Consider the following 115,343-nt stretch of genomic DNA (forward strand, 5'->3'; position numbering starts at 1 on the left):
GGAGGGCCGCACCGACCTCACCTGATCCCGGGGTGACCGGCGCCGGCTCGCGCTGACCCGGGCGGATCGGCGCTGGTCGGCGCCGAGGGCGAGGTCGGGAGCGTCCGGACCGGAGGCCGAGACGGCACCGTTCGCGGCCCGAGATCCTCGGAGGACCTAGGTCCTCGCGAGGCTTTCGCCCCCCATGAGGGCATGGCGCGCGACTACCCTGGTGGCCATGGGTGAATCCACGGCACGTACTGAGTCCGACCTGGAGATGCGATCGGTCTACTCGGCCGCCGACCTGAGCGGTTTCGACGCCCAGGCCCGGCTGGGGGAGCCCGGCTCCTATCCCTTCACGCGCGGCGTCTATCCCACGATGTACACCGGACGTCCGTGGACGATGCGGCAGTACGCTGGGTTCGGCACCGCCAAGGAGTCCAACGAGCGGTACAAGCAGCTCGTCGCCGCGGGCACCGGCGGTCTGTCCGTCGCGTTCGACCTGCCGACGCAGATGGGCTACGACTCCGACGCCCCGCTGGCCGCCGGCGAGGTCGGCAAGGTGGGTGTGGCGGTCGACTCGATCGACGACATGCGGGTCCTGTTCGACGGTCTGCCGCTCGGTGAGATCTCGACGTCGATGACGATCAACGCCCCCGCCTCCACGCTGCTGCTCATGTACCAGCTCGTCGCGGCCGAGCAGGGCGTCGACTCCACCAAGCTCGCGGGCACCATCCAGAACGACGTGCTCAAGGAGTACATCGCCCGCGGCACCTACATCTACCCGCCCAAGGAGTCCCTGCGGCTCATCAGCGACATCTTCGGCTACTGCAGCAAGGAGATGCCGCGCTGGAACACCATCTCGATCTCCGGCTACCACATGGCCGAGGCGGGGGCGACGCCTGCGCAGGAGGTCGCGTTCACGCTGGCCAACGCCAAGGAGTACGTCAAGGCCGCGCAGGCCGCGGGTCTCGACGTCGACACCTTCGCGCCGCGGCTCTCGTTCTTCTTCGTGGCCCGCACGACCCTGCTCGAGGAGGTCGCGAAGTTCCGTGCGGCCCGTCGCATCTGGGCGCGCATCATGAAGGAGGAGTTCGGGGCGACGAACCCGAAGTCGCAGATGCTGCGCTTCCACACCCAGACCGCGGGCGTGCAGCTCACGGCGCAGCAGCCCGAGGTCAACCTCATCCGCGTCTCCCTGCAGGGTCTGGCCGCGGTGCTCGGTGGCACGCAGTCGCTGCACACCAACTCCTTCGACGAGGCCATCGCCCTGCCCACGCAGAAGGCGGCCCGGCTGGCGCTGCGTACCCAGCAGGTCATCGCGTACGAGACCGACGTCTGCAAGACCGTCGACCCGTTCGCGGGCAGCTACGTCGTCGAGTCGCTGACCAACGACCTCGAGGAGGAGATCCTCCAGCTCATCCAGGCGGTCGACGACAAGGGCGGCGCGGCCTCGGCCATCGAGCAGGGTTTCCAGAAGCAGGAGATCGAGCGCTCGGCCTACGAGCAGCAGCTCAAGATCGACTCCGGTGAGCGCATCGTCGTCGGCCTGAACAAGTACCAGATCGACGAGGAGGAGAAGTACGAGCCGCTGCGCGTCGACCCGGCCATCGAGGCCGACCAGCACGAGAGCCTCGACAAGCTGCGGGCCGGTCGGGACCAGGGCAAGGTCGACCAGGCGCTCGGCGAGCTCAAGCGGGCCGCCGAGGGCAGCGACAACCTCCTCTACCCGATGAAGGACGCGCTGGCGGCCCACGCCACCGGCGGCGAGGTCAGCAACGCGCTGCGTGACGTCTGGGGCCAGTACGTCCCGGTCGACGCGTTCTGATCCGACCGAAAGCCTCGCGACGGCGGTGCTCTCCTGCGGGAGAGCACCGCCGTTCGCCTGTCCGTGACAAGTCTGTGTCGCCCTTCTGACACGTCGACCCTCGGACGGTCCCGCAGGTCGGCGCCGCGATGCGTAAACTCGGGCAATTGTGAACCTCGATGCGGTGACGAGCGGTCTGGCCCGGACGATTCAGGGGCTCGAACCCGAGCTCGTGTCGATCCGGCGCGACATCCACGAGAGCCCCGAGTTGTCCTGGCAGGAGGTCCGGACCACCCGGGTCGTGCTCGATCGGCTCGAGCGTGCGGAGGTCGAGGCCACGCGGCTCGACAAGACGGGGCTGGTCGTCGAGCTCGGCTCCGAGGACCCCGTGGTGCGGGTGGGACTGCGCGCCGATCTGGACGCCCTGCCGCTCCTGGAGCGCACCGGTCTGCCCTTCGAGTCACGACGTCGTGGCGTGGCGCACGCCTGCGGGCACGACGTCCACACCACGGCCCTGCTCGGCGCCGCGTTGGCCCTGGCCTCCCACGAGGAGGCCCTCGTCCACCATCAGATCGCGGTCAGGCTCTTGTTCCAGCCGGCCGAGGAGTCGATGCCCGGCGGCGCGCGGCTCATCGTCGAGCGGGGGCTCGTGGACGACCTCGACATCGTGTTCGCCCTGCACTGCGACCCCCGCCGCGACGTCGGTGAGGTCGGTCTGCGCGTCGGGCCGATCACCGCGGCCGGCGACCAGGTGACCGTCCGTCTCACCGGTCACGGCGGCCACACCTCCCGCCCGTTCCTCACCGAGGACCTCACGTTCGCCCTCGGCAAGGTCATCACCGACCTGCCCGGAGCCCTGTCGCGTCGACTGGACCCGCGTGCGGGTGCCCTGCTCGTGTGGGGCGGCGTGCACGCGGGTGGGGTGCCCAACGTCATCCCCGACTCGGGTGAGGTGACGGGGACGCTGCGCATGCTCGACGCCGACGCCTGGCAGGGGATCGGTCCATTGCTCACCGAACTCGTCGACGCGGTCGTCGCCCCTTACGGCGTCGAGGCCGAGTTGCGGCACGTCCCGGGGGTCCCGCCGGTGGTCAACACCGAGTGGGGGATCGACGCGCTGCGGGCCGCGACGGTGGCCGTCCTGGGCCCCGAGGGCGCGGGGGAGACGGATCAGTCCCTCGGCGGTGAGGACTTCGCGTGGCTGGTCCGGGGCCGTCAGGGGGCGCTCGGGCGGCTCGGCACGCGGACTCCCGGGGGGACCACCTACGACCTGCACCGTGGCGACATCGTCGTCGACGAGCGGGCCGTGAGCATCGGCGCCCGGGTCTACGCCTGTCTGCCGTTCGCGACCCGGCGATCCCGGCGCGAGGCGTTCACGGGCTGACCTGCGCGGTGGGCCGATCGGTGCCGGCGACACCGCCGAAGAGCCGGCGGCGTCGGGTCTGCTGACCCTCGAGGCGGTCCGTCTCACGCCGGCGTCGCTCGGCCATCACGGCCTGCAGGAAGGCCCGCGCCGTCGTGCCGCGGGGAGGATCCGGCGAGACGTGTTCGGCGACCCGGGAGGCGAGCATCTGCTCGATCCGCTCACCGGAGGCGCCGGTGAAGTCGGCCTGCTGCGCCATCGTCGTCCGCACGAGGATGGCGAGCTCGTCGGGGATGCGTCCGAGGTCGGCGATCCGCGCCCAGGCCTGCAAGGGCGCGGGCATCTCCGGCGGCGGAGGCAACTCCAGACGCACGCGGTCGCGCGCGACGTAGGTGCCGGCGGCGATGTCGCCGAGGCGGCGGGTGGGCTCGGTGAGCAGCCCCGTGATGAGTGCCGGAACGCCGCCGGTGAGCCAGATCTCGACGACGCCGATGAGGTGGCGGGTGACGATGCGCCGCGGGTCGGCCGGGCCGCCGTCGTTGCGGACGGTGCGCAGGCCGGTGAGCTTCTTGCCCACGGTCCGGCCGGTGAGCGATTCGCAGATCACGGGAAAGCCGACGAGGCAGAACACGGTGATGAGCAACGAGAACGACGTGACCAGCGCGTCGTCCAGACCGCCTGCCACACGGACGAAGCCGAAGGTGAGCCCCACGGTGAGCAGGAGGTGCACGAACATGTCGACGGCACCGGACAGCGCGCGGATCGCCAGGCCGGCGAAGGGGAGGGCGACGACGACCGCCTCACCGGTGACGAGGTCGTCCTTGGGCAGCCCTGAGCGCATGCCACCAGGGTAGGGGGCGCCGCTCTCGGCGCGTGCACGCCGGCTCACCCGCGCCCGTACAGTGAAGGCGTGGACGTCGACGCCTTCACCGCAGTGCACGGTCCGTCGTGGTCACGGCTGGAGGCGCTCTGCAAGCGCTCGCGGCTGACCACGGCCGAGGCCGACGAACTCCTCGACCTCTACCAGCGCACCACGACCCACCTGTCCCTCGTGCGCTCGGCCACCCCCGATCCCTACCTCGTGCCGTACCTGTCGTGGCTGGTCACCCGCGCCCGCACGAAGGCGTACGCCGTCGAGGTGCGTCGAGGGACCCTCGGGGGGATCGTCACGTTCTTCACGACCACCTTTCCCGCGGCGTTGTACCGCAGCAGCCGGTGGTGGGTGGCCACGCTCGTCCTCAGCGTGCTGTACGCGGTGGTCGTGGGCTGGTGGTTCCTCGCGAACCCCGACTTCACCAGCGCCATGGTCGACGACGAGAGCGTGCGCCGGCTGGTGGAGCACGACTTCGAGAACTACTACAGCGAGTACGCGGCCTCGAGTTTCGCGTTCCAGGTCTTCACCAACAACGCGTGGGTGGGGGCGCAGGCCATCGCGTTCGGCATCTTCGGTGCGCCGGTGGTGTGGGTGCTCCACCAGAACATGCTCAACCTGGCCCTGTCCGGGGCGCTGATGATCCAGCACGGCCGGGGCGCACTGTTCTTCGGCCTCATCACCCCGCACGGCCTGCTGGAGCTGACCGCCGTGTTCGTCGCGGCCGGCGTCGGCCTGCGGCTGTTCTGGTCGTGGGTCGATCCCGGCCCCCGCAGCCGGTTCTCCTCCCTCGGCGCGGAGGCGCGCACGTCGGTGGGGATCGCACTCGGGTTGGTCGTCGTGTTCGCGATCTCGGGCGTCATCGAGGGGTTCGTCACCCCGTCGGGACTGTCGACGGCGGCGCGGATCGGGATCGGCGTGGCCGCCGAGATCGGTTTCCTCGTCTACGTCTTCGTGCTCGGACGCCGCGCGGCGGCACGGGGCGCGACCGGCGACGTCACCGGTGCGGCGGTCGTCGCGGAGGCACCCTCGCGCGCCTGAGCGTCTCGGCCGGCGCGACGCCGGGCGTGGGCCGTGCGCCGAGGAGTTCCGATCAGAGCAGGCCGCGCGCCTTGAGGTCGAGGTAGGTGTCGCAGAGGTCGCGCGGGAGCTTGTCGGGTGGGCTGTCGAGCACGATGACCCCGAGTCCGGAGAGCACCTCGGCGGTGCGGCGGCGCCGGGCGAGGGCGTATTCGGCCGCGGCGACCTCGTAGGCGTCGACCGGGCGATCGTCCCCACCGACGCCGCCGGGGGCCGAACCCGCCGGCCCGGTCCGGTCGCCGTGCGGCGTGTCGCCGGTCGTGCGGTCGAGGGCGGGGTCCTGGACCGAGGCGAGGAGCACACGGTGCTTGGCGCCGAGGGCCGTCAACGCGGGCAGCAGGGTCTCCTCGACGACGACGGGCTCGAGGGGGTGAGCAGCACCACGAGCGCGCGGCCGTGGCTGACGTCGAGGGCCTGGGCGGCCAGTCGACTCCAATCCGCTTCGAGCAGTGAGGGTTCCAGCGGGGCCATCGCCTCGATGATCTGGTGCAACCGGTCCTCGCGCCGACCGCCGCCGCGTCCGCCACCGGAGATCCGGCGGACGATCCGATCTCCGGCCACGAGGTCGACCCGGTCGCCCGCGCGCGTGACGAGGGCGGCGAGCAGGAGCGCGGCGTCCATGGCCGCGTCCAGGCGCGGGACGTCGTCGACGCGGCCCGCGGAGGTGCGTGAGGTGTCGAGCAGCAGGATGATCTGCCGGTCGCGTTCGGGGCGCCAGGTGCGCACGACGACGTTGGTCCGTCGCGCCGTCGCCCGCCAGTCGATGCTGCGCACGTCGTCGCCGGGCACGTAGTCCCGCAGCGAGTCGAACTCGGTGCCCTGCCCGCGGGTGCGCACGGCGGAGCGTCCGTCGAGGACCCGCAGCTCGGCCAGGAGCCCCGGCAGGTGTTTGCGCGAGGGGAAGGCGGGCAGGACGCGCAGGACGCCCGGCACCTCGACGCCACCCTGACGTCCGGCCAGGCCGAGGGGCCCGAGGGTGCGCACGGTGACGCGGTCGGTGACGAGGTCGCCGCGGCGCACCGGGCGCACCGTCGTCGTCAGCTCGACGGTGTCCGCCGGCCGCAACCGCAACCGATGCCGCTCGCCGCTCGTGCCCACCGACGGCTGCCACGCGTCGCGCAGCAGCCCCCGGACCGTGCGGCGACCCGTGTGGTGCACCCGGAGCGTCGTCGAGCCCGTCTCCTCCAGGCGCAGCGGCTCGAGCGCGTCACGGGTGATGGTCAGGACGGATCGCCGGGGCGCGAGGATCACGTCCAGCGCGATCGCCACGACGACGAGCAGCACCCAGGCGAGCACGGTGGACCCGGCCGGTCGCAGGACGACGGGCAGGAGACCGAGCGCCATGAACGCGACGGCGCGACCGGTGATGGCCATGCTCAGCGGGGGACGGCGACGGAGCCGATCGCGCCGGTGAGCGCGGCGGAGGCCGTGACCCCGTCGAGTTCGGCCTCCGTCCGCAGCAGCAGGCGGTGGGCCAGGGTGGCCGGCGCGAGGGCCTTGACGTCGTCGGGGGTGACGAACCCGCGGCCGTTGAGCCAGGCCCAGGCGCGGGAGGTCGCCAGCAGGGCCGTCGCACCACGGGGGCTGACGCCGAGCGCCACCGACGGCAGGGCCCTGCTCGCCCGGGCGATGTCGATGATGTAGGCGGCGACCTCGGTGGAGACGGTCACCTCTCGCACGGCGGCGGCCGCCGCGAGCACGTCGTCGGGGCCGGCCACGGGGAGACGCCCGCGGCGGCCAGGTTGCGGGGATCGAACCCGTCCGCGTGGCGGCGCAGCACCTCGATCTCGTCGTCCCGGTCGGGCAGCTCCAGGTGCAGCTTGAGCAGGAACCGGTCGAGCTGGGCCTCGGGCAGCGGGTAGGTGCCCTCGTACTCGACGGGGTTCTGGGTGGCGGCCACGAGGAAGGGCGTGGGCAGGCGGCGCGGGGAGCCGTCGACGGTGACCTGACGTTCCTCCATGGCCTCCAGCAGTGCGGCCTGGGTCTTGGGCGGGGTCCGGTTGATCTCGTCGGCGAGCAGGAGGTTGGTGAACACCGGGCCCTCGCGGAACGTGAAGTCGCCCCGGTGCTGGTCGTAGATCAGCGAGCCCGTGATGTCGCCGGGCATGAGGTCGGGCGTGAACTGCACGCGGCGGGTCTCGATCGACAGCGCCGCGGCCAACGACCGGACGAGCAGCGTCTTGGCGACGCCGGGCACGCCCTCGAGCAGGACGTGCCCGCCGGCGATGAGACCGATGAGGAGCCCGGAGACCGCGGCGTCCTGACCGACGACGGCCTTGCCCACCTCGGTCCGGACGCGGCGGAGGGCCTCGAGTGCAGCACCCGCGGCGGCGGGAGGTCCCGAGGTCGTCCCGGTGGAGGGCTCGGTGGCGATGGTCGCCTCGCCGGAGGTCGCCTCGCCGGAGGTCGCGCCGGCGGAGGTCGCGCCGGCGGAGGTCGCGCCGGCGGAGGTCGCGCCGCCGGCGCCCTCGACGTCCGGCGTCCGGCCGGTGTCGTCGGTGGGAGGAGTGGGTGCGTCGGTCATGACGTGCGGACCTTCCTGCGTAGGCGGCGAAGACGCCGGGCGTGGGCGTCGAGGCTGTCGGGGACGGTGGTGGACAACAGGGCGGAGACCTCGCTCCGGTCCTCGCCGGTGGCGCGGTGGACGGCCTCGGCGATCCGGGCGACATCGGCATCGGCGGGCAGCCGCAGGCGTCGGCGGATCTCCTCGGTCGCGGCGTCGGTGAGGATGCGGGCGACGGCCTGCTCGTCGCCGGCGCGGCGGTACAGGCGGGCGCGGGCGCTGGTCGTCTCACCGGCGGGGACGACGACCGGGAGCGGCTCGACGGTGATCGGGCCGAGCCTCCGTCCGCGCCACAGGCACAGCAGCAGCACCGTCAGCGCGGTGATGATCAGGGCGGGGAGGATCCACTCCGGCGCCGTCGGCCGGTCGCCCTCGACGGCGGGGTCGTCCTCGTCGGGGCTCGGGACGTACCAGAGCACCCGCGTGGTCTCGGTGCCGAGCAGCCGCAGGGCGATCGCCGCGTGCGACTCCCGCGTGATGTGGGCGTTGCTGAATGCCTGGTCCTGGCCGAAGACCACGGTGTCGGGGTGGGAGCCGGTGGCGCCGAACTCCAGGTAGGCGGCCGGGGCCACGTCGTCCGGCCGGTCCTCGTCGATCGCCGCGAAGCACGTGGTGACCCCCGACGTGGTCGGGCGGTACACGAGCGATCCGGCGCTGAGGGTGTCCGTGGGCTGCACGGCGCCGACCTCGCAGGCGGCCTCGAGACGGCCCTGGCGGCCCACCGGCGTGGCCGGGAGGTTCAACCCGTCGAGGATCGGGGCCGAGGGGGTCACGAGGACGAGCCGATGCACGTCCCGGCGTTCGCGGAGCAGAGCCACCGCTCGCTCGGGTACGTCCGGTCCGGTGACCAGCACCGTCGTGCCCGAGTCGGTGCGCGCGGCCCTCAACTCCTCGACCGACCTGACGACGTCGGTCTGCACGCCGCGGCGTTCGAGCACCTGACTCAGGGCCCGCGCGCCGGTGGGGCCGGCCGACGCCGGGTCGAGAGGGCGGAATCCGTCGCCGCGGGGGACGAGGATCGCGACGAGGGCGAGCAGGACGACGAGCCCGGCTCCGATGAGCACGCCTCTGGTGGGCCGGAATCGGGATCGGCGGGCCGGTCCCCCGGACGCCGGGCTCGCCGCCGGGTTCGCCGCGGAGGTCGACGTCGACGCTGCCGAGGTCGTCGGCGTGGCTGTCATCGCGGGACCGCCGGGAGGGCGTCGCGACGGCCACCGGTGACGGGACTGGCCTCGAGCAGGGCGGCGTCGAGGTCGGCGAGGGCACGGACGTCGTCGGCGTCGGCGTGTCCGCCGCCGTAGCGGACGAGGTCGAAGAGCACCCCGGCGCGCCACGCCCGGTCGGCGTGGTCGGGATAGGAGCGGGCGAGGGCGGCGCCCACCTCGTGGGCGGTGAGGTCGGGGGAGTCGGTGACCAGCCGCGCCTCGATCGCGTCGGCGCCGATGGCGCGGTAGCGGTCCAGTGCGGCCGCGTCGAACCTGCCGGCGACAGCGTGGGCCTCCGCGCGCTCGCGGTATTCGCGTGCGGTGAGCGCGTGTTCGCCCTCGAACACGGCGTCACCGGTCTCGGCCGCAGCTCGCTGACGCGCCCGACGCCGCATCGCCACGACCACGCCGATCCCCACGGCCAGGGTCGCGAGCGCGGCGAGGACGAGGAACACCGTCGACAGGTCGACGTCCCCGGTCTCGATGAGGAGCTGGTCGGCGAGCCACCCCTTGAAGCGTTCCCACCAGCTACCGGCGTAGACGGGATTCCACAGCTCGTCCGACAGTTCGCGGCGGGCGTCGTCGGTGTCGATGGCGAGCATCGACCTCAGCGCGTGGCGAAGAAGCACGTCAGAGCGGGTTGGTGCGCTCGGCCTCGGCGAGGAGGTCGACGGCCAGCGCCTCGGTGCGGAATCGGCGGTCGAGGTAGATGAGCGCGTTCACCGCGGAGCTCAGCGGCTGCACGATCGTGCTCACCAGCGCCGTCATCACGGAGGTCACGGCGATGTAGGCGAAGGCCGCCGCGGGGTTGCCCTCACCGGCGAAGAGCAGGAGGGCGACCGCGATCATCACACCGCCCATGAGCATGCCGGCGATGATGCTCGTGATGAGCGTGACGACGACGAGGAGCCCGAAGGTGCGCCAGAACGCACCCCGGATGAGGCGGAAGGACCGCTTGATCGCCGTGATGGGCCCGACCTGTTCGAGCACGATCGCCGCCGGCGCGAGGCAGAGGCTGACGGTGATCCACGCGTAGAGGGCCAGGAGCGCGATGAGCACGCCGATCACGGTGAACGCGATCGTGACACCGCTCTCCGACAACACCGCCGCGACGATGGCCGCCACGGCGGGGACGACGAGCGCCACGAGGATGAGGGCCGAGATGAGCAGGTAGCCGAGCAGGGGCAGCAGGCGCCCCTTGATGCGTCGCCAGCTCTCACCGGCCGTCAATCTCCGGCCGAGAGCGGCCTCGGCGATGGGCACGATGAGGATGCCGCTGAGGAAGAACGTGACGAACGACAGCAGCATGCTGTTGAGCTGCAGCCCGAGTTCGCCGGGGACGCCTCCCGTGGGGGAGGTGGTCAGCAGGTCCTGGCCGTCCAGCAACACCGAGGACAGCCCGAAGACGAGGGCCAGACCGACCACCGTCGTCACGGCCAGCACGACGAACGACAGGCCGAAGATCGTGCGCGGGTTGAACCTCAGCACGCGGAAGGCGGACTCGAGGACTTCCCCGAAACTCAGGGGGCGCAGCGGGATCGGGCCGGGCCACAGCTCGGGCACCCCGCCGGGGCCGACGCGGACGAAGGCGCCGCTCGGGCGACCTCCCGCGGGGGCGACGGCGTCGCCCGAGGGCTGCCGCCAGTCCGAGGGCCCACCGGCGTGTCCACCGGGCTGCTCACCGGGACGTTCACCCGGACGAGTGGTCCCCGGGTCGTGCTCGTGCGCGCCGTCGGCCGGTCGGCCACCGGGCGCGGCCCACCCCTCGCGCCGATCGTCGTATCCCCGTGTGGGGTCGTCCCACTGGCTCATGACCAACTCCCCTGATGTGTTGCCGACCCGCCCATCATGGCTCACCGGTTGCCACTTCGCCGGTACACCCCCTGATGAGAGGATGTGCGCGTGATGGAACGAGAGACGTCCGTGGTGGTGCTGGGTGGCGGTCCCGGTGGGTACGAGGCGGCGTTGGTGGCCGCGGCGATCGGGGGCAAGGTCACGGTCGTCGACCGTGACGGGCTGGGCGGGGCGGCGGTCCTCACCGACTGCGTGCCGAGCAAGGCCCTCATCTCGACGGCCGCCTACGTGGGTCAGGTCGTGGAGGCCGGCAAGCGTGGCGTCCACCTCGCGGGCAAGGACGCCGACGACTCGGGGGAGCCCTCGAGGCCGATCTGACCGAGGTCAACCAGCGCATCCTCGCCCTCGCCGGGGCGCAGAGCCACGACATCGGCGCCCGGCTGGCCCAGGTCGGTGTCACCGTCGTGGCGGGCACGGGCCGGCTGCTCGACTCCTCGACAGTGGAGGTCACGACGACTTCCGGCGAGACGTCCACCCTGACGGCCGAGATGATCCTCATCGCCACCGGGGCCACGCCGCGGGTCATGGAGACGATGCAGCCCGACGGCGAACGCATCCTCACCTGGAAGGACATCTGGAACCTGCGGGAGGTGCCGCAGCGGCTGGTCGTCGTCGGATCCGGTGTCACCGGAGCCGAACTCGCGCAGGCCTACCTCGGTCTCGGCAGCGAGGTCGTGCTCGTCTCCTCCCGCGACCGCGTGCTGCCGGGAGAGGACCCCGACGCGGCCGAGCTGATCGAGCGCGTCTTCCGCGCCCAGGGCATGGAGGTCCTCAACCGCTCGCGCGCGGCGAGCGTGGAGCGCACCGACGACGGTGTCGTCGTCACGCTGGTCGACGGCCGTCAGGTCACCGGATCGCACGCGCTCATCGCGGTCGGTTCGGTGCCGCAGACCGAGGGGCTGGGCCTCGCCGAGGCGGGCGTCGAGACCACCGAGAGCGGTCACATCGTCGTCGACCGCGTGTCGCGGACGACGGCTCGCGGTGTCTACGCCGCGGGCGACTGCACGGGAGTCCTTCCGCTGGCGTCGGTCGCGGCCATGCAGGGACGCATCGCGGTGGCCCATTCCCTCGGCGACGCGGTCACCCCGCTGCAGGTCCGCGGCATCAGCGCCAACATCTTCACCGAGCCCGAGATCGCCACGGTCGGAACCGGACTCGCGTCTCCGTCGGCCAAGGATCAGGGTTCGCCGGTGCAGGCGGAGGAAGGCATCCGGCAGATCATGATGCCGCTGTCGACCAACCCGCGCGCCAAGATGGACAACCTCGAGGAGGGGTTCGTCAAGCTCTTCGCGCGCGAGGGCAGCAACACCCTCCTCGGTGGCGTGGTCGTCGCGCCGCGGGCCTCCGAGTTGATCTTCCCCATCGCGCTCGCGGTCCACGAGCGGCTCACCGTCGACCAGGTGGCGTCCACGGTCACCGTCTACCCGTCGCTGTCGGGCTCGATCGCCGAGGCGGCACGCCGGCTCCACGTCACTCCGGAGGACTGAGATGGTCGACGTCAGAGGGTTGTTCAGGCGGGCCCGCGACAAGGGCCGCGATCTGGCCGAGGACGCGCCGGACCAGGCGCGTCGCACGGCCAAGGAGGCCCGCCGGACCGCGGAGGCCGTGGGTGAGGTGCTCGACGAACGCACCGACGGCCGGTTCGGTGAGGCGGTCGCCAAGGGCGGTGAGATGGTCGGCCGGGTGAAGGACACCACGGGTCAGGCCAAGGAGGCGTTCCGGGAGGAGTCCCGGGCCGACGGCTACCGCCCGGACACCTACCGCCCCGACCCGGTCGAGGCCCCGGAACCGATCGACCGCCCGGAACCGATCTGAGCCCGCGCGCAACCCCTTCGATCGCCGAAACCGCCGGTTATAGGCGGCGGTTTGGGCGTAACCCCTTCGATCGCCGAAACCGCCGGTTATAGGCGGCGGTTTGGGCGTCTTCTTCCTCGGCGGTGGTCGGTGACAGCGACGCCGCCCCCTCCGGATTCGACAGGGGCGGCGTGGCTGTTCCAGCGAGCTGCGACTCCTACTCCGCGTCCTTGATCTCCGCGAGGACCGAACCGCTGGTGACGGTCTCGCCGACGGTCGCGGACAGGCCCGTGATGACGCCGGACTTGTGGGCGTTGATGGGCTGTTCCATCTTCATCGCCTCGATGACGATGATGAGGTCGCCCTCGGCCACTGTCGCGCCCTCCTCGACGGCGATCTTGACGATCGTGCCCTGCATGGGCGCGGTGAGGGAGTCGCCGGAGGCCTTGGCTCCGCCGCGTCCGCCGCTGCCCGAGCGCCGCGGGGCCTTGCGCTTGGCGGATGCGCCGCCGCTGCCGCCTCCGCCGATGGCGAGGTCGCCGGGGAGGCTGATCTCGAGTCGCTTGCCGCCGACCTCGACGACGACCTTCTGCCGCTCGCTCTCCTCGCTCGCTGCGTCGGAGGTGGGGCCGGAGTACGGCTCGATGGTGTTGTCGAACTCGGTCTCGATCCAGCGGGTGTGCACCGAGAACGGCTCGTCGCCCTCGGGCGCGAACGCCGGGTCGTCGACGACGGCGCGGTGGAACGTCAGGGCCGTCGGCATGCCCTCGACCTCGAACTCCGCGAGGGCCCGGCGGGATCGGGCCAGGGCCTCCTCTCGGGTGCGGCCGGTGACGATGAGCTTGGCCAGCATGGAGTCGAACTGGCCGGAGATGATGTCGTTCTGCTCGATGCCGGAGTCCAGACGCACGCCGGGGCCGCTCGGGGGAGCGAAGCGCATCACCGTGCCGGGGGCGGGCAGGAAGCCGCGGCCGGGGTCCTCGCCGTTGATGCGGAACTCGAAGGAGTGCCGGTCGGGCTTGGTGGGCAGGTCGTCCTGGGTGTAGCCCAGCACCTCGCCGTTCGCGATGCGGAACTGCTCGCGCACGAGGTCGATGCCGGTGACCTCCTCGGTGACCGGGTGCTCGACCTGCAGGCGCGTGTTGACCTCGAGGAAGCTGATGGTGCCGTCGATGGCCACGAGGTACTCGCAGGTGCCGGCGCCCTGGTAACCGGCCTCCTTGAGGATGGCCACGGACGCCCGGATGAGTTCGGCGTTCTGTTCGTCGGTGAGGAACGGCGCGGGCGCCTCCTCGACGAGCTTCTGGTGGCGACGCTGCAGGGAGCAGTCGCGGGTGGAGACGACGACCGCGTTGCCGTGGGAGTCGGCGAGGCACTGGGTCTCGACGTGCCGCGGCTTGTCGAGGTAACGCTCGACGAAGCACTCGCCGCGGCCGAAGGCGCCCACGGCCTCACGGACGGCGGAGTCGAACAGTTCGGGGATCTCTTCGATGGTGCGGGCGACCTTGAGGCCGCGGCCGCCGCCACCGTAGGCGGCCTTGATCGCCACCGGCAGGCCGTGCTCCTCGGCGAACGCGACGATCTCGTCGGCGTCGGCCACGGGGTCCTTGGTGCCGGGGACCAGCGGCGCGTTCGCGCGGGTGGCGATGTGGCGGGCCTTGACCTTGTCACCGAGGCTGTCGATGGCCTCGGGCCCGGGCCCGATCCAGGTGAGCCCGGCGTCGATGACGGCCTGCGCGAACGAGGCGTTCTCGGCGAGGAAGCCGTAGCCGGGGTGGACCGCGTCGGCGCCGGACTGCTTGGCGACGTCGAGGAGCTTCTCCTGCACGAGGTAGCTGTCGCCGGGCGTGGATCCGCCCAGGGCGTACGCCTCGTCGGCGACCTTGACGTGGAGGGCGTCGCGGTCGGGGTCGGCGTACACGGCCACCGAGCCGATTCCGCTGTCCTTGCACGCACGTGCGATACGGACCGCGATCTCGCCGCGGTTTGCGATCAGTACCTTGCTGATGGGCGCCATGGACCGGACTCTAGCGCGCCGTCAGTACCGGAGGCGGGGTTGCCTGGCGACTGTTCGGGGTGAGCGGAGACACACCGCACGTGGGCGGGGGTGCTCTCAGCGCTTGCCGCGTTTGGCGCCGACGAGGACGACGAGCAGCAGGACGAGGATGAGCCCCGCCGCGCCGCGGTTGCTGAGACCCGAGGGGTCCTCGGGATTGCGTTGGGTGGCCTCGACCCGGGCGTCGGTGCCGCCGTCGGTGGAGGGGCCTTCGCGGCCGGCCAGACGGTCGAGGAAGGTGCCGGTGGGTTCGCGGCGATCCCGATCGGCCGTGGCGGGCTCCTCACGGCCCGCGAGCCGGTCGAGGAAGGAGCTGTCGGAGTCGTCGGGGTTCTCGGTGGCGCGCTCGCGCGGCCGCTCGGTGTTGCCGCCGGTGGTGCCTGAGGGCCGGTCGGTGCCGCCGGCCTCGCGCGGCGCGGTGGCCGGTGGGCGGGTCTCGGTCCTGCTCGCCGTGGCCGAGGCCTGCGACAACCCGAACAGCCCGACCCACGCGATCCCGAGGAGCACCAGGAGCGCGATGATCGGCGCGAGTCCGGTGTTCTTCATCGGCTCCTCCTTCCGGGCGTCGTCACGACCTCATCGATTCTCCGCCATGTCTAGGTGTTTCGTGGCTCCGACACAAGCAGACACGGGAGATCGAGGCGTTCACCCTCCGTCGATCGTGCCCGCGTCCGCCCGGTCGGGGACGGCCCGCAGCCGGTCCGGGGCCGGTCAGTGCCCGGTGCCCGGCTCCCAGCCCACGTCCTCCCAGTCGGTGGTCAGCGAGGCGAAGGCGGCGGGGCCGAGGCCCGAGAGGCCGGTGCGGATCGCGTAGACGTCGGGCCCGTGCCACAGCGGCAGCTGCCCGTACTGGCCGAGCCACTCCTTCTCGATGGCGTTGATCTCGGCGGCGCGGGCGTCGTCGTCCGCCTGGGCGCCCAGACGGGCGATCCGCTCGTCGAGTTCGGGTGTTCCGGCTCCGGAGGCGTTGCCGGGGGAGGTGGAGCACATCGTCTGGCACATCGCCGAGGTGGGGTCCGGGCTGTCCGAGCCGCCGCCGGCGAGGAGGACGTCGAAGTCCCGGGACGACATGGTCTGTCCGAAGGCCGACTGCGGTCGTGCGTCGATCTGCGCCTCGACACCGATCTTCGTGAGCTGGTTCTGGACGGTCTGGGCCAGGGCCGTGGACATCGGGTCGTCGCCGTGGATGGTGAATCGGATGCTCAGGGGTTTCCCGTCCTTGGCCCGGGTTCCGTTCTCGTCGGTGTAGCCGGCGCCCTCGAGGGTCTGTGCGGCGGCGGCCGCGTCGAAGCGGACCGGCATGTTGTCCTGATACTCGGGCTGGAACGGGTGATACAGCGCCGATCCGGGTGGGGTCTCGACGTGGTCGAGGCCGTTGAACCGCACCGTCGCGAGCTGGGCCCGGTCGATGCCCTGCCACAGCGCCTTGCGGACGGCGACGTCGCTGAGGGCGGGGGACGTCGCGTTGAAGACGAGGACGCTGGTCGAAAGGCGCGGCCCGGTGCGCACGTCGAGGCCTGGAGCTCCTCGACCTGGCTGCGGAGGGCGACGTTGCCGACGTCGGCGAGGTCCACATCGCCGCCTCGGGCGGCGGGGACGGCGGTCGAGGGTTCGATCTGCTGGAACACGACCCGGTCGAGCAGCGGCTTGTCGCCCCACCACTTCTGGTTCGGCTCGAGGACGATCGTGCGGGTCTGGCGGTCGACGTCCGACACGGTGAACGGGCCCGATCGCAGTTCGGCGTGGACGTCGTCCTTCATGAGGGTGTTGAACGCGTCCTTGTCGCCGAGCTTCGGGTGCAGCAGGTGGGAGAACACGCCCGTGACGGGGTGGTGGGGTTCGCGCAGCGTGACGACGACCTGGTGGGCGGTCGCGCCCTTCTCGACCGAGGCGATCCGCGCGTAGGCGGGGTCGGGGACGCTGTTGAAACCGCCTTGGTCGATGGGTGCTCGTCGCGCCTTCCAGGTGGCCTCGAACGCCGTCCAGTCGATCGGGGTGCCGTCGTTCCACACCGCCTCGGGATTGAGGTCGTAGGTGATGACCTGGGTCCCGTTCGTGTCCTCGACCTGCGGCATCGCGCTCAGGTACTCGGTCCGGGGCGTGACCTCGCCTTCGGGGGAGTAACGGTAGAGGCCGGGGTCGGTGGCCGCGGTGACGTCGCGCCAGGCGGCGAGGGTGCCCTCGACGTGGAACCGGTTGAAGTTCGTCGGGAACGCCGCCATCGGCAGCGTGACCGTGCCGCCCTGGGCCAGGTCCGCACGGGGATGGGGGTTGGTCGCGGCGAGTGAACTCTCGGACGAGGCGCCCTGCGTGGGCGGGGCGGTGCCCGAGCCGGCCCGGGAGTCGGTGCCGTCGGTGCCCGAGGCGCACGAGGTCAGCACGAGCGCGAGGCTCAGCGCCGCCGCGGTCAGGTGTGTCCGATGAATTCGCAAACCGATGTCCCCCTGTCCCTCCCGAACGGCCGGGCGCCGACGGGCGTCACACGCGCCCGTCTGGCGGAGCTGCGAGACGAATCATGCACGTGGACAGCGCTATTCAAGGACCAATTTCCGCGCGGCACAAACCGAGGGCCGGCACCCCGAGCAGTCTGCGGAGTGCCGGCCCTCGTATCGATCGGGTCGGTGGTGGGCCGGTGACCGATCGTCACCGGCTCATGCCGGGATCAGTTGTGGGTGCTGCCCTGCACCCAGCCCACGTCCTCCCACTTGGGGGTGATGGACGCGAAGGCGGCGGGGCCGTAGTTCGCCAGGCCGGCGCGGTAGGCCGAGATGACCGGGCCGTTCCACATCGGCATCTGGCCGTACTGCTGCATCCACTCCTTCTCGATCGCGTTGATCTCCTTGTTCTGCTGCTGGGTGTCCTCGATCTCGCCGATCTTCTTGATGCGCGCGTCGAGTTCGGTCGAGCCGACCGCGGCGTAGTTGCTCGAGGAGTCCGAGCAGTAGAACTGGCAGACGCCGGTGACCGGGCTGGGGCTGGTCATGCTCCAGGACATGGCGAGGAAGTCGAAGTTCTTCTTCTCCATCGTCTCGCCGAAGGCGGCGCTGGGTCGGATGTCGAGCTGGAGGTCGACACCGATGGCCTTGAGCTGGTTCTGGGTCGTCTGGGCCAGGGCCGTGGTCATCGGGTCGTCACCGAAGGTCGTGTACTTGACGGTGAGCTTCTCCCCGCCCTTGGCGTAGATGCCGTCGGCGCCCTTGGCGTACCCGGCGTCCTGCAGCGTCTTCTCTGCTGCGGCCTTGTCGAACTGGACGGGCATGTTGTCCTCGGCGTCCGGCTGGAACGCGAAGAACAGGGCGGAGCCGACGGGGTTCTCGGTGTAGTCGAGGCCGTTGAAGCGGACCTGCTTGAGCTCCTCGCGGTTGAGGCCCTGCCAGAGGGCCTTGCGCACGTTGACGTCCGCCAGGCTGGGCGCCTTGGAGTTGAACTGGTACACGGTCGTGTTGAGACGCTGGCTGCGACGGATCTCCATGTTCGGCGCGCCCTGGATCTGCTCGAAGCGGGCCTTGTTGGCGACGCCGGTCGCGTCGATCTCCCCGTTCTTGAACGCGGGGATGGTGGCCGAGTCCTCCATCTGGCGGAAGATGACCTGGTTGAGCAGCGGCTTGTTGCCCCACCACTTGTCGTTCGGCTTGAGGATGATCGTCTGGGCCTGCTTGTCGATCTTGTCGACCGTGAAGGGGCCGGAGCGCAGCTCGGCGTGCACGTCGTCCTTCATCAAGGTGTTGAAGGCGTCCTTCTCCCCGAGCTTGGGGTGCACGAGTCCGCCGAAGAGCTCGGTGACGGGGAAGAAGGGCTTCTTCATCGTGACGACGACCTCGTCGGCGCTCGCACCCTGCGCGACCTTCTCGATGTCCTCGTACCCGGCGGTGATGATGTTGTTGAAGCCGCCCTTGTCGACGGGCTGGGCGTTGACCTTCCAAGTGGTCTCGAAGGACTTCCAGTCGATCTTCGTGCCGTCGTTCCACACGGCCTTGGGGTTGAGCTTGTAGGTGATGGTCTCCTTGCCGTCCTTCTGCTCGACCTTCGGCATCTCCTGGATGAACTCGGGACGCGGCGAGATCTCGCCCTCCGGTGAGTAGAGGTACAGGCCGGGGTCGGTCGCCCGGGTGACCTCGCTCCAGTCGGCGAGGTTTCCGTCGATGTGCCACCCGTTGTAGTTGGTGGGGAAGGACGCGAGCGGAAGGGTCAACGTGCCGCCCTGCTCGAGGGAGTTGCGGTCCTGGGGGTTGTTCTGGGCGATGCCCGACTGCTCACCCGTGCCCTGGGTTCCCCCACCGCCGGGGTTGTCTCCCCCGTTTCCTCCGCCACCTCCCGCGCAGGCGGAGAGCGCCAAGGCGCTGCTCATGGTGACCGCGAGGGCCAACTGGATCCGGCGACTCTTCATCGAGTGTTCCTTTCCTGGTTCGTCCGCGTCGGTGAGTGCGCGTCCGTCGTGCTGTGTGTCGATACCTGGGCGGTGACGAGTTTCTCCTCGGGGAAGAAGCACGCCTGCTGGTGGTCGTCGGCCCCGGTCGGGACCAGTGGGGGTTCTTCTGTGCGGCAGCGGTTCCGACGTTCCTCGTCGAGACCGTTGAAGATCGGGCAGCGTGAGGCGAAGTCGCAGCCCTCGGGCCGCTCGAGCGGGCTCGGCAGGTCCCCGGAGAGCAGGATGCGCTGACGGCGCCGCTCCTTGGCGGGGTCCGGTACCGGGATCGCCGACAACAGCGCCCGCGTGTAGGGGTGGGTCGGGTGGTCGAACACCTCGTCGACGTCACCGATCTCGACGAACTTGCCGAGGTACATGACGCCCACCCGGTCGGAGATGTGGCGCACGACAGCGAGGTCGTGGGCCACGAAGAGGTAGCTGAGGCCGATCTCGGCCCGGAGTTGGTCGAGCAGGTTGATGACGCCGGCCTGGATCGACACGTCGAGGGCGGAGACCGGCTCGTCGAGGATGATGACCTTGGGGTTGAGTGCGAGCGCGCGGGCGATCCCGATGCGTTGACGCTGACCACCGGAGAACTGCGTCGGAAAGCGGTTGAGGTGGTCCGGCATGAGGCCGACGGTCTTCATCAGCTCACGCACACGCTTCTCGCATTCCTCCTTCTTCATCCCGTAGGTCTGCAGCGGTTCGGCGATGATCTCGAACACCGTGAAGCGCGGGTCGAGGGCACCCATCGGGTCCTGGAAGACGAGCTGGACGTTGCGGCGCAGCTTGGTGATCTCGGACTTCTTGCGCAGCTCCTTGACCGAGGTGCCGAGCACGACGACGTTGCCGCTCATCTTCGGCGACATCTCCATGATCTCGAGCAGCGTCGTGGTCTTGCCGCAACCCGACTCGCCGACGATGGCGAGGCACTCGCCCTCGCGGATGTCGAAGGTCAGGCCGTCCACGGCCTTGACGTCGCCGACCTGGCGCTTGAACAGCGTCCCCTTCATGAGGGGGAAGTGCCGGTGGAGGTTCTCCACCGAGAGGGCCACCTCGCGTTGCTCGCGCGGCAGCTGCGCCAGTCGGCCGACCGCCACGGGTGGGACGGGAAAGATGTCCTCCGCACCGTCGATCCTGCGCAGCTCCGCGCTGCGGATGCAGGCGGCGGCGTGGCCGGGCGCGACGATCTGCAGCGGTGGCTCGGCCTCCAGACAGGCGTCGGTGACGACCGGGCACCGGGGTGCGAAGGGGCAACCCTCGGGCTCGTGGAGCAGGTTGGGCGGGGTGCCCTCGATGGGGACGAGGCTGCGCTTCTCGCCGCTGTCGATCCGGGGGATCGAGCCCAACAGGCCGATGGTGTAGGGCATGAGCGGCCGCGTGTAGAGGTCGTCGACCCCGCCCTTCTCCACCGGACGACCCGCGTACATGACCATGACCTCGTCGGCGATCCCGGCGACGACGCCGAGGTCGTGCGTGATCATGATGACCGCAGCGCCGGTCTCCTTCTGCGCGATCTTCAGCACGTCGAGGATCTGCGCCTGGATCGTCACGTCGAGGGCCGTGGTCGGCTCGTCGGCGATGATGACGCGCGGGTTGTTGGCGATGGCGGTGGCGATGACGACGCGCTGCCGCATGCCGCCGGAGAACTCGTGCGGGTAGGAGTCCACGCGGGTCGACGCGCTGGGGATGCCGACGATCTCGAGCAGTTCGATGGCCCGCTTGCGGGCGGCTGCCGAGCCGATGGAGCCGTGTGAGCGCAACGCCTCGATGATCTGATCGCCCACGGTGTGGACGGGCGTCAACGAGCTGAGCGGGTCCTGGAAGACCATGGCGATGTCGGTGCCACGGTGACGGCTCATCTGCCGGTCCGACAGCCCCAGCAGTTCCTGGCCGTTGTAGGTGATCGAGCCGGTGATCTTCGCGTTGTCGGCGAGCAGGCCCATGATGGCCAGCGACGTCACCGACTTTCCGGAGCCGGATTCGCCGACGATCCCGAGGACCTGACCCGGGTGGAGGTCGAAGTCGACGCCGCGGACGGCGTGGACCGATCCGGCCTCGGTGCCGAACCGCACGTGGAGGTCGCGGACCGAGAGGACGGGTCCGCCCACTCGGAGGTCCTCGCGTGTGGCGGATGCGGTGTCGGTCATGCTCGGCCTCCTGACCTGCTGTTGGGGTCGAGGGCGTCGCGCAGTCCGTCACCGATGAGGGCGAGGGAGAACGTGAGCGCCACGAGGCAGAGCGCCGGGCCCCAGAACATCCACGGGTAGGCGTGGAGCTGACTCGCGGCCTGCCCGATGAGCGAGCCGAGCGACACGTCCGGCGGGCGGACGCCGACGCCGAGGAAGGACAGCGCGGTCTCGGCGATGATCGCGCCGTACGTGCTGGTGATGATGTTGATGATGAGCAACGACCCGATGTTCGGGATGATGTGCCGCCGGATGATGTTCCAGTCCGAGACACCCATGTACCCGGCGGCCTTGACGAACTCCCGCTCCCGCAGGGAGGCCGTGGTGGCGCGGATGACACGGGCCAGGCCCATCCATCCGAAGACCGTGAGCAGCAGGGCGAGGTGGAGCGCGCTACCGCCGGTCGACCCCATGAACACGGCCACGAGCAGGAAGTAGGGCATGAGGATCCACATGTCGAGGATCCACATGCCGACCTTCTCCCGTGTGCCGCCCCAGAACGCGATCGCGGTGCCGTAGACGGCGGCGATCAGCGGGGCACCGAGGCCGACGAAGAACGCGATGAGCAGCGACTTGCCGGTGCCGTGTACGAGCATGGCCCAGAGGTCGATGCCGCCGGCGTTGGTGCCGAGGCGGTGGCCGTCGGTGCCAGGGGGCGAGCCGAGGTTGAGCAGATCCTGGTCGAAGTGCGAGTAGGGGTTGCCGACGTTGCCCACGAGTGCGAAGGCCGTCAGCAGACCGAGCATCACCAGGCCGAGGACGGCTCCCTTGTTGCGCAGGAGCCGCCGGATGATGAGCAGCGCCTTGTTCGAGATCTTGATCTCGTCCTCGGGGACCTCCGAGGTCGAGAGCAATGCCGAGGCCTCGACCTCGGTCCGGATGACCGTGGACGTCGGCATCGAGCCACTGCCGACACGACTCGCGGAGTTCGCGGTGTCGGCGATGGGGGTCTCCGGGAGGAACCCGGGGAGTCCTGGGCGTGCCGCTGCCGGTCGATCTCCTCGCGCGAGGTGTTCGCGAGGGGGTCGGCGTGCGTGTTGTTCGCGCCGGTCGGGGCGGCGGTCACGCCGTCGAGACCCTGGTCGCCGGCGGTGTGAGGGGCGCGGGACGGGCGGTCGGTCATGTCAGCTCACCCGTGCTCTCGGGTCGACGATGGCGACGGACAGGTCGGCCATGATGGCGCCGATGGCGAACATGAGTCCGCCGAACGCGACGCCGGCGACGGCGATGTTGACGCTCTGGCTCATCGTGATGGCGTCGAGGGTCCATCGGCCGAGGCCCTGCCATGCGAAGACCGTCTCGATGATGAAGGTGCCGACGAAGATGCCCGGGAGTTGGAAGGCGATGCTCTGTGCGACGGGGATGAACGATGTGCGCAGCGCGTGCCTGCGGATCGCGGTCATGCGCGTCAGCCCCTTGGCCCGCGCCGTGCGCACATAGTCGGCATTGACGTTGTCCAGCAGCAACGACCGCTGGAGCAGGGTGTAGCTGGCGTAGGCGACGATCGTCAGCGCGACGGTCGGCAGGATGAGGTGCTGCATCTCGTCGACGAATTTGGGCCACGCCTCCTCGGGGGTGCGTGGTGAGCGCATCCCGGTGACGAAGAACAGTCGGCTGCCGGCGGATTCGTTGAGCTTGATACCGCCCATCTGCACGAGCAGGTAGATGACCGGCGCGGGGATCACCGAGATGAAGAACGTGCCGTAGGTGATGAGCCGGTCGCTCAGCTTGTACTGGCGGGCGGCGGCGATGACACCGAGCGCGACGCCGATGATGATGGACAGCAGCGTGGCCAGCAGCACGAGGCGTGCCGAGATGATCGCCCGCGAGAGGAACTCGTCGTTCACGGCGGCGCCGGTGGGGGCCATTCCCCAGTTCCAGTGCAGGACGATGTTGGTCAGCCACTGCCAGTAGCGCTCGAAGGCGTTCATGTGCGGGTCGAGTTCGAGCAGACGCAGTTGCGTGTCGACCTGCTCGGGGGTCGGCCGCGGGGTGCGCTGCAACAACCTCGTCTGGGGCCTCATGAACGTGACGGCCGCGAAGTACGCCAGCGAGGTCGCCACGAAGATCATCACGGCGTAGTTGGCCATGCGCCGCGCGATGTAGACGATCAGGTCCACGACGGCCCACTTCGTCGTGAAGACATGCGCAGTGGCGGTGTTCCTGGGGCCATCTCGTGTTCCTCCCCTGGGCGGCCGCGTGGCCGGGTACGAGTGATCGGTCGAGTCCGCGGATGCGAGGACTCCCCGACGCACCGGCGCGTTGGCGTGAAGCTAACACCAGGTGGCAGTGGCCCGAGGGCGGATTCCGATGATTCATCCCGTATCGATATCCGGGCGTACACCGGATCCGGCGGTCTTCTCGGTCGACGACGAACGGGCCGGGAGGCGAACCCGACCCGTCTGTGAGCGTCTCGCGTCAGGGGAGGCGGCGCAGGTCCTCGCGGCAGCGGTTCTCCAGCGTCTGGAGTTCGGCGAGGGCGATCTCGAGGTCGGCGCGTCGCTGTTCGAGGTCGGCCCGCCGGGCGTCGATCTGGGCGAGGAGGTATTCGAGCTGACCCCGCTCACCGGGGTGGTCGTCGTACATGTCGACGATGCGACGGATCTCCTCGAGCGGGAAGCCGAGACGTCGCCCGCGCAGCACGAGGTCGAGCCGGGTGCGGTCGCGGCGGTGGAAGAGCCGTTGGGTGCCTCGCCGCTCGGGGGAGAGCAGGCCGAGGGACTCGTAGTGCCGGATCGCCCGATGGGTGACGTCGAACTCCTCCGCAACCTGCGCGATGGTGCGAGGCTCGTCGTCGACGGGTGGTGTCGGACGGGTTGTCATACCCGTGACGATGCTTTACGTTAACGTAAACGTCAAGCACGTACGTGTATGAGTCACGCGCCCAGGCCACGAAGGGACGACGATGTTCGAACTCTCCGCAGATCACGAGGACTTCCGCCGCACGGTCCGCGACTTCGCCGAGTCGCAGATCGCCCCCCACGTGCCGGAGTGGGACCGCGACCATCACTTCCCTGCCGACCTCATCCCGCAGATGGGCGAGCTCGGCCTGTTCGGCCTGGTCGTCCCCGAGGAGTACGGCGGTCACGCCGGCGAGGGAGGCGAATTCACCTACCTCTGCCTCGCGATCGAGGAGCTCGGCCGCGTCGACCAGTCGATGGGCATCACGCTGCAGGCCGGCGTCGGCCTGGGGATCAACCCGATCCTCACCTACGGCACCGAGGAGCAGAAGTCCCGCTGGCTGCCCGACCTCGCCGCCGGGCGCACGATGGCGGGCTTCGGCCTGACCGAGCCCGACGCCGGGTCCGATGCGGGCGCCACCAAGACCAAGGCGCGCCTGGAGAACGGTGAGTGGGTGATCAACGGCGCCAAGGCCTTCATCACCAACTCCGGCACCCCGATCACCTCGGTCGTCACGGTCACCGCCCGCACGGGTGAGACCGAGGACGGCAAGGCGGAGATCAGCGCGGTCATGGTGCCCAACGGGACTCCCGGATTCACGGTCGAGCCCGCCTATCACAAGCTCGGCTGGAACATCTCCGACACCCACGGCCTCACGTTCGAGGACGCGCGGGTGCCCGAGGAGAACCTGCTGGGCCGGCGCGGTCACGGTTTCAAGCAGTTCCTCGCCACCCTCGACGACGGACGCATCGCGATCTCCGCCCTGTCCACCGGCTGCATCCAGCGCATGCTCGAGGAGGCCTCCGCCTACGCCAAGAGCCGGATCGCGTTCGGCAAGCCCATCGGCGCCAACCAGGGCGTGAGCTTCAAGGTCGCCGACCTCGCCGTCATGGCCGAGACGGCGCGCCTGCTCACCTACAAGGCCGCGTGGCTCAAGGACGAGATGCACGCCGGTCGCCGCACGCACACCGAGGTCAAGAAGGCCGCCTCGATCGCCAAGGTCTACAGCTCCGAGGCGGCCGTCTCCGCCACCCGCATCGCGACGCAGATCTTCGGCGGCAACGGCTTCATGGAGGAGTACCCCGTCGCCCGGTTCTACCGCGACAGCAAGATCCTGGAGATCGGTGAGGGCACCTCCGAGGTGCAGCGGATGCTCATCGCCCGATCCTTCGGTCTGTAGCGCCCGCAGGCACCTCCGCCGGAGGCTAGATTGCCCGTGACGCCCCCGCTCGGCCGTGCCGATGGTGCACGTGCGCCTCGTGTGGCCTGAACAGGAAGGTCTCGATGACCGACCCGATGAGTCAGATCAGTGACGCCCCGTTCGCCGACCCGACGCCCGGACCCGGCGGGGACGCCCGTGTGGCGGACCTGCGCAAGCGGCTGAACCGCGCCCACGCGGCGTCGGCCACGTTGTCCGAGCGCGCCCGGGCCAAGCTGGACTCCCAGGGCAAGCTGTTCGTCCGCGACCGCATCGACCTGCTGTTCGACGAGGGCAGCTTCGTCGAGGACGGGCGGTACGCGAACTCGCGGGCCACGGGCCTGCCGGCAGACGGGGTGGTCACCGGTCGCGGCACCGTCGAGGGCCGGCCGGCGATCGTCATCGCCAACGACCCGTCGGTCAAGGCGGGGTCGTGGGGCGCCCGCACGGTGGAGAAGATCATCCGCGCCACCGAGATGGCGCTGCGCGAAGAGCTCCCCGTGTTCTGGTTCGTCGACTCCGCCGGCGCCCGCATCACCGATCAGGTGGAGATGTTCCCGGGGCGCCGCGGCGCGGGGCGCATCTTCCACAACCAGGTGGCGCTGTCGGGGCGGGTGCCACAGGTGTGCTGCCTGTTCGGGCCGAGCGCGGCCGGCGGCGCGTACATCCCGAGCTTCACCGACGTGATCATCATGGTCGAGGGCAACGCCTCCATGTACCTGGGCAGCCCGCGGATGGCCGAGATGGTCGTCGGTGAGCGGGTGTCGCTGGAGGAGATGGGCGGTGCGCGGATGCACTGCACGGTCTCCGGCGTGGGCGATCTGCTGGCCGAGGACGACGCCGACGCCATCGAGCTCGCGCGTCTCTACTTCTCCTATCTGCCCAGCACGTGGCGGGAGGACCCGCCGGTGTACGAGGCGGAGGCCCCGGTCGAGCCGCTCACCCGCGAGAGCGTGCCCGAGGTCGAGAGCGTGCCGTTCGACATGCACGAGGTCATCGACGGCCTGGTCGACGAGGAGTCCTTCTTCGAGATCAAGACCCTGTTCGCCCAGGAGCTCGTCATCGGGTTCGCCCGGATGGACGGGCGGACGGTCGGGATCGTCGCGAACAACTCCGCGGTCAAGGGCGGGGTGCTGTTCACCGACTCCGCCGACAAGGCGGCACGGTTCATCTGGCAGTGCGACGCCTACGGCATCCCGCTCATCTATCTCGCCGACGTACCCGGCTTCATGATCGGGTCGGACGTCGAGCGCGGCGGGATCATCCGGCACGGGGCCAAGATGGTCAGCGCCGTATCGGAGGCGACGGTGCCGCAGTTCTGCGTCGTGGTGCGCAAGGCCTACGGCGCCGGGCTGTACGCGATGGGGGGACCGGGCTTCGGGCCCGACGCCACCATCGCCCTGCCGACCGCGCGGATCGCCGTCATGGGACCTGAGGCCGCGGTCAACGCCGTCTATGCGGGAAAGATCGCCGAGATCGAGGACGAGACCGAACGCTCGGAGTTCGTCGCCGCCAAGCGCACGGAGTACGAGGCCGACGTCGACCTCGAGCGCCTGGCCGCCGATCTGGTCATCGACGCCGTGGTGGAGGCCGACGCTCTTCGCGCGGATCTCCTGCGCCGGCTGGAGTACGCGCGGCACCGCGATCGTCGCTTCTCCGACCGTCGTCACGGGGTCCCGCCGGTCTGATCCGGGCGGTCCCCGAGCCGCGTCGAGACAGCTCGGCGGGCTCAACGGGACCGGGGCGCGGGCCTGACCAGACCCGTCGGCGGCGCGATTTGCATCCGTCGAGCGCCGCATCGTATGGTCTCCAGGTTGCCCAAACGGGGTTCACACGGTGAACTCCGGTCGACACCGGCCGATTTGACCGGCGGAGGCGGGCGGCGTAGGTTTCAACAGCACCTGAACAGCCGGTGAAGAGCAAGGCAAGTCCGAACGAAAGTTCGGAAGCCGAGATTGACACCGAGAGGCCGAACAGGTAAGGTTGAAGAGTTGCCCCGGAGGCAAAATCCGCAAAGCGGCCAGCGTTTCCGAGTGCATCCGATGCTTGAGAACTCAACAGCGTGCCAAAAATCGATGCCAATTGTTTGTTGGTTGATCGTCAATGTTTTGTTGATTGATTGGCCAGGATTTTTGAATGATTCTTTTATGGAGAGTTTGATCCTGGCTCAGGACGAACGCTGGCGGCGTGCTTAACACATGCAAGTCGAACGATGAAGCCCAGCTTGCTGGGTGGATTAGTGGCGAACGGGTGAGTAACACGTGAGTAACCTGCCCTTCACTCTGGGATAAGCCTGGGAAACTGGGTCTAATACTGGATATTCTTATCATCTCGCATGGGGTGGTGTGGAAAGTTTTTCGGTGAAGGATGGACTCGCGGCCTATCAGCTTGTTGGTGAGGTAGTGGCTCACCAAGGCGACGACGGGTAGCCGGCCTGAGAGGGTGATCGGCCACACTGGGACTGAGACACGGCCCAGACTCCTACGGGAGGCAGCAGTGGGGAATATTGCACAATGGGCGAAAGCCTGATGCAGCGACGCCGCGTGAGGGATGAAGGCCTTCGGGTTGTAAACCTCTTTCGCCAGGGAAGAAGCGCAAGTGACGGTACCTGGAGAAGAAGCACCGGCTAACTACGTGCCAGCAGCCGCGGTAATACGTAGGGTGCGAGCGTTGTCCGGAATTATTGGGCGTAAAGAGCTTGTAGGCGGTTTGTCGCGTCTGCCGTGAAAATTCAGCGCTTAACGCTGGACGTGCGGTGGGTACGGGCAGGCTAGAGTGTGGTAGGGGAGACTGGAATTCCTGGTGTAGCGGTGAAATGCGCAGATATCAGGAGGAACACCGATGGCGAAGGCAGGTCTCTGGGCCATAACTGACGCTGAGAAGCGAAAGCATGGGGAGCGAACAGGATTAGATACCCTGGTAGTCCATGCCGTAAACGTTGGGCGCTAGGTGTGGGGCTCATTCCACGAGTTCCGTGCCGCAGCTAACGCATTAAGCGCCCCGCCTGGGGAGTACGGCCGCAAGGCTAAAACTCAAAGGAATTGACGGGGGCCCGCACAAGCGGCGGAGCATGCGGATTAATTCGATGCAACGCGAAGAACCTTACCAAGGCTTGACATACACCGGAAAAGTGCAGAGATGTGCTCCCCGCAAGGTCGGTGTACAGGTGGTGCATGGTTGTCGTCAGCTCGTGTCGTGAGATGTTGGGTTAAGTCCCGCAACGAGCGCAACCCTCGTTCCATGTTGCCAGCACGTAATGGTGGGGACTCATGGGAGACTGCCGGGGTCAACTCGGAGGAAGGTGGGGATGACGTCAAATCATCATGCCCCTTATGTCTTGGGCTTCACGCATGCTACAATGGCCGGTACAGAGTGCTGCGATGTCGTAAGGCGGAGCGAATCACTAAAAGCCGGTCTCAGTTCGGATTGGGGTCTGCAACTCGACCCCATGAAGTCGGAGTCGCTAGTAATCGCAGATCAGCAACGCTGCGGTGAATACGTTCCCGGGCCTTGTACACACCGCCCGTCAAGTCACGAAAGTCGGTAACACCCGAAGCCGGTGGCCTAACCCTTGTGGGGGAGCCGTCGAAGGTGGGACTGGCGATTGGGACTAAGTCGTAACAAGGTAGCCGTACCGGAAGGTGCGGCTGGATCACCTCCTTTCTAAGGAGCCCTCTTTTAGAGGCACTCTTGATGTCCTCCGAGTGTGGGGACTGGGGTGTTGCTCATGGGTGGATCATCGATTAGTTGGCTGCTGGTTTTCTGCCGGCTCGAGTACGGCCCCTGTTGGGGTGGGGAAAGGGTTGGTGGGGGTTTGGTGGCTTGGCGCGTTGTTGGGTCCTGAGGGATCGGCTGCACGTGTGTGTGGTTGGTTTTTCTGGTGGTTGGACTCCCTTTTTCTACTTGCGTGGTGGTTGCCGCGTGGTGGTTGGGGTGGGTTGGTGTTTTGAGAACTGTACAGTGGACGCGAGCATCTTTGTTGTGGTCAAGTTTTTAAGGGCACACGGTGGATGCCTTGGCATCAGGAACCGATGAAGGACGTAGGAATCTGCGATAAGCCTCGGGTAGTCGATAACCAGACTGTGATCCGAGGATTTCCGAATGGGGAAACCCGGCTGGAGTTATGTCCAGTCACCCGCATCTGAATATATAGGGTGTGTGGAGGGAACGTGGGGAAGTGAAACATCTCAGTACCCACAGGAAGAGAAAACAACAGTGATTCCGTGAGTAGTGGCGAGCGAAAGCGGATGAGGCTAAACCGTGCACATGTTCAAGCCGGTAGGCGTTGTGTGTGCGGGGTTGTGGGAGCATGATTGATCGTTCTACCGGGCGGTCGGAGAGTAAGAAATTCGTGGCATAGCCGAAGGATCTGGAATGGTCCGGCGTAGAGGGTGTTACCCCCGTAGGCGAAATGTTGCGGACTCTCTTTTGTGTTTCCCAAGTAGCACGGGGCCCGAGAAATCCTGTGTGAATCTGGCGGGACCACCCGCTAAGCCTAAATATTCCCTGATGACCGATAGCGGACAAGTACCGTGAGGGAAAGGTGAAAAGTACCCCGGGAGGGGAGTGAAATAGAACCTGAAACCGTGTGCTTACAATCCGTCGGAGCCTCTTTGTGGGGTGACGGCGTGCCTTTTGAAGAATGAGCCTGCGAGTTAGTGCTTCGTGGCGAGGTTAACCCGTGTGGGGTAGCCGTAGCGAAAGCGAGTCTGAATAGGGCGTTTTAGTCGCGGGGTCTAGACCCGAAGCGGAGTGATCTACCCATGGCCAGGTTGAAGCGACGGTAAGACGTCGTGGAGGACCGAACCCACTTAGGTTGAAAACTGAGGGGATGAGCTGTGGGTAGGGGTGAAAGGCCAATCAAACTCCGTGATAGCTGGTTCTCCCCGAAATGCATTTAGGTGCAGCGTTGCGTGTTTCTTGCCGGAGGTAGAGCTACTGGATGGCTGATGGGCCCCACCGGGTTACTGACGTCAGCCAAACTCCGAATGCCGGTAAGTGAGAGCGTGGCAGTGAGACTGCGGGGGATAAGCTCCGTAGTCGAGAGGGAAACAGCCCAGATCATCAGCTAAGGTCCCTAAGCGTGTGCTAAGTGGAAAAGGATGTGGAGTTGCGATGACAACCAGGAGGTTGGCTTAGAAGCAGCCACCCTTGAAAGAGTGCGTAATAGCTCACTGGTCAAGTGATTCCGCGCCGACAATGTAGCGGGGCTCAAGCACATCACCGAAGCTGTGGCAATCACATTTTTCCCTAGATTCGTCTCAGGGGTGTGGTTGGGTAGGGGAGCGTCGTGTGGGGAGTGAAGCGGCCGAGTGATCGAGTCGTGGACGCCACACGAGTGAGAATGCAGGCATGAGTAGCGAAAGACGGGTGCGAAACCCGTCCGCCGAATGACCAAGGGTTCCAGGGTCAAGCTAATCTTCCCTGGGTAAGTCGGGACCTAAGGCGAGGCCGACAGGCGTAGTCGATGGACAACGGGTTGATATTCCCGTACCGGCGTATGTCCGCCAATATCGAGGCAGGGGATGCTAAGCACCCGAAGCCGCCTTTACTCACCCTTCGGGGTGGGAGGGGATGGTGGAGCGTGCGGCCCGATCTTGTAGTAGGTAAGCGATGGAGTGACGCAGGAAGGTAGCCTCCGCGTGGCGATGGTTGTCCACGTCCAAGCATGTAGGGTGTCAGCTAGGTAAATCCGGCTGGCGTGAAGCCTGAGATGTGATGGTGACCTCTTTTGAGGGAAGTAGGGTGATCCTATGCTGCCGAGAAAAACTTCTAGTGAGGACATGAGCCGCCCGTACCCTAAACCGACTCAGGTGGTCAGGTAGAGAATACTAAGGCGATCGAGTGAATCGTGGTTAAGGAATTCGGCAAAATGCCCCCGTAACTTCGGGAGAAGGGGGCCCGAGCCTTGAAACCCTTGCGGGTTAGGGGTGAGGGTCGCAGAGACCAGGGAGAAGCGACTGTTTACTAAAAACACAGGTCCGTGCGAAGAAGTAATTCGATGTATACGGACTGACGCCTGCCCGGTGCTGGAACGTTAAGGGGACCGGTTAGTCACTTGTGGCGAAGCTGAGAACTTAAGCGCCAGTAAACGGCGGTGGTAACTATAACCATCCTAAGGTAGCGAAATTCCTTGTCGGGTAAGTTCCGACCTGCACGAATGGCGTAACGACTTCTCCACTGTCTCGACCACGAACTCGGCGAAATTGCATTACGAGTAAAGATGCTCGTTACGCGCAGAAGGACGGAAAGACCCCGGGACCTTTACTATAGCTTGGTATTGGTGTTCGGTACGGCTTGTGTAGGATAGGTGGGAGACTGTGAAGCTCGTGCGCCAGCATGGGTGGAGTCAACGTTGAAATACCACTCTGGTCGTTCTGGATGTCTAACTTCGATCCGTGATCCGGATCAGGGACAGTGCCTGGTGGGTAGTTTAACTGGGGCGGTTGCCTCCTAAAAGGTAACGGAGGCGCCCAAAGGTTCCCTCAGCCTGGTTGGCAATCAGGTTTTGAGTGTAAGTGCACAAGGGAGCTTGACTGTGAGACAGACATGTCGAGCAGGGACGAAAGTCGGGACTAGTGATCCGGCCATGGCTTGTGGAAGCGTGGTCGCTCAACGGATAAAAGGTACCCCGGGGATAACAGGCTGATCTTGCCCAAGAGTCCATATCGACGGCATGGTTTGGCACCTCGATGTCGGCTCGTCGCATCCTGGGGCTGGAGTTGGTCCCAAGGGTTGGGCTGTTCGCCCATTAAAGCGGTACGCGAGCTGGGTTTAGAACGTCGTGAGACAGTTCGGTCCCTATCCTCTGCGCGCGCAGGAAACTTGAGAAGGCCTGTCCCTAGTACGAGAGGACCGGGATGGACGAACCTCTGGTGTGTCAGTTGTTCTGCCAAGGGCACCGCTGATTAGCTACGTTCGGGAGTGATAACCGCTGAAAGCATCTAAGCGGGAAGCACGCTTCAAGATGAGGTTTCCATGCCCCTTGTGGGTGAGAGGCTCCCAGCTAGACTACTGGGTTGATAGGCCAGATGTGGAAGCGCAGTAATGCGTGAAGCTGACTGGTACTAATAAGCCGATAGCTTGACTACAACGATGATGTTCTGCGTCCACTGTATGGTTCTCGATACATCAGCCCCCCACGCCTTGTGTGGGTGTGGGTTGATAAGTCGATAGTGTTACGGCGGTCATAGCGAGAGGGAAACGCCCGGTCCCATTCCGAACCCGGAAGCTAAGCCTTTCAGCGCCGATGGTACTGCACTGGGGACGGTGTGGGAGAGTAGGACGCCGCCGGACTAATTGTGTGAGTGAAGGGGTTCCCGTTTATCGGGAACCCCTTCCTTGCGTTGTGCCGCTAGTGTGGGTTCGGCAGATGCCACCCCACGAAAGGCCAGGCCCGTGACGGACCACGAACCCCTCGCGCTCTCCACCGGTGATGTTCTCTCCACGCTCGACCGGGGAGTACTCACCGTGACGCTGAACCGCCCCGATACCCTCAACGCCGTCTCCGCAGCCATGCTCGAGACGCTCGAGGCCGTCGTGCGCGCCGGATCCGCGTCACCCGAGGTGCGGGTCGTGGTGCTCCGCGGCGCCGGCAAGGGATTCTGCTCAGGAGCCGACCTCGACCCCGACGGGCCCCCTCAGCAGCGACGCTCGACGCCGGCAGCGCCTTCGTGTCCGCGATCCGCAACTGCCCGCGTCCCGTCGTCAGCGTCGTTCAGGGCCCGTGCGCCGGCATCGGTGTGTCGATGGCCCTCGCTGCCGACCTCGTGGTGGCCTCCGACAAGGCGTTCTTCCTCCTCGCCTTCGCGAACATCGGCCTCATGCCCGACGGCGGCGCCACAGCACTCGTGGCAGCGTCGATCGGCCGCGCCCGCGCCATGCGCATGGCGCTGCTGGCCGAGCGCGTGCCGGCCTCCGACGCCTTCGACTGGGGGCTGGTGTCCCACCTCGCGTCCGCCGGCGAACTCGACTCCGAGGTCGAGGCGCTCGTCACCAAGCTCGCGACCGGGCCCTCGCTCGCCTACGGCAGCACGAAGACGGCGGTCAACGACGCGACCCTGGGGGAGCTCAACGAGGCCTTCCAGCGGGAGCGCTACGGACAGACGAGCCTGATGTGGACCGACGACTTCGCCGAGGGCGTCGCCTCGTTCCGCGAACGCCGCACGCCGGACTTCACCGGCTCCTGACCCTGCGAGGGCTGCTCAGGTACGCGGGCGTGCCTCAGGTGCGCAGGGTGTGCCAGGGGACGTCGATCTCGGCGAGCAGCTCGCGCAGCAGCGGCAGGCTCACCCCGACGACGTTGTGGTGGTCGCCCTCGAGGCCGGTGACGTACGGGCCGCCCAGCCCGTCGATGGTGAAGGCTCCGGCCACACGCAACGGCTCACCTGTCCCCACGTAGGCGTCGATCTCCTCATCGGTCAGGCGCGCGAAGTGGACGGTCGTCGACGCGACCGCACCGAGCGTCGCCGCCGTTCCGTCCTCCCGGGTGTCGATGATCCAGTGCCCCGAGTGGAGGACTCCGCTGCGGCCGGACATCGCGCGCCACCGGCGACGAGCCTCCTCGGCGTCCGCAGGCTTGCCGTGCGTCTCCCCGTCCAGGTCGAGCACGGAGTCGCACCCGAGGACGATGCCGTCCCATTCCTCCTCGTCGAGGACGGCGGCGACGTCCTCACACTTGGCCCGGGCGAGGAGCAGCGCGACGTCCTCGGCGGCCAGCTCTCCGTGGCGTTCTGCCGCAGCGGCCTCGGCCGCCGCCTCGTCGACGGAGGACACCCGCACGAGCGGATCCACACCCGCCCCCGCAACGTGCGCAGGCGGGCAGGGGAGGCGGAGGCGAGGCACAAGGAGATCGACACGAGCGCAACCCTACCGAGCGTCGAGGGCTCGCCTCAGGGTGTCCAGGCCCACCGAACCCAGGTCGAGGGCCCGGCGGTGGAAGTCGCGGAGCGAGAACGCGTCTCCCTGCGCGCGAGCGACGTCGTCGCGCAGCTGCAGCCACAGCCGCTCGCCGATCTTGTACGACGGCGCCTGACCCGGCCAGCCCAGGTAGCGGTCGAGCTCGAAGCGCAGGGTGTTCTCCTTGATGCTGACGTTCGAGCGCAGGAACGCCCACGCCTTGTCGTAGTCCCAGGTGCCGCCGCCGACCTCGGCCGGCGCCTCCAGACCGCAGTGCACCCCGAGGTCGACGACCACCCGGGCCGCGCGCAACGCCTGACCGTCGAGCATGCCGAGGCGGTCCGCGTCGTCGTCGAGGTAGCCGACCTCGGCCATGAGGCGCTCGGCATAGAGCGCCCATCCCTCCCCGTGTCCGGAGACCCAGCACAGGTGACGCCGCCAGCGGTTGAGCAGGTCGGCGCGAGCCGCGGTCTGCCCGATCTGGAGGTGATGCCCGGGCACGCCCTCGTGGTAGACGGTGGTGAGTTCGCGCCACGTCCCGAAGCGCGTCACACCCTTGGGCACCGACCACCACATGCGTCCCGGTCGGGTGAAGTCCGCGCTGGGACCGGTGTAGTAGATCCCGCCCGTCGTCGACGGCGCGATGCGACATTCGATGCGGCGCACCGGCTCCGGGATGTCGAAGTGCGATCCGGCGAGCTCGGCGATGGCGGCGTCGGCCTTGCCCTGCATCCACTCGCGCAACGCGTCGGTGCCCTCGATGAGGTACCGCGGGTCGGCGTCGAGGTGCTCGAACACCTGCTGTATCGAGGCACCCGGGCGGATGCGCCCGGCGACCTCGCGCATCTCTGCCAGGATCCGCGCGAGTTCGTCCTGACCCCAGGCGTATGTCTCGTCGATGTCGATGTCGGTGCCGAGGAAGTTGCGTGACCAGATGGGGTACAGGTCGCGCCCGCAGCCGTCGACCTCAGCCGCCAGCGGGAGGAGTTCGGTGATGAGGCGCTGCTTGGTCTCCTGGTAGCCCTCCGTGGCGGCCGCGGCGCCTCCCGAGACCAGTTCCGCCGCCGGTCCGTCGACCCGGGTGGCACCCACGACGGACATCCGGGCGAAGGTGCCGTCGGGGCCGGTGAGGTCGTCGATCTGGCGCAGACACCCCTCGATCTGGCGGCGCGTGGTGACCATCCCCGTCGCGGCCGCCGACATCAGCGAGGCGTGCCACTCTCTGAGCGCCTGGGGGATCGCCGCGAAGTAGCGGCCGATCGCGACCCAGTCCTCCTCGGTCTCGGTCGGCATGAGGTCGACGGTGTCGCGCAACTCCTGCAGCGGGGACTCGATCACGTCCAGGCTCATCGCCTGCAGACCGGACTCGTACATCGCCTCCTCGACGCCGAGCCGCTCCCGCATCGCGTCGACGGTCACCTCGTCCACCGCGTCGACCGGCGTCATCGACCCCAGGGCGACCAGCGTCGATCGACGCAGCGCCGACCGTTCGGCCAGACCGTCGGGGGAGAGGTCGTCGATGGGCCGCTCGTCCACGGTCATGCCCAGGTTGATGGCCGTCAGCGGGCTCAGGGCGAGGAGGTCGTCGGTGTACGCCTCGGCGAGTCGGTCGATGTCGGTGAAGTCACGGGTCACGCTTCGACGGTACGTGTGCGCAGGTCCTGCCCGTCTGCTATTTGCGCAAAGTCCGCTGCATCGGGACGGGCGTCCGCGGCGACACACGGGCCCCGGACCAGAAACGCCGAGACCGCCGGCTATAGCCGGCGGTCTCGGCGGGTGGTGGGGTCAGCGACGACCCCAGCCCAAGGCGGGGGAGACGCCGCCGCCGAAGCGTCGGGAGGGTCGGGCCCACCCGCGTCGCAGGTTGGGCTCGGCCGATCCCGAGTCGCTGCCGAGCGCCGCCAGCAGCACCGTGACGGCCGCGACCTCCTCGACCGTCGGGTTGCCGCCGGTGATCGCGACGACCGGCTCGGGGGCGGCGTCGGTGTCTCCACCGGTGTCTCCACCCGTGTCGTCGGCGGAGTCGGCCCCCTCGCGCCCCGACGTCTCTGCGGCCTCGGCGGCCTCTGCGGGCTCGGTGCCGTCTGCCGGGTCGACCTCGGGACCGGTGTCGGTGCTGTCGTTCGTCATCGCGTCTCCTCGAGGCTCACAGCGGGATGTTGCCGTGCTTCTTCTCGGGCAGCTTGGCGTGTTTGGTGCGCAGGGCACGCAGGGCCCGGATGACCTGCAGGCGGGTCTCCGACGGCGGGATCACGGCGTCGATGTAGCCGCGCTCGGCCGCGATGTAGGGGTTGGCGAGCGTGGTCTCGTACTCCTCGACGAACTGGGCGCGCGCCTCGTCGACGTCGCCACCGGCGTCGATGACCTTCTGGATCTGCTTGCGGTAGAGGATGTTCACCGCACCCTGGGCGCCCATCACGGCGATCTGCGCCGTGGGCCACGCCAGGTTGATGTCGGCGCCGAGGTGCTTGGACCCCATGACGTCGTACGCGCCGCCGTAGGCCTTGCGCGTGATGACGGTGACCAGCGGGACCGTCGCCTCGGCGTAGGCGTAGATGAGCTTGGCGCCGCGGCGGATGATGCCGTTCCACTCCTGGTCGGTGCCCGGCAGGAAGCCCGGGACGTCGACGAACGTCAGCACCGGGATGTGGAAGGCGTCGCAGGTGCGCACGAAGCGGGCGGCCTTCTCGGACGCGTCGATGTCGAGGGTGCCGGCGAACTGCATCGGCTGGTTGGCGACGATGCCGACGCTGCGGCCCTCGACCCGGCCGAACCCGCAGACGATGTTGGGCGCGAACAGGGAGTGCACCTCGGTGAACGCGCCGTCGTCGACGATGGTCTCGATGACCTGGATCATGTCGTAGGGCATGTTCGGGCTGTCCGGGATGAACGTGTCGAGGGCCTCGTCCTCGGGCGTCATCTCGGGCAGCTCGTCGAACTCGAAGACCGCCGCCTCCTCGAGGTTGTTCTGCGGCAGGAACGACAGCAGTTCGCGCACGTACTCGATGGCGTCGTCCTCGGTCTCGCCCATGTAGTGCGCCACGCCCGACTTGGTGTTGTGCGATCGGGCGCCGCCGAGGTCCTCGAACGCGACGTCCTCACCGGTGACGGTCTTGATGACGTCGGGACCGGTGATGAACATGTGGGAGGTCTGGTCGACCATGACGATGAAGTCGGTGATGGCCGGGGAGTACACGGCGCCGCCGGCGCACGGGCCCATGATCAGCGAGATCTGCGGGATGACACCGGAGGCCATGACGTTGCGCTTGAAGATCTCGCCGTAGAGGCCGAGGGAGGCCACGCCCTCCTGGATGCGGGCGCCGCCGGAGTCGTTGATGCCGACCACGGGGCAGCCGATCTTCATGGCCAGGTCCATGACCTTGATGATCTTCTCGCCGAAGACCTCACCGAGCGACCCGCCGAACACGGTGAAGTCCTGCGCGAATACGCACACGGGGCGGTTCTCGACGGTGCCGTACCCGGTGACGACGCCGTCGCCGTAGGGGCGGTTCTTGTCCTGGCCGAAGTTGGTGGAGCGGTGCCGGGCCAGGCCGTCGAGCTCGACGAAGCTGCCCTCGTCCAGCAGCTGCTCGATGCGCTCGCGGGCGGTCTTCTTGCCCTTGGCGTGCTGCTTCTCCACGGCGCGTGCCGACCCGGCGTGGACCGCCTCGTCGTTGCGGCGGCGGAAGTCCGCCAGACGGCCGGCGGTGGTGTGCATGTCTTCGGTGGAGGCGTCGGTGCCCCCGGGATTCACGGCATCGCTCATGGGCGCAGCCTAGCCTTGTGGCCATGTCGGAGACTCTTCACGCCTCTGTGCTCGTCGACACGCTGGCGGTGCCCTCGGGTGCCTGGTCGCGCGTGGACGTCTGCGGTGTCGTCGGATCGACGAACGCGGTGTCCCTCGCCGAGCCGGTGCCGTGGCGGGTCGTCGTGGCCGAGCAGCAGGACGCGGGGCGGGGCCGGCACTCGCGGGCGTGGGTGTCGCCGGCCGGGACGTCGGTGGCGATGTCGATGACGGTGCCGCTGCCGCCGAGGCCGGAGGAGTGGGGGTGGATCCCGCTGGTCACGGGGCTGGCGGTGCGTGACGCGCTGGCCCGGGTGGGTGGCGACGCCCTCGACGTCGCGCTCAAGTGGCCCAACGACGTGCTCATCCGTGCCTCCGACGGCAGCGGCGAGCTGCTCAAGGTGTGCGGGATCCTCTGCGAGAGCGCCGGCGACGTCGTCGTGGTCGGGGTGGGCGTCAACGTGTCGGTCGCCCGGGAGGATCTGCCCGTTCCGACCGCGACCTCCCTTGCTCTCGAAGGGTTCTCGGGACAGGCGGCGCGTGAACAGGTCGTCATCGCGGTCGCGGAGGCCTTCGCCACGCGGTTCGCGACCCTGAGCAACGGCGGCCCGTTCGTCCGGGGCCTGCGGGCGGACTACCGGCAGCGGTGCTCGACGATCGGTCTCGACGTGCGGATCCACGTGCCGGGCGACCAGATCGTGAGCGGTCGGGCCGTGGATGTCGACGACGAAGGGCGGCTGGTCGTCGAGTCCGATGCGGGCCGTAAGGCATTCGCGGCAGGTGACGTAGTTCACGTCCGCCGGTCCGACCAGGCATGATCGACGGCATGACCCCCGAGCCCGAAGACCCCGTGCGCGGCCCCCAGGTGGGTGACGCCACGGAGCAGGTGCTGGGGCGCCCCCGCACCCTGCGACGACGCGAGGTCAGCGCCGCGGCCGGTGTGCCGCTGCTCGAGGCCCGCCGGTTCTGGCACGCCCTCGGGTTTCCGGGGGTGGGCGACGAGGAGACGTCGTTCACCGATGCCGACATCGAGGCCCTCAGTCACGTGGTGGGTCTCATCCGCGCGGGGCAGATGGACGAGACGCTCGCGCTGTCGATGACCCGCGCCATCGCCCGCACCGCCGACCGGCTCGCGGCCTGGCAGTCCAGCCTCCTGCTCGACGCGGTCCTCAACGACCAGGGCGCGCCCGACGTGCCGGTGCACGACATCGACGCGGTGCTGGACACCGCCGGCGGCTCCGGTCTCGGTGGCCGCAGCGCCGACGACACGCAGGCCTCGCACATCGCCGGCGAGCGACTGCTCGGGCTCGTCGACCAACTCGAACCGCTCGTCGTCTACGCCTGGCGTCGGCACCTGTCGGCCGCCTTGACCCGGCTCTTCTCCGAGGGGCACAGCGAGGCCGGCGGCAAGCAACGCACCGTCGGGTTCGCCGACATGGTGGGGTTCACGACGCTGGTCACGCGGCTGTCCGACCAACAACTCGGCCGGCTCGTCGCCCGGTTCGAGGCGCTGGCGGCCGACTGCGTCACCGCGCACGGCGGCCGGGTCGTCAAGACCATCGGGGACGAGGTGTTCTACACGGTCGAGAACATCGACTCCGGCGTCGACATCGCCATCGACCTGCTCGAATCCATGCACGAGGACCCCGCGATGCCGCGGATGCGCGTGGGCCTGGCCTCCGGTGAGGTGCTCGCCCACCTCGGTGACGTGTTCGGGACGACGGTCAACCGCGCGAGCCGCATCGCCGAGGTCGCCCGCCCCGAGACGATCGTCGTCGACGACGTGACCGCCGCCGCGCTCGCCTCCCGCCCCGAGTACCGCATCGAGCGGCTCGAACCGCGTCCGCTGCGCGGGCTGGGGGTGACGGGCATGTGGACCGTGTCACGCGCGGGGGATCCGCGACCGCGTCGCGACGGACGCGCACCGTCATCCGGTCACCCTGGACGCAGACCCACACGGACATGACGCTGGACTGTCCGCACACCCCTCCCGTCAGCGAACCCCCGAAGGAGAACGACCGATGAGCGAGCAACTGGTGAGGATCGACCGGCACGGCGAGGACGGCGCGGTGGCCGAGCTCGTGCTCGACCGGCCCGGCGCGATGAACGCGATCTCGACCGAGATGGCCAGGGCGCTCGCGGCGGCCTGCGCCGAACTCGCCTCCGACTCCGGTGTGCAGGCGGTCGTCCTGTCCAGTAAGCACGAGAAGGCGTTCTGCGTGGGCGCCGATCTCAAGGAACGCAATTCCCTGTCCGACGCCGACCTCGTGGCGCAGCGGCCCGTGGCGCGGGCGGCCTACACCGGGGTGCTCGACCTGCCGATGCCGACCATCGCCGCCGTCGACGGGTTCGCCCTCGGCGGAGGCTGTGAGATCGCGCTGTCGTGCGACATCATCGTCGCCGGCGAGAAGGCCACGCTCGGGCTCCCGGAGGTCTCGGTCGGCGTCATCCCCGGTGGGGGTGGCACCCAGCTCGTGACCCGGCGGCTGGGGTGGTCCAAGGCTGCACGGATGGTGTTCACCTGCCGCCGGTTCAGCGGCGTCGAGGCGGGGGAGTACGGGCTCGTGGACGAGGTCGTCGCGCCCGGGACGGCGCGGGAGGCCGCGCTGGAGATGGCCGGCGTCATCGCCAAGCACTCGCCCGTGGGTCTGCGCAACGCCAAGAAGGCCATGCGCCTCGGCTTCGACGTCGACCTGCGCACCGGCCTGGAGGTGGAGGACGCGTGCTGGCGAGCGACGGCGTTCTCGGGCGACCGCGCCGAAGGTGTGGCGGCGTTCAACGAGAAGCGGGCGCCCCGCTGGCCCGGAGTCTGAGTGCCCGTTGTCGTCCCAGTTGCCCGAAATAGACCGCGACCAGGACGCTCGCGATTGCCCGCCGGGAACAAAGACACGCCCGAATTCCGTTCTCCCCGAGCGCCTGTCGGTCGTCTGACCGATAGCATGCGCAACATGGTGCGTGTACTGCTGGCGGAGGACGACAGCGCGATCAGCGACCCCTTGGCACGGGCCCTGCGTCGCGAGGGTTACGACGTCACCGTGTGCGACGACGGTCTGACAGCGCTCGAAGAGGCCAAGAGCACACCCGATCTGGTCGTGCTCGACATCGGCCTGCCGGGCCTCGACGGGCTGGAGGTGTGCCGGCGGCTTCGAGCCGACGGCCGCACCGCTCCCGTGCTCATGCTGACGGCGCGCGCCGACGAGGTCGACACGGTCGTCGGACTCGACGCGGGCGCCGACGACTACGTGACCAAACCGTTCCGGCTCGCCGAGCTGCTGGCGCGCGTGCGGGCCCTGCTGCGGCGCAGCGCCCCGGCCGCCGGGCCCACCGACAACGGTGGCCTGCGCATCGACACCGGCGCGCGTCGGGTGTTCGTCGACGGCACCGAACTGCAGCTCACCGCAAAGGAATTCGACCTGCTCCGGGTGCTGGTGCGCGAACAGGGCAAGGTCGTCGGCCGCGAGCAACTCATGCGCGAGGTGTGGGAGACGCAGTGGTTCGGCTCGACCAAGACCCTCGACATGCACGTGTCGGTGTTGCGTCGCAAGCTCGGTGACGACGCGTCACGACCGCGGTTCATCACCACGGTGCGGGGCGTGGGCTTCCGCTTCGAGCGTCCTGGCGACGCGGCCTAGGTTTTCGGGCCGTGGAGGGTGCACTCCTGCGATCGACGCTGGTGACGGTGGCTTTCGCCGTCGCGATGCTCGGCATCCCGATGCTCGTCATGGGGTTCATGTACATCGACGTGTATCAGCAGGTGACCTCGGGGCAGCTGCGGTACGACCCTGACCGCCTCGAGACGGTCATGCAGGGACAGCTCGTCGTCGCGTACGTGACCTTCTTCGCTCTGCTGGCCGTCGTCGGTGCCGTGACGCTGGCCCGTCAGCAGGCCCGCCGGTTCAGCGAGCCGCTCGCCGCCCTGGCCGACCAGGCCGAACGTCTGGGCGCCGGAGCCGCGGCGCGGGTCGAGCCGGTGGCCTCCGGGCTGCCCGAGATCGACCGGGTCTCGGCGGCGCTCGCGGGGACGGCGACGCAATGGCAGCGCACGCTGTCGACCGAACGCGACTTCGCCTCCGACGCCAGCCACCAGCTCCGCACGCCCCTGACTGCCGTGCTCATGCGACTGGAGGAGATCGCCGTCACCGACGACCTCGACGTCGCCCACGAGGAGGCCAACGCGGCGATCGAGCAGGTCGAACGGCTCAACGTGACCGTCGACGAACTCCTCGCCCGCGCCCGGCAGGGGTCGACCGGCGCGCCCCGGCCGACGTCGGTCGACGCCGTGCTCGCGGCGCTGCAGCGGGAGTGGGCGGCGCAGTTCGAACGCCGTCACCGCAGCGTCCTCGTGCAGGGCGACCGCGGGCTGGCCGTCGTCGCCACCCCGATCGCGTTGTCGCAGGTGCTCGCGACCCTCATGGAGAACGCGCTCGCCCACGGGTCGGGTGTCGTCGAGGTCGACGTGCGCCAGGCCGGGCCGTCGGTCGTCATGGAGGTCCGCAACGCCGGGTCGGTGCCGCGGGAGATCGCCGGGCGGGTCTTCGAACGGTCGGTGAGCACGTCGAGCACGGGCCTCGGGCTGGGGCTCGCGCGCGACCTGGCCGAGAAGTACGGCGGCCGGCTGGACCTCGTGCGTGCCTCGGACCCGGTCGTGTTCGCGCTGTTCATGTCGGCGGCGACCACGCCCACCGAGGAGCACGCGCTGCGGGTGGATCTGACCCGCTGACGGGCTATCGTTCACCTGCCCGGCCCCGGGCGGAGGAAGGATCAGACGTGGAGCAGCAGGTCGTTCGGCACCCAGGCGGATTCCCGGTCGTCGGGATCATCGGCGGAGGCCAACTCGCGCGGATGTGTCAACCGCCGGCCGTCGGGTTGTCGTTGACGCTGGCGGTGCTGGCCGAGGCGCCTGATGCGTCGGCGGCGTTGGTCGTGCCGGCCTCGCCCGTGGGTGCCCACGACGACCTCGAGACGGTGCGCGAGTTCGCCCGCGCGTGTGACGTCGTCACGTTCGATCACGAGCACGTCCCCGCCGAGGTGCTCGCCGCGCTGGAGGCCGACGGCGTGGAGCTGCACCCGCGGCCCTCCGCGCTGCTGTACGCGCAGGACAAGCTGGCCATGCGTGAGCGGCTGACGGGGATCGGCGTGCGGTGTCCGAGGTGGGCGCGGGTCGACTCCGTGGCCGACCTGGGGGAGTTCGGCGCCGACGTCGGATTTCCGCTGGTGCTCAAGACTCCTCGCGGCGGGTACGACGGCAAGGGCGTGCGGGTCGTCGCCGACGCCGCCGAGGCCGCGGACTGGTTCGAGCGCGCCGCCGACGAGGGACTGCTCGCCGAGGAGCAGGTCGCGTTCACCCGTGAGCTCGCGGTGCTCGTGGCGCGCAGCCCGTCGGGGCAGGCGGCCGCGTGGCCGGTCGTGGAGACCGTGCAGACCGGCGGCATCTGCACCGAGGTGATCGCCCCGGCCCCGGATCTCGACGCGGCCCTGGCGGCGACGGTCACGGCGGCGGCGCTGCAGGTCGCCGGCGAGCTGGACGTCACCGGAGTCATGGCCGTCGAACTCTTCGAGGTGGCAGGCGCCTCCGGCCCCGACTACGTCGTGAACGAGCTGGCCATGCGCCCGCACAACAGCGGTCACTGGACCATCGACGGCGCCGTGACCAGCCAGTTCGAGCAGCACCTGCGGGCCGTCCTCGACCTGCCGCTGGGCGATCCGCACTCGCGGGCGCCGTGGACCGTCATGGGCAACGTGCTCGGCGGCGACGCGCCCGAGCACGCCGAGCTGTACTCCACCTACCGGCACCTGCTGGCGCGCGACCCCGGCCTCAAGATGCACCTGTACGGCAAGCAGGTGCGTCCGGGACGCAAGATCGGCCACGTCACGGTGTTCGGCGACGACCTCGCCGACCTGCGCGAACGCGCCGACCACGCCACCGGCTACCTGCGCGGCACCATCACCGAGTGATCCGAGCCGAGCTCCGGCCGACCTGCCCCTGGCACCTGACGCCGTCGATCGGGAGAGGATGAGGGCATGAGCACGCACACAGCGCCGGTCGTCGGCATCGTCATGGGCAGCGACAGTGATTGGCCGGTCATGGAGCAGGCCGCGCTCGCGCTCGAAGAGCTCGGCATCGCGTACGAGGCCGACGTCGTCTCGGCGCACCGGATGCCGACCGAGATGATCGCCTACGGGCAGCAGGCCGCCGAGCGGGGCGTGCGGGTGATCATCGCCGGCGCGGGTGGCGCGGCGCACCTGCCGGGGATGCTCGCCTCGGTGACACCGCTGCCGGTCATCGGGGTGCCGGTGCCGCTGAATTACCTCAACGGGATGGACTCGCTCCTGTCGATCGTGCAGATGCCGGCCGGGGTGCCGGTGGCCACCGTCTCGATCGGAAATGCCCGCAACGCGGGGCTGCTCGCGGCCCGGATCATCGCCGCCGGAACGAGCGCTGAGGACCTCGCCGTGCGCGACCGGATGGTCGCGTTCCAGGAGTCGCTGGCCGAGGCTGCCAGATCCAAGGGGGAAGCGCTCCGAAACCGGCGTTCTTGACGAACTGTTTACCCAAAGGTGGGCCAGGACACGTTAATCCGCGCACAAGTGAACCGATGAGATAGGTGCAGGGCCACCGGAACGACCTTCTCGAAGGACGTGAGGTGGGGCCCGGCGATGTACCGCACGATCGTTTCTGTGGCAGGGGCCGATCGGCGACCGGAGTCGATGTCCTTTGGGGGGACGTCCACCTTGGCAGGGGTGTTGTGTACTCCGAGCGCATCGCCGGGCTTTCCTGCGCCCAGAGCTCGCCGCGCCCGGCCGGGGAGGCCCGCGCGGCTCTCGAGGCGGGACACCGAAGGGGGTGGACCGCCTGGCGCGGCGCACCCGCATCGAGGGCGGGTGCGCCGCGCTGCTACCGGTTGCGAGCCACGATCGCGGTCCGGTGCAACCGTGGCGGTGTCTCACGTCGCCACGGCGATTGCTCGCCGCGAACGTGAGATCGACGTCGGATCATCCATGATCGACTCGTGTCGGGGCGGAGTCTGGTTGCGTCCTTGCAGTTCAGGGCGCCCGTCGGGCGCCGAGTGACTCGCCCTCCCCATCGTCGCGCCCGTGGCATGGACAAGTGTCCGCGAATCACGCTTCGGTAACGACGCCGATCCGGCGGGTGGTCGGGGCCTGACCGGCAGGCCGGGGCGTCACCAGCGCGGGAGGCCGCGCACGTTCCACCCGGCTCCGGCCCACATGGCGTCGGTCTCGGGGACGGTGACCGTGCGGATCGTGATGGGCGTCCAGCGGCCGTGCTTCCACTGCGCCGTGGTGCGGACGCCGGAGAACGTGGCCGGGGCCTCCCAGGAGTCGCGGCTCAGGGAGATGCGCGTGAGCTGCTTGGTGCCCTTGACCGTGCGCAGCGAGTAGCCGGCGGAGAAGCTCAGGGCGCCGTCGGTGACCCACTCGATGGAGCCCGCGGGGTCCTTCTGCGCCACGAGCTTGCCGCCGCGCCAGGAGTAGACGCCGAAGAACTGGGTGTGGGCGCCGCTGCCGGTGCGCAGGACGATCTCGGAGCCGCGCACACCGTCCATGGCCGCCGCGCCGTAGAAGGGGGCGTTGCCGAACAGCCACGGCGTGGCGACCTTGGTCGAGGCCGTGCGGCCCGTCGCGGTGACGGTGCGCAGCAGGTGCGCCTTGCCCTTCTGCAGACGGGTGAGGCTCGTGGTGTCGGCCCGGCCGTCGCCGTCGATGTCGGCGCGGGAGACGACGGTGCATCCGGCTCCGCAGGTCGAGCGGGACGCCGGGGCGGCCGTCGAGGCTGCCGCGGGCAGGACGAGTGCGGCGGTGACGAGTCCGACGGCGGCCACGCGAACGCTGGTGCCGGCAGTGGCGGCGCGGGCGGTGATGGCGCGGGCGGTGGCAGTGCGGGTGGAAGACATGACGGCCCCTGTGGTGAGTGTCCCCGAAGCGCCCCCGGACCCGGACGACGCATGTCGATGCTGTCACCGAATTCCGGCTCTGACCAGGAGGATTGCGAACTCGTCACACGACTGTGAGCGCATCGCGAGCCGTTCGTGACCTTCGGCGGAATCACCGGTCTCCACGCGCGGATTCGAGGGCGCTCCGCGGGTGCTCCGCCGGGTGCTCAGCGAGTGGTTCTCGGGCGCTGCGGTGGGTGCGGCGGGCCGGACACGTATGAGGGCGGCGGCCGGACCTCGTGGGTCCGGGCCGCCGCCCTGAGGTGACCATCCCCCGACGGTCACCGGCGAGAAGGTCCCCTAATTCCTTCTCGCGATCGAGCCCCCGCAGCGCGGCGGGTCGAACTCCCCTGGCCCGCCGTGCTGCTCTGATCTACACATCGCCGGCTGCACGGGGATCGTTACGTCTGACTTGGACGAGTGTTGTGGACGGTTCAATCGGTTTTCGAATTCCCTGGTCAGAGCGTTACGGAGCATTCCCGATGTGACCCAGGTCACATCATTGCTGCCACGTGAAGCCCGTCCACCCCGCGAGATCGCGCGCGCGATCCTCGCTCAGGGTGCGGGTCTTGGTGGTGCGCACGGGCTTCCACGTGCCACCGGCCCAGCGGTAGGTCGTGCGGGTGCCGCTGTAGACCAGCCGCTCGGAGTTCACGAACCGCCCCTTGAGTTCGGTGGCGACGACCTGGCGCGCGCCGCGCACGGTCGAGAAGTCGTAGCCGGCGACGAGGGTGAAGTGATCGGCGACGGTCCACGCCGGGTCTCCGACGGTGGCGCGGGGTGCGACGGCCGGGACGATGCGGTTGTTGCGCCAGGTGTACACGTGCGGCCACGGGAAGTCGCCGACGTTGCCGCCGCGGTCGACCATGATCTCCGCGCCCCGGACTCCGTCGAGGTGCGCGGTCCCACCCCAGATGTCGGAGGGCGTGAGGGTGCCGTCGACGTAGTCGGCCACGTGGACGTCGCGGATGGCGCGCTTGCCCTTGGCCGTGGTGACGGTGATGCGGAACGTGTACCGGTCCTGCGAGACCTTGGTACGGGTCAGGCGGACCGTGTCGCGCTTGAGGTCGCCGTCGACGTCGACCCGCGTGACGACGGGTGTCGTGTCGACGGAACCGGTCGGGACCCCGGAGCCGGCGTGGCCGATGCGGTGTGCGCGGATCCTGCGATGACGGCTGCGGCGATGGCGCCGGCGACGATCTTCATGATGAAACCCCCAGTCGTGCAACGAAATCCCCCGAAAGAGGCGCGATCCGCCTCGTCTCGAGACTAGGGGTGCGGATGGCCCACTTCGGCTCGTGGCGCGGCGCGAGTTCCGAACTGTGTTCGGAGCGTTGGCATTCCGTGATGTTTCCGGCGCACCGCGTGCTCGTGTACTGCGCTGACGGGGTGTGGGGAGCGGCGTCCGAACTCAGTCGGAGCCGAACAGGTCGCGCGTGTAGACCTTGTCGGCGACGTCGTCGAGGTCCTCGCTGCGGCGGTTGGCGAGGATGACGTCGCTGCGGCGCTTGAACTCCTCGAGGTCGTGCACCACCTCGGAGCGGTAGAACTCGTCGGCCTCGAGAGTGGGCTCGTAGACGATGACGGGGATGCCCTTGGCCTTGATGCGCTTCATGATCCCCTGGATGGAGGAGGACCTGAAGTTGTCGGAGCCGGTCTTCATCGTCAGGCGGTAGATGCCGACCACCGCGGGGTCGCGGTCGATGATGTCGAACGCGATGAAGTCCTTGCGGGTGGCGTTGGAGTCGACGATGGCCTTGATGAGGGTCTGCGGCACCTGGTCGTAGTTGGCGAGGAGCTGCTTGGTGTCCTTGGGCAGGCAGTAGCCGCCGTAGCCGAAGCTCGGGTTGTTGTAGTGGCTGCCGATGCGCGGGTCGAGGCCGACGCCGTCGATGATCTGGCGGGTGTCGAGGCCGTGCCGCGAGGCGTAGGTGTCGAGCTCGTTGAAGTACGCGACCCGCATCGCGAGGTAGGTGTTGGCGAACAACTTGATGGCCTCGGCCTCGGTGGTGCCGGTGATGAGGACGGGGGTGTCCTCGTCCAGGCTGCCGGCGGCGAGCAGGTCGGCGAAGCGGCGGGCTTGCGGCTCGGCGTCCGCGTCGGTGCCGACGACGATGCGCGAGGGGTGCAGGTTGTCGTGCAACGCCCGGCCCTCGCGCAGGAACTCGGGGGAGAAGAGGATCGTCAGGCCGGGGTGGCGCTCGCGGGCGCTCGCCGTGAAGCCCACGGGGATCGTCGACTTGATGACCACCGTCGTCTGCGGCGCGACCTCGGCGACCAGGTCGAGCACGGAGTCGACGCTGCTCGTGTCGAAGAAGTTGAGGTCGGGGTCGTAGTTGGTCGGTGTCGCGACGACGAGGTAGTCGGCGCCCGCGTACGCGCTGCGGGCGTCGGTGGTGGCGGTGAGTCGCAGCTCGCGGTGGGCGAGGTAGTCCTCCAGGTCGGGATCGACGATGGGGGAGCGCCGGTCGGTGATGAGGTCGACCTTGCGTTCGTCGAGGTCGACGGCCACGACGTCGTGCTCCTGCGCGAGGATGACGGCGTTGGCGAGCCCCACATAACCGAGTCCGGCGACGGCGATCTTCATGGGGGACAGGGTAGTCGGCGCAGTGCCACAGTCCGTGGCGCCACGGCATCGAGCGGGTGTCGGCGGCGGCCGGTGTCGTGTGGGGCCGGTGCCGGTGCCGGTGCCGGTGCGGTCTGGGTCGGTGGTGTCGGGGTCGGTGGTGTGTGGGTCGGTTCGAGACTGCGGTCGTGCTCCCCCGATCGGAGGAGCACGGACGGAGTTCGGTGCCAAGGTGGTCCGATCTCGGGAGCACGGGGGCGGTATCGCGAGCACGGGCCTTCGAGGTGGCCCTCGGCGGGCGCAGCCGGGGGCGACGGACTCTGCACCCTCGCGCCTGACGCTCCGATCCGTGCGGGCGGCTACCCGGCGGCGCCGGTGGTCAGCATGACCGTGACGAGACGGTCGATGTTGTCGTAGCGGATGTCGCCGCGGGGGTGACGATCTCGCTCCAGGTCATCCGGAGCACGGGATGCCCGGCACGGACGATCGCGGCCTCCCTGGCCCTCTCGGCGCGGATGATCTCCTCGACGGTTCGCGAGTCGTCCTTGTCTCGGGCGGCGGGAAGGTACTTCATCATCCCGTCGATCTCGAGGACGAGTCGACCGAGGGCGAAATCGACGCGGTAGGAGTTCCCCTCGGCGACGATCGGCAGTTGCGGAGTCACGTCGTGGCCCAGTCGCGTGAGGGCGTGGCGGGCGAGGGTCTCCGCGGGGGACTCCGACGAGGGATCCACGTGATCGAGCATCGCGACCATGAGGGAGCGACCCGGGTGGCCGGCGAACGACGTGGCGCGGCTTCGGAGGTCGGTGAGAGTCACCTTGTCGGTGCGGACGGCCTGGTCGGCGGCGACGAGGGTGGCGAGTGGATTGCCGAGGCCCACCTGGAGCACGGCGTCGGCACAACCGACCGTGGCGCTTCCGGGCTCGAGGTGGGCGACGGTGTGATCGGCGCGGTGGATCAGGCACCCTGCCCGACGGCGGTTGCTGGGTGAGGTGCGGTGGGTGAGGTGCGCGGTCTCGAGGTCCGCGGCGAACGCCGGCAGCTCCATCTCGAGCAGGGCCGAGTGATGGCTGGACACCGTCTGCGGGTTGCGCCGACGCGCCGCGGAGGTCTGACGCCGGTGCCGATCCTTGCGGTGGAGGGAGGTGTCTCGCGGGGCGTAGTAGCCGTGTGTGACGCGCACGAGGACACCTGCTCTGGTCACGGCACGGAGCGTCTCGTGGTTCACGCCGTCGGCGAGCGCCTCGGCGGTCGAGAACAGCCCGAACTCGCCGGCGGTGAGAGCAGCCAACGAGGTCCGCAGGCCGGGAGGGAGGTCGTCAAGTGTGGGCACGTCACCAGCGTCGTCCGTGGTCGATGACGTGACGGAACGCCGCTTCACGTTGGGGACGGACTCGTGGCGGATTACGCCCTGTGGAACGTGGGCGCGGGCTTGATGCGTGCCGCGGTGGATCGAAACTGCGTCCGTGCTCCCCCGATCGGAGGAGCACTGGTGGTGTTTCGTGTCCTCCAGCTCGATATCGGGAGCAGCGGAGGAGTTCGGCGCGCGCCGTCGGCGTTGGTGTGGGCGCTGTCGTGATGTGTGCCGGGGCGGATCGAAACTGCGTCCGTGCTCCCCCGATCGGAGGAGCACGGACGCAGTTCGGTGCCAGGGTGCTCCGATATCGGGAGCACGGAGGGAGGGTCGTCGCACCGCGAGCAGCCGAAGACATCGAGGCGTCCCGCCGGCGACCCGCGTCCGAACCGCCCCGTGGGCCGGAGGTCAGTAGCGGGCGGCGCCGAGGATGCCGCTGTACTTGAGTTGCGCCACTCGTTCGGTGACCAGGCCGGAGCGCGTGCTCGAGACTCGCACCCAGGTCTTGGTGGCCGGAGCCCAGCGGTAGGTGGTGTGGGTGCCGCTGAGCTTGCCGGTCTTGCGGTAGGGACGCAGGTCGTGCCGGACGACGTAGCGCACGCCGCGTTTGGTGGAGAAGGTGTAGCCGGCGTGGTGGCGCGGCGTGTTCGCGGCCACCCACGTGTTGCGGGCGTCGCGCGAGCCGCGTGCGCCCGGTGCGGCCTGGAGCACGAGCGCCCCACGCTGCCAGCGGTAGACGCGCAGGGCGAAGTCGGCCGACTCCGGCGTGAGGTTGACGACGATCTCCGCGCCGGGAGTCCCGTCCATGGCGATCGGCCCCCACCACGACATCAGCGGGTCGCAGGTGCCGCGGGCGGTGACGGGCGTGCTGACCACGGCTCCGCGCGCGGTCTTGACGGTGAGCGTGTAGTGGCAGCCGCGTCGGTCCTCGCGCTTCTGGGCGAAGGTGACGCGGTCGCGGCGACCGTCGCCGTCGATGTCGGCCGAGGAGGTCTTGACGGTGTCCGTCGCCGCGCTCGTGGGAGCGGCGGTGACGGCCTCGGCGGACGTGGCGGTGGTGGCCAGGCTGCCCGCGAGGGCGGCGGTCGTGAGAACGGCGACGGCGAGCGTCGATGGCATGGTGATCCCCTTCACTCATGGATTGATCCGCCTGTCCCCCGGCGGACATCGCCCATCCTGTTCCCTTCGGCGCGTGGAAGGAATGGATGCGACGAGCTTGTGGTGTGACGGTGGCCGATCCGTGACCTCGTGTTCGTCCTGCGGTCGGCTGGGGCCGTCGGGCGTCGGAGTCTGCGGAGGTGAACGTCGCGCAGCCGGTGCGGGGTGTCAGGGCGTGGGGTCGTCGTGGAGGCGGACGCTGGAGAGTTCGACGACCCCGTCGGTGCGTTGCCAGTAGTGCAGGCGGCGGGCGGAGGCGGTCTTGTGCTGGAGGTAGACGCGCCAGCAGGTGGCGCCGTCGGGGCGGGTCACGGGTGGGTCGTCGCCGCCGAGACCACTGCGGAGCTGGTGGAGGTGGCGGGCGGGGATGTCCTTCACGCGGCCGGTGACGACGTCGACGATGACGTCGACGACCTTCTGCCGGTCGATGCCTTCGACGGCGGCCCAGGTGGTGAAGAAGTCGGGGCCGATGGTCCAGTCGCGGATCGGGAGGGCCGCCTTCTCCCCGGGGGTCGTGCGGCGGGCCCAGGAGAGGTGCACCTCGTAGCGGAGTTGGTCGCCGGGATCACCGAAGAGGTCGTGGTCGAGGTCGGCATCGGTGTGGGCGTGGCGCAGGGCGATCTTCGCCTCCCGGACCTGGGTGCGCAGGCGCTTGGTCTCGTCCTTGAGCGAGGCGCGTTCGTTCTCGGCGGCGCGCAGCTCGCGCAGGAGTCGGTCGCGTTCGAGGCGCATCGCGGCGAGTTCGGGCGATTCGCCGGAGTCCTCCGCGCGGGTGGGGGTGGCGTCGTCGGCGTGGGTGACGAGGTCGGCGGCGGCGTTGTGGGCGTCGATGGCACGGGCGACCATGGCGGCGATGTCGATGTCGAGGTCGGTGGACTCGGCGGGAGGGACCTCGTCGGTGGCGAGTTCGGGGGCGGTGGTGTCCTCGGCCTGCGGCGGCTCGAGCCAGGGTGGTCCGCCGCGCAGGATCGGCGGCGCGGTCAGCACGGCGTCGGCGGGGTTGCGGGCGAGGCTGATGCGCCAGTGAGGGCCGGTGGCGAGGACGAGCGCGGTGAGGGTCTCTCCGGGGGTGAGGACGGTGCGCAGGTCGAGGTCGGTGTCGTCGAAGGCCTGGGCAGGGGTGAGGTCGACCTCGACGTCGGGGAACAGCCGGGCGATGCAGAGCTCGCGCTCGACGTGCACGAGGAGTACGGGGACAACGGCGCCCACGTGGTAGTCGGCGAGGGCGTCGGTGGGGGACAGGCGCATGGGGGTGACGTCGAGGCGGCCCTGGCGGACGTCGAGGAGTCCGTCGACCGACATGCCGCCGGTGAGCAGACGTTCGGCGGGGACGTCGGGGGCGATGAGCTCGGGGAGATCGTGGCCTTGGCCAGGGGGCCGTCGGTGAGGGTGACGAGGGCGCGGCCGCCGACGATGCCGTCCACGGTGCCGGAGGTGGCGACGGGTCGGGGGCCGGGGCGTGGGGCACCAGGCGCACCGGGGCGGGCGCCCGGCACGGGGGTGAGGGCCGCCGGCGTGACGGTGGCTGCCGCGCTCATGCGGAGGGCATCGGAGACGAGTTGCGAACCCACGCGGGCGCCGTCCTCGGCGGTGTAGACGAACCGCAGAGGGGAGAGGAAGACGTCGTCGACCCATGCCAGGCCGGGAGGGTAGACCCGGCACGCGCCACCGTAGGCCTCGGTGCGGGGCGGCAGGATGCGGGAGAACTCCCAGCTCAACCGGCCGGTGGGGACCACGTAGACCGAAGCGTGGCCCGCGACCTGGTGGGCGACGTCGTCGACGTCGACGTGGGAGGCGCTCGCTCCGGCGGGGATGCTCACGATGACGACGGGGTCGGTGCGCGTCGCGTCGAGCAGGTGCTCGGCCAGGGCCTGGACCTGCGCCTCACTGGTGAGCCGTATCGCCGCGCTCATGCGTCACCTCCGGTTCATCCGCGGGCGCCAGGGGCGTCCCTCGGTACGTTTCGAGGCTACGACGTGCGGTGGGTGGAGGGGACGTCCCCGGCTGGGATCGGGCCGGCACGGGAACTCCTGCGTCGAGGCGGTCTGCGGGCTGTCCGCTGCGATGGCACTGTCGGCGCTCCGTTCCAGGGTCGCATGGCGGCGTTGTCGTGCACGCGCCGGAGAGGGGCCGCGGCTTTCGGGGGCCGCTCGGTGGTCCGAGAATGCGGCTGTGCTCCTGCGATCGGGGGAGCACAGACGGAGTCTCGTGTGCAGAAGCCCGGTGTCGCGTGCAGGGGAGGAAGATCGGCGCGCAGTGTCGGCGAGGGTGTGTCACCGCAGCGGGGGCAGGGTGAGGCCCTTGGCGCGGAGTCCGCGGATGATCCCGGGGAGGGCCTCGGGGGTGTGGCGGCCGGTCATGTGCATGAGGACGACGCCGCCGGGGCGCGCAGGCGGCGTGAATCCGTCGCCGTGGAGGACGCGGGCGATCAAGGCGTCCGCGCTGGCGCCGGAGTAGTCGCGGGTGTCGGTGGTCCAGTAGCAGAGCTCCTGGCCGTGGCGTTTCGCCGCCTGCACGACGCGGGTGGTGAAGGTTCCCGCGCCGAAGCCTGGGCGGAGCAGCGTGGCTCGGGTGGCGGGCCCGCGCGCGGCCTGGCCTTCGAGTGCGTCGTCGTCGATCGCGTTGAGGGATTCGTGGGTGTCGGTGTGGTTCTCGACGAGATGCCCCGCGCGCTGCAGGGCTCGCACCATGCCCGGATTCGACCGCGCCCACGTGCCGGTGGCGAAGAACCGGGCGCGCACGTTCTCGGCCGTCAAGGTGGCCAGCACGCGGTTCATGGTGCGGGTGGACAGGAAGCCGTCGTCGAAGGTCAGCCAGACGTCCGTGCCGGTGTTGCCGCAGGTGAGGATGCGATCGCGGGTGGCGCGATCGACGGTGCTCGTGCGCGGCCCGCTCGCGGTGATGCTCGAGGTGGCACCGGCCCGGGAGTCGTCGGACAGGGTGGCGTGTGCGGTGAGCGTGTGGCGACCGGCGGTGCGCGGCAACGTGATCCAGCACTGCTGCGACACCCCGCCGGCGTGGCTCCACGTGTCTCCGGCGCAGTCGCCCCTGACGTCGTCGACCGTGACTTCGAACGATCGCGCCCCCGGTGCCGTGACGACGATGGGCACCGAGCCTCCGGGTGAGTCGTACTTGGGAGAGCGGATGGTGACCGTCGTCGAGGAGTCGTGTCGTGGAGGTGCTGGTGGGTGAGGGAGGCGGGGAGGTGGTGGTGCTCGAGGCCGCTGTCGTGGGAGGGGTGTTCGCGGTCGTCGGGGGTGAGGTGGTCGTGCTCGGGGGCGCTGCGGTGGGTGCGGGGTCGCCGGTCTGCGGGGGTGCGCTGCAGCCGGTCGCGAGGAGAAGCAGGCCCGCGGCGGCGAGCACTCTTGGTCTCGCGTGGATCGACATGTGATTCCCCCGGAGAAACGTCGGCGTGTCTTCAGTGTGCATGTCTGGATGGGAGTTCACGGTGAGGACAGTGGGATTCGCGGGTGTCGGCCTACGGTGGCATTCGGCCGAGAGGTCCACTCAGAATCCGCCGTGGCGGCCGACTGGCAGATGAGCATCCATGAAGGGGAGGCCACCGTGATTCGTCGGCCGATGGCCTACGCGTTGATCGCCGGGATCTCCGCCGTCCTGCCGGGGTGCGGCGCCGCGACGACGCCGGCCGGGGGAGCGACGTCGCCTGTGGCGCAGGCTCCCTCGCCGTCGGAGACCGTCGCGCCGACGACCACGCCCGAGCCGGTGACGACCACCACGACGCCGCCCGCTCCGAGCACCGCGCCGCCGACGACGGCGCCCGCGGTCCGGCCGACGACTCCGGCCGTGGGGACGACCGTCGCACGGCCGGCCGCGCCGTCGGCGTCGCCTGCTGCGGTGCGTGTGGCGCCGGCGGCGAAGGAGCGTCCGAGTCGTGGCGGTGTCGAGATGCCGGCCACCGGGCGGGGTGCGTTGTCGGGGCGGGTGGTCGTGGTCGATCCGGGGCACAACGGGGTGACGGTCGCGCGCATCAACAATCGGCAGGTCGACGCGGGAGGCGGTCGGCGCAAGGCGTGCAACACCTCGGGCACGGCCAACTCCCGCATGAGTGAGCACGAATTGAACTGGAAGGTCGCCTCGCTCGTCGTCGAGCAGTTGCGCTCCCGCGGCGCGACGGTGTGGCTGACGCGACCCGACGACAAGGGAGTCGGCCCGTGCGTCGACGAGCGCGCCGGCATCGGCAACCGCGTGGGCGCCGACCTGGTGCTGTCGATCCACGCCGACGGCAACACCTCCGCCTCGGCGCGGGGGTTCCACGTGATCGTCGCGCAGTCGATGAAGGGCGGCCCCGAGGCGCAGGCCCAGTCGCAGAACGTCGCCGGGCTCGTGCGCGAGCAGATGAAGACCACGGGCATGCCGGTGTCGACCTATCTGGGACGCAAGGGAATCCACATCCGCAGCGACATCGCCGGAGTCAACCTCTCCGAACCCCCGGCGGTGATGCTCGAGATGGGCAACATGCGCCACCCGAAAGACGCGGCCCTGTTCGCACAGGCGGGCTTCCGGCAGCGAGTGGCGACTGGCCTGACGAACGCGGTGCAGAACGCGCTGCGGTGATCGGGGCGGCGTCCTGACTGTGGACCAGCGCGCTCACGACCGATCGCACCGGCCCCTCAGCGCCAGAGCACGATCTCCACGGCGTTGCCTGCCGTAGCAGTAGAGATCGCCGGTCTCCCGATGCGGTGATGCGTCGAGTTATCATCGCGGCATGGCAGACCTCGAGAGCGGAGCCCGGATCGCGATGGCCAGGCGTGCGGCCGGCTTGACGCAGAGGGCGCTGGCGGCCAGGTCGGGCGTCGCTCAACCACACATCGCGAGGATCGAGTCGGGCCGTGTCGTTCCGACGGCGCAGACTCTCGAGCGGTTGCTTCAGGCGGCTCGCCCGGATGGCCGCACGGTGCTGTCTGCGCATCGCGACGAGATCGTGGCCGCGGCTCGGGCTCGGGGCGGCACGGGTGACGTGCGGGTGTTCGGGTCGGTGGCGCGTGGTGAGGACGGGCCGGATTCGGACGTCGACCTGCTGGTCGAGTTCGCGCCGGGGGTCGATCTCTTCGACGTCGTCGATCTGGAGATCGAGCTCGGCGAGCTGCTGGGGAGGTCCGTCGACGTCATGCCGTCGGACTCGCGGGGACGAGCCGCCGACCACGCCCGACGGGACTCGGTGCCCCTGTGACACGAGACGGCTCGAGCGTCGAGGAGGTCGCGCTCGCACTACGCCAGATGTTGGCTCAGTGCGAGCACATCACCGCCGGGGGACGGGCCAGGTTTCTGGCGGACGACCTCGACGCGCAGATTCTGCGTCTGGCTGCCGAGAGGCTCGTCATCACGCTGCAGGCCGCGGTGGAGGATCTGCCGCCCGGCTTCGTCGAGACCCACGCGGATCTCCCGTTCGCCACGGTGCGTGGGATGCGCAATCGACTCGCCCACGGATATGTCGACGTCAATCCCGCGATCGTCTGGGAAACGCTGAGCGGGCGACTCCCCGAGTTCGTGCGGGACGTCCTGCAGCGCCTGTAGCGGCGCCCGGCGCGGTGATGCGAGTTCTGGTGGAGTTCGATGTCCTTCACCGGCGAATCCTGCCCACGCGCCAAGCGGTGACGAGCGCGCCGATGAGGGCGATGAGTGCGAGCGCACCGATGTCGGCGGTCCAGACGCCGGCTTCGTGACGCCAGAGGTCGTCGTGGTCGACCCCAGGGTGTCCGAGGAGGTCGACAGTCGCTGCGCCGGCGGCGTAGCCCCACCTGCTGGGCGCAACCCACGCGAGCTGTTCCAGGCCGGCGCGGCCGACGACGGGGATGAGGCCGCCGCACACCACCAGTTGCGCCATGATCGCGACGACGAGCAGGGGCATCACCTGGTCGGTGGTCGACACCACCGACGAGATGACCATTCCCAGCGAGGCGGACGCGAACGCGGTCAGCACCACGGCGGCGTAGATCTCGAGCCAACCGGCGCCGATGACCACGCCGGTGTCTGGTGGTGGCTTGACGAGAAAGACGAGACCCACGAGCAGCGCCGACTGCACGGCGGCCAGGAGTCCGAAGACGGCGAGTTTGGCGAGCAGGTATGCGTGCGGTGAGAGTCCGACGGCGCGTTCTCGCCGGTAGATGGGACGCTCCCCGACGAGGTCGCGGCAACTGGAGGCCATGCCCATGAAGGCGGCGCCGACCATGAGAACGACGAGGAGCTCTGCTGCTTCGCTCAGGTCGGGGGCGGCGGGCATCCCGAAGCCGGCCTTGCCGGGGACCGCTGCCACGAGCGCGGCGAGCACGAGGGGCAGCAGCGCGATGAAGAGCGCGTACGAGCGGTCGGCGGCCAGCACCGTGAGGTGGCGCCGGCCGAGGGTGACGGCCTGTCGTATCGCGGACTGGCGACGGCGGGGACCGGCCGACAGCGGGGACGACTCGTGCTGCGCGTGTGCGGCCGGGCGGGTGTCAGTGCGGTGCCGAGCGAACCGGTCGGCGTGGTCGAGGGGATCGGCGGCGACGGCGGAGAAGATGTCGGGGTAGTCGGCGCCGTCGAAGTAGGGGCGCACGTGCTCGGGGCGGCCGTAGAACGCGACGTGTCCTCCGGGCGCGAGGAGCAGCACCCGGTCACAGAGGTCGAGGTTGGCGACGCTGTGGGTGACGACGACCACCGTGCGGCCGTCGTGGGCGAGGTCGCGCAGCGTGGTCATCACCGACTTGTCGAGGCCGGGGTCGAGACCCGAGGTCGGTTCGTCCAGGAAAAGGAGCGAGGGCTGGGTGAGGAGTTCCATCGCGACGGAGGTCCGCTTGCGTTGACCGCCGGAGAGCCGATCGATCCGGGTGTCGGTGTGAGCACGCAGCCCGAGCTCGCCGACCACTTCGGCGATGCGGGCACGGCGAGCGGAGGTGTCGAGGTCGGAGGGGAACCGCAGCAGGGACGCGTACTCGAGGGCCTGGCGCACGGTGAGCTGGGGGTGGACGACGTCGTCCTGCGGCACGACACCGATGCGGTCGCGTAGTTCGGCGTAGTTGGCGTAGAGGTCGCGGCCGTCGAAGGTCACGGTGCCGCTGGTGGCCGGGCGGCTCGCGGTGAGGGCGCCGAGGAGCGTGGACTTGCCGGCGCCGGAGGGGCCGATCACGGCGAGCAGGCCAGATGCAGGCAGGTCGAAGCCGACGTCGGCGAGCAGGACCTTGCCGGTGGGCAGACGGTAGCCGAGTCCCTCGGCTCGCAGGCTGACGCGCGTGTCGGCCTCGGTCATGACGAGTTCGTCTCCGACGATGCGGAACTCGTGGTGCCCCACCGTCAGCAGGTCGCCGGGGGTGAGGAGCTCCGACCGGATGGGCGTGCCGTTGACGTAGGTGCCGTTGAGGCTGTCGAGATCCTCGATCCAGAATCCGTCGGCGTGTGGGGTGGCGCGGACGTGGCTGCGTGAGACGAGCAGGTCGTCGACGACGATCGTGTTGGCGTGGTCGCGGCCGATGGTCACGGCGACGCCGGAGCCCCGTCGCGCGATGGTGACGGTGGCGGGGGAGGGGGCCGGGTGCTGGGCGTCCTCGAGGGACAGGCGCGGCGCGTCGGGTGAGGAGCCGACCCGCACGGCGGTCGTGGCGTCGAGGCGGATGTGTGGGACGCGGCGACCGTCGGTGTGCAGGCCGTTGAGCGATCCGGCGTCGCGGACGATCCAGCCGCCGGGGGCTTCGAACGTCATGGTGGCGTGGGTGCGGGACACCTCGGGGTGGTCGAGTCGCACGTCGGCGTCGGCTGCACGGCCGATCGTGTAGGTCCTGCCGGGCTGCAGGTTCCATCGGAGGTCGCCGGCGACGAGTTCGGTGCAGCCCTCGACGGACATGTGTGACCTCCTGCGCCGACTCCCGTCGACACCCCTCGTGCCGGTGCCTTCTGTCGGCCGAATCTGGCCGGTGCCCTGGCACTTTCGGGTTCAGAGTAGTGGGTCGGACGTCCGTCACGGGGTTAGGCTGTGGCCGGATCGCGAGCCACTTCGAACCGGGGACGAGCCCGGTGTGAGCACGGATCTCGGGGGTGTGGGACGTCGTGAGTGGGCAGCAACGGGTGGGCAGCCGATATGTGATCGAGACGGTGCTCGGGCAGGGCGCGTTCGGCCAGGTCTGGGCGGCGCGGGACGTCGACGGCGGGCTGTGGGCCGTCAAGGTGCTGCGCCCCGAGTTGGCGAGCGACCCGGGTGTGGTGAGGGGTTCGTCCAGGAGCGATCGGTGTTGGCGTCGGTCCGCCACCGCCACGTCGTCGGCGTGCACGATCTCGTCGCCGAAGGCACGACGCTGGCCATCGTCATGGACCTGGTGGAGGGGCCTGATCTGCGCTCGCTGCTGCGCGCCAGGGGCACGGTGGCACCGGCGACGGCCGCCCGGTGGGGTGCGCAGGTGGCCGCGGGCCTGGCGGCAGCGCATGCCGTGGGGGTCGTGCATCGAGACGTGAAGCCGGAGAACGTGCTCATCGACGCCGCGTCCGACGAGGCGAAGCTGACCGACTTCGGGATCGCACGCCTGATGGACGCCTCCTCGCAGACCGCGACGATGCTCGCGGGCACGCCTCAGTACATGTCGCCCGAGGTGGCCGAGGGTGATGTGAGCGGTGCTGCGGGGGACCTGTATTCGCTCGGAGCCATGGTCTACGAATTGGCCTGTGGGGTGCCCCCGTTCGCGGGGCGCGGCTCGGCGTTGGCGACACTGCGCGCGCATGCGCATGAGGTGGCCGGCCGGCCACCGCAGATGCCGGACCCGCTGTGGGCGATCGTAGACCAGTTGCTGGCCAAGGACCCTGGGCAGCGACCGAGTTCGGCGGCCGAGGCATCTCGGCGGTTGTCGCACGTCGCGGAGGAGCTCGCCGGGGTTCCGGCGGCCGAGCGACTGTCCGCGCCTCCCCCGTCGGCACGTGTGATCACCGGCGCCCCGGACGCGCCGACCATGGTCGGGATGCAGGCCGTCCGCAGCGGCGCCCCGGCCTCGCGGCACCCCGTTCCCGGCTCGCCGAGTGCGACCCCCGTGGGTGGTCTGGGGCAGGGCGTCTTCGACCAGGCGGCGGAGGTCGACGACGGCTGGGATGAGCCACGGCCCAGCAAGCGCTTGATGATCGGGCTGGTGGGGGTCGGAGCCGGACTCCTCCTGTGCGCAGGGGTCGCCGCTGCCGTGATCATGTCGGGCGAGGAGACTCCCGCCTCTGCAGGTGAAGTGAAGCCGACCGTCGTGCCGTCGGACTCGGCGTCGCCGATGCCGGCATCGATGTCGCCGGGCTCGCCGACGGGGGCCCCGGCAGGAGTGACACCGCTCGTGAGTGTCCCGAGCGCCATGCCAGGTGCTCCCGCGCCGTCGTCCGTCGGTGGGCCGACCGTGATGGCGCCTCCCGGGGTGCCTGTCCCCCAGCCGGAGGAGCGGTCGATACCTGCGCTTCCGGTCGTGCCCAACACGCCGGAGAACGTCCCCGGCGATCAGCCCGTCGTCGAGAACCCGCAACCGGGGGAGCGTCCGATCGTGAAGCCGCCGGATCCGGGCCCGGAGGTCGAAGAGAAGGAGGGTGAGCCTCCGACCGATTCCGAGCTCGTCCCGCCGGAGCCCCCGAAACCGCCTGAGCCAGGTCCGAACGACCATGAGGCGCCTCCACCCCCGGTCGACCCGCGTCCGCCGCGCGAGGATCCGCCGGCACCCGCACCTGGCGAGCCTGGTGGAAGTGCCGGCGGGTCGGGGGCAGGCGCGGTCGACAAGCCCGCCGAAGGTCGAGGGGGCGCTGAGGAGCAGGGCCCGTCGTCCCCACCGTCGTGACGTGTCGAGCCCGGCGGACCACCACTTCACGTTGTGGACGGTTCGACGTGTGCGCTCCCGTGAGGAGTCTCGTCTTCGTCAGGTGCGATCAACCACGTGAGCGCGGCTGCACCGGAAGTCACCAGTCGTGCAGGGCGGCGTCGTGGTCGTCGGCGCGGAGGTAGCTCTCGCGTGCGACGAGGGTTCCGCGGACCGGGTGGGGGACGGGGCCCCAGCGGCGGATGGTCGTGGACGTGCCGGGGTTCTTGAGAGCCCCGATTGTGTAGACCTGCGCGCGGCCGGTGCGGGTGTCGATGCCGACGAGCGACGTCTGAGCGCCGCAGCGCTGGGCGACGAGGCGGTCGTACACCTGCCACGTGCTGGTGCGTAGTGCGGAGAACTTCGGGGTGAAGGCCGCCGTGCGGGGGACCTCGATGAGCATGAGCGCGCCGCGGGTCGTGGTGGCCACGAGGAGGTCACGGCTCTTCTCCGAGCGCAGAAGAGTGAGGCCGCGGTAGGTGGAGAAGCCGGTCTTGATGCCGGCGCTGCGAGCTCCGGTCGGAGATCCGAAGTGCGTGAATCGGCGGAGGTTGCCGCCGTCCAGGGTGTAGAGCGTGGCGGCGTCGCCCTCAGCGAGGGCGCGGACCGGTGGCAGGCCCCGTACGGCGACCTCCGACAACCAGTGGGGGTCCGGGCTGCTCGGGTACAGGATCGCGGCCCAATGCCGGTGGTGGCGGTAGATGCGACCGCTACCGGTGGCGGTCGCGATGGAGTGGTCGGCCTTGGGGCCGATGGTCACGTACTCGTGGACCCGGTAGGTGCCGACTGCCACGGTGTCGGGCGTGATGAGGCCGTCGAGGTAGTCGTCGCGCCACGTCGTCGTAGTCGGTGGCGACGCCACGGTCAGGGAATGCCTGACACCATCGCCGGTCGTGTCGAACGCGGTGAAGGCGACCTCGCACGTGCCCACGGTCGGCTCCGCCGCGGGGGCTGCCGTCGCGGTGCCGGCCGGGATCGCGAGAAGTGTTGCGATAGCAAGGGATACGACGACCGCAGGCTTCATGGCCTCCTGATCGTCGCCTGACGCAGAGCGTTACGCCCAGTGAGATCCATCGTGCGACCTCACCCCCTCACCTGCGTCTGGATTCGGTCAAGACCCGGTGTGCCCAGCGGAAGCGGTGCGGTGTCGGTGCTCCACTCGACTCAGCTGCGTGTGTCGGCACAAGGAGGCGTCATGAGAAGGCGTGTCGGGTGGGGTCGGGTTTCGGTGGTCCTGGCGGCGGTGGCGGTCGCCGGTCTCGTGCTGCCGGCATCGGCGACTCCCGCCGTCACGCCCACGGTCGAGACAGCCGTCGCAAGAACGTCACGCCTCGGCGGCGCCGATCGCTACGAGACCGCGGCGAAGATCGCCCTGCATCACTCGGGACGCCCGGGGACGATCACCCAGGCGCTGCGGGTGGTCCGGGGTGATCGGCCGCTGGACGCGGCTGCGTCGGCCGGCTCCGGGACTCCCATGCTCTACCTGCCGCCGCGCGGCCCCATCCCTGCCGTCGTCAGGCGTGCCTTCACGCGGATCGGGCCACGCAGCGTCGACGTGATCGGGAGTAGAAGCGTCATCTCGACCTCACGTCTGGCCGGGATGACCAAGCAGCCCGTGAACCGCCGTGACCTGAACACGCCGAAGCTGAGCCTGACCACCTCCGTGGAGAGGACGTCCTGGGAGGAGCACGTCGTCATGGTCGACGGCCTCGATGTGGTGGCGACGGAACCGCTGGCCGAGGCGTCGGTCGCCATGGCCAACCGCTCCCGCACCGTCATCATCGTCCCCCCGAAGGGAAAGGTCGATGCGGAGGGCGGCTACTTGACGGTGCTCTTCAAGGGCCGGCACCGCTTCGTGGGACGGGCAGCTTCCTTCAGCACGACGCGTCAGAAGGAGGTGCTGGTGGGGGTCGATGCGCAACGCCTACCGGGGTCGACGCTCGCGGGGCCCGACCGGTACGCGACATCGGCGCAGCTCGCCCGTGAGGCCTTCCCGCATGGTGCGTCGCGGGTGTACCTCGTGGGCGGCACGAACGGCGTGGATGCGGCGGCAGCCGCGAGCCTCGCCGACGGTCCGCTGCTCCTGGTGCCGCGCTGTGGGGTGCTGCCCGAGTCCACGCGGCAGGCGATCGCCGAGGCCCACCCGCGGGAGGTGGTGGCCATCGGTGGCACGGCGGCCGTGTGCGAGGGAATGCTGACCCAGGCCGCAGCGGCCGCCACACCTCTGCCGCAGGAGCGGGTGTCGGATATCGCGACGTCCTGGATCGCGCCGACCTGCCTGATCGTCACGGGGGGTGAGGTGCGGTGCTCGACAGACGATGACCAGTGGGCGCCGTTGGCCGGGCAACCGGAGCCCATGACAGCGATCACCGTGGATGACCGCCGCAACGCGGACTTCGTGCGATTCTCCGTCGTGGGGGAGTCCGGCCGCCTGTGGACCTGGGAGACGCGCGTGAAGGAGGGCAACTCCTTCGCGCACACGACACCCGCCGCGCTTCCGCCGCCGCCGGAACCCGTCGCCACTCTGGCCACCGGGAACGGGGTGACGTGCGTCGTGGGGACCGCGGGGGCCTCTCGTGCCTCGCAGATGCCGACGAGGGCGAGCGCGTCTGGGTGCGGGTGGACGTGCGCGAGCCGCGATCGGTGTCGGTGAGTTGGAGCGGGGTGCATGCCGTGGATGCCGACGGGCGCCCCCGCGCGTGGTGGTTGGACGGCACGCGCGCCGAGCCGGTCGTGCTCAAGAACATGCCGGAGCGGGTCGTGGCGTTCGACGCCCGGGGGCAGCAGAAGTGGACGCTGACGCCCGACGGCACCATGCGCGGTGATCACATCGGGGGCGAGTTCGACGGGCGTGGCGGCATCGTGGACTACGGCGTCGACACCTTGGTCGGCCATGGATGCGGCACACAGGGCGCCGTTCTGCGGTGCCATCGTGACGGTTGGTTCACCCCGGACGGATTCGTCGCGCCGGCCGGCACAGCGGTGGCGCAGGTCGAAGACCCCTGGGTGCGGCTCTCCGACGGGCGGTTGTACAGGATGCACCGGTTGACCGCCCCCGGGCCGTGGACCGTCGAACCCGTCAGGGGATTCGAACGTTGAGACCGCCAGGTTCGCATCCTGCCCCGACCGCTCAAGGAGACCGCGGGGGATCTGACGTGGTGGGCGCGAGCCGCGACCGCCACGGCCACGACCAGGCCTTGTGCCTGGGCGACCGTGGTCGGCGCCCGACCTCACCTGAACGTCACGCCGAAGACGCCGCCGTACTTCTGCTGGGCGTAGGCGTCGGAGACGAGGCCGGCGCGCTTGGTGGTGACCTTGCTCCACGTGGCGGTCTTGGTGTTCCACCGGTACGTGGTGTGCGTGCCGGAGAACTTGCCGGTGCTGCGGTAGGGCTTGAGGTCGTGGTCGACCACGTACCGCACGCCGCGGCTGGTGTAGAAGGTGTAGCCGTGGATGGCCCACGGCATGTTGACGGTCCTCCAGTCCTGGCCGCCGTTGCGCCACCTGCGGGTGCCGGGGACGGCCTGGGGGACGAGCTTGCCCTTGTGCCAGCGGTAGACGCGCAGTGAGGCGCCGTCGCCGACCGGTGAGGGGTTGAGCACGATCTCGGCGCCCGGCGTGCCGTCGAGGCCGGCGGCGCCCCACCAGATCGCGTCGATGTCCTCGCCGTTGTCGGAGATGACGACCGGCGTGGAGGCGCGGGCGCCGCGGGCGGTGCGGGTCTCCAGGGTGTAGGTGTACTGCGTGTTCGTGGGCTTGGTGAGCCTGAGCGTGGTGGTGTCGCGGCGTCCGTCGCCGTCGATGTCCATGCGGGACGTCTTGACGGTCGGTGGCTTGGCGGTCGGCGCGGCGGTGGTGTCGGTTGTGGTTGCGACGCTCGGAGCTGCGCCTGCGGTGGCCGATGCGGCGATGGCGGCGACCGCGGCTGCGGTGAGCGCGTACATGGTGGTCGACGTGAACATGGTTCCCCCTGTGGATCCGTGACAGCGTCCGCTCGGTCCCCTGCGGACACGCCCATCCTTCTCCTGCGAGGCGGAGACCGGAAGGCCGTCTATCCGCTCGTCTCACAACGGTGTCCGAGTCGTGATCGGGGTGGGGTGACGGGGAGTGCCGGCGCTGTGGGGGAGTGGCGTTCGAGTTTGCTTCGAGTTCATTTGCGGACAAGGGCAGATGAACGACTGGGGTGATTCAAGTCGAACGTCCAATACGGAAATGCGTGACAACGGAATGGTTTATCAGAACGGGCGTCCTGGACGCTCGAATGATTGACCGTCGCTTGACCCCGTCTTGGGGTATTGGAGAGGGTCGAGGCGGGTCGCTGAGGTGACTTTTCAGCCACGTCTGGCCGGTGACGTTGGGGATGCGCGGCCTCGGTTCGAGGACTCCCAGGGTTCTCCCAGTCAAGGCGGTCTGGAGTTGGTCGAGTGTCATGACATGCCTGGTGACAACGGATTTCGCGAGGGTCGAACGTCCGGATCCAGGGGCTCTGGGGAGGGGGTTCCTTGTGATCTATGCCACACAATCAGGCCTCAGATCGACGTCGTTCCTGCCGACAACACGCGCCCTGAAAGTTATGGAGAACGTCAAGACCTGGGAGCAACGTGAAAATGGTCTGTAATGCCGCTCTGTCTTGAGCGATGATCAGGTTGGTGTAACCATCAATACGGCGGGCAGCCATCGGATCCCCGGTGGTCTGGGGGAAGTAGACCCCAGGGGTCCAGCCCGATCCACACCCCGAGTTTCAAACAACACGAAACAGCCTTCAGGAGGCAACCGTGAGCTCTGCAGCCAAGCTGCGTTACATCGGTCGCGGCACCGCCGTCGTCGCGTCCGCAGCACTCGTCATGACTTCGTTCGGACCGGCGGCGTTCGCGGCTTGGGATGACGCTCCCCAGACGCCCAACGTCAACGAGGCCAGCACCATCGAGGACAGTGAGACGGAAGGCACGATCGGCATCAAGGACACCAACACGTCCTTGGCCAACAACCAGGGTGCGACGCTGGTGCAGGCCGGTGCCAACGACCAGCCCATCGCCGACACGATGTTCACGCTGCCGAACCGTTTCAAGGCCGGCGACGTCATCGAACTCCACCTGCTCGACCGTCAGGTCAGCGAGGAGAACGACTACAAGTTCAACTCCGGCCCGTCCATGGCTGTGGGCTTCTCTGGCGCCCCCACCGTGGCGGTCGACGCTGCACCGAAGTCCTCCACTGCGGAGATCAACCCCGACTCGGATATCACAGACCCGGTCGCTGCTTGGGCGGCTGCTCAGGGCTCTACGGTGACCAAGCCCGGAGTTGCCCCGTCGTTCTCCGTTGCTACCCGTTCGTCCAACGGCGGCCCCGGCCAGAACGTGCTGCGCCTGACCGTCACCAGCGAGGCCTCGACCGGGGACCCGGACGGCCGCTGGGTCGTCAACCTCAGCGACCTCAAGGTGAACCTCGGCTCCGCTGTGACCCCGGGGGCCCTGCGCCTGGTGCCGTTCTCGATCAATGCGGACGGCAATGCGACGGAGTGGTTCTGCGAGAACGCGCCGTACTCCAACAACGACACGACCACCCCCACCGACGACACGATGCGCGAGATCGGCATCTACACCGTGCCGGCCTACGTGGCTCCGGCCAAGATCGCCGCCGAGACCAGCATCATCGCCGACGGCAGTTCGCAGAACATCGGCGACCTCACCATCGCCGAGACGCAGCCGTATTCGCTCGGTGACGGGCTCTACACCCTCCGCCTGTCGGGTGCCACGATCGCCAACACAGCGACCTCGCAGGTCAAGGTTGCGGTCACGAACGGTGGCACCAACGAGACCGCTACGGTCACGAACATCTCTCAGGACGGCACGACGCTGACGTTCCGCCTGAGCAACACCGACGCCACCAAGGCCTCGACGCTTGCTGTGTCCGGCCTGCAGCTGCGTTCCAGCTCGCCGCAGCCCATCACGTGGACTCTCGCGGGTGACTCGCTCAACGCGTTCATGTCCACCGCAGGTCAGGGCGCTCAGGTCAGGGACGCCGCAGGTAACACACTGGTTCGTGACGAGGCGTCGTTCCTTAGCGAAACCGGAACCCAGCCGTACAACACGGTTGTGGATGACCCGGCTGTCGCCACGGACAACACCGCGGGTGCCGATCTGACCCAGCAGGAGGCGGGCAAGTTCGTCACGCCGGCCGGTGGTTCGCAGACGGTCAATGTCACGTGGACGGGTGGGACGCCTCAGTACGCGATCACGGATGGCGCTGGCGACGCAGCCACTGGCATTGGCGCCGACCCGGTGATCGGTGACCCGACCGTGACCGATCCGGTATCTGCTGCGAATCTGACACTGATGGGCGGGGACGGAACCTACACGGTGACCGCTAGCCCGGCCGTCAACGAGATCACCACGAACACGGCTGGCGTGACCATGACGCAGGACACGCTCAATGGGCTGGCTGCCGGTCCCTACACCACCACGTACCAGACCGACGGCACCCGTCAGTTCTGGACACTTTCCGACGGCACGACCACGTGGAACTCCATCAACGGCACGGACTTCTGGACCGGAGGGGACTCCTCTACGTACACGGTGAGCGGAACCAACACGTTCGACCTCACGGGTATCGCCCCGTCGGCCGGCGCGTTCACCGTCGCGCAGGACGAGCCCGCCTCCTGGACCCTTGCCACGCCCAACGGGACCACCGCGACCAGCACCGACGGGACCACCTTCACTGGCGACTTCGATGGTGACGCGTCGACGGCGGCTACGACTGTCACGTTCACGCTCCCCACCGGCGTCAGCGCTCTGGAGACGGGTACGTTCCAGGTCGCCGACACTGGTACCGCAGCGACTTGGGCCTTGGTCGACGCGGAGGTCATCGGTGCCGACGGCACCGAGTACACGGACGTGACCTACACATCGACCGATGGCGTCACCTTCACCAAGGAAGCTACTGCGCCTGCTGGTGCTCCGGCCACCATCACCTTCGCTGCTGCACTGAGCGATGACGCAACCTCGAGCTTCGTCGTTCAGGAGCTCGCGGCCGAGCTGGACTGCGGCGTTTGGCAGAAGGACATCCTGGCTCCGGCGAACGCTCTCCGTATCACCGGCGGGGCCACCGCCGGCACGGCGAGCATCGGTGGATCGAACCGCTTCGGTACGGCTGCCCGCATCGCGCACGAGTACGTGCGTTCCACGGGTCTGCCGAACGCCGACACGGCGATCATCGTCAACGGCATGTCCGCACCGGACGCTCTGTCGTCGAGCTTCCTCTCCCAGCGTGAGGGCGCCCCGATCCTGCTCACCGCTCCGGGCCAGCTCCCGGCGGAGACGGTCGAGGCTCTGCGCGACCTCGGTGTTCGCAAGGTCTACATCGTCGGTGGTCGTACCGCTGTCGGTGGGGCGGTCTTCGACGCTCTGAAGGCTCAGGACGCCTACATGTGGGACGCTGCCGCCAAGGCGATCAAGCCGCGTGGTGACAAGCTCGAGGTCGTTCAGCTCGGTGGCGACAACCGCTACCAGACGAACTGGCGAGTCAACACCTACGCCGCTGCTCAGACCGCTGCTGCTGCGCCCGTGGGCAAGATCTCGGTCGGCTACGGCCAGGCGCTCAAGACCACGGCCATGGTGGCCCGCAGCTCCACGGCGAACGACTTCGTCGACGCTCTGTCGGCCAGCGTCCTCAGCGCCGGTCGTGCAGGTGGCCTCTCCGAGGTTCGCGAGGCTGGCGCCGTGCAGCTCTTCACGGTGACGACCGGCTCGTTCGGCCTCGCAGCCGGTGCGAACGTCGCCACGCTGGCGGCGGGGCAGTACCGCCTCGTCGATGGCGGCGCCGTGCAGCGTTACGACGGCACCAACTGGGCCCCCGTCGGCACGTACACCGCCAACGACCTGACGATCGCCGGGGTCGTCTACCCGCTGTCCGGTGTGGCTGCCAGCGGCAACGCCTTCACGGTGAGCGCCAACCCGGAGGCTGGTGCGCAGTTCGGGTACGACACGACCGTGGGTCGCGTCAACGCTCTCCCGGTCATCCTCACCCAGCCGACGCAGCTCGTCGATGAGGCCGCCTCGCAGATGCGGGCGCTGCACATCGAGCACGCGCTGCTCATCGGTGGCGACTCGGCGCTGGCCCCCGCGGTCAACGACCAGGTTGCCAAGGTCGGTGCGACGAGCTACCGCATCGGTGGCGCCGACCGTTGGGAGACGGCTGCCAACGTCAACCGGTTCGCCATGAACCCGCAGACGGTGACGGCGGCTGGCCAGACGCCGGGCCTCGGCTTCGACGGTGGCCACATCTACAGCGACGCCGTAGGCACCAACCGCGTCGGTGGCGAGATGGTGAGCTACCTGGCTAACGGTCTGAAGTTCCCCGACGCTCTGGTTGCCGGACCGTGGGTCTCCCGCACCCGCAACACCATGCTGATGACGCTGCAGAACGACCTCCCGGCGCCGTCCGCGACGTTCATCAGCGAGAAGGCTGCGCAGATCGACCGCGCTGCCGGCCTCGGTCAGGGTGCTGCCGTCAGCAGCGCCGTCATCGTCGAGGCGAACCAGATCGCTTCCAGCAAGTGATCGACGCGTGACTGATCGGAGACTGACAGCTTGATCGTCTGGTCCGAGCGGCGGGCCGGAACCTGACAAGGTTCCGGCCCGCCGTGTGCGTTCTTGACTCTGCCTATACCCCATCCTTTCCGACCCTCCAGGAGAGTGGAAACATGAAGCTCACCATCCTTGCCGCCCTGCCCATCGCAGCGATTGTTCTCGCAGGCTGTAGTGGGAACGGGGGTGGTGACGAGAATAACCAGCAACAGACGAATGCCGCTGGGACTTCGGCGGCTCCGGTGCAGACCATCACACCCGGCGCTACGCACGGGAACGCGGATCAGGCGGATGTCAAGGTGACGAAGTGCGAGGCCACCGACGCCGCCGTGGAGATCGAAGCGGAGATCACCAATACCACGAAAGAAAAGCGCAGCTACATCATAACGGGCATGGCGCACAACGAGAAGAATGAAGGCGTCGCGTCGGCTGCGATCATGGTCGACGACGTCGAGCCCGGCAAGACGGCCAAGGGTAGCGGGCGATCGAACTCTCCCGCTAAGGGTGAGATCCAGTGCACTATCACCCAGATCGAGAGCATGCCGATGGGCTGATCCCTCACGCCAGACTTCGGCGCCGCGCCCAGTCGGGTAGCGGCGCCGTCGTCGGTTCTTGGGCGAGGGTTCGTCGCATCCCCAAGAACGGGTTCGGTGGCGTTTAGGATCACCCGATCCCTCGATCCCCCGGCCACCCGCGAGGCGCAATGGCGTCTTTGACCCAAACGCTTCCCGTCCAGGACGTACGTACGCAACGTTCAAGTCGCGCACCTCACGACATCGCTTTCTGGGCCGATGAGCAGGGACAGGCCGTCCTCCTCCCGGCGCCGATCTCGAGCTCTCGGAGAGCCTCATGCGCGCGTCACACACCTCACGATTCACCCGGACCTTGGCGGCCACAGCAGGTGCCGCCGCGTTGACCGTGGTTCTGGCGTTGCCCGGGCAGGCTGCCACCGTCGACCGCATCGCCGGGGACGACCGGATCGCGACCGGCCTCGCGGTGTACGAGTGGAACCGGCCGGTGTTCACCTCCGACGCCGTCGTACTCACTCGAGCAGACCAGTTCGCGGATGCTCTCGCCGCCGCGCCGCTGGCCGCCGCCATGAAGGCTCCCGTGCTCTCGACGTTCCCGCGGTCCATCGACGGTCGTGTGTTGGCGGCGATGAAGCGTCAGAAGGTGGAGCGGGTGGTCATCGTCGGGGGTGCGAGCGCGGTGAGTGAGGCCGCTGCTGCGCAGCTGCGCGCCGCGTCGTTCACCGTGGAGCGTATCGCCGGCACCGACCGGTTCACCACGGCCGAAGCGGTCGCGAAGAAGACCGTGAACCACCTGCCGAGGAGCCGCGTCCCGGTGTATGTCGCCGACGGGCTCAAGCCCCACGACGCCCTCATCGCCGGCGCCGTCGCCGGACACCACGAGGGCGTCGTCCTGCTCTCCGCCGGCCGGACCCTCAAGCCCTCGACGCGCCAGCTCGCCGCGTCCGACATGGCGTCGGGGAGGATCGGCGTCGGAGCCGCAGGCACGGCAGCCCTGCAACCCCTCGGGCTCCCCGAATCGGTCAGCGGCTCCACACCTGAGCTGACCTCCGCCAACGCGGGCAAGTGGTGGTACCGGAGTGCGTCATCCGTGGTCGTCGCCTCTGCCGGGGGATGGGCTGATGCGCTCTCCGCTGCGCCACTCGCAGCTTTGACCCGCGCGCCGCTGATCCTCGTCGGGCCTGGCAGCCTGACCCCGCAGACACGGGCGTACCTCGGGTCGAGTCGGGCTACCAAGGCCACGATTCTTGGAGGGCATATCGCTGTTTCACCGACGCTGGCCAAGCAGGTTGGAGCGGCTATGCCGAAGTAGGGCGCCCTCTCAGGGGAGTTCGGATCGAGACGTCCGTGAGTCTATGCAATTCAGTGGTCGCGACGTGAGGACAAAAGCCGCCTGGTCCAGGCCATGAACTCAGCAGGGCTCGTCAGGCCCATCATCATCGGCAAAGCAGGTGACCCGTTCCGCTGCCCACGTTTCGAGGGCGTGTCCGCTGCAAATCAGTGTCTGGTCCTTTCCCTCATTCCAGGCGTGGCGTGGAAAATCTAGCGGTCAGTCCTACTGGGGGCGACGCCAACGAGAAGGCGCCGGACGCAGGAGAGCCGCGGCGCCGGGCAGTCAGCAATGTGCAGTTTCTCGGCTCATCACAATTGAGGGTGTAGCTGCGGTCTGAGGCCGCTGGCCTCAAGGAGGGGCTCGGGCGATGTAGCTGGGGAGGTTGCGGAAGCCGAGGGTGGCGCCGCGGAGGTGTTCGAGTCGGCCGTTGACGGCTTCGGTAGGCCCGTTGCTGGTGCGGGGTCGGTTGAAGTAGGCCAGGACGACTTCGGCCCGCTTGGACAGGGTGCGCCCGAGCTTGCGCAGCTCGACCAGCGGGGCGGGCACGTTGTCGGCGAGGGTGTCGATGACGGACCTGGCCTCCGCGGCGCCGGCGGCCCGGTCGGGGTTGCGGTAAGCGGCGATGAGTCGCTGGTAGATGCCCCAGGTGCACTCGACCAGGATGTGGCGCTCGTGGGCGAAGAGCTTGTCGAGGCGTTCCTGCTGGTGTTCGGTGAGCAGGTCGGCGCCGGTGTGCAGGGTCCGCCGCGCGGAGTAGAGCGGGTCGCCCTTGCGGCCGCGGTGGCCGTGCAGGTTCTGCTGGACGCGGCGGCGGCATTCGTTCAGCACGTCGACGGCGAAGCGGACGACGTGGAAGGGGTCCATGACCGTCACTGCGTCGGGCAGCTCTTCGGTGGTGGCGGTCTTGAATCCGGAGAACCCATCCATCGCGACGACCTCGATGCCCTCGCGCCAGGCCTGGTCCCGGTCGGCGAGCCAGTCCTTGAACGCCTTCTTGGGCCGGCCCTGCACCATGGCCAGCAGGCGGGAGGGTCCGGTGCCGTCGCGGACCGGGGTGAGGTCGATGACCACGGTGACGTACGTGTCGCCCTTCCGGGTGTGCCGCCAGACGTGCTCGTCGACCCCGACCACGCGAACGCCGTCCAGGCGGGCCGGGTCGGCGATCAGCAGCCGCTGGCCCTCGGCCAGGACGGCGTCGTTGGCGGTGTTCCAGGAGACCGCGAGTCCCTCGGCGACACGGGCCATTGACAGGTGGCCGACCACGATCGCGACCAGTCCCACCGCAGCCCGGTCCGGGAGATCTTCGCCCGGGGTTCGGCGGCGGCGGTGGTGTCCTGACGCCACACGTGGCCACAGTCGGCGCACCGATATCGCCACACGGTGAACAGCAAGGTCGTGGGTCGCCAACCGAACGGTTCGTGCGTCAGCTCCCGGGTCACGGCGTCCCGCGGGGTGCCCTGGCAGCCGCACCGTCGGCACCAGTCGTCCGGCTCGACGACCCGACAGGCGAGCACGGCACGGTCGGGTTCGAGGAGCTGGCCGGTGGCCTCCAGTCCGAGGGCGTCGGCCGGCGAAGGTGGTCAGGTCAGGGCGCGCGAAGGTAGCGTCAGACAACGTCGAGGTCTTTCGGATGGCTGGCGTAGGAACCTCCATCTTCGGAAGACCTCGACGCCTACCCCGGGATCGACGCGCCAGCGCCCACTACACCCCCATCTGTGAAGAGCCCGATTTCCGTGCAGGTCCCCCAAGCACACGAAGCATTCACCCAGCGCAAGCGGTCCGATAGCTGGCAGCTGAACGCATCCTCCTCGGGAGCAGTGGTCGAGGCAGGACCAGCGCTGGCAGGTCGGTGGAGAGCCCGTCGGCAGAGCCGGGGATCGGTGGACTTCGACGTCGAGGCGCGCCAGGGGCCGCAAATCGCACCTCGGGCGGGCGCAGGCGTTCCCGTGAACATGTACCTGACGAACGCAACGCCATCGGCCCGGTGAATTCTCCGATCCTGGGCGCCGCCGTCGATCCCGGGTTAAAAGAACCCCTAGCCCTAGGCCACTCTGTCGAGTAAGCTGTCCCCATGGGGAAGGACGACAGCATCCGCGAGACTTACTCCGCCTTAATCAGCCGAGCTGATCTCGAACAGTTCAAACCGAACTCTAACGCCATGTTGGCCCTTGAGTTGAAGTACGGTCTGGACGACCTTCGGACCGTTGCAGACGACGCACTCACGGACGACAAGCTGGACCGAAAGTGTGACCTACTATATATCGACCGTGAAAATGGGCTCGCCGTAATTGCGCAGGCATACGAAGCGGACTCTTTGGACAAGGCGCAACCGCCCGCCAATAAAGCCGCCGACCTCAACACTGCCCTGACGTGGATTCTTGATGGTCAGGTACCTAGTGCAGAATTGGGCGAGAAGTTGCGGGCAGCCGCCCAGGACCTACGATCCGCCCTGGCGGGGGCGGAGATTTCGACCCTGGAGATTTGGTTTGTGCACAACCTGCCTACATCACCTAACGTAGATAAGGAGCTTCGGCAGGTCGAAGGAACGGCTGCAAGCTTGGTCCGTCATCACTTTCCCGACGCAGACTCCCCGGAGGTTCGCGCGCTACAAGTCAGCCGAGACAGAATCGTGTCCTGGTACCGGAACCAGGACACGGCGATTTTGGTGAGCGACACGCTTACAGTCCCTAAGATCGGGGCCTGGTTTGAGCAGGCGGGGAGCGACTGGAGAGCGATTTGCACCTCCATTCCCGCGGCCTGGCTTCGCGATCTCTATACACAATACGGGGATGAACTCTTCTCCGCCAATGTGCGTGGCCCGATCCCCAGTCGCCGCTCTTCGGGAAACATAAATTTCACGATCGGCCAGACAGCAAAGAGCGACCCGGATCACTTCTGGGCGTACAACAATGGCATCACGGCCATTGTGAACTCCATAAACCCAGCCGAGGATGGCCTAAGGATTGAGGGCATTGCGATTGTCAATGGCGCTCAAACCACCGGATCGCTCCCCCGGGACAAGAATTCGAAGCTAGAGGGCGTCCAAATCCTCGCACGCTTCGTCGAAAGCTCGAACCGCGACGTCATTGACGGCATCATCCGGTATAACAACAGCCAGAACCCCATTAAACCTTCGGATTTCCGTAGCCGAGACAGGCACCAACAGAGACTGCGCAAGGAGTTCAGCGCAATTCCCGACGTGACCTACCTAGGCACGCGCCGAGGAGGACGCGACGATGCTGCAAAAAAACCATCGAACTACATCAGCGCAGACACGGCGGCGCAATCTCTAGCCTCATTCCATAGGGATCCAGGGACTGCCTACCATGAACTCAAGCAAATCTGGGACCGGGATGACCAATACGCGACCTATTTCGGGGATCACACTACCGCGACCCACATCGTGTTCTGCTGGTCACTACTGCGGGCAGTTCAATACCTCAAGCAGGACTACGTCACTAGGGAAGAGTCTCTGACTTCGTCCGACAAGCAGGTGCTCCAGTTCCTTAGGAAACGGGGCGCAACGTTCCTCTTAGTCTCCGCCATCGGTTCTACGATCGACTCCATTTTGGGTCGAGCGGTGCCGTCATCCTTCCGGCTTTCATTCAGCCCTCAAGTTAGTCCCGCTGAGGCCGTCAAAGTTTGGTACCCCGTCGTTCTTGCACTTGCATCGCTCGCACCAAGCCTCGACGTCGATAACCAATCCGGGACCGCCTTCCAGCGGCACACAAACATCGACGAGCGTCTTGCTGGTTTTCAGCAGGCAGTCGCGGCCATTCGACGCCCCCTAGCCGACATCTTCGCGACGTTCGCAGCGACCGTGGTTGAGGATGCCACTCCGGAAGCTCCTTGATCTAGTGGGCCGTGTTTGAAGTTGTTGGACGGTTGGCTTTCTTGAGGATGTCGTCGGCGGTCTTGGTCCACACGAAGGGGTGTTTGCGGTCGTTCCAGCCGGTGATGAAGGCACGGATCTTGGCGTTGAGGTCGGCGACGGATCGGAAGGTGCCGCGGTGGATGGCTTGGCGTTCGATGATGCCGAACCAGACCTCGACGAGGTTGAGCCAGGATCCTGAGGTCGGCGTGAAGTGGACGTGGACGCGGGGGTTGGCGCCCAGCCAGTCACGGACCTCGACCTTCTTGTGCGCGGCGTAGTTATCCATCACCAGGTGCAACTCGCGGTCGGGGTAGGCCTTGGCGACCTGCTTGAGGAAGGCCAGGAACTCCTGGTGGCGATGCCGGGGCTTGCAGGCCGCGGTGACCTGCCCCGTGGCGATCTCCAGTGCCGCGAACAGGGTCGTCGTCCCGTGCCGGCGGTAGTCGTGTGTGCGACGCTGGAGCCTGTCAAGTTGTCTGTGTAAGTGACCTGGGTCTCATGGGGTGTTACAGGTAGGGGTTGATGCGGTCGGGATAGATCAGGGCGAGCTCTCCCAGGGCGGCTTTCCAGCCTTGGATGACGGAACCCTCGACGAGCTTGCCGGGCGCCTTGCGGGGAGTTCCTCTGGGGGCGCCGGCTTCCTTGGCGCGTTCACGGGCCCGCTTGTCCTCGATGTTGCGGATGGCCAGCCACAGCAGCTTGATCGCGGCCGTGTCGCTGGGGAAGTGGCCGCGGTTCTTGATGATCTTGCGTAGCTGGTAGTTGAGCGACTCGATCGAGTTGGTCGTGTAGATGACCTTCCTCAACGCCGGCCCGAACGCCAGGAACGGGGTGAACCGCTCCCATGCGTTCTCCCAGGAGGCCACGGCGGCGGGGTACTTCTTGCCCAGGTTCGAGTCGGCGAACGCGGTCAGCGCCATCAACGCCGCGTCCTCGTTCGCGGCGGTGTAGATCGGACGCAGCATCGCCGCGACGGCCTTGCGGTCGGTGTAGGAGACGAACCGCATCGAGGCCCGGATCAGGTGCACGACGCACGTTTGGACCATCGCGCGGGTCCAGGTCGCCTCGATCGCCTCGGGGAAGCCGGTCAGACCGTCGCAGCAGACGATCAGCACGTCCTTGACGCCGCGGTTGGCCAGCTCCGCGCACACCGAGGCCCAGAACTTCGCGCCCTCGACGGCTTGGACCCAGATGCCCAAGACGTGCTTGACGCCATCCAGGTCCACGCCGACAGCGATGTGCGCAGCCCGGTTGGCCACGTGCGCGCCGTCACGGATCTTCACCACCAGCGCGTCGAGGTAGATCACCGGGTAGAACGCCTCCAACGGCCGCGTCTGCCACGCGGTGACCTCCTCGGCCACGGCGTCGGTCACGTTGCTGATCGTCTCGTGGGACAGCTCAGTGCCCAGCGTCGCAGCCAGATGATGCTGGATGTCGCGGATGGTCATCCCGCCCGCGTACAGCGAGATGATCATGTCCTCCAGTCCACCCAGACGCCTTGCGCCCTTGGGCACCAACGACGACGCGAAGGTGGAGTTACGATCCCTCGGCCGGTCCAAGCCGACGTCCCCGACCTCGGTCCCGACCGTCTTCGGGGTCGTGCCGTTGCGCGAGTTGCCCGAGCCGTTCCCACCCGGGTCGCCCTTCTCATACCCGAGGTGGTCGGTCAGCTCGGCCTGCATGCCCCGCTCGAGGACTGCCTTGATCATCTCGGGCAGGAATCCGCCCTCACCCGTCAGCGACAGGCCCCGCTCGTCGGTGGCGGCCATCAGCTTGTCGAGCATCTCGTCGTCGAAGAACTCACGACGCAACTGACGCGCTTCAGGCTCCTGCCCGGGCTCGTCGCTCTTCTTCGGCTTGGTCATAGCCATAGTCAATCTCCTTCAGGTGGGAGACCCCTCGCTTACACAGACCATCTGACACCCCCCGACGCTGCGGCAGACCGGGCTGCATCGGCAGCATCGGCGCGGTCCGGTCCAACGCCTGGATCTGGGACTTCTCATCCACGCAGAGCACGACCGCGTTCTGCGGTGGCTCCAAGTAGAGCCCGACGACGTCGGTGACCTTGGCCACCAGCTCGGGATCAGTCGAGAACTTGAACGTCTCCGACCGCCACGGCTGGATTCCGTACTCCTTCCACGCCGTGGCCACCGTCTTGTTCCCGATCCCCAGGTGACGACCCAGCAGCCGCGAGGACCAGTGCGTCACCCCCAGCTTGGCCGGTGGCGGCGCCAGCGTCGCCGCCACGATCTCGCGATGATCCACCTGCCGCGGACGACCCGAGCGCGGCGCGTCCGCCAGCCCCGCCAGGCCGTGCTCGACATAGCGACCCCGCCACGTCAACACAGTCCCTCTCGAGACCCCCACACGCGAGGCGATCTGCTCATTGCCCACCCCATCAGCCGCCGCGAGCACGATCCGCGCCCGCTGCGCCAACCCCGCACGCACCGAGCTCGACCGCGTGATCCGCGCCAACTCCGCACGATCCCCATCACGCAACGCCAACGTCGGAGCAGGACGATTCGCCATACCCCATGATCCCAAAACTCGAACCGTTCAAGAACTAACGACACGCTCCACTAGCAGGTGCACGGTCGTACTCGCGGGCTCCTCAAGCTCCTGGAGCCCGCAGTGCGTTCGCGGCCCCGCTTGCCATGCTGCTCGGGGGAGCGAAGTGCAACCGGTGAGAGGTTCTTGCTCCGGGCGCGTCGCTGCACCGAACGTCATCACCTCAGGAAAGAGGTAGGGCGATTGTCATGGCCGTCACCGTAGTGGCGACCAGCTGGCTTTCGGTGCACACCATGTGCCGATTGCCTTGGCGCATCACTGCATTCCTAATCCAGCATCGTGACTGTCACGCCACTCTTCCCTTTTCCCCCCTCGCGACGCGCCAGGTAGTGCCGTCGTAGGTGCGCACGAACCAGGCGTGGTTTCCGGGCCCGACACCTGTTCGGTAGTCGAGTTCGATCTCGCAAGGCTCCCTACCCGTATCCTGTAGCCAGGCGTCGAGCAGCGACCTTGGAATGGAGGGTCGAACGGTCAGTCCCCGCCCGCGGTGGATGAAGTAGCGATTCTCTCCATCGTCGCCCACGAACCATCCCAAATTTCCCCGCTGCTCGCCGTCGCATCGGATTTTCTTTGTCCACCTAAGGTTGTCAAAATTGAGTTGTACGTTCTCCGCTCGAAGGCCTTTCACGTACTCCGAAAGTCCGGCGGGGGCGCTAGGGGATGCTGAGTTCGGCGGTTCTTGACCGGGCTCTGGTTCAGAGTCGGCCTCGATTCGCACCTCCTGTGCAACGGCATTTTGCTCGGCCAATTCACGGACAACTTCGCGCAGCTCATTGAAAATGGCAGTCGACTCGCGCTTCCACTCCCCGTCGACTTCAGCCCAGGACTCGCTGTCCTTGCGCTGAAGCCTGTGGACATAGAAGGCGATCGCCAGTGTCGCAAGGAGGCTGGCTATCCCAAGCCAGGTCAGTCCCAAGTCCATCTGAACATGCTGCCAGACAGCTCCCCCTAGCGCTCAAACGATGTTCATATCCGATGGGTGGCCCCAGTCGGGTGGGCTCCAAGGAGCGCACCTTCCGAGGAGGAACGTGTGGCCAGAGAACCCTCGTAGCAGATCAGGGGCGTCGGCGGTACGAGAGTGACGGATCCGCGATGAACGACGCCCCTGTTCAGGCCTGCAACTCCTCGACCCGCAACACGACCTCACGGCCGGCGACGGTGACGACACCGACCCGTCCGTCACCGGTCGGATCGACATACGACCCGGCCTCGACGCGGTCGAACACGGCCACGCGTGGGGTGTCCCGGACGTCGACGACGACATAGGTCGGCACTCCTGCCGCCGCGTACTCGGAGCGCTTGCGGAGCCAATCCGTCTCGACCGACCCCGGGGACACGATCTCGACGACGACCTCCACATCACGGCCACGCACCCGCTTCGCGCCGCGCACGGCATCACCGTGAGCGATGACGACATCAGGCCGGCGGACAGTGGCCGGCACTTCCGAGATGACGATGTCCAGATCCGTCACCGGCAGGTAGTCATCGCCCAGGACACGATGGAACGCCAGCATGACCCTCGTGCCGACCCGGCGGTTCTCGTAGCTTTCGCCGGGACTCATCGTCACGTACCCGGCGACGAGTTCATGACGCTCGAGCTCGTCCTCCGGCAGGTCGAACCACGCGTCGAGATCGAGCGGCGTCGGCAGGGGAGTTGTCACCATCACGTACCTCCTTCGTGTCGCTGCGACCATCCTGCTCATCCGTGGGGTCCACAGGTGCTGCGAACCGCCGCCGCTCGTCTCGGACGTGCGTCTGGGACGACGCAACTGTTCGGACGCGTCACGGGGCCGCACCTCGGGGGTGGGAGTGTCGATGCGGGGGATGTCGGTGGCGCAGGGGGTGTCACCGGCTACTCATGCTCACGGAGGAGCCACCATGACCACCACCCGCCGCTCGCTCATCGCCGCCGGGCTCGGCGCCGCCGTCCTCGCAGCCACCGCGACCGGGATGCCGGCCGCCGCTGCACCCGCCCCCGCCGCCGCCGCATCGAGCGTGTACGCGGCGGTCACCAAGGCCAACGGGCGGGAGTACCTGCGCCTGATCGACACCCGCAGCGGCCGCGTCACCGCCACGCTCGCCTCGGTCAAGCCACCGGCCGAGGGCTACTTCAAGGACATCGACCTCGCGCCCGACGGATCCGTGCACGCCGTCACCCACGACGCCACACTCCCCGACAGCTACCGGACCCGGCTGCGCCGCTACACGACCAAGGGCGCCGTCGCGCTGCAGCCGTACATCCTCACCGTCAAGGTCGCCCCCAACGGCAAGACCCTCGCCACCACGTCCCTGTCCCCGGACGGCGACGGAGACGGATACGGCCTCGAGACGCTGCGGATCTCCAGCCTCAAGGGCATCAAGCTCCGCGACCTCATGACCTCCAAGGCGCCGGTTTGGAAGAAGGGCACGCCCTACGCGGGGAGTCCGACGATCAATGCCGGTGGGACGAGCGTGCTCGGCTGGCTGCCCGGCGGCAACCTCGCCGTCGACTGGGGCTGCTGCGACAGCGGCGCCTCCTGGATCGCCTCCAGCACTCGCACCAACCAGTCGACGACCCTGCCTCCGCGGCGCACACTCATGGGGACGTTCGGGACGACGATCATCGGGTACAAGGGCGCCTCGGTGCTGCAACTCCACCGCGACGACGACTACCAGCCGCTCATCCGCTGGGGGACGGCCACGAGCTACACCGGCAAGATCGTCGGGCGCCCGGGGTCGGTTGACTGGGCTCGGCTCGATGCCGTGGCCCGGAAGTACGGAGCCACGCCGATTCGCATCTCGCCCAAGACATATCCGTATCGCGGGGCTGGATCGGTGGTGCAGGCGTCGTTGTGAGAGGGCGCTCCTGCGGGCTCGCGGTGTGACGGCGCACCGAGGCGGGGCAGAGGTCGCGACACGGGCATAGCGGAGGGCCGTGTTGCCCGATCGCCGCATGGCGGGGTCGCTCCCGACACTGTGCTGGTGCTCCTGGTATCGGACCTCTGCCATCACCGGAATCCCGCCGTGCTCCTCCGATAGGGGGAGCACGGCCGCACTATCGGTCCAGCGCAGGCGGCGCAACACGTTCCGGAGCTGCGCTCACGCCGGCCGCGCCACGAACACCGTCTCGCCGTGGAGCAGGGCGTGGCGGAGGGTCTGGTCCGGGGTGCCGGGGTGTTCGGTGAGGTCGAAGCCGGCGTCGCGGATCCGAGTGCGCAGGTCGCGCCCGTAGTGACGGACGTGGTCGTGACGGCCGAAGTGCTCGAGGCGGCCGGCGTCGGTGGTGATCGAGGAGTCCTCGTACGTGTCGGCCCACCCCTCGACGATCGGCACCATGATCAGAGCCCGGCCGCCCGGAGCCAGGACGCGACGGATCTCCCGCAGCGCGCCGCGGTCGTCGTCGACGTGCTCGAGCACATGGGAGGCGACGACGACGTCGACGGAGGCATCCGGCAGGTCGATGGCCGTGATGTCGAGCACGCGATCGGCGGCGCCGGGGCGGATGTCGGCCGAGATGTACTCGCGGGCGAATCCCCGCAGCATCCGCGCCATCTCGGGCTCCGGCGCGAAGTGGAGCACGCGATCCTCCGGGCGCACCACCTGCTGCTCCGACTGCACGAGCATGAACAGACGATGCCGCTCCACCGACCCGCACCGGATGCACTGCGCGTCGGGGCGCGGCGGAAATCCCTGCGCCTGAAAGTGGCCCACGTGGCCGCACATGTTGCACTCCCGGGTGTGGCTCCCGCGCAGCTCACGCAGCACGCGCGTGGCATACCTGAACCGACGCAACCGTTGGAACCGCGGCGGAAACCCGTTGTGACGCTTCATGAGGCGGCCTCGTGTCGAAGGTGATGTCCGACCCATGATCACTCGCCGTGCCCCGCGCGCGTGGGACTACGGCGCGCGGCGAGTCCGCAACCTCAGATGCCACGCCAGCACGACGAGCGAGGCGAGCATCAACCACCACGGCGTCCATCGCAGCGCCGAACTCGTGACGACACCCGCCATCACGAACCCGACGAAGAACACGAAAGTCAGGTAGCGGGCGCCCGCGTCGTCCAGGGAGGTCGGACGACCCAGCGTCGACGCGCGCCGGGGGATGCGCACCGCCCGCCACGCGATCATCACGAGCACGACGACGAACGGGACGAACACGAGCAGTCCGTACTCCGTGAGGATCTCGACGAACGTGTGATGCAACGGCAGCACCCGCCCCACCTCGGGATGCTTCCAGCGCAGGAGTACCTCGAACCGCGCGCCGCCGACGCCCGTCCACGGGTCCTCACGCCACCACTGCAGGGCGATGCGCACGAGCGTGAGGCGCAGGGAGTCGGACCGGACCGTCTCGTCGTCGCCGGGCAGCAGCATCCACGCGAGGGGTTGGCGCGGCGCAGCGGCGGGATGACGAATGTCGCTGCGGCAGCGAGGATCAGCGCCGGGATCGTCCAACGCATCGACGGCCAGGCCGCGCGGGGGTAGCGGCGCGCGAGGGCGAGGATCGCGGCTCCGGCGGTGACGGCGCCCAGGGCCAGCAGGCCGGCTCTGCTGAGGGTGAGAGCGATGAGTGTCGCGAGCACGGCTGCGGTGACTGCGAGGGTGGCCAGGTAGGTGCGGGAGATGCGCTCGGTCATGCGCGAGAGCACCACGCCGACCCCCACGACCAGCACACACGCGAGGTTGTTGGGGTTGCCGAACGGGCCCGCGGGGGAGAACGCCGGGGGGCCGTAGGGGGCGCCGGGGCTGAAGTGGATTCCGGTCACGGACTCGCCCACGGCCATGAGCGCCAGGGGTGCGACGACGAGCAGCCAGAGGCGGCGCATGGCGCTCACGCCGCCCCGGGTCGGGCCGGTGAGCAGCACGAATGCGACGGTGATGAGGGCGCACGCGATGAGCCCCTGGGCTTCCGCGACGACCAACCGCCCACCCGGCCACCACGCCGACCACAGGGGATACGACGCGGCCCACGTCGTGAACAGGGCGACGAGGGCGACGAGCGGGAGGCCGCCGCGGCGGGGGAGTTGCGGTAGGTGCGTGAGCCCGGCGGCCAGGGCCACGGCGTACAGGGTCCAGATGACGGCCGGAGGGAAGAGAGGCGTGAGCGTCGTGAGCATCGGCGCCCACACGGTGAAGACGGCGAGGACCGCTGCTGTGGCGAGGCGGAGGTTGCGGGTGCGGGCTTGCTGTCGGTGGTGGAGGGAGGCTTGGTGGGAGGTCGGCGGGGTGGTCGCCGGGGTGGCAGTCGGCTTGCGGCCCTGGATGGTTCGGGCGACCTCGGCCTCATGGGCGGCTTCGCGGGTGACGTGGGCGCGGACGTCCTCGAGCTGATCGCGGGCAGGCTCAGCGGTGCGGCCGGATGCCTCCGTGCCGACGGTCATCGGAGCGTCGCCGTACTTCATCACGCCCCCTTGATGACCGGCCTCGGCCTCCAGGGTCGCGGTGAACCGGGGCGACGGCCAAGTGCGCTTGCGTCTCAGGGGGATTCGGGCGGCGTCGATCGGTGGACGGTGCTTCGGGAGGAAAGGGTGTCGGAGGGGAGTGGCACGGTGATCTCCATCTGGGGGTGCTTCGGTGCTTCGGGGTCGTGGTTCGGGTCTCTTTGATGCGGCGGTCGGGAGGCCGGCTGTGGATTCTCGAGAATTGAGTTCGTGGCGTTCGGAGTGCGGTGTGCGAATCGCTGTGAGGTGTAACGGAGGTCGGGGTTCATCCACAGCGCTGATCGGGTCTGGAGTTATCAACAGGCTGAGGGTTGTGAGGCGTATTTGTGTTCGATAAGATGCACGTATGACTACAGCCGCACTCACCACGATCATCGGTCCCGCCGATGATGCTGTCGTGGTGCAGGTGGAGCGACTCACCCGGGAGTTGGGTGACCTCGCTCGCGGCGTGGTGTCGATCCCCTCCGGCGACCTCGCGGCGGTGGCGGCGGCCGCGTCGGCGCTGGTGTCGGCGGCCGAGGCCACCCGGGCCGCGGTGGTACTGGAGGCCTACCAGCGGGGCGTGATCGCCCAGTCCGATCACCCGCGGGTCGATCGGTGGGTGGAACAGTCCAGCCGTGAGGGAGGCGCGCCGCTGGCCCGGGCGCAGGCCCGGCAACTCAAGGACATCGCCTCCCTGCCCGAAGGGGAGATCTGGCGGCGCTGCGTCGGGCGATCATCGAGGGACGGGTGCCGATGGAGGCCGCGGCCACGGTCGCGCGGGTCTTTCGTCGGTGGCGCTCTACCATCGACTACGGCGACTGGGACGTGCTGCTGGAGACCCTCATCGGCTGGGCCGCCGAGGGAGCGGTACGCCGCGAGCTGGAAGCCCTCGAAGACATGGTCATCGGGCAGTACGGCACCGCCGGCGCGCTGGACGCCGCCCACGAACGGGACTACCAGCGGCGCGAACTCACCGCCTTCCGCCGCGACCACGCCGGGATGCTGTGCGCGACGCTGCGCCTGGACCCGGCCTCCGAGGCCGTGTTCACCGCCGCGATCCACGCCACCTCCGCACCCCGTCCGGGCGATGACGGCACCCTGGACGAACGCACGCCCGGTCAGCGACGCGCCGACGCGCTGCTGGCCCTGGTCGGGGGCGCGACCACCCCGTCCCGCGCGATGCCCGGCTCGGGATCCAAGGCCAGAGTCGTCATCACGATGACACTGCAGGACCTGCTCTCCGGGATCGCCGACCACGCCGCGGGCGAGTCCGCAGCCCATGGGGCTTTCGGCGGGCAGCGGGTCTCCACCGAGCGAGGCTATGGGACGACCGGATTCGCCCAGGCGCTCTCACCCACCGAGGTGCGGATGCTGGCCTGCGACGCACAGATCATCCCGGCCGTCCTCGGCGGGTCAGGTGAACTCCTCGAACTCGGGCACACCAAACGGCTCATCACCCCCGGGCTGGGATACGCGCTGCAACTACGCGACAAGGGATGCAGCTTCCCCGGCTGCACGGCACCCTCGAGCTGGTGCGACGGACACCACATCACGCACTGGGCCGCCGGCGGACGAACCGACCTGAACAACCTCGCCCTGCTCTGCCGACATCATCACGTCGAAGTCCACCGCAAAGGACATACCGCCACCGTCGACGACGACGCAGTCCACTGGGTCAGATCCGACGGCACACCCATCGGCAATCGACCACGCCCCGACACGCCCTTGGCAGGCACGGCATGAACGGGGTGTCCGGGATGAACGGGGTGAACGGGGTGAACGGCTTCGCGGTCGCTGAGGTGTGCCCGATTCTGCGAACCACATGCCGAGGCCCCGGCAAGCCGATGCTCGCCGGGGCCTCGTCAGTCGATCGTGGGTCAGCAGCCACCCGTGAGGGCGCTGAAGTCGCCGACGATGTTGCTCGATCCGAGGCGGACCGTCTCCGTCAGCGGCAGCTTGTCGAGCTGCGTCTTGACGCTGGTCGGCAGGCACTGACGCAGCGTCAGCGCGAGCGGGGCGTTCACGGAGTGAGCCGCCGGGATGCCGGCGAGGGCGTCCGGGTAGTTCAGGCCCGTAGCGAGGAAGGCGCTGGTCGGCGCCTTGTTGTCCACCGGCTTGCCCGTGACGTTCTCGATGATCAGCGCGGAGGTGGCGAAACGGTCGCTACCACCGGCGCGGTCGATCTGGACGTTGCCGACGATGTCGCCGACCTGGCGGGCCACCGAGGTGCGCACGACGTCGTCACCGCCGACGAGCACGACCTTCTTCGGCGCCAGACGGCGCAGCTCCACGACCGTCTCGTCCGTCAGCGTGCGGCCGTCGGTGAGGAGCATCGCCGCGCCCTCACGAGCCGCACCCGAACCGCCCGCGAGAGCGTCGGGGAAGTTCATGCCGGACGCGATGTAGACCGTGCCACCCGCCGAGCGACCGGCGGAGACCTTGGCCGCCGTCGCGAAGCGGTCAGCGCCCTGGATACGGGACACCGTGGCGATCTCCGCGAGCTGCTTCTCGACGTCCGCGTTCACGGCCGCCGTGCCACCCACGATGCGGATGTTCTTCGGCTGCATGCGGCGGATCTCGGCGAGCACGGACGGCTTGACCGAGCCGCTCGCGGTGAGCATCAGCGGAGCCTTCGCCGACGCCGCGGCCGGACCGGCAGCGAGAGCGTCAGGGAAGTTCATGCCGTTGGCCACGTACACCGTGTCGCGCTGACCAGGGAAGTACTTCTTGGCGATCTCCACCGCGGTCTCGAACCGGTCCGAACCCTGAACGCGGGTGATCGACGGTTCGGAGCGAGCGCTCGTGAACTCGTACGTGAACGTGCGGGTCGACGCGCCGTTGCCGAAGGTCTGGCCCTCTGCCGCGGTCGCCACGACGGTCACCGTCGCCTTGCCGTTGGCGTCCCGCGTCACGGTCGAGGGGACGTTCACCGTGACCGTCGAGCCACTACCGAACGTGACGGGCGCGCCGTTCATCGTCCACGTGACGTTGGGGGTCGACGTGAAGGTCAGGGCGTCGTTGGCGCTACCGGCCGGGTCGGCCTTGGTCGGCTCGGTGACGGTCAGCGCAGCCGGCACCTGAGCGGCGGTCGTCGCGCGCAGGGTCCACTCCTGCGTCGTCTTGCCGTCGGCGAGGACGTAACCCGGCGCAGCGGTGGCGAGCACCTTGACGTCGGTGGAGGCTCCCGAGCCGTGCGTGATCGTCACGTCACGGCTCGACTCGTTCGCACCCAGGGTGATCGGGGTGCCGCCCTGCACGGTCCAGGTCGCCACGCCAGGGGTCTTGTACACGGTGATGACGTCGGCGGTGGACCCCGGCGTGTCCGCCACGCGCGGCGCGGTCACCGAGGCGACCGAGTCGTTGACCGTGACGGCAGAGGCGAACTCGGTCGTCGTGGCGCTGCGCACCTTGAGCTGGTAGTCGCCCTTGGTGGTCTCGGTGATGGTGCAGGTGAGCGTGCCGTCGGCGGCGGCCGCCGCGGGCGCGGCGCACGAGTTGGACTCGGCGAGGTTCGAGAGGTCGTTGGCGCTCGTTGCGGTCAGCGGCACGCTGTACTGGGTCCCGGCCGTCAGGCCGGTGACCTTGGCGGTGAAGGCCTGCCCCGCCACCGGCGCCGTGGGGGTGAGGGTGATCGTGGGAGCAGCCGCGGCGGACGTCGCGGGAATGACGACACCGGCCGCCATCATGGCGACGGTCGCAGCGGTGGTGAGAGAACGAGAACGAACAACAGGCATGTGGTGACACCCCTCCGGTCGCGCGAAGGCGACCTCAAGTTGGAGACCGCGGAACGCTGGACCCCCAAGCCCGCGGTCGGGGCCCAGCATCAGCCGGACGCCCACCCATGATGGTGAACCGGCAGGTCTCCGCTTGCAAGTCGATCAGATGTCCGAGACGTACGTCCAGGAGTGTCGATTGTCCGGTTCGGGGGAGTCACGGTGTGACGGGGTGCGAGGGGCGCCTGCCGCTCAGGAGTGGGGGTCGCTACGGTCGCCGGTCACCAGCGCAGGTCGTCGGTGCGGCGCAGGCGCTCCACGTACACGCCCACGACCTGGCAGATCGAGAAGGTGAGCAGCGGAAAGATCCACGCCTCGACGATGGCCGCCGTATAGAACGTGAGCGCGACAAAGTTGGCGAGCGCGACGATCACGCCGACGCGCACCGAGGCCCGGCCCGAGATGTCGCGGTGAAAATCGCCCGTCGCACAACCCGGGATCAGCGCCACCCGGGCGACGAACGACACGAGGACGACTCCGGCGAGGCCGAGGAGCGACAGCTCGTACAGGGCCGGCAGGCGGGAGATCGACACGGACGTCGCCTCGGCGTCGAGCATGGCCACCGCCATCAGGGCGGGACTGCCGGCGGCCATGGCGGCGGCGGTCACGATCATCGGCAGGGTGAGCCACAGCAGCAGCAGGCATGCCGCGAACTCCAGGTGCGTGCGGAGTTCACGGGTGATGGCTGGGGTGGGTGGCGTGCTGACGACCAGTGCCCCGCCGAGGGTGGGGTGCGTGTCGCTCATGCTCATGTCGCGTCCTTACGTGGTCGACCGTCCGTGGTCTGCATGTGCACCCTCCAGATCGGTCGAACGACCGAGGAGATGAGGGCTGTCGGGTACCGCTACGGATCCCCCTCAGCGGCGCGGCAACCCGTGCTGCTTCAGCAGCGCGTCGACCTTGCTCACCGAGAGGCGGTTCTTCTGGATCGAGGGGGTCTTGTGCTGCTTGGTCCAGTAGCGGGCGAACGACTCGGCCCAGACCTCCGCGGGCATGCCGACGTAGGGGCCGGCGGTGAACGTCTTGCGGCCGGCGAGCTTGGTGACCTCCGCACGCAGGGCCGTCGCCCGGGGCAGGTAGGAGACGGCGTGGCCCAGCTCGTGAGCGGTCACGTAGGCCATCGAGGCGACATCACGGGTCTCGAGGATCGCGATGTCGCGCTTGCCGTACTGGATGTACCCGAGCACCGACATGTCCTTGACCGTGGTGTCGGGCACCTTCCACGTGATCGTCGGCACGCAGTGGACGCGGTAGTTGCCCGCCTTCTTCGCCAGGGCCGTGAACTGCGTGATCGCCGTGCGACACAGGCCGGGAGCCGACGACAGCGGCAGGCGCTCCGACGCGCCGACCTTGGCCGTCGCCCACTCGACCGACTGCACCCACTGTTCCGGCACCAGCTTGCTGTTGACGGTGAGGACCGCGACACCGTCGAACCAGAAGTCGTACCCCTTGGTGGTCCCCGGCTTGCACACGACCGTGTGACCAGACGGACCCCACCAGCTCGGCATCGCCGACTTCACCAGATCGCGACACCGCCGGTCACGGGCGCTCATCGGGGTGGCGTCCGCCTTGCGCACCCGCGCCTTGATGTCGGGGATGCTCATCGCGAGGAACGCATCGCCCTCGGGCGCGGGGGAGCGGGTCGCGGCATGGCGGGTGGGGTGGGAGGCCTGTGTGTCGTCGGGGTCGTCGGCGCTCTGGCCCGGTGCGCTCTGGCCCGGTGCGCTCTGATTCGCCGCGTTCTGGTTCGCCGCGTTCTGGTTCGCTGCGTTCTGGCTCGACGCGCTCAGGCTCGGTGCGGCAGCGAGGGGCTGAGCCGGTGCCGGTGCGGCACAGCCCAGTGCGGCGACGGTCAGTGCGGTCACGGCAGCGGAGAGTTTCACGGTGCCCCCTGGGGCGATGGTGAGCGACATGCGTGCCGACCGTCGTCACCGCGGGAGGCTGCGCACACGAACGGCAGTCATCCTGCCTCATCACGCACCGGGCGCGGGCGGCGGATGTGGACGCTGCAGGCCGGACGGCAACGGCCTTGCGGCTCCCCGGACATGGGAGGACGGTCCCACCCTTTGCGGCTGGGACCGTCACCCGGACTATCGGCACGGAACACCCCGGGGTTACACCCTCGCCATCAGTTCTTGCATGGAAGGAAACCGGCGGGGCGCCCGGGAGACCAGGATCGAGCAGGTCGCCGGCGTCCCGTCAGGGCCGATGAGCGGCGAGAACACGCCGGCCAGGACGTGCGATGTCGCACGTCAGAGGCGCGCGATCGCCACCGATCCCGCGACGTGGATCTCGCGGGAGTCACCCTCCGGGAGGCGCAACGCCAGCTGGGGCCAGAGCGTCGACACCCCGTCGTCCGCGTCGACGACGACGCGCACGGCGTCCTCCTCGGCCTGCATCGTCCACCGGATCCAGCCGCCGTCGAGGACCCCGTCGCCGGAGTCCTCATACCAGGAGCCCCGCGACGTCGTCCCCGGCGGCGGCGGGAAGAGGCGCAGCTCGCGGGAGATGTCCAGGGCCGGGTCCAGGTGCGGCACGACGGGACCGAAGGGGATGCCCGCGCCGCCGCGGACCAGCATCGGCAGACGCTCGAGCGGTGCGTCCAGCTCGACGTCGAGGCCGCCGGCGTAGTGCTCGCCGGTGTGCCAGTCCCACCACCCACCCGGGGTCCGGGGCAGGCGCACGGTCCGCGTCCGGGCACCGTCGACGACCACGGAGGCGACCAGCAGGGACGGGCCGAGCATGAAGTCCGCGTTCTCCTCCCACAGGCGCGGGTCCGACTCGTCGACGGAGAACGTCGGCCGGACGATCGGTTCGTGGCAGATCGTGGCCAGCACCCGCTGCGTGTAGAGGTAGGGCATGAGGCGGTAGCGGAGCTCGATGGCCGCCCGCACCTCCTCGAGCACCTCCGGGTACATCCACGGCTCGTTGACCGACCCGTCCTCGTGCCAGGAGTGGATCGTGAACCTCGGGTGAGCGATGCCGTTCTGCACCCACCGCACGAACAGCTCCGGCGAGGGTTTGGTGCCCGTGAAGCCGCCGACGTCGTGCCCGAAGTCGTACAGGCCCGACAGGCTCATCCCGACGCCCATGATCGTGTTGGCGCGCAACGTCTCCCACGAGCTGTCGTTGTCACCCGACCACGTCTGGGCATACCGCTGCATCCCGGGCAGCCCCGACCGGGAGATGACGTAGGGCCGTCGCTCGGGGCGGTGGGCGCGCTGCTCCTCGTGCGAGGCCCGCACCATGAGGAGGGTCTGAGCGGGGCGCACGTCGCCGATGCGCACCGGCTCGCCGAATCCGTGGCACAGCGCGTTCTCGTCCCACACCTGAAACTCGTTGTTGTCGTTCCACGTGGTCTCGATGCCGAAGTCGAGCAACTGCGTGCGGATCTGCCGGCGCCACCACGTGATCGTGTCCGGGTTGGTGAAGTCGAGGTGGCTGCCGGAGTCGTCCCAGAAGCGGCTGAGCTCGGGACGGCCCGTCGTCACATCGGTGACGAACAGGCCTGCGGCGGCGACCTGCTCGTACAGCGGATGATCCCGCAGCAGACAGGGTTTGATGTTGGCGGCCAGGCGCACGCCGGCGGCACGGAACGCCTCGACGCTCGCGGACGGCTCCGGAAACTTGTCGCGGTTCCACGTGAACACGTACCGCTTGTCACCGATCGAGGTGTACCCGCTGCTGAGCTGGAAGCTGTCGCACGGGATGCGGTGCTGCTTGGTGAGTGCGAGGAACTCCAGCAGCCGCGTCGAGGCGTCCGGGGCGTCGGTGTACGTCATCGTCGACCCCGAATTCCCGAGACTCCACCGGGGCGGCAGGTAGGTGCGGCCGGTCAGGGCGACGAACGCGCGGGTGACGTCGAGGACCTCATCTCCGAACATCAGGTAGAGGTCGAGGTCGCCGGAGTCGGCGTGCCACTGCCAGAACGGCGCGTGGTAGTTGTCCTTGGCCTGACCCAGGTCGAACGTGCAGCGGGAGTAGTTGTCGTAGAACAGGCCGACCGCGCCGCCCGGCTGCCCGGGCACCGTGCGGATGAGCATCGGCCAATGCTTGTAGAGGGGATCGGTGCGTTCGGCGTCGTACCCCATCGCGTCGAGCGCGCGCATCTCGTAACGCCGCCCGGCCCGATCCAGCGGCCCCGCCTTCTCGCCCAGGCCGAGTACCCGCTCGCCGGGGCGGCGTTGCACGGCGTGAGCGACGTCGGTGCCCTCGGGCGCGGTGAGGCCCTCGAGCACGAGGGCGTCCGAGCCCACGTGGTAGGCACCGGTCGCGAGATCCGCCAGCACGACGACCCACTCGCCGCCCACGAGCCGCTCGTAGGTGAGCCGGAACGGGTCGGAGGCCATCCGCACCCGCACATCCCGATGCCGCAGGAGCAGCGTGTCGTCCTCGACCCACGTCTCGACCTCAGGCGCGGAGTCGGCGATGCTCGCGCGGTCCCGACCCTCCCACGGCACGTCCACCTGATCGGGCGAGGGCACCGACCACGTGCGCGGCACGCGGGTGCGTCCGTCCTTGCGGATCCAGACACGCAGCAGCGGCGCCCCTCGAGAGGGAGCGCCGCCACGTGCACGATGTGCCGGCCGTCGACGACCACCTCGCACCCGGTCGGTGTGAACCGGTGATCCGTGATCTTCTCGAGCAACCGCATGACGTCAGTCAGTCACGGAACGCGCCGAGCGGCAAGCAGGTCGGCGCGTGTCGTGACCGGTGTCTCCGGTGCAGCTCAGGAGGGCCAGCCGTAGGGCTTCAGCTCGGCGCAGGTGATCTGCTTGCGGTTGAACCCGTCGGGCCAGCCGGCACAGGTTGCCTGCGTGCGGGCCCAGACCTCCGCGGGCATCGTGTTGTAGTCGCCGCCGCTCCAGCTCCGCATGCCGAGGTAGCTCGCGAACTGCTGACGCTGCCCCGAGGACATGTAGGCGTAGGACCACGCGTGGCCCAGCTCGTGGGCGATGACCGCGCGCAGGAGGTTTCCGGTGAGGTCGGAGCGGATCTCGACCGTGCCCTTGACGAACTCACCCGAGTCGTACCCGACCCACGTCGTGGTCAGACCGAGGGTCTGGGACTCGTCGAACCCGGCTGCGCAGGAGATCGTGTAGCGCGAATCCATCCTGATCGGCCGGAAGGAGGCGACGACCGACTCACACGTCTCGGGGCTCTGGGTGAGCGCCGGAGCGGGGGTGGGGTGTAGGTGGGTGTCGGTGTCGGTGTCGGTGTCGGTGCGGGAGTGGGGGTCGGCGTCGGGCTCGGGGTGGCCGTCGGTGTGGGCGTCGGGTCCGGCGTGGTGAGGGACGGCGCCACGTAGGTCGGCAGCGACCCCGTCGTCGCGGTCGGGACCTTGGCGGCCACGGCCGAGATCGCCCCGTCCGGCACGGCGACCGGGCCACCGAGGGTGCCGATGTTGCGGGCGCCGAGGGTCTTGAGCGTGTCGGCGACTCCGGTGACCAGCGCCGTCGCAGAGGCGGGGGGAGTGAGGACCACCGGGCCGTCGCCGAGGGTGCCTCCGGCCACCGCGTCGGCGAAGGTGTTGCCGCTCGCGAGGTAGGCGACGCTCGAACCGGTCGGGAAGGCGGCGCGGGCGACCTTGCCCGAGGTCTCGTAGCGGTGGGCGCCGGCGATGCGCCCGGTCGAGCGCCCGGAGGCGGCCGAGGACAGGGTGGCGTCCGAGATCGCGGCCGGGCCGCCCAGGCCCGTGACCCTCCGGGGCGAGAGGGCGGACACGAGACCGCGGATCGCCGCGGGCGCCGTGCCGGTGGCGGGCACCGGGACGACCGGACCGTCGCTGAGGGATCCGCCGACGACGGCATCGGGAGATCCGCCGACGCGGGCCAGGTAGACCGTCGAGGCGCCGTTCGGGAACGCGCGCCGCCCGATGGCGGCGGCGGTCTCGTAGACGGAGTCCGTGCCGAGGCGGGAGGTCGAGATCCCCTGGGCCGCGGTCGCGAGCGTCGCGGAAGACACCGACGTGCCACCACCGAGGGCGATGACGCGGCCGGGGGTGAGGCGGCGGATCTCCGCGAGGACGGAGGCGGGCACTGTGCCGGTGGTCGGGACGAGCAGGACGGGCCCGTCGGTCAGGGCGGCTCCGGCGAGGGCCTCGTCGAGCTTGTTGCCGCCGACGAGGTACACCGTCGACGCCGTGGTGGGGGAGTACGCACGGCGGCTGATCTGCACCGACGTCTCGTAGCGGTTGGCTCCCGCGAGGCGCGTCGGCCCGGAGACGGCGCGGTCGACGATGCGCTCGCTCTTCGCGTCGGACTCGACGACGGGCACGTTGATGTCGGCGGTCGTCGTCGTGCTGACGACGGCGCGCACCGGCTCGTCCGGCGGCGGTGTCGGGGTGAGGGCATGGGCAGGGGCGCCGAAGGACACACCGGCGGTGAGACCGGCGGTCACGGCAAGGGTGGACAGAACGCGTGGCAGTCGCGTCATGACTCTCCTCCGTGAGAACTGTGGCAGGTGTCCTCATCCGGAGGACACATCACTCATCGACCACGGAGGCTGGTTCTGTATGAACGCTCACCCACGCTTTCGCCGCTGGTCAGAGGCCTGACCGGGCGCGGTGGGCAAGGCTGTTACGGCGCAGGGATTCTCGGCGCACGGAGGTGATCGTCGAGTTCGAACAGGAGGAGCCGGTGAGTCCGTGGGCACCTTGCCGTCGACTCACGTGCCGTCGACTCACGTGCCGTCGATGACGGGCCTCAGGAGCTGTACCTCGTATCCGAGGTGGTGGGTGAAGGTCGTGACGACCTCATAGTCCGGATCCGGGGAGCGGCCCAGTGCCGGCAGGAGACCCTCGATGCGGCGGCGTGAATCCGGGGCGTCGAGGACCCACGCACCATCGAGCATCTCCCGATCGTGGCTCACCGCAGCCAGGGCGGCGTCGAGGCTGCCTCGGTAGCCGCCGAGCAGCCACGAGCTGCCGACCGGGTGTCCGCCGAGCTGCCGGATGTATCCCGGTGAGGCTCCCGTGACGTCGAGCATGGGGACCCCCTCGAGGTGATGCTCCGCCGCGACGGCCGCGAGCTGCCTCGACGTCGCCGCGTCCTCCGCCGTCAGACGCAGGGTGGCGCCCTCGGGAGACACCGTGGTCACGGCGGTGAGCGCCGGCCGCACGGCTGCCTCGAGCGGCGGGGTGTACCGGTAGCCGTACCCCAGGCTCAGCGCCGCGACGATCAACGCGAACACGGCCGCCCCCGCCGTGTACACGCGCTGCTGCACCGGGAGCCCCGCCAGGAGCACGACACCCGCGACGACCCAGAACACCGCCGCCCGCGACTGCGCGATCCAGTAGTTGCCGTTGGTCCCCACCACGTACGCCAGCGGCAGGAGGGCGAGTGCCACCGCGACGACGATGCGGTGCGTGCCGGGTCGCTGTGAACTCGCCACCCCACCCGGGGAGGGCGCGGAATCCCCGACCTCACGTGCCTCACCCGTCGGCGCCGCCGGCAGCAACATCACGAGCACCGGCACCGGCAGCCACCACCAGGCCAGGAGCGCGAACGGCGACCCCGTCAACGCCGGGTCTCCGAGCGCCGTCGCGGCGAGGGCCACGAGCGTGAGCACGAGACCGGCCACGGGGAGCGCGACCGCGAACAGACCCGCCCGACCGATGCCGGCGAGCACCGAGATGAACGTCGCCGCAGCCATGAGGACCGGGAGCGCGAGCGCGCCGTCGAGCAGGAACGGGTCGAGACGCACCAGGTTCTCGTGCCCCTGCAAGAGCGCGACGCTGCGCGCTCCTCGGAGTAGAAGTCGACGAACCACGCCGGTCCGTGGCCGGTGACGAGCATGAGCGACAGCAACGCGACGACTGCAGCACCACCCACGCCGACCAGCAGTGACACCAGTCGTCGTCGCCTGAGTTCCCCGGGCGTGAGGAGGTGGAACGCGACCACCACCGCCACCGTCAACGCCGCGAGCGCCGCTCCCGTGGTCGCCTTGCCTGCGAACGCGAGCACCCCACCGATGCCGAGAAGGACCGGCCCGACCCACGCCGAACCCGCCTTCGCGCGTGACGTGGCACCGGCGGTGGGGAAGCGCGCCGACAGCAGCAACCCCATCGCCCACAGACACACGCCCCAGAAGGCGACGGTGTTGTAGCTGGGGGTGAGCGGGAAGTACAGCATCGGACCGACGCCGAACGCGGCCACGACCAGCGTCGTCGTCGCCGTCGCGGTCGTCGAGGGGGCGGACGCACGCGACGTCGACCGTGCCGCGATCCACCCCAGCACCCCCGAGGTGAGGAGGCAGAGGAGGGTGCCGACGATCCGCAACGCCAGGACGTCACCGCCGAGCAGCGTGAACAGGGGATGCAGGAGGTGCCCGAACAGGAACACCGACCCGCGGCTCGCCTCGGGGTCGGCCATGAGCAGCAGGTACTGACCCTCGTCGGTGCGGTCGAGTCCCCAGGACAGGCGCGACAGGTGCACGACCACCGTGAGGACCGCCGCGACGATCGCCACCCAGGCGCACCCTCGCAGCAGACGAGCAGTCGACGGCGGCACCTCCCGCGCTCGCGACCCCACGAATTCTCCCCTCGGACAACGCCGTACGACATCCCAGTCTGGCAGCTGTGGATAGCGCGCCCACGCTGCCACGCAGGCGGGCAAGGGTACGGACATGGACGACCAGGCCGCGATCGAGCACGTCCTGGCCCGGTGCGGCGGATACGCGGACCGGCGCACGCTGCTCCGGACCATCGGTCGCCGTGCGCTCGACCGCGCCGTCGCCGACGGGTCCCTCGAGCGCCACGCCCGGGGGTCTACGCATCGGACACCACGGCGCCCTCGGATGCCCGGCTCGCCGCCGAGGCCGGGGAGTGCTCATCGGCGCCTCCGCGGCCCGGCACTGGGGGTGGGAACTGCTCCGCGTACCCGGCACGGTGACCGTCGCCGTTCGACACCACCGTCGGGCCAGCACTCCGAAGCGGGTGCGTATCGTGCTGCGTCCCCTCCCCGAGGAGGAGATCGCCGAAGGGATCGTCACGACCAGGCTGCGCACCGTGCTCGACTGCTCGGTGCTCCTGCCCTTCGAGGAGGCACTGGCCGTGGCCGACTCGGCCCTCCGCTTCGGGAGCCTCGACCACGACGACCTCATCGCAGGTGCGAGGCGATCTCGAGGGCCCGGGCGTCGGGCGAAACTGCGGGTGGCGACGCTCGCGGACGGCAACGCCGCCAACCCGTTCGAATCGGCCCTGCGGGTGCGGTGCCTGGACGCCGGACTGGGCGTCGACTGCCAGGTGCCGATTCGCGTCGGTCGGCACCGGTTTCGCGTCGACCTCGCCGACAGCACACGCCGGATCGTCGTGGAAGGCGACAGCTTCGCCCACCACGCCTCGCCCGAGGCCTTCGCGCGTGACTGCATCCGGTACACCGAACTCACGGTGGCCGGGTGGACGGTGCTCCGCATGCCCTACCGTGCCGTGGTCGACGATCCGGACTGGTGCCGCGCGATGCTGCAGGCGGCCGTCGACCGGGCCGACCGCGGCGAGACCGGGCACCGAGCGGGACTATAAAGTGCACCTACCTAGTGGCCGTCGGCGCATCTCCGCAGGTGACAGGGGTGTGCCCACCGCCGACCTTCGTGCGGCCGCGCGTTACCATCCCGCTCAGTGCTCGCGACTCGCTACATCTCCTCGTGGGTGCGGGGGTCGCCGCCGAAGAGGCGTCCGTCCTCGCGGCCGAGCGCGGTGATGGCCTCGACCTCGGCGCCCGAGAGCTCGAAACCGAAGACGTCGAGGTTGGCCTTCTGCCGGTCGGGGTTCGCCGACTTGGGCAGGGGCAGCGAGCCGATCTGGAGCTGCCAACGCAGGATGACCTGGGCCGGCGTGACGTCGTGGGCCGACGCGGCGTCGGCGACGGCCGGCTCGTCGTAGGCGGCGTCGGCCTTGCCCAACGGGCTCCACGACTCGGTCTGGATGCCGAGTTCGGCGTGGACGGCGCGCATCCGCGCCTGGGGGAAGCGCGGGTGCAGCTCGATCTGGTTGACCGCCGGGGTGACGCCCGTGGCGGAGATGATCTCCCGCAGGTACTCCTCGGTGAAGTTGCTGACGCCGATCGAGGTGACGAGCCCCTGCTCACGGGCCTGCACGAGCCCCTCCCAGGTGCGCACGTACTTGCCCTGGCTCGGGTTGGGCCAGTGGATGAGCACGAGGTCGAGCCGGTCGAGCCCCATCGTCTCCAGGGACGCCTCGATCGACTTCACCGCGCGCGAGGCGCCGTGGTCGCGGCCCGCGACCTTGGTCGTGATCTGCACCTCGTCCCGGGGAAGGCCGCTGCGGCGCAACGCCTCGCCGACCTCGAACTCGTTGCGGTAGTTGACCGCCGAGTCCAACAGCCGGTAGCCGGCCTCGAGTGCGGTCGTCATCGCCGTGATGCCGGCCTCGCCCCGCAGGGGGTAGGTGCCGAATCCGATGCGCGGCAGCGTGGTCCCGTCGTTGAGTTCGTACGTCTCCATGGCGCCAACCTAAACCCGGACCCCGGCGGCCCCGCGCGGTGGCCTCGCGCCCGGGAGGCTCAGGCCGTCGCCTGCGCCATGAGGCCTTGCTCGATCGCCCACCGCCGGGCGTCCTCCGCCACGGCGTCCCAGTCGCGGCCGGGATTCATGACGCCGACCTCGGCGTGGCACGCGATGTTGGGCGCCGCCGTGTATAGGGGGTGGGGGTGGCGGGACTGCATGCCCGCCCGCACCGTCAGCGCGAGACGGAACGGCACGAGCACGGCCGCGCGCACGACGCCGCGCAGTCCCGGGACGAAGTCGCCGCGAGGACCGAGCACGTATTCCTTGTCGTGGTAGGGGTATCGGCCCTGGTAGACGACGCAGGTCTCGTGGTCGAGGAAGCGGTGGCGGAAGGGGAACATCGCCTGCCGGAAGATGCCGTAGTCCTGCCGCAGCGCCCCCAGGCGCGCGCCGAACGTACTGGCCGTGCTCACTCCGTGCACCCACTGCACCCCGCCGGCCTCGATCGGCGGCAGGACCTTCCAGTGCTTGGGGTAGGCGAACGCGCCGGGCGCCTCCTTCTCGTTGGCGAACTCGGGGGTGAGCCCGTACAACGCGAAGTAGGAGACCCCGCTCTGCTCGGCGACGGCCTGCAGCGAGCGCAGCGAGTCGGGCAGGTGCAGGTAGTCGTCCTCGCAGAAGTAGACGACGTCGTCGTCGGGCCACTGACTCTCGATGGCGTAACGCAGGGCCGTCACGTAGCTGCGGCGCATGCCGACCGGGCCACCGGCGATCGTCAGGACGTCACCGAACTTCTCCATCAGGCGCATCCGGTCCTCAGGGATGGGCCCGTCGTTGAGCCAGTGCACCCGCAGGCCGCCTCGTGCGCCGCGCGCACGAACGAGGCGGCGCACAGCAGTTTGCCGAACCACCTCGGACGATCCTTGTCGTTGTCCCCGCCGTAGGAGCGGTAGACGAGGTGAACGGTCATGACAGGTCCCCCTTGCCCGTCGGCGGCACTCCTCAGAGCCGCCGCAGCGACTCGTGTGCCATCACTACCACCGCAAGCTGAAGAACCACAGTCATGATGGTCACGAGCAGGACGGCGGGGTGGGCGCCGTCCAGTCCGTCGCGGACGACGGGAGCGACGTCGTAGGCGATGGTCGCGGTGGCGAGGCCGACGAGTACCCAGTTGAGGACACGGGCGACCGGACGGCGGAACGCCCCCTGTGGCCTGTCGCGGGGCCGGTGGATGGTGGCGGCGGTGTACCCGAACACCAGCGGCGTGGCCAGGGCGATGACTCCGCGCTCGTGTGCGCCGGCGAGGATCAGCGCCACCGTCGCGACGACGCCGAACCCGACGCCGATCGTGAGGATGGAGACCCAGGTCCGTTGTTCCAAGGGGAACAGGGTCCGGGTAGATGTCGCCACACTCACCTGGCGCTCTCCTCGTGGTCGAACGGAACGGCGATGGCCGACCGTGGAATCGCCCTCCCAGTCGGCGGGACGCCGGTCATGCTGAACCTCGACCGCAGACCCTGGACAACCCTTGACCAATCAGTGCCGATTCACTGAACAAACCGCCTCTGACCTGCGGACGTACGACTTGGACCGGGGTCGGGGGGTGCGTGTTCCTCGGCGGCGACCCCGCCACGTCGACCCGCACCGGGCGCCCGCACCTGTGCCGGTGAGATCACGCCTGTTCATGAGAGGTCACCACCGGGTCCGGCGCGGTTAGTCTTCGGGACATGAGTGGCAACTCCGACTTCGACCTGTTCAAGACCTCCGACGACCACGAAGAACTGCGGGCGGCGATCCGCGCGATCTCGGAGAACCAGATCGCACCGCACGCCGCCAAGGTCGATCACGACAAGGTGTTTCCCCAGGAGGCCCTGGACGCCCTGGTCGCGTCCGACTTCCACGCGCCGCACGTGCCGGAGGAGTACGGGGGCATGGGGGCCGACGCCCTGGCCACCTGCATCGTCATCGAGGAGGTCGCGCGGGTCTGTGCCAGCTCGAGTCTCATCCCGGCCGTGAACAAGCTGGGCTCGATGCCGGTGATCCTCGGCGGGGACGAGGACATCAAGAAGAAGTACCTCGCCCCCATGGCCGCCGGTGACGCCATGTTCAGCTACGGGCTCTCCGAGCGTGAGGCCGGCTCCGACACCGCGTCGATGAAGACCCGCGCCACGCGCACCGGCGACGACTGGGTGCTCAACGGACAGAAGAGCTGGATCACCAACGCCGGGGCCTCGGAGTACTACACGGTCCTCGCGGTCACCGACCCCGACGGTCGTCGCGGCGCCAACGTCAGCGCGTTCGTCGTCGAGAAGGGCGATGAGGGGTTCACGTTCGGTGAGCCCGAGCGCAAGCTCGGCATCAAGGGTTCGCCCACGCGCGAACTGTTCTTCGACAACTGCCGCATCCCCGGCGACCGCATCATCGGCGCCGAGGGCTCGGGTCTCAAGCTCGCGCTGCGCACCCTGGACCACACGCGCGTCACCATCGGCGCGCAGGCCGTCGGCATCGCCCAGGGCGCCCTCGACTACGCCGTGGGGTACGTCAAGGAGCGCAAGCAGTTCGGCAAGGCCATCGCCGAGAACCAGGCCATCCAGTTCATGCTCGCCGACATGGCGATGGAGCTCGAGGCCGCCCGCCAGCTCGTGTACGTGGCGGCGAGCAAGTCCGAGCGTCAGGACTCCGACCTGGGCTTCTTCGGTGCCGCGGCCAAGTGCTTCGCCGCCGACGCCGCGATGAAGATCACGACCGACGCCGTCCAGCTCCTCGGTGGCGCCGGGTACGTCGAGGACCACCCGGTCGAGCGCATGATGCGCGACGCCAAGATCACGCAGATCTACGAAGGCACCAACCAGATCCAGCGCCTCGTCATGGGCCGCATGGTCCTGCGCTGACCTGCCCTCGCGCGACGACCGTGGACACCGTCCACGGTCGTCGTGTTTTCGGGCTCGCGACACGGGTCCGACCCTGCCCAGATTGCGCTCAGGTGAACAGGAATACTTGGCGACCATGAGTTCCCCTGAAGACGATTCACGCCGTCGCCACCGCGACGACCCGGGCCTCGACACGATCGAGGTCCGGCGGGGATCGTCGTCGCTCTCGGATCCCGAGGCCCTCACGCCGCGGCTGCGCAGGCGGCGGGCGTTCACGCTCGTCCTGCTGACGCTGGTGGCGCCGGGGTCGGCGCAGATCGTGGCCGGCAACCGCCGGTTGGGGCGCAGCGCGTTGCGGGGGCGGTGCTCGTCCTGGGGTTGGCGGTCCTCGCCGCGCTCACCTACCTCATCAGCCCGGGGATGCTGCTCGGCATCGTCACCGGGCCGTGGTTCCTCGGGGCGCTGGCCGCGTTCCTCGTCGTCGCGGGGCTGTTCTGGGCGTTCCTCTTCCTCGACGCGCTGCGGCTCGCCCGGTTGCGGCGGGTGCAGCCGAGTACCCGCCGCCTCGTGGCGTTCCTCACGGCGCTGCTCATGCTGCTCACGAGCGGGTCGCTGTTCACGGCGGCGTGGCTGGTGTGGGCGGGGCGCACGGCGGTCACCAACGTGTTCAACGCCTCCGAGCGGCAGGCGCCCTCCCACGGCCGGTACAACGTGCTGCTCATCGGCTCCGACGCCGGCTCCAACCGCAGGGGCGTGCGGGCCGACACCCTCATGCTGGCCAGCGTCGACGCCGCCACCGGACGCAGCGCGCTGTTCGGGTTCGCCCGCGACACCGAGAACATCAACTTCCGGCCCGGCTCGACGATGGCCCGGCTCATGCCCGAGGGCTGGAACTGCGGCGACCAGTGCCTGCTCAACGGCCTGTACCAGTGGGGCACCGAGCATCGCGACCAGTTTCCGCCGGAGGTCAAGAACCCCGGGGCGGAGGCCACCAAGGAGGCCGTCGAGGCGCTGTCCGGGCTCGACATCCAGTACTACGCGATGGTCGACCTCGTCGGGTTCCGCCGGTTCGTCGACGCCGTCGGGGGAGTCGACGTGCAGGTCGGGCGCCGCACGCCGATGGGCGGTGGCACCTCGCCGATCTCGGGGTGGATCGAGCCCGGCCGCCAGACGCTGGATGGGTATCACGCGCTCTGGTATGCCCGCTCGCGCGAGGGCGCGTCGAACTACGACCGCATGGCCCGCCAGAAGTGCGTCATGACCGCGATGCTCCACCAGCTCGACCCGCAGACGGTCATCCTCAAGGCGCAGGACATCGCCGAGATCTCCGGCGGCACCGTCGAGACCGACATCCCCTCAGGCGATCTCGGCCGGCTCGGGGCGCTCGCGATGAAGGCCCGCGACGGCGACATGACCACGGTCAACTTCACCCCGCCGCTGATCCAGCCGTGGAACTACGACCCGCAGCGCATCCACGAGATCGTGCAGAAGACGATCGCGGGCGACCCCGACCCGACGGGCCGTGGGGCGACGAGCGGGTCGAGGCGGGGATCCACAAGCGGGTCCACGAGCGGGTCGACGTCGGGAGCGACGTCGGGCTCGCAGCGCACCTCGACGCCGGGGGCGACTCCTCGCGGTCGACGTCCGGCTCCGCGCAGTCCGGGTCCGGGGGAGTGAGGACGCCGAGCAGTACCGGTTCAGCGTCAAGGACGACGACGGGCTCATCTGCGGCGTGCCGTGACCCACGGCCTGGCACGAGGTCGCGCAGGGGCGCGGCACAATGGGGCGGACGACCGGCACCGGGAGCCGGAACGAGCAGGACGAACGGATGAGGGAACGGGGAGAGACGACGTGAGCGGACAGCAGTCGGCCCGCCTGCCCGCGGTGAGCGTCGTGATGCCGGTGCTGCAGGAGGAGCGGCATCTGGGCGCGGCGGTCCGGCAGGTGCTCGCCCAGGAGTACCCGGGTGAGCTCGAGGTCGTGCTGGCCGTGGGGCCGAGCAAGGACCGCACGCAGGAGGTCGCCGACGCGCTCGCGGCCGAGGACCCGCGCGTACGCATCGTCGCCAATCCCAGCGGACGCACGCCCGACGCCCTCAACGCCGGCATCGGCGCGGCGCGGCACCAGATCATCGCGCGCGTCGACGGACACGCCGAACTCTGCGACGGCTACCTCGCCACCGCGGTCACCGAGCTGTTGCGGGTGGGTGCGGCGAACGTCGGCGGCATCATGGACGCCCAGGGCCGCACCCCGCTCGAGCGGGCGGTCGCCGCGGCGATGAAGAGCCGGATCGGGGTGGGCAACGCGCGATTCCACGTCGGCGGCGAGGCCGGGGAGGCCGAGACCGTGTACCTCGGGGTGTTCCGCCGCGAGGCGCTGGAGGCCGCGGGTGGCTACGACTCGCACTTCGCGCGCGCCCAGGACTGGGAGCTCAACCACCGCATCCGCTCCGCCGGTGGGCTCGTGTGGTTCGTGCCCGACCTCACCGTCACCTACCGCCCCCGCGGCACCTTCATGGCGCTGGCGCGTCAGTACTTCAACTACGGCCGGTGGCGTCGCGTCGTGGCCACCCGCCACGAGGGCACGATCAACCTGCGTTACCTCGCGCCGCCCGCCATGGTCGTGGGCACCTCGGCGGCCACCCTGCTCGGCCTGGCCTCGCGACGCACCCGGGCGGCGCTGCTCGTGCCGCTCGCGTACGGCGCGGCCGTCACCGTGGGCGGCGTGGCCATCAGCGCGGGGGAGTCCCTCACGACCCGCCTGCAGACGCCCGCGGTGCTCGCGACGATGCACTGGTGCTGGGGACTGGGTTTCATCACCAGCCCCAAGCGGCTGCGCACCGTGGCCCGCACGGTCGCCGAGCACGATGAGCACGCAGGGCACGACGCAGCGCGCGACGTCGCGGACGGCGCCGAGGGCACGACGGACCGTGACGCATGAGGGTGCTCATGCTCGTGGCGACCACGGTGGCCACCGACACCCGCGTGCTGCGGGAGGCGACGACGCTGGTCGGCGCCGGTCACGAGGTCCACATCATCGGTCGCTCGGTGCCGGAGGACTTCGTCCCGCCGGCCGGGGTGAGCTGTTCGAGCGTGGGCACCTCCTCGGTGTTCCGCGCCGAGGGAACTCCCTCGTTGTCGGGCGTGCGGCTGCCACCGCACATGCGGCTCGCACGCTGGATCCTGTTGCCGCAGCACCGTAATTCGGCGTTCGGTCGCTGGGCGGCCGGGGCGATCGCCGACGCCCGCGGGCGTGAGTTCGACGTCGTGCACGCCCACGACTACACGGCCCTGGAGGCCGGCGCGAGGTTGGCCGGCGAGCGCGGTGTGCCGTACGTCTACGACACCCACGAGCTGTGGACCGGACGCCCCCGGGAGTACCGTCCGACGCCGCTGCTGGACCGGCGCGAACGGCGGCTGGAGTCCGAGCTCGGGGCGGGGGCGGCGGCCGTCATCACCGTGGGGGAGGGTGTGGCCGACGCGCTGCGCGAGCGGTACGGATGGGACCACGTCGAGGTGGTGCGCAACACGTTCCCGCTGTCGGTGCAGCCGCGGCGAGGAGTCGCCGACGGGCCGCGTGACCCGGATCGGCACGGGCCTCGCGGCCTGGTCTATGCGGGGCGGCTCGCGGCGTTCCGCGAGTTGGAGACGGTCGCCGAGGCCAGTGGCCGCCTGGCGCAACTGGGCCTGCCCGTCACGCTGCGCGGCCCGGCCGACGCCACGTGGCTCGCGACCTTCGACCGCGGCACCGCCCGCATCGAACCCCCTGCACACCCGATGAGGTGACCCAGCACCTCTTCGCCGCGGGGCTCGTGCTCGTCACCCACTCCGACCGGTGGGAGAACCACCGACTCGCCTTGCCCAACAAGCTGTTCCACGCGGTGCAGGCGGGGGTGCCCGTCATCGCCACCGACGTCGGCGAACTCGCCCGCATCGTGCGTCGGTACGACATCGGCACTCTCTACGCACCCGGCGACGCCGACTCCCTCGTCGACGCCGCCCGCCGCGCCGTGGCCGGCTACCGCACCCTGCGGCAGGCCGTGCGCGAGGCGGCTCCGGAACTCAGTTGGGAGACCGACGGCCGCCGGCTCCTGGAGGTCTACACGCGACTGGGCACCGACCCCCGGATCTCGGGCCGGTCCCATGAGTAGCGTGTCCCCAGCACCGATCCATGTAAGGAGCACCATGAACGCTGAATCCGACCTCAGGGACGGTCAGCGATGAGTGCTGTCACCACACCCCACGGCGACGACGCCCCGATCTACCACCGGTACGAGCCACACAAGGCCGGCATGCCGCCCCTGCGCACCTACCTGCGGGAGCTGTGGCGCCGCCGCGAGTTCGCCGTCGAGACGTCCAAGGCGAACATGCGCGCGGCCAACACCCGCACGTTCTTCGGGCAGGCCTGGCTCATCATCAACCCGCTGCTGCTGGCGCTCGTGTACTACATCCTCGTGGACGTGCTGCGCGGACGGGCAGGAGAGCCGTTCGACGCGTCGTTCTTCGCCCACCTGACCGCAGGTCTGTTCGTCTTCTACTTCTTCCAGGGGGCCGTCAACACCGGTGCGAGTTCGGTCACCGGTGCCGGCAAGGTCATTCTCAACACCGCGATGCCTCGGCTGCTCCTGCCGATCGCGGCGGTCCGCACGGGCTTCTATCGCTTCCTGCCGACGGTGCCGGTGTACTTCATCTTCCACATCCTGGCGGGTAACCCCTGGACGCTCGCGACCTTCGTCGTCGCGCCGATCTTCCTCCTGCTGCTGACGATCTTCGCCACGGGCCTGGCCGCCTTGTTCGCTGCATTGCAGGTCTATTTCCGCGACGCGGCCAGCTTCCTTCCCTACGTCATGCGGATCTGGCTCTACTCCTCACCGGTGCTGTGGACCATCGACCAGTTGCCCGCGGCGCTCGCCCCCTTCGCGGCGTTCAACCCGTTGTACGCGCTGGTCGGCGGCTACAACGAGGCGTTGCAGCAAGGCATCTTCCCGGCCCCCGAGATCTGGCTGCTCGCCCTGGCCTGGGCGTTCGGAGCCCTCGTGCTCGGCTGCGTCTACTTCCTCATGAGGGAGCGTGATTTCGCTGTCCGCCTCTGACCGCTCCGCATCGTCCGACAAACCCGGGTTCTCCGTCGGTGGCGCGTTCGCCCTGGGCAACCGCAAGGACGACAAGACCCGTCGCAAGGCCGAGAAGGCCGCGCACGTCGAGCACAGCTACGTCGACAACTCCTACCGCACCGACCTCGCGGTCAGCGTCCAGCACCTGTCGATCACCTACCGCACCACCTTCGAGCGCGTACCGACGTTCAAGAACGCCATCGTGCGGGCGGGGCGCGGAGAGCGCGCGCTCGTGGAGGTCAAGGCCCTCAAGGACGTTTCGATCGACGTCCCGAACGGCACCGCCCTCGGCATCATCGGGGCCAACGGGGCGGGCAAGTCGACGATCATGCGCACGATCGCGGGCATCCTGCCGCCCACCGACGGTCGCGTCGAGGTATGGGGGCGCGCCAGCACGCTGCTCGCGCTCGGTGTCGGGTTCAACGCGCAACTCTCCGGGCGGGAGAACGTCATCCTCGGCGGGCTCGCCTCGGGACTCTCCCGGCAGGAGGTCAACGAGCGCGCCGAAGAAGTGGCGGAATGGGCGGAGCTCGGCGATTACATCGACGCGCCGATGCGCACGTACTCCTCCGGAATGTTCAGCCGTCTCGCGTTCAGCGTCGCGGTGCACATGAAGCCCGACATCCTCATGATCGACGAGGCCTTGTCGGCCGGTGACGCGGCGTTCCGCGAGAAGGCCAACGCCAAGATGGAGGAACTGCGCAGCTCGGCGCGCGCGATGTTCCTCGTCAGCCACGGCCTGTCGAGCATCAAGGACATGTGCAACGACTGCATCTGGCTGCACAAGGGCCAGGTGATGATGCACGACTCTCCCGAGGCCTGCATCGACGCCTACACGCAATTCGTCAAGGTCGGCAAGACCCCGCGCACCATGGACGAGATGTGAGCCCGACCTCCTTCGACGTCACCTTTCTGACGTCCGGACACGACGTCGCCGACGCGCGTCTGCACCGTGAGGCCGCTGCACTGGTGGCGGCGGGGTTGCGGGTCGAGGTGCTGGGCCTGGGGCGGGTCGAGGACGGGCCGCCGGAGACCTCGGTGCGCACGTGGAGTCGGGTCGGCGGGGCGCGCCGGGCGGCGCTCGCGGCCCGGATGGCGGCTCGTGCGGGCGGACGGGTGCTCATCTCCCTCGATCCGGACTCCGCCCTCGCGGCGCACGCGGCCGTGGTCGCGAGCGGCCGTGAACTCGTCGTCGACGTCCACGAGGACTTCGGCGCGCTGCTGTCGGATCGGCCCTGGACCGCCTCGTTCGGGGGCGCTGCCGGGCGGGTCGCGCGCGAGGTGGTGCGCGGGTTCCACCGCGTCGCCGGCCGGGCCGCGATGACGGTGGTCGCCGACGAGCACGTCCCGCCGCTGCGCGCGCGCCACCGGCTCGTGCTGCCCAACGACCCCGACCTGGGCATGCTGCCCGACCCGGTCGATCCGGGCAGCTCGCCGCGGGCGTTGTACGTCGGTGACGTGCGCGCCAGCCGCGGTCTGTTCGCCATGCTCGAGGCGGTGCGCGGTGCGCCGCAGTGGTCGCTCGACATCGTCGGTCCGGTCGCGCCCGCCGACGCCGACGCCCTCGCCGAGACCCTCGCCGCCGACACCGACCTCGCCGGGCGCGTGACGTTCCACGGACGCCGGCCTCCGCGTAAGGCGTGGCGGCTCGCGAGCGGTGCCTGGGTCGGGATGCTGCTGCTCGCCGACACCCCGGCGTTCCGCGATGCCCTGCCGAGCAAGGCGGGGGAGTACCTGGCCTGTGGCCTCCCGATCGTCACGACCGACCTGCCGAGACAGGCTGCGCTGGTGGGAGACTCGCTCGGCGTGGTCGTGCCAACCGGCACCGACGAGGCCGTCGGCGCCGCCGTGGCCGAGCACCTGCGTGCGTGGGCGGAGGACCCGCACCGGCTGCATGCGATGCGCGCGGAGGCGCTGGAGGCCTCGGTCCGGGGCCGGCGCGAACGCGGCGAACCCGACCCCTACGCGCTGTTCGCCGACGCGGTCCTCGAACTGCTCGCGAGTCCGGAGACGCCGTGAGTCCCGACCGCGGGCCCGGGCTGCCGGGATGAATGCCGTGAGTGCCGGTGCGGGTCTGCGTGGGCGGGTCCTCGCGCGGATTCCGCGTGGCGCGAAGCAGCAGGTGAAGACCGGGCTGGTCGATCTGCGCCGTCAGGCACCCGCGTCGCTGGTGCGCACGGCCGAGAAGCGGGCGGGGCGGGTCGTCGCGACGCCGCAGCTCCTCGACCGGGCGGCGCAGGCTCGACCGACGCCGCCGCAGACTCCGACGCGACTGTGGGTGGGGCCCGCCAACTTCGCCGGTCAGGGAGACGCGTGGGCGCGCGCGGTCGAGCGGCACCTGGGCGATCCGGAGGTCGGGGCGACGTCGATGAGCGTGGCCGGCCCGATCCGATTTCCGGTGGACTACGAGGTCGAGCCCGAGGTCTTTCGCGACCTCGCCTGGCAGCGGGAGCAGCTGACCGCCCTGCGCGGCTGGACGCACGTGCTCGTGGAGGCCGAACGCCCCGTCACCGGAACGCTCTTCGCCGATTGCGCCGCGGAGGCGCGGGCGCTCGAGCGGCTCGGTCTCCTCGTCGCGCACCTCTCGCACGGCTCCGACATCCGGGCGCCCGACGTGCACGCCGCGACCCATCCGCACTCGCCGTTCACCGACCCGAGCGACCCCCGCGTCGTCCGGCTACAGCGCCTCACCGACCGCAACGGCCCCTACCTGCGCGAATCGGGGCGGCCGTCGTTCGTGTCCACCCCCGACCTGCTCGATCACGCGCCCGACGCGATCTGGTGCCCGGTCGTCGTCGACGCAGACCTCTGGGCGACGGACACGACTCCGCTGTACCGGGATCGGCCGATCGTCGTGCACGCGCCGAGCAACGGCTGGCTCAAGGGCAGCGACCTCATCGACCCGCTCATGACCGAGCTGCACGAGGCGGGCGTCGTCGAGTACCGCACCCTGCGGGGGCTCGACCGCGCCGGGATGCTGCGGGAGTACCGCGAGGCCGACATCGTGCTCGACCAGTTCGTCCTCGACCTGTACGGCGTCGCCGCGGCCGAGGCGATGGCGGCCGGTCGGGTCGTCGTCGCCTCCGTGGGGGAGTCGGTGCGCGCGCGGGTGCGTGAGGCGTGCGGTGAGGAGGTGCCGATCGTCGAGGCGGGCCCCGACGACCTCGTCGAGGTCATCCACGGCATCCTCGACGACCGCGACGCCGCCCGCACGACGGCCGCCGCGGGTCCGGGATTCGTGCGCCGGGTCCACGACGGCACCCGTTCGGCGCAGGCCCTGGCGACCTTCCTCGGCTGAGGATCGCCCCCACTTCGCGCCGAGACCGCCGCCTATAACCGGCGGTTTCGGCGGGGAGGTCGGGACGTGCGCGTCCCAGCGAAGGGTTGACGGAGGGCGCGGTTAGGCTGGCGCAGAACCCACCTGCCTCGCCTGAGGAGAACCCGTTGACGGACGTCAGCCCCCTCGACACCCCGCCCGACCCCGACGAGCGGTACGACGAACTCGTCGTCGTCACGCCCTGGTACCCCACGCAGGACAACCCGATGTGGGGCAGTTTCGTGCGCGACGCCGTCACGACCCTGGCCCGGCACCACCGGGACCCGATCACGGTCGTCCACGTCGACTCCACCCCGGTCGAGGGTGAGACGCGGGCCTCCTGGGCGGAGGTCGAGGAGCGTCCCGAGGCGCGGGTCGTGCGGGTGTACGCCCCGATGGATCCGATGACGCCGCGGCACGAGGCCATCGACATCCAGCGGCAGGCGCTGCTGGAGCACGCGCTGCACCACATCCGTGAGGCGACGTACGTCAACGCGCATGTGGGAGCCCCCACCGGCGCCGCCGTCGCGCCGCTGCTGGCGCGCCCGACCCGGTTCGTCATCACCGAGCACGCCACCTACGTGCGGGCCGTGTTCAAGGACTTCGACGCCGCCACCGACTACCGCGCCGCCGTCGCGCGTGCGCAGGCCGTCATCGCCGTCGGCGACGAGTCCGCGGGCGTACTGCGCCGGCTCTGTGGGCAGCAGGCCGAGATCATCTGGGCCGTGCCCAACCCAGTCCGGTTCGACGACATCCCCCTGCGGGCCGCACCGATGCGTAGCCCCGACCGCTGGCTCTACGTGGGCAGCCTCATCGAGCGCAAGGGGGTCGAGCGGCTGGTCGAGAGCTTCGCCCTCGCCGTCGAGGGCCACCCCGAGCGGCCCTGGCACCTCACGCTCGTCGGCGACGGACCCTTGCGCGCGCAGCTCGAGGAGCGCGTCGGCGAGCTGGGGCTCGCCGACCGGGTGACGTTCGCCGGCATGGTCGACCCCTCGCTCGTCGGCTCGTTCCTCGCCACCCACGACGTCCTGGTCCACCTGTCGGCGTACGAGACCTTCGGCATCACCCTCATCGAGGCGGCCGCGAGCGGACTGCCCGTCGTCGTCACCAGGTGCGGTGGACCGGAGGAGACGATGGCGCTGCCCGAGGACGTGGGCACCGCGGCGTTCGTCCCCCGCGACCCCACACCCGCCGAGGTCGTCGCCGCCGTGGAGTCGCTGCGTCGCGACGTCACCCTCGCCGAGCTGACGCGGGTGCGCGACACGCTGTGCGGCTACTACGGGGTCGAGCGCGTGGCCGATCTGCTGCACAAGCACGTGCTGGGCAAGCCGGCCGAGACACCGCTGACCGAGCCCGGCGACCTGCGCATCGTCGTCGTGTTCCAGGGCATCGTCCAGTGGCGCCGGCTCATGCACGGCATCCAGCGCGCCATCGACATGGGCGCCGAGGTGGTCGCCGTCGACCTGGAGTCGATGACCGCGGGCGTCGTCCCGCCCGGCATGTCCCTCGTCGCGGTGGGGGAGCCCGAGCGGTACAACACGCTGCACAAGGTCGAGCGGACCGTGATCGACCGCGCCCCCGCGCCGTGTTGCGCCAGGCCGGTCGACTGGCCGAGAAGCTGCCCGAGTCCAGGCGTCCGCAGGCCACGAAGTTGCTCGCCCGTGCCGGCACGTTCCACGCGCGCGCCTCCGGGTTCTCCGAGCGCCAGATCTACCGGCGCCCCTGGCTGCTCGTGCGCGGCCTGGTCATGGCCCGGCGCGCCGAATCGCAACCGGAGCTCTACACCGCCGACCACGTCGACGTCGTCGTCCACGGCGGGAGCCGGTTCACCCAGCTCACCTACCGCCTGCTCAAGAAGCACCCCGAGGCCGCCTACCACTCCGGGCCGTTCACCGCCCGGCACGTGGCGCACTGGTGGGGCCGCAAGATCGAGGCGCAGCAGGGCGGGGGTGCCGCGTGAGTCGCGGACACGTCGGGCTCGTCGCGTTCTACTTCCCGCCCTCGCGCGCGAGCGGCGTCTACCGGATGCTGGCGCTGGCCAATCACCTGGTGGAGAACGACTTCGAGGTCACCGTGTTCACGGTCACCCCCGACTTCTTCGAGCACATCACGCAGTCCTCCGACCAGAGCCTGCTCGAGTCCATCGACCCGCGCGTGCAGGTGGAGCGCATCGCGTTGCCGATGCAGCACCTCGAGAGCCACCCACGCCGGTTCTCGTGGCTGCGCGGCAACTTTCCCGAACTGCACCGGCGCCTGTCGACGCGGGCGATCCGCTCGATCTGGCTCGACCAGTACGGCTCGTGGGTGCCGGGGCTGCTCACGCGCATGATGCGGGTGCATCGCGCGCACCCCCTCGACGTCGTCGTCGCGACGGGCAACCCCTACTCCTGCTACCAGGCGCCGTGGCTGTTCAAGAAGGCGACCGGGGTGCCGTACGTGCTCGATTCGCGCGATTCGTGGACCCTCGATCTGTTCACCGACGAACTCGCCTTCCCCGAGGGCCACCCGGCCTACACCTGGGAGGAGCGCACGTTCTCAGGCGCCGAGCGCATCTGCTTCGTCAACACGCCGTTGCTGGCCTGGCACCAGAAGACCTACCCGGCCTACGCCGACAAGATGTCCGTCGTCATGAACGGCTACGACACCTCGGTGCTCACCACGCTCACCGACGCCGTCGAGGAGGCCGGGGAGCCCCGCCGACGCCTCGACGCCGCAGGAGGGTGTGCGGTTCGGGTACGTCGGCACGCTGACCGGCAATCAACCGCACGACAAGGTGTGGGCCGGGTGGCGGGTGGCCAAGGCCGATCCGCGCATGGAGAGCGCCACGATGAACCTGTACGGCCACCTGGGGTTCTTCGGCGTGAGTCGGGCGGTGGCGAACGTGCTGCCGACCGGCGACCCCACCCAGGACTGCACCTGGCACGGTCCGGTGGCCAAGGCCGAGATCGGGGCCGCCTACGCCGCGATCGACGTGCTCGTGATGATCGTCGCCGACTCGCCGTACGTCACCTCCGGCAAGGTCTTCGAGTACATGGCCACCGGCAAGCCCGTCGTCGGCCTGTACGAACCCGACTGCGCCGTGGCCGACGTGCTCGACGATTACCCGCTCGTGGTCAAGGCCCGGTCCTTGGAAGCGGCCGACGTCGCCGAGGCATTCGTCGAGGCCGAGCGTCTGGCGCATACGGTCACGCCGGAGCAGCGTGAGGCGGCCATGCGGTACGCCGAGTCCTTCGAGCGGGTGCGGCAGATGACGCCGCTGGTGGAGGACCTGGGCGCGATCGCGGCTCGTCGACGTCGGGCCGTGGCGAGCGGGCGGGAGAAGATGGGGCGGCAGCGCTGATCAGCGGGTCGGCAGAGCTGATCAGCGGGTGCGTGAGGCCCCGGGGGTGCGCCGGGCGGTGGGTTCGCCCGCCGGCACCGTCCGGCCTCTCGGCGTGAACGCCCCCGCCAGGCGGGTGCTCTGCGCCGCCTGCCGGTCGACGTCGTCCCGGAGTCCGCGATCGGTCCCGCGCCCGTGGGTGCGGTCGCGCAGGGCCGCCGCGCAGGCGCAGGCGTTGGCGAGCATGAGCCACCAGACCGGCAGCGCCAGCGACGAACTCGCGGTGAATCCCAGGGCCACGAACACGAGCAGATGTCCGAGCATCTCGGTGCGCACGATCGCCACCTGCGGGCGCAGCCGGGCGCTGAGCCGGCTGCGCCACGCCACCACGAGCAGGAGCGTCGGCACGAGCGCCAGCGCGGCTCCGACGACGACGCCGTACTGGCTCAGCAGCTCGAAGAACGCGTTGTGCAGGTTGGCGTCGATGGCGATGCCGGAGTTCGGGTCGTTCCACATGATCGGTTCGAACGACCCGGCGCCGGTGCCGAGGTAACCGGACTCGGCCAGGTACCGCAGCGAGACCCGGATCAGCGCGACCCGCAACAGATCCGACTGCCCGGTCTCGGGCTGCATCGCGTCCTGGATCATCCGCAGGATCGGATTGCGGGTGGCCAGCGCCGGCACGACGAACGTGCTGATCACGGCGAGGGCGACGACGACCAGCGCGGTGACGGTGAGGCGGAGGTGGCGGGTCACCGCGTCGCGGACCAGGCCCGGGCGCGCCGCCACGACGCGTGCCATCTCCAGCGCCAGCACGAGGACCAGCCCCAGGACCGCGGCGCGACTCTGGGAGGCGAGGACCAGGAGCCCGGCCCCGACCGCCGCCGCAACCAGCGCGATCCGCACCCGCCGATCGCGCGCGGTCGCCCGCCACGCCAGCAGCGCGACGATCATCGAGAGCAGCACGATCCCGAAGTTGTTGGGGTTGATGTACGTCGCCACCGCGACGCGCCCCCGGAAGGGGAACGGGCGTTCGGGGGTGACCCACAGGTGGTCGCCGGTGACGAGCTCCCAGACGCCGACGCCGCCGACGAGCAGGAGACCGAGCAGCCAGCCGATGCGCCACCAGCGCAACCCCGCTCGTCCCCCGGCCAGCAGGACGGCCACGGACAACGCCGCGCAATAGCCCAGCCCGACCGCCTCCCGCTCGGCGAGCCGCGTGTGCGGAGCGACGTCGAGCGCGTACGGCATCCACGCCCCGAGGACGATCCAGAACAGGAGGAACAGCCACACGGCCGGGCTGCGCCACACCCGCGTCCGCACCGAGAGCAGCACCCCTGCCGCCAGCAGACCCAGGTAGGCCGGCCAGATGAGGTCGGCGGCGTACAGGGGGTTCGACACCAGCCCGCCGGCCTGGATCATGAGGATGATCCCGGCGGTCAGCACTCCGGCGAGGGCCGTGAAAACGGCACCCGTCCGGCGGGGAGACGTGGCCCCCGCACCGGACTCGGTTGGGCTTGGCACGCGCCGAGTCTAGGTGAGCCACGGGCGAACCCGTGGGAGGCCGGGAGCGGGCCGCGGTTCCTCGCGTGGCCGGCCCGCCGGGCCAGGGGTGCTCGCGTAGAGTGACGAGCCATGGGTGACATGCACGTGTTGATGCTGGTGGGGAACAATATTCGGCATGACACCCGGGTACTCAAGAGTGCCCTGGCCGTCGCCGACGGCGGGGCTCGGGTCACCGTCATCGGGTACGGCGACGAGGGGTACCCCGAACACACCTCGTTCGGCGGCGTGGAGATCCACCGGGTCCCCGTCGCCTGGCGGCTGCGCGACAAGGCGCGCGACCGCCGCGACCGGTTCACGGCCGGGTCCCTCGTCCCCGACATGACCGGTTCCGAGCGCCGCATGGTCGTGCGTCGGGCCCGGCTCCGCAGCGCGGAGGCCGCCGAACTGGGCGGACGCGAGCGGGAACTGCGGGCCAAGGCCACCAAGGTCGGCGCCTCGATGCGCACGCGGCTCGGTCGCCTGCAGGAGCGACTCAGCCACACCGAGCAGGAGTGGCGTGCCTCCGCACTCGACTGGTACGACGGCCAGACCCGCCTGGCGTCCTGGCGCCGCGACCTGCCCGCGATCGACGACTACGAGTTCGCGTACTCCGGCCTCGTCGACCGGCTCGACTGGGACGTCATCCACGCCCACGACGTCCACCACATGGGCACGGCCGCCCGCGCGGTCGCCCGGCGTCGCGCACAGGGGCGGGACGCCTGGTGGATCTACGACGCCCACGAGTTCGTACCCGGCCTGTCGCTGTACCCGCCGCGCACCGCGCGGGTGCGCGCGGCCTACGTCGATCTGGAACGCGAGTTCATCCCCTTCGCCGACGCCGTCGTCACCGTCACCGACGCCCTGGCCGCTGAACTGCAGCAACGACACTCACTGCCGAGGCGACCCGGCGTGGTCGTCAACTCGCCGGTGCTCGACGGGGACCTCGAGATCGGTCGACACCACATCCGTGCGGTGTGCGGACTCTCGCCGGACACACCGCTGCTCGTGTACGCCGGGGGAGTGACGGCCGCGCGGGGCATCCAGACGGCCGTCTCCGCGCTGCCCGACCTGCCCGGTGTGCACCTGGCGGTCGTGTGCGTGCCCAGCGCCGAGGTGAGCCCCGCCCGCGACCTCGCCGACCTCGCCACCAGGCTCGGGGTCGCCGACCGCCTGCACCTGCTCGACCCCGTCGCCCCCGACGACGTGTCGGCCTACGTGTCCTCCGCCGACATCGGCATCATCCCGCTCGTCCACTTCGGCAGCCACGAATTCGCCCTGGCGAACAAGTTGTTCGAGTACCTGCACGCCGGGCTGCCCCTGCTCGTCAGCGACTGCCGCGCGCAGGCCGAGTTCGTGCGCGGCCACGACGTCGGCGAGGTGCACCGCGCCGAGGACGTCGCGGACTTCGTCCGGGCGGCCCGCCGGGTACTCGAGCGGGCGCCCGAGCTGCGGCGGCACATCACCGAGAACCCCCAGATGCTCGCGCCCTACGACTGGCACCGTCAGGCCGCGGGCCTGCGTGAGGTGTACCGCGGCCTCGTCGGCGGCGACCGGCTGATCGAGCCGCAGACCCCGACCGACCTCTCGCAGGTGACCGAGGAACCGCTGTGGCGCGACGAACGCCCCAGCGTCCTCGGCATCGGCGCGACGAACGCCGCCGGTCAGGGCTGGGCGTGGGCCAAGGCCGTGGAACGCCACGTCCCCGGTGTCGACACCTACGTCGTCGCCGTCGACCGCGGCGGGCCGCTGACGTTCGACGCCGACGAGGTCGTGCCCTGGAGCGTGTTCCGCACCAATCAGCGCTTCTCGGCCGATCTGCAGCAGCGCATCAACGCCGGCTGGACCCACGCGCTCATCGAGACCGGCCGCTCGCTCATCGG

89 protein-coding genes, 3 rRNA genes and 8 pseudogenes (2 of these 100 running past the window's edge) are annotated in these 115,343 nt (G+C 69.4%); 48 read left to right on the plus strand and 52 right to left on the minus strand.

Annotated features, from left to right (window positions below):
- From QQK49_RS02935 to QQK49_RS02945, 3 genes are all read left to right on the plus strand, one after another.
- Positions 1-25: the final stretch of a mannose-1-phosphate guanylyltransferase gene (locus QQK49_RS02935; protein ID WP_284302618.1), read on the plus strand. It extends 1,088 nt beyond the left edge of the window; the window shows 25 of its 1,113 coding nt (coding positions 1,089-1,113); its start codon lies beyond the left edge, outside the window; its stop codon occupies positions 23-25.
- 192 nt (positions 26-217) lie between these two features.
- Positions 218-1,807, plus strand: coding sequence for an acyl-CoA mutase large subunit family protein (locus QQK49_RS02940; protein WP_284302619.1), 1,590 nt, complete (start codon positions 218-220; stop codon positions 1,805-1,807).
- Positions 1,808-1,970: 163 nt separating this feature from the next.
- Positions 1,971-3,170: an amidohydrolase gene (locus QQK49_RS02945; RefSeq protein WP_284302621.1), complete on the plus strand. Its 1,200-nt coding sequence runs from the start codon at positions 1,971-1,973 to the stop codon at positions 3,168-3,170.
- Here the strand turns inward: QQK49_RS02945 and QQK49_RS02950 are convergent.
- Positions 3,160-3,990 (minus strand): RDD family protein, encoded by an 831-nt coding sequence (locus QQK49_RS02950; RefSeq protein WP_284302622.1) that lies wholly within the window; start codon positions 3,988-3,990, stop codon positions 3,160-3,162. The two genes, QQK49_RS02945 and QQK49_RS02950, sit on opposite strands and share 11 nt — an antisense overlap.
- 69 nt (positions 3,991-4,059) lie before the next feature.
- On the opposite strand from QQK49_RS02950, the gene QQK49_RS02955 reads away from it, so the two are divergent.
- Entirely contained in the window at positions 4,060-5,061 is a 1,002-nt protein-coding gene (locus QQK49_RS02955; protein WP_284302624.1) for a stage II sporulation protein M, read from the plus strand.
- A 52-nt stretch (positions 5,062-5,113) separates the two neighbouring features.
- Here QQK49_RS02955 and QQK49_RS22545 read toward each other — a convergent pair whose 3' ends face one another.
- The 6 genes and pseudogenes from QQK49_RS22545 to QQK49_RS02980 form a co-directional block, all read right to left on the minus strand.
- Complete coding sequence (locus tag QQK49_RS22545) at positions 5,114-5,428, minus strand: hypothetical protein (protein ID WP_348536067.1); 315 nt, start codon at positions 5,426-5,428, stop codon at positions 5,114-5,116.
- Positions 5,425-6,474: a DUF58 domain-containing protein gene (locus QQK49_RS02960; RefSeq protein WP_348536068.1), complete on the minus strand. Its 1,050-nt coding sequence runs from the start codon at positions 6,472-6,474 to the stop codon at positions 5,425-5,427. The genes QQK49_RS22545 and QQK49_RS02960 overlap by 4 nt, the downstream gene beginning before the upstream one ends.
- A gap of 2 nt (positions 6,475-6,476) precedes the next feature.
- Positions 6,477-7,624, minus strand: a pseudogene (locus QQK49_RS02965) (AAA family ATPase).
- The gene (locus QQK49_RS02970) at positions 7,621-8,844 is read right to left on the minus strand and encodes a DUF4350 domain-containing protein (protein ID WP_284302625.1); all 1,224 of its coding nucleotides are present in this window, start codon (positions 8,842-8,844) and stop codon (positions 7,621-7,623) included. Before QQK49_RS02970 ends, QQK49_RS02965 begins: the two are co-directional and overlap by 4 nt.
- Positions 8,841-9,470, minus strand: coding sequence for a DUF4129 domain-containing protein (locus tag QQK49_RS02975; RefSeq protein WP_284302626.1), 630 nt, complete (start codon positions 9,468-9,470; stop codon positions 8,841-8,843). The genes QQK49_RS02970 and QQK49_RS02975 overlap by 4 nt, the downstream gene beginning before the upstream one ends.
- Positions 9,471-9,498: 28 nt before the next feature.
- Positions 9,499-10,680, minus strand: coding sequence for a DUF7847 domain-containing protein (locus tag QQK49_RS02980; protein WP_284302627.1), 1,182 nt, complete (start codon positions 10,678-10,680; stop codon positions 9,499-9,501).
- A 93-nt stretch (positions 10,681-10,773) separates the two neighbouring features.
- Between QQK49_RS02980 and QQK49_RS02985 the strand changes: the two are divergent.
- A pseudogene (locus tag QQK49_RS02985) lies at positions 10,774-12,209 on the plus strand (NAD(P)H-quinone dehydrogenase).
- 1 nt (position 12,210) lies between these two features.
- Positions 12,211-12,537: a hypothetical protein gene (locus QQK49_RS02990; RefSeq protein WP_284302629.1), complete on the plus strand. Its 327-nt coding sequence runs from the start codon at positions 12,211-12,213 to the stop codon at positions 12,535-12,537.
- Between the two features lie 196 nt (positions 12,538-12,733).
- Here the strand turns inward: QQK49_RS02990 and QQK49_RS02995 are convergent, their stop codons facing one another.
- The 4 genes and pseudogenes from QQK49_RS02995 to QQK49_RS03010 form a co-directional block, all read right to left on the minus strand.
- Positions 12,734-14,533 (minus strand): acetyl/propionyl/methylcrotonyl-CoA carboxylase subunit alpha, encoded by a 1,800-nt coding sequence (locus QQK49_RS02995; RefSeq protein WP_284302630.1) that lies wholly within the window; start codon positions 14,531-14,533, stop codon positions 12,734-12,736.
- A gap of 96 nt (positions 14,534-14,629) precedes the next feature.
- Complete coding sequence (locus QQK49_RS03000) at positions 14,630-15,118, minus strand: hypothetical protein (protein ID WP_284302631.1); 489 nt, start codon at positions 15,116-15,118, stop codon at positions 14,630-14,632.
- A gap of 165 nt (positions 15,119-15,283) precedes the next feature.
- Positions 15,284-16,234 carry an ABC transporter substrate-binding protein gene (locus QQK49_RS03005; RefSeq protein ID WP_348536069.1) on the minus strand — a complete coding sequence of 317 codons (951 nt, stop codon included), beginning with the start codon at positions 16,232-16,234 and terminating at the stop codon, positions 15,284-15,286.
- Positions 16,180-16,794: pseudogene (locus QQK49_RS03010) on the minus strand (ABC transporter substrate-binding protein); the annotation flags it as partial. The pseudogene QQK49_RS03010 and the gene QQK49_RS03005, both read right to left, overlap by 55 nt.
- On the opposite strand from QQK49_RS03010, the gene QQK49_RS22550 reads away from it, so the two are divergent.
- On the plus strand, positions 16,724-16,996 hold the full coding sequence (locus tag QQK49_RS22550; RefSeq protein WP_348536070.1) for a hypothetical protein: 273 nt from the start codon (positions 16,724-16,726) through the stop codon (positions 16,994-16,996). The pseudogene QQK49_RS03010 and the gene QQK49_RS22550 sit on opposite strands and share 71 nt — an antisense overlap.
- A 238-nt stretch (positions 16,997-17,234) precedes the next feature.
- Here QQK49_RS22550 and QQK49_RS03015 read toward each other — a convergent pair whose 3' ends face one another.
- From QQK49_RS03015 to QQK49_RS03035, 5 genes are all read right to left on the minus strand, one after another.
- Positions 17,235-18,959: an ABC transporter family substrate-binding protein gene (locus QQK49_RS03015; protein ID WP_284302633.1), complete on the minus strand. Its 1,725-nt coding sequence runs from the start codon at positions 18,957-18,959 to the stop codon at positions 17,235-17,237.
- Complete coding sequence (locus tag QQK49_RS03020; RefSeq protein ID WP_284302634.1) at positions 18,956-21,130, minus strand: ABC transporter ATP-binding protein; 2,175 nt, start codon at positions 21,128-21,130, stop codon at positions 18,956-18,958. The genes QQK49_RS03015 and QQK49_RS03020 overlap by 4 nt, the downstream gene beginning before the upstream one ends.
- Complete coding sequence (locus QQK49_RS03025) at positions 21,127-22,068, minus strand: ABC transporter permease (protein ID WP_284302635.1); 942 nt, start codon at positions 22,066-22,068, stop codon at positions 21,127-21,129. Before QQK49_RS03025 ends, QQK49_RS03020 begins: the two co-directional genes overlap by 4 nt.
- 225 nt (positions 22,069-22,293) lie before the next feature.
- Positions 22,294-23,283 (minus strand): ABC transporter permease, encoded by a 990-nt coding sequence (locus tag QQK49_RS03030; protein WP_284305809.1) that lies wholly within the window; start codon positions 23,281-23,283, stop codon positions 22,294-22,296.
- Between the two features lie 304 nt (positions 23,284-23,587).
- The gene (locus QQK49_RS03035; RefSeq protein WP_284302636.1) at positions 23,588-23,992 is read right to left on the minus strand and encodes a MerR family transcriptional regulator; all 405 of its coding nucleotides are present in this window, start codon (positions 23,990-23,992) and stop codon (positions 23,588-23,590) included.
- A gap of 82 nt (positions 23,993-24,074) precedes the next feature.
- On the opposite strand from QQK49_RS03035, the gene QQK49_RS03040 reads away from it, so the two are divergent.
- From QQK49_RS03040 to QQK49_RS03070, 7 genes and pseudogenes are all read left to right on the plus strand, one after another.
- A complete protein-coding gene (locus QQK49_RS03040) occupies positions 24,075-25,250 on the plus strand; it encodes an acyl-CoA dehydrogenase family protein (RefSeq protein ID WP_284302637.1) in 1,176 nt (391 codons plus the stop codon).
- A gap of 116 nt (positions 25,251-25,366) precedes the next feature.
- Positions 25,367-26,956 carry an acyl-CoA carboxylase subunit beta gene (locus QQK49_RS03045; protein WP_284302639.1) on the plus strand — a complete coding sequence of 530 codons (1,590 nt, stop codon included), beginning with the start codon at positions 25,367-25,369 and terminating at the stop codon, positions 26,954-26,956.
- Between the two features lie 456 nt (positions 26,957-27,412).
- A 16S ribosomal RNA gene (locus QQK49_RS03050) occupies positions 27,413-28,931 on the plus strand.
- A 320-nt stretch (positions 28,932-29,251) separates the two neighbouring features.
- Positions 29,252-32,359 (plus strand): 23S ribosomal RNA (locus tag QQK49_RS03055).
- Between the two features lie 88 nt (positions 32,360-32,447).
- Positions 32,448-32,564 (plus strand): 5S ribosomal RNA (rrf, locus tag QQK49_RS03060).
- The 16S, 23S and 5S rRNA genes sit together here, the layout of an rRNA operon.
- A gap of 219 nt (positions 32,565-32,783) precedes the next feature.
- Positions 32,784-32,834, plus strand: a pseudogene (locus tag QQK49_RS03065) (hypothetical protein); the annotation flags it as partial.
- 107 nt (positions 32,835-32,941) lie between these two features.
- Positions 32,942-33,457, plus strand: coding sequence for an enoyl-CoA hydratase-related protein (locus QQK49_RS03070; protein ID WP_284302640.1), 516 nt, complete (start codon positions 32,942-32,944; stop codon positions 33,455-33,457).
- Positions 33,458-33,491: 34 nt separating this feature from the next.
- Here the strand turns inward: QQK49_RS03070 and QQK49_RS03075 are convergent.
- The 4 genes and pseudogenes from QQK49_RS03075 to QQK49_RS03090 all read right to left on the minus strand — a co-directional run bounded on the left by QQK49_RS03075 (position 33,492) and on the right by QQK49_RS03090 (position 37,932).
- A pseudogene (locus QQK49_RS03075) lies at positions 33,492-34,126 on the minus strand (Maf family protein).
- Positions 34,127-34,136: 10 nt separating this feature from the next.
- Positions 34,137-35,801, minus strand: a complete 1,665-nt coding sequence (locus QQK49_RS03080; protein WP_284302641.1) for a DUF885 domain-containing protein — start codon at positions 35,799-35,801, stop codon at positions 34,137-34,139.
- A gap of 150 nt (positions 35,802-35,951) precedes the next feature.
- Positions 35,952-36,296, minus strand: coding sequence for an acyl-CoA carboxylase subunit epsilon (locus QQK49_RS03085; protein WP_284302642.1), 345 nt, complete (start codon positions 36,294-36,296; stop codon positions 35,952-35,954).
- Between the two features lie 16 nt (positions 36,297-36,312).
- Entirely contained in the window at positions 36,313-37,932 is a 1,620-nt protein-coding gene (locus tag QQK49_RS03090) for an acyl-CoA carboxylase subunit beta (RefSeq protein WP_284302643.1), read from the minus strand.
- A gap of 23 nt (positions 37,933-37,955) precedes the next feature.
- On the opposite strand from QQK49_RS03090, the gene QQK49_RS03095 reads away from it, so the two are divergent.
- The 7 genes from QQK49_RS03095 (at position 37,956) to purE (ending at position 44,490) form a co-directional block, all read left to right on the plus strand.
- Positions 37,956-38,768: a biotin--[acetyl-CoA-carboxylase] ligase gene (locus QQK49_RS03095; RefSeq protein WP_284302644.1), complete on the plus strand. Its 813-nt coding sequence runs from the start codon at positions 37,956-37,958 to the stop codon at positions 38,766-38,768.
- A gap of 8 nt (positions 38,769-38,776) precedes the next feature.
- Positions 38,777-39,916: an adenylate/guanylate cyclase domain-containing protein gene (locus QQK49_RS03100; RefSeq protein WP_284302645.1), complete on the plus strand. Its 1,140-nt coding sequence runs from the start codon at positions 38,777-38,779 to the stop codon at positions 39,914-39,916.
- Between the two features lie 55 nt (positions 39,917-39,971).
- On the plus strand, positions 39,972-40,763 hold the full coding sequence (locus QQK49_RS03105; RefSeq protein WP_284302646.1) for an enoyl-CoA hydratase/isomerase family protein: 792 nt from the start codon (positions 39,972-39,974) through the stop codon (positions 40,761-40,763).
- A gap of 135 nt (positions 40,764-40,898) precedes the next feature.
- On the plus strand, positions 40,899-41,582 hold the full coding sequence (locus QQK49_RS03110; RefSeq protein WP_284302647.1) for a response regulator transcription factor: 684 nt from the start codon (positions 40,899-40,901) through the stop codon (positions 41,580-41,582).
- A 47-nt stretch (positions 41,583-41,629) separates the two neighbouring features.
- Positions 41,630-42,670 carry a sensor histidine kinase gene (locus QQK49_RS03115; RefSeq protein WP_284302648.1) on the plus strand — a complete coding sequence of 347 codons (1,041 nt, stop codon included), beginning with the start codon at positions 41,630-41,632 and terminating at the stop codon, positions 42,668-42,670.
- A gap of 47 nt (positions 42,671-42,717) precedes the next feature.
- Entirely contained in the window at positions 42,718-43,905 is a 1,188-nt protein-coding gene (locus tag QQK49_RS03120) for a 5-(carboxyamino)imidazole ribonucleotide synthase (protein WP_284302649.1), read from the plus strand.
- Between the two features lie 66 nt (positions 43,906-43,971).
- Positions 43,972-44,490 carry a 5-(carboxyamino)imidazole ribonucleotide mutase gene (purE, locus tag QQK49_RS03125; protein WP_284302650.1) on the plus strand — a complete coding sequence of 173 codons (519 nt, stop codon included), beginning with the start codon at positions 43,972-43,974 and terminating at the stop codon, positions 44,488-44,490.
- A 641-nt stretch (positions 44,491-45,131) separates the two neighbouring features.
- On the opposite strand, the gene QQK49_RS03130 is transcribed toward purE, so the two are convergent.
- The 7 genes from QQK49_RS03130 to QQK49_RS03160 form a co-directional block, all read right to left on the minus strand.
- Positions 45,132-45,863, minus strand: coding sequence for a hypothetical protein (locus QQK49_RS03130; protein ID WP_284302651.1), 732 nt, complete (start codon positions 45,861-45,863; stop codon positions 45,132-45,134).
- Between the two features lie 538 nt (positions 45,864-46,401).
- The gene (locus QQK49_RS03135) at positions 46,402-47,130 is read right to left on the minus strand and encodes a hypothetical protein (protein ID WP_284302652.1); all 729 of its coding nucleotides are present in this window, start codon (positions 47,128-47,130) and stop codon (positions 46,402-46,404) included.
- 183 nt (positions 47,131-47,313) lie between these two features.
- Positions 47,314-48,489 (minus strand): nucleotide sugar dehydrogenase, encoded by a 1,176-nt coding sequence (locus QQK49_RS03140; RefSeq protein ID WP_284302653.1) that lies wholly within the window; start codon positions 48,487-48,489, stop codon positions 47,314-47,316.
- A 358-nt stretch (positions 48,490-48,847) separates the two neighbouring features.
- Positions 48,848-49,801, minus strand: coding sequence for a type IV toxin-antitoxin system AbiEi family antitoxin domain-containing protein (locus QQK49_RS03145; protein WP_284302654.1), 954 nt, complete (start codon positions 49,799-49,801; stop codon positions 48,848-48,850).
- 429 nt (positions 49,802-50,230) lie between these two features.
- Complete coding sequence (locus tag QQK49_RS03150; protein ID WP_284302655.1) at positions 50,231-50,941, minus strand: hypothetical protein; 711 nt, start codon at positions 50,939-50,941, stop codon at positions 50,231-50,233.
- Between the two features lie 207 nt (positions 50,942-51,148).
- Positions 51,149-52,162 carry a hypothetical protein gene (locus tag QQK49_RS03155; RefSeq protein WP_284302656.1) on the minus strand — a complete coding sequence of 338 codons (1,014 nt, stop codon included), beginning with the start codon at positions 52,160-52,162 and terminating at the stop codon, positions 51,149-51,151.
- Positions 52,163-53,253: 1,091 nt separating this feature from the next.
- Positions 53,254-54,090 carry a polysaccharide deacetylase family protein gene (locus tag QQK49_RS03160; RefSeq protein ID WP_284302657.1) on the minus strand — a complete coding sequence of 279 codons (837 nt, stop codon included), beginning with the start codon at positions 54,088-54,090 and terminating at the stop codon, positions 53,254-53,256.
- Positions 54,091-54,152: 62 nt separating this feature from the next.
- Here QQK49_RS03160 and QQK49_RS03165 point away from each other — a divergent pair, with 62 nt between their 5' ends.
- Entirely contained in the window at positions 54,153-54,371 is a 219-nt protein-coding gene (locus tag QQK49_RS03165; RefSeq protein WP_284302658.1) for a hypothetical protein, read from the plus strand.
- Positions 54,372-54,564: 193 nt separating this feature from the next.
- On the opposite strand, the gene QQK49_RS03170 is transcribed toward QQK49_RS03165, so the two are convergent.
- Positions 54,565-54,969, minus strand: a complete 405-nt coding sequence (locus tag QQK49_RS03170) for a hypothetical protein (RefSeq protein ID WP_284302659.1) — start codon at positions 54,967-54,969, stop codon at positions 54,565-54,567.
- Here QQK49_RS03170 and QQK49_RS03175 point away from each other — a divergent pair.
- The 3 genes from QQK49_RS03175 to QQK49_RS03185 all read left to right on the plus strand — a co-directional run bounded on the left by QQK49_RS03175 (position 54,953) and on the right by QQK49_RS03185 (position 56,515).
- Entirely contained in the window at positions 54,953-55,555 is a 603-nt protein-coding gene (locus tag QQK49_RS03175) for an N-acetylmuramoyl-L-alanine amidase (RefSeq protein ID WP_284302660.1), read from the plus strand. The two genes, QQK49_RS03170 and QQK49_RS03175, sit on opposite strands and share 17 nt — an antisense overlap.
- 151 nt (positions 55,556-55,706) lie before the next feature.
- Positions 55,707-56,171: a nucleotidyltransferase domain-containing protein gene (locus tag QQK49_RS03180; protein WP_284302661.1), complete on the plus strand. Its 465-nt coding sequence runs from the start codon at positions 55,707-55,709 to the stop codon at positions 56,169-56,171.
- Positions 56,168-56,515 (plus strand): HepT-like ribonuclease domain-containing protein, encoded by a 348-nt coding sequence (locus QQK49_RS03185; RefSeq protein WP_284302662.1) that lies wholly within the window; start codon positions 56,168-56,170, stop codon positions 56,513-56,515. The genes QQK49_RS03180 and QQK49_RS03185 overlap by 4 nt, the downstream gene beginning before the upstream one ends.
- A 46-nt stretch (positions 56,516-56,561) precedes the next feature.
- Here the strand turns inward: QQK49_RS03185 and QQK49_RS03190 are convergent, their stop codons facing one another.
- Entirely contained in the window at positions 56,562-58,814 is a 2,253-nt protein-coding gene (locus QQK49_RS03190; protein ID WP_284302663.1) for an ATP-binding cassette domain-containing protein, read from the minus strand.
- On the opposite strand from QQK49_RS03190, the gene QQK49_RS03195 reads away from it, so the two are divergent.
- Positions 58,813-60,759 carry a protein kinase domain-containing protein gene (locus tag QQK49_RS03195; protein WP_284302664.1) on the plus strand — a complete coding sequence of 649 codons (1,947 nt, stop codon included), beginning with the start codon at positions 58,813-58,815 and terminating at the stop codon, positions 60,757-60,759. The two genes, QQK49_RS03190 and QQK49_RS03195, sit on opposite strands and share 2 nt — an antisense overlap.
- Positions 60,760-60,877: 118 nt before the next feature.
- Here QQK49_RS03195 and QQK49_RS03200 read toward each other — a convergent pair whose 3' ends face one another.
- Complete coding sequence (locus QQK49_RS03200; RefSeq protein ID WP_284302665.1) at positions 60,878-61,708, minus strand: hypothetical protein; 831 nt, start codon at positions 61,706-61,708, stop codon at positions 60,878-60,880.
- Positions 61,709-61,972: 264 nt separating this feature from the next.
- On the opposite strand from QQK49_RS03200, the gene QQK49_RS03205 reads away from it, so the two are divergent.
- Both QQK49_RS03205 and QQK49_RS03210 read left to right on the plus strand, forming a co-directional pair.
- Positions 61,973-63,430, plus strand: coding sequence for a cell wall-binding repeat-containing protein (locus QQK49_RS03205; RefSeq protein ID WP_284302666.1), 1,458 nt, complete (start codon positions 61,973-61,975; stop codon positions 63,428-63,430).
- 20 nt (positions 63,431-63,450) lie between these two features.
- A complete protein-coding gene (locus QQK49_RS03210) occupies positions 63,451-63,876 on the plus strand; it encodes a hypothetical protein (protein ID WP_284302667.1) in 426 nt (141 codons plus the stop codon).
- A gap of 131 nt (positions 63,877-64,007) precedes the next feature.
- Here the strand turns inward: QQK49_RS03210 and QQK49_RS03215 are convergent, their stop codons facing one another.
- A complete protein-coding gene (locus tag QQK49_RS03215) occupies positions 64,008-64,739 on the minus strand; it encodes a hypothetical protein (protein ID WP_284302668.1) in 732 nt (243 codons plus the stop codon).
- A gap of 813 nt (positions 64,740-65,552) precedes the next feature.
- Here QQK49_RS03215 and QQK49_RS03220 point away from each other — a divergent pair.
- From QQK49_RS03220 to QQK49_RS03230, 3 genes are all read left to right on the plus strand, one after another.
- The gene (locus QQK49_RS03220) at positions 65,553-69,332 is read left to right on the plus strand and encodes a cell wall-binding repeat-containing protein (protein ID WP_284302669.1); all 3,780 of its coding nucleotides are present in this window, start codon (positions 65,553-65,555) and stop codon (positions 69,330-69,332) included.
- A gap of 143 nt (positions 69,333-69,475) precedes the next feature.
- The gene (locus tag QQK49_RS03225; protein WP_284302670.1) at positions 69,476-69,913 is read left to right on the plus strand and encodes a hypothetical protein; all 438 of its coding nucleotides are present in this window, start codon (positions 69,476-69,478) and stop codon (positions 69,911-69,913) included.
- Between the two features lie 295 nt (positions 69,914-70,208).
- Positions 70,209-71,201: a cell wall-binding repeat-containing protein gene (locus QQK49_RS03230; protein ID WP_284302671.1), complete on the plus strand. Its 993-nt coding sequence runs from the start codon at positions 70,209-70,211 to the stop codon at positions 71,199-71,201.
- Positions 71,202-71,530: 329 nt separating this feature from the next.
- Here the strand turns inward: QQK49_RS03230 and QQK49_RS03235 are convergent.
- A pseudogene (locus QQK49_RS03235) lies at positions 71,531-72,836 on the minus strand (ISL3 family transposase).
- 457 nt (positions 72,837-73,293) lie between these two features.
- On the opposite strand from QQK49_RS03235, the gene QQK49_RS03240 reads away from it, so the two are divergent.
- Positions 73,294-75,075 carry an AIPR family protein gene (locus QQK49_RS03240; RefSeq protein WP_284302672.1) on the plus strand — a complete coding sequence of 594 codons (1,782 nt, stop codon included), beginning with the start codon at positions 73,294-73,296 and terminating at the stop codon, positions 75,073-75,075.
- Between the two features lies 1 nt (position 75,076).
- Here the strand turns inward: QQK49_RS03240 and QQK49_RS03245 are convergent.
- The 5 genes and pseudogenes from QQK49_RS03245 to QQK49_RS03265 form a co-directional block, all read right to left on the minus strand.
- Positions 75,077-75,556: pseudogene (locus tag QQK49_RS03245) on the minus strand (IS630 family transposase); the annotation flags it as partial.
- A gap of 46 nt (positions 75,557-75,602) precedes the next feature.
- Complete coding sequence (locus QQK49_RS03250; RefSeq protein ID WP_431310566.1) at positions 75,603-76,880, minus strand: IS256 family transposase; 1,278 nt, start codon at positions 76,878-76,880, stop codon at positions 75,603-75,605.
- Between the two features lie 37 nt (positions 76,881-76,917).
- Positions 76,918-77,625 (minus strand): IS630 family transposase, encoded by a 708-nt coding sequence (locus QQK49_RS03255; protein ID WP_284302673.1) that lies wholly within the window; start codon positions 77,623-77,625, stop codon positions 76,918-76,920.
- A gap of 325 nt (positions 77,626-77,950) precedes the next feature.
- Positions 77,951-78,586, minus strand: coding sequence for a hypothetical protein (locus tag QQK49_RS03260; protein WP_284302674.1), 636 nt, complete (start codon positions 78,584-78,586; stop codon positions 77,951-77,953).
- A 187-nt stretch (positions 78,587-78,773) separates the two neighbouring features.
- Positions 78,774-79,328, minus strand: coding sequence for a Uma2 family endonuclease (locus tag QQK49_RS03265; protein ID WP_284302675.1), 555 nt, complete (start codon positions 79,326-79,328; stop codon positions 78,774-78,776).
- A 214-nt stretch (positions 79,329-79,542) separates the two neighbouring features.
- On the opposite strand from QQK49_RS03265, the gene QQK49_RS03270 reads away from it, so the two are divergent.
- A complete protein-coding gene (locus tag QQK49_RS03270; protein ID WP_284302676.1) occupies positions 79,543-80,499 on the plus strand; it encodes a hypothetical protein in 957 nt (318 codons plus the stop codon).
- A 243-nt stretch (positions 80,500-80,742) separates the two neighbouring features.
- Here QQK49_RS03270 and QQK49_RS03275 read toward each other — a convergent pair whose 3' ends face one another.
- Together QQK49_RS03275 and QQK49_RS03280 are read right to left on the minus strand one after the other, a co-directional pair.
- On the minus strand, positions 80,743-81,474 hold the full coding sequence (locus QQK49_RS03275; RefSeq protein WP_284302677.1) for a methyltransferase domain-containing protein: 732 nt from the start codon (positions 81,472-81,474) through the stop codon (positions 80,743-80,745).
- 66 nt (positions 81,475-81,540) lie between these two features.
- A complete protein-coding gene (locus QQK49_RS03280; protein ID WP_348536071.1) occupies positions 81,541-82,014 on the minus strand; it encodes an O-antigen ligase family protein in 474 nt (157 codons plus the stop codon).
- A gap of 1,748 nt (positions 82,015-83,762) precedes the next feature.
- Between QQK49_RS03280 and QQK49_RS03290 the strand changes: the two are divergent.
- A pseudogene (locus tag QQK49_RS03290) lies at positions 83,763-84,542 on the plus strand (DUF222 domain-containing protein); the annotation flags it as partial.
- The gene (locus tag QQK49_RS22555; RefSeq protein WP_348536248.1) at positions 84,540-84,806 is read left to right on the plus strand and encodes an HNH endonuclease signature motif containing protein; all 267 of its coding nucleotides are present in this window, start codon (positions 84,540-84,542) and stop codon (positions 84,804-84,806) included. The pseudogene QQK49_RS03290 and the gene QQK49_RS22555, both read left to right, overlap by 3 nt.
- A gap of 134 nt (positions 84,807-84,940) precedes the next feature.
- Here QQK49_RS22555 and QQK49_RS03295 read toward each other — a convergent pair whose 3' ends face one another.
- From QQK49_RS03295 to QQK49_RS03330, 8 genes are all read right to left on the minus strand, one after another.
- Positions 84,941-86,797 (minus strand): cell wall-binding repeat-containing protein, encoded by a 1,857-nt coding sequence (locus QQK49_RS03295; RefSeq protein ID WP_284302681.1) that lies wholly within the window; start codon positions 86,795-86,797, stop codon positions 84,941-84,943.
- 260 nt (positions 86,798-87,057) lie between these two features.
- Positions 87,058-87,588 carry a hypothetical protein gene (locus tag QQK49_RS03300; protein ID WP_284302682.1) on the minus strand — a complete coding sequence of 177 codons (531 nt, stop codon included), beginning with the start codon at positions 87,586-87,588 and terminating at the stop codon, positions 87,058-87,060.
- A gap of 105 nt (positions 87,589-87,693) precedes the next feature.
- Positions 87,694-88,719: a hypothetical protein gene (locus tag QQK49_RS03305; RefSeq protein ID WP_284302683.1), complete on the minus strand. Its 1,026-nt coding sequence runs from the start codon at positions 88,717-88,719 to the stop codon at positions 87,694-87,696.
- A gap of 369 nt (positions 88,720-89,088) precedes the next feature.
- Positions 89,089-91,443 (minus strand): glycoside hydrolase family 31 protein, encoded by a 2,355-nt coding sequence (locus tag QQK49_RS03310; protein ID WP_348536072.1) that lies wholly within the window; start codon positions 91,441-91,443, stop codon positions 89,089-89,091.
- A 122-nt stretch (positions 91,444-91,565) separates the two neighbouring features.
- Positions 91,566-91,949, minus strand: a complete 384-nt coding sequence (locus QQK49_RS03315; RefSeq protein WP_284302685.1) for a zinc metalloprotease — start codon at positions 91,947-91,949, stop codon at positions 91,566-91,568.
- On the minus strand, positions 91,886-93,271 hold the full coding sequence (locus QQK49_RS03320; RefSeq protein ID WP_284302686.1) for a cell wall-binding repeat-containing protein: 1,386 nt from the start codon (positions 93,269-93,271) through the stop codon (positions 91,886-91,888). Before QQK49_RS03320 ends, QQK49_RS03315 begins: the two co-directional genes overlap by 64 nt.
- 246 nt (positions 93,272-93,517) lie before the next feature.
- Positions 93,518-94,465 carry a hypothetical protein gene (locus QQK49_RS03325; RefSeq protein ID WP_284302687.1) on the minus strand — a complete coding sequence of 316 codons (948 nt, stop codon included), beginning with the start codon at positions 94,463-94,465 and terminating at the stop codon, positions 93,518-93,520.
- The gene (locus tag QQK49_RS03330) at positions 94,354-95,304 is read right to left on the minus strand and encodes a hypothetical protein (RefSeq protein ID WP_284302688.1); all 951 of its coding nucleotides are present in this window, start codon (positions 95,302-95,304) and stop codon (positions 94,354-94,356) included. Before QQK49_RS03330 ends, QQK49_RS03325 begins: the two co-directional genes overlap by 112 nt.
- Positions 95,305-95,780: 476 nt before the next feature.
- On the opposite strand from QQK49_RS03330, the gene QQK49_RS03335 reads away from it, so the two are divergent.
- A complete protein-coding gene (locus QQK49_RS03335) occupies positions 95,781-96,356 on the plus strand; it encodes an endonuclease domain-containing protein (RefSeq protein ID WP_284302689.1) in 576 nt (191 codons plus the stop codon).
- Between the two features lie 110 nt (positions 96,357-96,466).
- Here the strand turns inward: QQK49_RS03335 and QQK49_RS03340 are convergent, their stop codons facing one another.
- Genes QQK49_RS03340 through QQK49_RS03355 form a run of 4 tightly spaced genes read right to left on the minus strand, consistent with a single transcriptional unit; the run spans position 96,467 to position 98,680 of the window.
- Positions 96,467-97,297 (minus strand): aldo/keto reductase, encoded by an 831-nt coding sequence (locus QQK49_RS03340; RefSeq protein WP_284302690.1) that lies wholly within the window; start codon positions 97,295-97,297, stop codon positions 96,467-96,469.
- Between the two features lie 59 nt (positions 97,298-97,356).
- Entirely contained in the window at positions 97,357-98,109 is a 753-nt protein-coding gene (locus QQK49_RS03345; protein WP_284302691.1) for a hypothetical protein, read from the minus strand.
- On the minus strand, positions 98,100-98,270 hold the full coding sequence (locus QQK49_RS03350) for a hypothetical protein (protein ID WP_284302692.1): 171 nt from the start codon (positions 98,268-98,270) through the stop codon (positions 98,100-98,102). Before QQK49_RS03350 ends, QQK49_RS03345 begins: the two co-directional genes overlap by 10 nt.
- A 32-nt stretch (positions 98,271-98,302) precedes the next feature.
- Positions 98,303-98,680, minus strand: a complete 378-nt coding sequence (locus QQK49_RS03355) for a hypothetical protein (protein WP_284302693.1) — start codon at positions 98,678-98,680, stop codon at positions 98,303-98,305.
- Between the two features lie 347 nt (positions 98,681-99,027).
- Between QQK49_RS03355 and QQK49_RS03360 the strand changes: the two genes are divergently transcribed.
- The 11 genes from QQK49_RS03360 (at position 99,028) to QQK49_RS03415 (ending at position 111,939) form a co-directional block, all read left to right on the plus strand.
- Positions 99,028-100,191, plus strand: a complete 1,164-nt coding sequence (locus QQK49_RS03360) for an acyl-CoA dehydrogenase family protein (protein WP_284302695.1) — start codon at positions 99,028-99,030, stop codon at positions 100,189-100,191.
- A 342-nt stretch (positions 100,192-100,533) separates the two neighbouring features.
- Positions 100,534-101,847, plus strand: a complete 1,314-nt coding sequence (locus tag QQK49_RS03365; RefSeq protein ID WP_284302697.1) for an LCP family protein — start codon at positions 100,534-100,536, stop codon at positions 101,845-101,847.
- A 174-nt stretch (positions 101,848-102,021) separates the two neighbouring features.
- A complete protein-coding gene (locus tag QQK49_RS03370; protein WP_284302698.1) occupies positions 102,022-103,110 on the plus strand; it encodes a glycosyltransferase family 2 protein in 1,089 nt (362 codons plus the stop codon).
- Entirely contained in the window at positions 103,107-103,955 is an 849-nt protein-coding gene (locus QQK49_RS03375) for a glycosyltransferase family 4 protein (protein WP_284302699.1), read from the plus strand. The genes QQK49_RS03370 and QQK49_RS03375 overlap by 4 nt, the downstream gene beginning before the upstream one ends.
- Positions 103,952-104,320, plus strand: a complete 369-nt coding sequence (locus QQK49_RS03380; protein WP_284302701.1) for a glycosyltransferase — start codon at positions 103,952-103,954, stop codon at positions 104,318-104,320. The genes QQK49_RS03375 and QQK49_RS03380 overlap by 4 nt, the downstream gene beginning before the upstream one ends.
- Positions 104,321-104,389: 69 nt before the next feature.
- Positions 104,390-105,262 (plus strand): ABC transporter permease, encoded by an 873-nt coding sequence (locus tag QQK49_RS03385; protein WP_284302702.1) that lies wholly within the window; start codon positions 104,390-104,392, stop codon positions 105,260-105,262.
- Positions 105,240-106,169, plus strand: a complete 930-nt coding sequence (locus tag QQK49_RS03390; RefSeq protein ID WP_284302703.1) for an ABC transporter ATP-binding protein — start codon at positions 105,240-105,242, stop codon at positions 106,167-106,169. The genes QQK49_RS03385 and QQK49_RS03390 overlap by 23 nt, the downstream gene beginning before the upstream one ends.
- Positions 106,166-107,302: a glycosyltransferase gene (locus QQK49_RS03395; RefSeq protein WP_284302704.1), complete on the plus strand. Its 1,137-nt coding sequence runs from the start codon at positions 106,166-106,168 to the stop codon at positions 107,300-107,302. Before QQK49_RS03390 ends, QQK49_RS03395 begins: the two co-directional genes overlap by 4 nt.
- 28 nt (positions 107,303-107,330) lie before the next feature.
- Positions 107,331-108,581, plus strand: a complete 1,251-nt coding sequence (locus QQK49_RS03400; RefSeq protein WP_284302706.1) for a hypothetical protein — start codon at positions 107,331-107,333, stop codon at positions 108,579-108,581.
- A gap of 146 nt (positions 108,582-108,727) precedes the next feature.
- The gene (locus QQK49_RS23545; protein WP_348536073.1) at positions 108,728-111,349 is read left to right on the plus strand and encodes a glycosyltransferase; all 2,622 of its coding nucleotides are present in this window, start codon (positions 108,728-108,730) and stop codon (positions 111,347-111,349) included.
- Positions 111,322-111,939, plus strand: a complete 618-nt coding sequence (locus QQK49_RS03415; RefSeq protein ID WP_284302707.1) for a glycosyltransferase — start codon at positions 111,322-111,324, stop codon at positions 111,937-111,939. Before QQK49_RS23545 ends, QQK49_RS03415 begins: the two co-directional genes overlap by 28 nt.
- Positions 111,940-111,960: 21 nt before the next feature.
- Here the strand turns inward: QQK49_RS03415 and QQK49_RS03420 are convergent, their stop codons facing one another.
- Positions 111,961-113,442 (minus strand): O-antigen ligase family protein, encoded by a 1,482-nt coding sequence (locus QQK49_RS03420; protein ID WP_284302708.1) that lies wholly within the window; start codon positions 113,440-113,442, stop codon positions 111,961-111,963.
- A gap of 111 nt (positions 113,443-113,553) precedes the next feature.
- Here QQK49_RS03420 and QQK49_RS03425 point away from each other — a divergent pair, with 111 nt between their 5' ends.
- Positions 113,554-115,343, plus strand: partial view of a glycosyltransferase family 4 protein gene (locus tag QQK49_RS03425; protein WP_284302709.1) — the 5' portion only. The gene runs 793 nt beyond the window's last position; 1,790 of the gene's 2,583 nt are visible here — the first part of the coding sequence; it begins with the start codon at positions 113,554-113,556; the stop codon falls past the right edge of the window.

It is taken from the genome of Mobilicoccus caccae (assembly GCF_030161635.1).
In the GTDB taxonomy this organism is placed as follows: domain Bacteria; phylum Actinomycetota; class Actinomycetes; order Actinomycetales; family Dermatophilaceae; genus Mobilicoccus; species Mobilicoccus caccae.

Bases quoted from the DNA above. Each gene is read 5' to 3' on its own strand.
- QQK49_RS02940 (WP_284302619.1), top strand. From the start codon at position 218: ATGGGTGAATCCACGGCACGTACTGAGTCCGACCTGGAGATGCGATCG.
- QQK49_RS02950 (WP_284302622.1), bottom strand. From the start codon at position 3,990: ATGCGCTCAGGGCTGCCCAAGGACGACCTCGTCACCGGTGAGGCGGTC.
- QQK49_RS02960 (WP_348536068.1), bottom strand. From the start codon at position 6,474: ATGGCCATCACCGGTCGCGCCGTCGCGTTCATGGCGCTCGGTCTCCTG.
- QQK49_RS02970 (WP_284302625.1), bottom strand. From the start codon at position 8,844: ATGACAGCCACGCCGACGACCTCGGCAGCGTCGACGTCGACCTCCGCG.
- QQK49_RS02975 (WP_284302626.1), bottom strand. From the start codon at position 9,470: ATGCTCGCCATCGACACCGACGACGCCCGCCGCGAACTGTCGGACGAG.
- QQK49_RS02980 (WP_284302627.1), bottom strand. From the start codon at position 10,680: ATGAGCCAGTGGGACGACCCCACACGGGGATACGACGATCGGCGCGAG.
- QQK49_RS02990 (WP_284302629.1), top strand. From the start codon at position 12,211: ATGGTCGACGTCAGAGGGTTGTTCAGGCGGGCCCGCGACAAGGGCCGC.
- QQK49_RS02995 (WP_284302630.1), bottom strand. From the start codon at position 14,533: ATGGCGCCCATCAGCAAGGTACTGATCGCAAACCGCGGCGAGATCGCG.
- QQK49_RS03000 (WP_284302631.1), bottom strand. From the start codon at position 15,118: ATGAAGAACACCGGACTCGCGCCGATCATCGCGCTCCTGGTGCTCCTC.
- QQK49_RS03015 (WP_284302633.1), bottom strand. From the start codon at position 18,959: ATGAAGAGTCGCCGGATCCAGTTGGCCCTCGCGGTCACCATGAGCAGC.
- QQK49_RS03020 (WP_284302634.1), bottom strand. From the start codon at position 21,130: ATGACCGACACCGCATCCGCCACACGCGAGGACCTCCGAGTGGGCGGA.
- QQK49_RS03025 (WP_284302635.1), bottom strand. From the start codon at position 22,068: ATGCCGACGTCCACGGTCATCCGGACCGAGGTCGAGGCCTCGGCATTG.
- QQK49_RS03035 (WP_284302636.1), bottom strand. From the start codon at position 23,992: ATGACAACCCGTCCGACACCACCCGTCGACGACGAGCCTCGCACCATC.
- QQK49_RS03040 (WP_284302637.1), top strand. From the start codon at position 24,075: ATGTTCGAACTCTCCGCAGATCACGAGGACTTCCGCCGCACGGTCCGC.
- QQK49_RS03045 (WP_284302639.1), top strand. From the start codon at position 25,367: ATGAGTCAGATCAGTGACGCCCCGTTCGCCGACCCGACGCCCGGACCC.
- QQK49_RS03085 (WP_284302642.1), bottom strand. From the start codon at position 36,296: ATGACGAACGACAGCACCGACACCGGTCCCGAGGTCGACCCGGCAGAC.
- QQK49_RS03090 (WP_284302643.1), bottom strand. From the start codon at position 37,932: ATGAGCGATGCCGTGAATCCCGGGGGCACCGACGCCTCCACCGAAGAC.
- QQK49_RS03095 (WP_284302644.1), top strand. From the start codon at position 37,956: ATGTCGGAGACTCTTCACGCCTCTGTGCTCGTCGACACGCTGGCGGTG.
- QQK49_RS03100 (WP_284302645.1), top strand. From the start codon at position 38,777: ATGACCCCCGAGCCCGAAGACCCCGTGCGCGGCCCCCAGGTGGGTGAC.
- QQK49_RS03105 (WP_284302646.1), top strand. From the start codon at position 39,972: ATGAGCGAGCAACTGGTGAGGATCGACCGGCACGGCGAGGACGGCGCG.
- QQK49_RS03110 (WP_284302647.1), top strand. From the start codon at position 40,899: ATGGTGCGTGTACTGCTGGCGGAGGACGACAGCGCGATCAGCGACCCC.
- purE (WP_284302650.1), top strand. From the start codon at position 43,972: ATGAGCACGCACACAGCGCCGGTCGTCGGCATCGTCATGGGCAGCGAC.
- QQK49_RS03130 (WP_284302651.1), bottom strand. From the start codon at position 45,863: ATGTCTTCCACCCGCACTGCCACCGCCCGCGCCATCACCGCCCGCGCC.
- QQK49_RS03140 (WP_284302653.1), bottom strand. From the start codon at position 48,489: ATGAAGATCGCCGTCGCCGGACTCGGTTATGTGGGGCTCGCCAACGCC.
- QQK49_RS03150 (WP_284302655.1), bottom strand. From the start codon at position 50,941: ATGCCATCGACGCTCGCCGTCGCCGTTCTCACGACCGCCGCCCTCGCG.
- QQK49_RS03170 (WP_284302659.1), bottom strand. From the start codon at position 54,969: ATGCGCGCGACCGTCACCCCGTTGTGCCCCGGATCGACCACGACCACC.
- QQK49_RS03180 (WP_284302661.1), top strand. From the start codon at position 55,707: ATGGCAGACCTCGAGAGCGGAGCCCGGATCGCGATGGCCAGGCGTGCG.
- QQK49_RS03195 (WP_284302664.1), top strand. From the start codon at position 58,813: ATGTGTGACCTCCTGCGCCGACTCCCGTCGACACCCCTCGTGCCGGTG.
- QQK49_RS03190 (WP_284302663.1), bottom strand. From the start codon at position 58,814: ATGTCCGTCGAGGGCTGCACCGAACTCGTCGCCGGCGACCTCCGATGG.
- QQK49_RS03205 (WP_284302666.1), top strand. From the start codon at position 61,973: ATGAGAAGGCGTGTCGGGTGGGGTCGGGTTTCGGTGGTCCTGGCGGCG.
- QQK49_RS03215 (WP_284302668.1), bottom strand. From the start codon at position 64,739: ATGTTCACGTCGACCACCATGTACGCGCTCACCGCAGCCGCGGTCGCC.
- QQK49_RS03225 (WP_284302670.1), top strand. From the start codon at position 69,476: ATGAAGCTCACCATCCTTGCCGCCCTGCCCATCGCAGCGATTGTTCTC.
- QQK49_RS03230 (WP_284302671.1), top strand. From the start codon at position 70,209: ATGCGCGCGTCACACACCTCACGATTCACCCGGACCTTGGCGGCCACA.
- QQK49_RS03240 (WP_284302672.1), top strand. From the start codon at position 73,294: ATGGGGAAGGACGACAGCATCCGCGAGACTTACTCCGCCTTAATCAGC.
- QQK49_RS03250 (WP_431310566.1), bottom strand. From the start codon at position 76,880: ATGCTCGACAAGCTGATGGCCGCCACCGACGAGCGGGGCCTGTCGCTG.
- QQK49_RS03255 (WP_284302673.1), bottom strand. From the start codon at position 77,625: ATGGCGAATCGTCCTGCTCCGACGTTGGCGTTGCGTGATGGGGATCGT.
- QQK49_RS03260 (WP_284302674.1), bottom strand. From the start codon at position 78,586: ATGGACTTGGGACTGACCTGGCTTGGGATAGCCAGCCTCCTTGCGACA.
- QQK49_RS03265 (WP_284302675.1), bottom strand. From the start codon at position 79,328: ATGGTGACAACTCCCCTGCCGACGCCGCTCGATCTCGACGCGTGGTTC.
- QQK49_RS03270 (WP_284302676.1), top strand. From the start codon at position 79,543: ATGACCACCACCCGCCGCTCGCTCATCGCCGCCGGGCTCGGCGCCGCC.
- QQK49_RS03275 (WP_284302677.1), bottom strand. From the start codon at position 81,474: ATGAAGCGTCACAACGGGTTTCCGCCGCGGTTCCAACGGTTGCGTCGG.
- QQK49_RS03280 (WP_348536071.1), bottom strand. From the start codon at position 82,014: ATGCTGCTGCCCGGCGACGACGAGACGGTCCGGTCCGACTCCCTGCGC.
- QQK49_RS03295 (WP_284302681.1), bottom strand. From the start codon at position 86,797: ATGCCTGTTGTTCGTTCTCGTTCTCTCACCACCGCTGCGACCGTCGCC.
- QQK49_RS03300 (WP_284302682.1), bottom strand. From the start codon at position 87,588: ATGAGCATGAGCGACACGCACCCCACCCTCGGCGGGGCACTGGTCGTC.
- QQK49_RS03315 (WP_284302685.1), bottom strand. From the start codon at position 91,949: ATGGATTCGCGCTACACGATCTCCTGCGCAGCCGGGTTCGACGAGTCC.
- QQK49_RS03320 (WP_284302686.1), bottom strand. From the start codon at position 93,271: ATGACGCGACTGCCACGCGTTCTGTCCACCCTTGCCGTGACCGCCGGT.
- QQK49_RS03340 (WP_284302690.1), bottom strand. From the start codon at position 97,297: ATGGAGACGTACGAACTCAACGACGGGACCACGCTGCCGCGCATCGGA.
- QQK49_RS03345 (WP_284302691.1), bottom strand. From the start codon at position 98,109: ATGCGCCTGATGGAGAAGTTCGGTGACGTCCTGACGATCGCCGGTGGC.
- QQK49_RS03350 (WP_284302692.1), bottom strand. From the start codon at position 98,270: ATGACCGTTCACCTCGTCTACCGCTCCTACGGCGGGGACAACGACAAG.
- QQK49_RS03360 (WP_284302695.1), top strand. From the start codon at position 99,028: ATGAGTGGCAACTCCGACTTCGACCTGTTCAAGACCTCCGACGACCAC.
- QQK49_RS03375 (WP_284302699.1), top strand. From the start codon at position 103,107: ATGAGGGTGCTCATGCTCGTGGCGACCACGGTGGCCACCGACACCCGC.
- QQK49_RS03385 (WP_284302702.1), top strand. From the start codon at position 104,390: ATGAGTGCTGTCACCACACCCCACGGCGACGACGCCCCGATCTACCAC.
- QQK49_RS03400 (WP_284302706.1), top strand. From the start codon at position 107,331: ATGAATGCCGTGAGTGCCGGTGCGGGTCTGCGTGGGCGGGTCCTCGCG.